The sequence below is a fragment of the Pseudoalteromonas rhizosphaerae genome (assembly GCF_028885455.1).
GTDB lineage: Bacteria > Pseudomonadota > Gammaproteobacteria > Enterobacterales > Alteromonadaceae > Pseudoalteromonas > Pseudoalteromonas rhizosphaerae.
In genome coordinates this window covers 980,000-1,095,342 of the sequence record NZ_CP118496.1, presented here as the reverse complement: position 1 = coordinate 1,095,342, position 115,343 = coordinate 980,000, and the positions used below count along the sequence as shown (strand labels likewise).

Here is a 115,343-nt window from a genome sequence, read left to right as displayed (position 1 = left end):
CAACAGTTTGCTTTCGATGAAGCATCAATTCAGGTTGATTCTTTAGCTTTTGAAGCATTTCTTCTGTCAGAATCTCATGCACCCACCGCCTTATTCGCCTAGGGTCTTTTTTAGAGTTAGTGCACTGACTTCTTATTTTACAATCTCGACAAGCAATGTGATTGAAGTAAACATCAAGGTATTTACCTTGCTCAAATACCTGCATTCGATTTTGAAGTTCATTACCAGCGGGGCATAAGTAAATATCTTTATTTGCATCGTATTTGAAAAGTGAGCGGTTAAATATCCCTTTCTTTTCAGAGGACGATGTATCCGTCTTGGGCATGATTGGCTCTGCACCCAAATCGATAGTGTCTTTTATATCAGGCTGACTGAAGTAACCTTTATCTGCTAATACCCGTATATCTTTCTTGCGCAATGCTTCTTGTGCGAGTTTCGTCATTGACGCAAGCTGGCCTCTATCTGGCACGTTGGTCACGTCATGCGCCACTATGAGGTGATGCTTGGTATCAACCGCACTTTGTACGTTATAACTCACAACTCTTGTAAAACCTTGAGTTTTCATTAAACGTGAATCAGGATCAGTAGTGGATATTTGCTTATCAGGATGAGCTTCAACTTGTTCTTTAATCTCGTATAGTTTTTTTAACTGGCTGCGAAAGTCAGCTAGTCTCTCTTTTGTGGCTTTAATTTTTGTGACGTTAGCTTGCTCTTTATCGGCTTCATCAAGTAATTCAAGATAACGTTCAATGTTCTTTTCGACTCGGTCGATGTGAAATTTAACTTTGCTTGGCGTAAAATTATTGCCTTTGTTGTTGCTAGCTTTAAACTTACTACCATCGATGGCAACAACGGGTTTCTCAAACATATTCAGGCGACGACAGACTTCAACAAACGTTTTGCATACATTTTTTATACCGCCTCCGTTGTCTTTTCTAAAATCAGCAATCGTTTTAAAGTCGGGTGCCAACTTACCAAGTAGCCACATCAGTTCAATATTGCGTTGGCATTCGGTTTCTAATCGGCGGGATGATTGAATACGGTTGAGGTAACCATAAAGATAAAGCTTTAATAGTGTGGCTGGATGATACTTAGGGCGGCCTGTGGACTTTAAGGTTAATCCTTTAAACCCCAATTCAGCTAGATTTAGTTCCTCAATGAAAACATCAATTACTCTGACCGTATTATCTTCACTGACGTAGTCTTCCAACGATTCTGGAAATAACGTTGATTGGTTACGATCTTCACCGCTTATAAACTTTGACATATTGCCTCAACCCTCGACTGAATCAATAGTCTTATTATATAAATATCAGTATATTAAGTGAACTAAATGTATAGATTAATCGATCATAAGCAGCAGATACTTAGACCAAAAGGTGATCAGAGTTTTCACACAGTCTGTGCCATAAGTGGACAGTGCTAACGCTTTGCTAATTGGCTGCCGCAGCGCAGCGTAGGCAGTCCAGTGGAGGCCATGCTGTTTGTGGCCGGAACGAAATTAAGCAACTTGTTATGTTGAAACATGCTTGATAAGCCCCTTAGCTACGAAATAAAAAACAAAGCAGACAAATAACAGCCCAAGGAAACGAATTGCTTTTGGTGCGTCTTTCTTAATTTTCACCTGAACGGCGATGCCAAACTCATCACCGATGAGCCACAAAAATATCTTGTGTAAACTCCATAAAACCATAAATACGTAAACACTGAGGAGCCCATAAAATTCAACATCGGCTACCATCAACGTGATCGTAATGATTAATGCAGCTACTAATACCCCAAAACTGATTGTCTTAATACGAGCGATCAATATGCTGCTCCAACATAACGCCCCAATATGCCGACGAAAAGAGCGCAGCGAGTTGAGGTCGGAATAATTGGTTTGTTAGCTTTGTATATCAATTTCAACAACTTGAGCCTCTTTAAATATACTTTTAGCTTTTTCAAACACAGTATCTTTATTAGCTGGATGCACCGTAATATCGATTGCGTTATCCGATAATGTAAAAAGTGTAAGACAACCCGCTTTTTGGATTTTTGCTATATCCGACTTTTTTACCAATCGTCCTTTGGTGTTATAAAAACGAGAGTAAGAATTTGTTCTTACCTGCACGTTTGCACCTAGGTCGTTAAACGTTCTTTCTGCTTTGTCCAAAAAGTTGATGGGAATCATTGATTCCAACTTTATAACCAAAACAAAGAATAATACTGAGGCGATAACTAATATTAAAATGTCAATAAAGCCTCCGCAAAGCTAACGCCCGCCACACGGGCGAGCAACTTGTTGCGAGTCCAGCGCCGCAGGCGCGATGTGCTGGCGCTTGTTATGTGCGTACATGCTACAGAACATGAACATCGTTGATTGTTGCAGCATAATTGTTGTTCCCAATTGGTACAAACTCAAATTCAACAGTTAGGTCGGTTATCTCGCCATTGGCGGGTAAATAAAAGCCGAAGATCAATGAGCCTGAATCGGTTTCTAAAAACTCAGGGTAACAATTCGCTATATTTTCGTTTTGAAAACTCACAGGGGCATCGCTACCAAAGTAATCATGCACAGCGTCTTTGAGTTCAGATTCTGCCCATACAACACCATAGTTATTGTTTATATCAATGAGCTTTTCTGCGTCTTCAAATTGATTTGTGGCTAATAAGCTCAGCCAATGCTGACAATAACTTTTAAGTTGATTCTCTTTATCTTCACTGGTGATTGAGAGCATGAGATACCTTAGAGCACATAACGCCTGCAGTTGCGGCGGGTGCGGAGCGCAGCGTAGCACACGTCCGACAACCTGCACTTGTTAAGCATTTTGCGACTTACCAGCAATTACTCCGAATTCACCGAGTATTCTTTGCTCTAGAATTCTAGTTACTGCTTCAAATGATGAGTTCGTATCGATAGCTTCTCTTTGATCGACTAGTTCATATTCAAATGGCAACTCTATCGCCATTTTTGAGGCATAAAACTGACCTAGCTGAAGGCGCCAAGGATAAGATGTGTACTCTGGAGTATAAACATGAAACAAAATCACCTTTTCATAAGCTTGATACTGGCTTAAGAGCCAATATTTTCCAACATTTGTATCAGGGTGAGTTTGTTTTACCTCCACTTCCAAGGCTATAACAACATTCCCATCAGTTAGCAGCCCATCAGCACGAAATCCATTTGAAGGAAAGCCAGGGATTGCTTGAAAACCATTAGTGAACGACAACTTTTCGCTAGCAAACTGTTTCATCCAGTCTGCCAACCTCGATTCATATTTTAGCCACGGTGACTTCACTGGACATGGTTCCTCGTATGCTTAACGCCCAAATTTAGCGCGGAAAGCCGCGCAGCGGGTTGACGTCGCAGCCAGCGCTTTTTGCTGGCGATAAAATTTGATTGTTATGTGTCTGCTGATTCATTAAACAATATCCTGTTTGAAAACGGATCTGTTACGGTAAAACACCTTGCACCCCAAGGGGCATCTTCAATGCTTGGTTTGTTGTATTTGTAAGGCTTTGCAGTAACTTGTGCGAAAAGTTGATCAAGATTGCTTACATTAACGAAGACCTTGCTGCCCGGTGTGCAGTCACCAGAGTGTTCACTCAGATGTAAAACAAAATCGCCAAGCGAAACTTGCATGTAAATTGGGTAACCATCCTCAAAACGATGCTCCCAATCTAGTTCCATACCGAGAAAGCCAAGGTAAAACTCTTTTGCTTTATCTTCATCGAAAATCCGCATTATTGGGATCGTCTGAAACTCCATGCCATCTACTCCATTACACATAACAATTTAATAGTGCGCTCATCGCGCATATTTCTGCCGACGCTACGCTCATTTTTCTACATTATATAGTTTTAACAAATAACCTAAGGTATTACTATCACTAAGTTTTCTAAAACTTTAAAGAAAAGTTAAATAGAACAATATGCGCTCGGCGCTCATTTTCATGAATATATGCGCAAAGAGCAGTTTAACCAATCTATTAACGACGATATTTAGCCAGTATCAATGACCGATTATCGCTCAAAGCCGACCTATAGAGTAATTACGTTAACACGTCTTGGGGCGTGCGACGTGAAGTCGTATGAAGCGCTGTTCACCGCTTAATGAGTGAACCATCTGTATCACCAGATGATCCTAGGAGCCTGAATAAAGTAGCGGCTCTGACAATGTAACGAAGGTTGGTATGCGCCAATCGGGATCTTAATCGTGAGAGGACGATCCTCCTGATAACCACAAATCGGGTGAGTGCTAGGCAGTCAGTATGATGAACATAAGTGAATCCGCGTAAGGTGCGTTATACGATGAAACAGCGGAAGTGGTTAATACGCTGTAGCCAAAAGGCGCGAGAGTCGGAAAGAGATTGCCCCATGCTCTTTCGTGATCACTGAACTCTCCGCACTATAGCGGGCATCTAACCTGACATTGCGCAACATACGGAACACGGTAAGCCTGTATCACTCCCTTTGGGAAAGCTTATATAGCCGATAGTGATGCAGGTAGAGGATGTTGGAGAAAGCAAAGGCTGGATTGTAATGATGCAGATACAGACGTCTGTCTGGCACGAAAGTGAGCTGACTTCCGACTGGTCTTCCTTTGCAAGAGAATTTGAAGAACTTTATTCAAGGAGAAACGCAAATGATGATTTCAAAAGAGATTAGTGCCTCTCCTGACAGTGCTCAATGGCAATCCATAAATTGGAAAACTGTTGAGTCACACGTTTTAAAGCTTCAGATGCGTATTGCAAAAGCAACAAGAGAAAGTAAACACGGCAAAGCGAAAGCGTTGCAGTGGATACTGACTCACTCGCATTCGGCAAAACTTCTTGCTGTTAAGCGAGTATCACAAAACAAAGGCAGTAAAACGCCCGGAATAGACGGCGTCATCTGGAATACGGATACGCGCCGCATGAAAGCAGTCAATCAATTGAGCAGAAAGGCTTATCAAGCCAAACCGCTCAAGCGTATCTACATCCCTAAGAAAAACGGCAAGCTCAGACCTTTGGGTATCCCGTGCATGGTCGATAGAGCGCTACAAGCGCTTCATCTTCTTGCACTAGAGCCTGTGTCAGAAACACTTGCTGACCCAAATAGCTACGGCTTTCGGCGCAATAGAAGCACTGCTGATGCTATTGCTCAGTGTTTTCTCTGTTTGAGTAAAAAGCAATCCGCGCAATGGGTTCTTGAGGGAGATATCAAAGCCTGTTTCGACAAGATTGGGCATCAATGGCTTATGAATAATATAGCTGTAGATAAACGAATGTTGGAACAATGGTTAAAGTCTGGTTTTATGGACAAAGGGCTGTTCTATCGCACTGACGAGGGAACACCACAAGGCGGGATCATATCTCCAACCTTGATGCTGATGACTCTTGCAGGTCTTGAGCAACGCATAAAGTCCACCGCACTTAAAAATGGGGCGAGAGCCAACTTTATAGGATACGCCGATGATTTCGTCGTCACTTGCACTTCAAAGGACGTGCTGGAGAACGATATCAAACCGTTGATTGCTGACTTCTTAGCACACAGAGGCTTAACGCTCTCCGAAGAGAAAACGCACATTACTCACATTAGCCGTGGTTTTGACTTCCTAGGCTTTAACCATAGGAAGTACAAAGGAAAACTGCTCATTAAACCGAGCAAATCTAACACGTTAATATTTCTGAGTAACTTGCGCGAACTCATTAAAAAGCACGCAACTACCCCCGTTAACGATCTAATCAAGTTGATAAATCCGAAACTCAGGGGCTGGTCGAATTACTATCGACATTGCGTTGCCAAACAAGTATTCGGATATGTGAGTCACAAACTATTTCTAGCGTTATGGCATTGGGCTAAAAGGCGTCATCCAACAAAATCAAAAACTTGGATCGCCATGAAGTACTTTATCAACCGTCGAGGCCAATGGCAATTTCACGGTTGGCAGAAGAGCATGAACATGAACATGGATTGTCAGTTTAATCTATTTCAAATAGCTAAGGTGCCAATAGAGAGACATGTGAAAATCAGGAGTGAAGCTACGCCTTTTGATCCTTTATACCAAGAATACTTGGCAAAGAGAAAAGCAAAGAGGCAATGCCGCAACTCTTGGAATGAACCTAATCTCGCTGCTTTATAAGTTGCTGGGTACCAATTAGGTGCCTTCGTGAAGGCTTGAGCCGTATGCAGTGAAAGTTGCACGTACGGTTCTTAGGAGGGCGACACTTGGTAACAGGTGTCGTCTATCCGACAAAAACGAGTTTGAAACTGCTAACCCAGCAGCTCTTTCAGATAGCTATTCCGCTTGTGAGAGTGACTAGGTGCCTCGGTGATCTGCTTCATATCATCGCTACTACCAACGATATGGATTTCACTTTCAGCTCTCGTGATTGCCGTATAGAGCCATGCTCTATCTACTATTCTTCCATTTTGCAGAGCGATGATGATGCGTGGAAACTGTGACCCTTGAGCTTTATGTAGGGTGATTGCGTAACCCAACTCCATGCAGTCGAGAACGGATTGTGTTATCTCGACCTTTTCACCTGTATCTAGCGTCACTTCACCGTAACTATCACCAGAAGGTTTGGCGTTGGTTAGCATACCAAGTGAGCCGTTCTGAATGCCTTTGTCGTAATGATTCTGCGTAAATAACACCTCATCATTCATGCGAAGTGGCAAAAAGAACTTGTCACCATTAATTTCAAACTCAAGGCTGTCACTGTTTGGGTTGACCGCTTGCTGGATGAGTTTATTGATTTCTGTTACGAGCGCCTTGGTTGGAGCCATGACACGACTGCTTTCAGGAGATTCTTGGTAAAGTTCGCAACAGACTTTGGCAATGTCTGTTTTACTGGTTTCGTGAAAGTGTATTGCACCTGTGCTTAATTGGTCAGGCATCACACCTTGATTGATGAGTTTTGAGTATTCGGGGATACCCGTTGAACCTTCCTGTCTCTTGACGATATCTAGCATGGTATTAGCCACCGTTTTCGCTTCAACGATGTCTGCCAACACCTTGCCGCAGCCGATGGGTGGAAGTTGGTCAGGGTCGCCAGTAAATATCAATCGTACAGAGGGATGAGTGTGATTAACAAGGCGATACATGGTCGGTAAGTCAATCATACTGGCTTCATCTATTACCAGTAAATGCTTTGGCTGGTCTGAACTTGGCTCAATAGGCTCTCTACGTAATAACTTAGCGATAGTTGAGGTGATAAAGCCAATTGACTCATGCAAGCGCATAGCGGCTCTGCCACTCAGCGCGACCGCATGTATTTCAAATCCCATTTGATGGTAGGCTCGAAGTGCGGTTCTAAGTACCGTTGTTTTACCTGTGCCAGCTCCGCCCGTAATACAGCTCACGGCGTTATCCAAACACGTTGTCACTGCTTCAATCTGCTTCTTGGTTAGCTCGTATGGTAATTCACCAACCGAAGAGCAATATGCAGAATTTGCAACTTCGTCATAAAGGTTGTTTTGATTAGCTAGTGCTTTAAGTCGTTTGGCAACGACATTTTCCATCAGCAGTTGCGCCGTTGGATGGTAGGCTCCTGTGTCAGGATTTAAAATATACTGAGCTTTATCATGACCTGATTGGAACGCCTGAGTGACCAGTGTTTTGTCTTTCAGTAACTTGTTGAGATAAGGGCGCACATTGGCATGAGTGGTATAGGTGTGACCTTTTTCAATTTCTTTGCGAATCGCGGTTTCAAGTGCGGCACTTAGTCTGCGGTGATCACAAGCTGTGATCTTAAACTGGTCAAAATTAACCAGTTTATCGACATCCGTAAACGACATCCCAAACCCAATAAGGACATACGGATTTTGTTTAATAGCCTCAATGGACTCTTCTCCATGATGCTTCAATAAGCGCTGCTGAATACTTGCTGGTATCTTGTGTTCGGTCATCCAGTTGCAGTAGGCCAGATTTTTATATTTGGCGTAACCTTCAAATAACGCATTGATAGAATCTTCACTCAGGACACTTCTAAGGCGCTCTCTTGATTCACGAGTGTCTTTTCCAACCGTTGGGTGAAAATCCTTTCCTAACAGTTCCCAGAGTGCTCTAGCTTTACTTTCACCGATACCTTTGAAATCACTTTCTCTGGCAATAAAGCGAATAAGCTGTTCACCCGTTTCTGGCAGGCTGCATTCGATGTGTTCTGGTGATTCATAGGTATGCTGCTGCATCACGTAATCACCCGTTTCCATTTCTTCTATTAAACGATGGCCTTTAACCGACCAGTGTTGACCGAGGGCTGGTTGAACGGGGATGGCATCTGGATCAGCTTTGATGGTGACGTAATACTTGCCACTGTTAGTTTTGTATGAGTTTTTTTTCAGTGGCACGCCACTGAATATCACCATTTTGGTAGAGCTGTAAGGAATACTCGTGACACGCATTTGGTCTTGATGGAGTGCAACATTCATCGTGGCATGAACCCCATTTCTGACAAGGTTTCATTCAGTTCGCCAAACCGCTCTAGTTTACCTTCCAGCTCTTTAACTTTGGCTTTTAGCTCAATGTTTTCAGCCTCTAAGGTCGATACTCGTTTTGAGTCGAGCAGCTTGCGATTAGCCGTGTTGTCGTATTGCTTTGGTTTGTCAGCATTGCTCTTTGCAGATTCGGTCAGTGGCGGGAGTATACCTTTATCACGCAGTTTGTCTTCTAATGCCTTGAGCGCTTTTCTAAGCGCTGGATTTTGGTTAAGGGCAGACTTGCCGCAACCGACCCCTTTTGCTACTTCGATGCGGTTGAGCTTGCCTTTAAAGGCGATCTGCTTAAAGTCATCATCAGTTTGAGTGGCTTGCCATACTTCAAATGCTTCGAGGTTCTGCTGCGCTCTTTGCGGACCGTTCGCCATTAATCATCTACCTCACCTAACAACTTGCGTAGACCTGTCGCAAAGCCTCTAGGGAATATTTCTATGTTGTATTCCATGTCTTTTACTTGGCCAGCTTGTGTGGTTTGCCAGTTATGTTTTTCCATACATTCGTCAGAGATAGCGTAGGCTAAGGCTTTCTTCTCGGATTCGGTCAAGATGCCAGATAGTGAAGGCAAGACTTCAACACTCGGCTCTGCGCTTGCATCAAACTGACGTACAGGACGCTTATCAATGGTAATATTCGCGTGCTGTTTTAGCAGATTAACCTCTTTGCGATAACGGTTGCGCTCGGCAATAATCTGACCAAACAAAGCCCGTACCGCAGTGTCTGGAATACGCTCAAGCAGTTTATTATCCTGTGGAACAGACTTAGAGCGTGAGGTTGGCGATAACGGCTTTTTGGTGGTTGTTTTGCACTTTGCTGCCCATGCTTCAATCAAGGTGCGGTAGTGCTTGTTTTTGGTTGCTCGTAACGCTTCGTAACCTGGGCCACCCTCTGCTGCTGATACTCGCCCCATTTGTGTAATGGAGAAATCACGCTGCCCCGATTCTACATAGGCTTTCAGGATGTCGTTAAGCTTATCTAGGTTTTTTTGGGTTCTTGGCACTTTGTCGTCTTTTAAGTCAGCCAAGATGATATCAATATTAATGTCCATTAACCCTCCAAGAGCGCAGGTTGGGTGAGATTTTCTAAGCGCAAGGACTTATCCGACAGTGCATTCATGCCAGCGTTAAATAGCTTGTGATTAGACAGGTACTCACCCGCTTCGATGTAATTAGCCACTTTACGGTAGCCTTCCATTTTATCGTCAGGGTCGGCTATCTTTGCCATTTGGCGTAGCATGGCATTACCAGCGATTAGCTGCTGTTTCTCATCCATTTCCATAAAGATAGGCTCAAAGCCTTTCTTTATCAGAGCACGACTAAGTTGGCGGGAGCGCTTTTCAATAGCGGGCGTTTTACGAAGTTCATCCTGCAAGTCAGGGAAGAATTCGGCATCGTCACATAGCAAGGAGAGGTGTAAAAGCTCTGAGTCGGTTTCGATAAACTTCAAGGCGTAGCTGATATCTTGCTCCGCACCCACGGCAATCAGCTTATCTTTGGTGTCATCCTCATTTCTGGCTTCCTCGACACGAATGATTTTGCAGATTAGCTCGAAGCACGCTATCCAGTCTTTTGCGTACTCATCCGCTTCGACTTGCTGCTTCTCATGGCGGCGTTGCAGCGTCTGTAGCTCACTGTGTTTGGTGAAGGGTTTACCTTGCTCTTCACAGAAGAACTGCTCGTCTTTGAGTGCTTCTAGCTCACCTTCGATTTCAACCGATAGGTTAGCCGCTTGGTGCGCCTTGTAACTGAGTTGATTAAACTGAGCATTAAGCGCTGGCAGGTATCGCGCCTCAGTAATAAACCAACGGCAACGAATGCAGTTTTCAGGGCCATGCGGCACGCTGTCATAGATGCGATTACTGGCAGCACTTGAATCTCTAATCAACTCACCGCCGTTCCAGCACCCGCCCAGCGTACTGACTTCATCGGATTTTACGGTGTTGCCTCCGACCAAACATAAGCCAGCTGAACGCTCCTCCCAGCCGATGGGATTACGGTTAACCAGTGCTGCCTGAATACTGTCTTCTTTGTGGTAGACCATTTTGCATTGAATTTGCGCTAGTGAGGCATCTTTGAGGAAGTTGCGCACTGACTGCTTGGCTTTACCCTCAAGCTCCCCTTCGGCTTCACTCATTTTTTCCGCCATCACGGACGGGGTGATTTTGTTGTAGTAGATGGTCATCAACAGGCGTGTATGCCCTGCTAGTAATTTAGAAATCACAGGTAGTGGCAATTGCGTGTCCATCGTATACGCCGTGATGAGCGAGACACGCAAACTGTGCAATGGAAAGTGTGTCGCAACCTTCGAGCTTTCAGTAGTTCCTTCTGGATAATCCACTACTAATTTTAATCGTTCTCCGTTATCCAAGGTATTACCTTGCTCTGCGAGGTGATTTTCTAATGCCAATAGGAGTCTATACCATAAAAACGCAGTAGATATATCTTGGACTGGCTTGTATTTATCCTCACCATTTGCTGATGCATCACGAAACAGAAACGCAATCTCGCCCATACTTTCTAGCTGTTTTTTCGATTTTTCCTTGCCAATGTGCTTTTTGAGTAGGGTGGTGCAATCGGTAGGTTTTGCAATCGGATTGTATTTTTCTTGCCAGTTGCGCAGTTTTTCCAGCCAATACAACACTTCTTCGTTTTGCCAAGGGATGATGTAACCACGCTCCAGTTCATCTTTGTTCTGGTCGGCGGTCTTGTTGGTGTTGATATACAAGCCTGTGGAATACAGTCCTGTCATAGTGTCGTGAATGCGGCGGAAGATACCTTTCCCAAATGGGCGTTTTTCGTTACCAAGTGCAAAATCATGCTGAGTGTTTACTACCCACTGACCGTTTTCATAGCGCCATGTATCCGCTTCACCGCTGTCTAGCATCCACACCTGATAGGTACGCAGTGGTAGGTGGAGCTTCATGAAAATCACCATCGCTTTGACGGGCGACCAGATTTGATGAACGGTGATTTTATTACCTTTGCGAGTCACTTCTTTAGTGCGCCACACGCAATCGGGGTCGGTTTTATCAATCAAGTCAGGCTCGACCTCGAACCAGTCGCCACTTTGACCTGCTTTGCCTTGCCCTGTCTGCTCTTGTGCCCATGTCCAATGCTTGAAATGGCGGTAGTGATAGCTAGGCAGTAACGACTCGCCTTGTGGTAGGTTTTGCTCAATCACCGTCAGTTCCGCTTTATCTGGCAATGGACACAGAATTTGGCGCAGGTCTTGGATGTAACGATACGGAAGTGGGTTACGTACGGTTTCAGTGTGTGAGTCTTGCCTCTTAATTTTGTTCAGCGGATTGCGAACCAGTGGTATTAAGTTGCCGATATCATCTCCTTCAGATAGATGATGCTCAATGACGTAATTAATGAAGTCACAGGGGTAGTTGATAGATTTTGATACTCTGGCGGGGTCGTTAATAGTTTTTCTCACAGTAGCTTCTAGCTCTTCAGTGGAGCAGATATGGCCATTGTAGCCCTTAAAAAACAGACCAATATCAGTTGCATAGGGAGCGTACTCCAACAGGTAGGACTCAAAAAAAAGGCTCAACGCGGAAAGCTTGTGGTCAACTCCCACATGCTGTGTCGCCATCCACTCAGCGGCTAATTCCTGCCATTGCTGCCACTCAGGGCCAAGGGTGGTGAGCATCCATTTAAACGTTAAGTCCGATGAGCGCCCGTCACGTTTCTTGACTTTTTTTGCCATTATTTACCTCGTAATTTCGGATGCTTGCCTGTGAAATAGCCTTGCGGGTCAATATCGTCAAAACCGTGCTCGACCAACTCTTTCCAATCTAGCGATTTTACTTTGGACTCAGGATTTGCCAGTTGTAGCGTGGCCTTGTTGAGTTCATCGGAGATTTCCTGCTGCCCTTTACCTGTGTAGGGAACTTGAGACTCCAGTGATTTATGGTGCATACATCGTCGTATCACCAACGGGTTAAGTCCTGAACGCTCTAAGCGTCTGCCATAGCTATGACGATGACCGTGCGGGTTTAACCCTTCCGATTTGCTTGGCTCTAAGCCAATGCGCCTTAATCCCGCCGCATAGCTTTGGTGAAACGCATTCAAAGTGTATGGGTTTCCAAGGGCGCTGTGATGGAATGAAATGAACGCATAGGGGTGATGGCAGTCAATACTGGCTCGATATTTTTGGTAGCTCTTCCACAGTGACATAAAAACCTTGCCATAATCCGTTGGAAACCACTGAACTTGTATGTAGTTATCTCGATGGTCTACAACTCTTGTTTTCCAGCCAACGTATGCCGTGCCTTTCATTCGTTTGCGTGGTATACGAGCGTATTTTTCTTGTAAATAGGCTTCTCTGGTTTTTGTCCCTGAGCGACTACGCCAACCTTCGGGTGCTTTACCATCGACTTCGTTGTAAATTCGAACTATCGCTTTTTCAGGGTCATACGGATCTTCAAGTACATCAGTCACCCACAGCATAATAGCTTCACTTTCACGCAAACCGCCACCGTGCATCAAGAGCAGCATAAGCTTATCTCTCAGCGCAACTCGTGGATCTTTTGCTCCGCCAATACCATCTTTATAGAATGATTCCCAATGCTTATCTGGGAATGCTAAAGCATCGTCTTCGGCTTTCGTCAATGGAGTGCGTCCTTTCATTGTGCGAGCTTTACGGATGGTTCTATTAACGGTTTTATCTTCAATATGCCCAAGGAAGTCATTTTGGTTTTTTCGATACCATGCCGCATAATTCAAGCGTTGTTCATGAGGTGTGGCATCTCGCAAAGGGTTCATTGACTCTTCGCCAAGCTTGTTAGCCAGCCAATCAGTAAATGCCGTTAATCGATGAATATGTTTATTGACGTTATCAGTTGAGCTTGGCACCCAGTACAAGCCAGAGGGATCTAAACCATCTTCACCGATGGTGCCTGTGTAAAGACGCTTAGCAAAGGTTTGGAATAGCATTTTAGGATCTTCAAATAATCCTTTGTTGGCTTCCATGTAATCCAAGAGCAAAGAAGTGGCTTGTATAAAACCATTCATTAAAGCATTACTAGCACCATCAGCTTCCATCTTTAGCAAGTAATCGGTAACTGAACCAACTTCACCTTGTTCGGTGATTAAGATGGGGAGCTGACTTTTAATGCCAGTATTATCTTCTACGATAGTTGCTTTGACTTTAACCGATGACAAGGTTCATTCCTTTATACACATCAAACATACAATACACTATAATGCTAAAGTGTTTGTTGTCAAATAAAAAGGCAGATTTCTCTGCCTTAATACACAATATACATAGTTCAAGGTACTATATATAATAAAACGGCGCTTTTTTAAACATATTCAAGATTACGCTTTTTCTAGTAAAGTACGTGCAACCGTGCGCATCCCGACTGTTGTCGCACCGGCAGCCCATTGACTCGTGCTACCCATATTAAACGCTGCCGCTAAATCCATATGCACCCAGCCTTTGCCGTCGTTTGGTACAAAGCGTGACAAGAAACCAGCAGCATTTGATGCGCCACCATAACCACCGCCTTTTTGGGCACGGCTGTTAGCTGTATCAGCGTATGGTGAAGGACAGTTTTGTTGATGCCACTTTTCAAGTGGTAGTGGCCACGCGCCTTCCATTTCTTGTCCAGCAAAGCCTTCAACTTCACGTACAAACTCTTTATCAAGTCCAAATAAGGCATTGTACTCTTGACCAACAGCAACTAGCGCAGCGCCTGTTAGTGTCGCCGCATCAATAATTAAAGGAGCACCTGTTTCAGCAGCAGCCATTAAGCCATCAGCAAGTACTAAGCGTCCTTCAGCGTCAGTGTTAACAATCTCAACTGTCGTGCCGTTTTTATAGGTAAGGATATCACCCAGCTTATATGCATGGCCTGAAATAAGGTTCTCAGCACAGCATAAAAACAGTTTAATACGTTTATTAATACCGCGACTAATAGCCAATGCCAAACCTGCGGTAACCGTTGCAGCACCGCCCATGTCGCACTTCATACCTAACATACCTTCGCTGGCTTTAATTGAATAACCGCCAGAGTCAAAAGTAATCCCCTTACCAACAAGCGCTGCATCTACAGGCGCATTTTCATCGCCAGTTGGATTGTAATCAAGTGCAAGTAATACAGGCGGGCGCTCACTACCGCGACCAACAGCATGGATACCAATCCACTGCTGCTCAAGTAGCGCATCACCTTTGATGATTTGATAGCTCACGTGTTCAGGAGCTAGTGATTGAATAAATTCAGCAGCTTTACCAGCTAAACTTTCAGGGAAGATATCATCGGCCGTGCCATTGATCATTTCACGCGCCCAAGTAGCAGAACGAAGTAATGAAGCAAGCTCTTGGCTATCTGTTTTAGCATTTTCAGCAAATTCAACACCGTGTAATGACTTAGGCGATACAAACCCTTGATAAAAAGCCCACTGTGTTTCTGTACACCAGCAATCACCAGCTAGCACGACATTTTTAACGCCTTGATTGGCAATACTGCGCGCGGCTTTTTGTACATTTACTAATGTTTCTTGTTCAGATAAATGAACCGTTGCACCGTGCTCATTAAAAGATAACGTGGCGGTTTCGCCCCAATGCGATGCAGCACCCTGCTCGCTTAATTGAACAACAAATTTTTCAGACATGTTAGAATACTCTTTGCGCTAAAATAGTGACAATGAGTTTACTATAGCCACAACAACTTCCCAACTGCTTGAGACCAAATAACTAAAATAATGAAATATACAACGCCACTCCAACACGCTACTTTAATCAAACGCTACAAACGTTTTTTAGCCGATTTACGCCTTAGCGATGGCTCAGAGTTTACCGCCCATTGTGCCAACACAGGTAAAATGACTGGTTGCGCGGAGCCTGACTTTGCAGCCTTTTATTCCACCAGTAGCAATCAAAAAAGAAAATATCCTCATTCATTAGAATTGACGCAAAACCAGTTTGGCCATCTGATCTGTGTAAATACGGCAATCGCGAATAAAATCGTTGCAGAAGCACTTCATGCAGCGCTAATCAGCGAGCTTAACGGCTACACTAAAATACAGCCAGAGGTTAAATATGGTGATGAAAATAGCCGTATCGATTTTTTACTTACAGCTCCCCAACGCCCAGACTGCTATGTAGAAGTAAAATCTGTCACTTTACTCAGTCAAAATGCCCCACAAAGTGGCCAAGGTTACTTCCCTGATGCCGAAACTCTTCGCGGTCAAAAACATATTCGTGAATTAATTGAAATGGTTGCACAAGGCCACCGTGCAGTGCTGCTGTTTGCTGTATTACATCAAGGGATTAAGCAAGTTAGTGCGGCGCGCCATATTGACGAAAAGTACGCCCAACTAGTTGATTTGGCTATTACTAAAGGTGTAGAAGTACTTGCTTATAAAGCAGATATTTCGAGCGCTGAAATTACACTAATAGAAAAGCTCACTTTTAATTAAAAGCGACTTGTTTTTAAGGTTTTCGCCCATATAACAAGGCAAGTTTTTAAGCACTTATCTATAAGTAATGGGTGTAAAAACCACTTATCGTACCTTTTTTAATTTTATTGATGCGGTTTAAGTAGGACTAATTAATGAAAAATAAATTTGCCTAGGCCATAGGATTCTGTTATTTATAGCCGCCGGCTCATGCTGGGCATTATATTAAGGATTTAGGAGAAAGTTATGCCAGACCAAAAAAAATTAGGGTTATTGGCTCAGGCCGGATTAGAACCATACCAGGAAAAGCCGGGCGAAGAGTATATGAATGATGCACAACGCACTCATTTCAAAACTATTTTGGAAGCATGGCGCAACGATTTACGCAATGAAGTTGACCGTACTAAATCGCATATGCAAGACGAAGCTGCTAACTTCCCTGATCCAGTTGACCGCGCAGCACAAGAAGAAGAGTTCTCTTTAGAACTTCGTACTCGTGACCGTGAACGTAAACTGATCAAAAAAATTGAAAAAACGATCCAATTAATCAAAGAAGATGATTTTGGTTTTTGCGATTCGTGCGGGATTGAAATTGGTATCCGCCGTTTAGAAGCACGTCCTACAGCTGACTTGTGTGTAGACTGTAAAACGCTTGCGGAAATCAAAGAAAAACAATCTGGACGTGGTTAATTACTAGTAATTAATCAATGTCTACCACAGCCGTTACTGCGCCTATGCGCAACTATCGCGGTCGCTTTGCGCCGTCACCTTCTGGACCACTTCATTTTGGTTCTCTTGTGGCGGCTGTGGGCAGCTACCTTGACGCGAAAAGCAACCAAGGCACTTGGTTAGTCCGTATTGAAGATATCGACACCACACGTGTTGTAGACGGCGCCGCTAAAGATATTCTCAATACCTTAGAAGCCTATGGTTTGTACTGGGATGAAGACGTAGCCTATCAAACTCAACGCCATGACTTGTATGCGCATACCATTAATAATCTAAATAACCAGCACCTAATTTATGCTTGCCACTGCTCGCGCAAAGAAATTAAAGCGCTTGGCGGTATTTATCAAGGCCATTGTCGTCATTTAAAGCATAGTCAGAACAGCAGCGCACTGCGGTTAATTCAGCAACATGCTACATGCCAATACCATGATCTCATTCAAGGTGAGATAAATGTAGCTCATGATCTCGCCCACGAAGATTACTTAATAAAGCGCAGTGATGGGCTATTTGCTTATCAACTAGTGGTGGTCGCAGACGATATTGCCCAAGGTATCACTCATGTCGTACGCGGCGCAGACTTGCTTGAACCAACCGCACGCCAATTGAGTTTATTTAAACAATTAGCTGCCACGGCCCCCCATTACGCACATTTACCATTAGCAGTCGCTAAACCTGGGTTTAAATTATCAAAACAAAACTATGCCCCAGCTATTAGCAAAAGTAACCCCAAACCGGCTTTGCTGAGTGCATTCGAATTTTTAGGGTTGGCGCCCAAAGATGAATTACTTGAACTAAATATCGAGCAAATGCTAGCTTGGGGAGTCGACAATTACAGCTTGCAAAACGTCCCTAAAATGACACAAATTCAAATTTCGCAAAACCCGCACAGTCATACAACCGCCTTTACGCATTTAAACAAATAAAAATTCACTAAAAAGGGCTAATTTTAAGGCCTTCAACTTAATTTTTAAGCTGTGCTGGTATATGATAGCCCACCTTAAATGTGCAATTCATTTAATTAATACCAATTGCGTTAAGGTTGTACACTATTATAGCAACAGTCAAGTAGCTCAATAACAGGATAATAATTTCCAGCATCGTTATGCTAGAAAATTTTAACCCTAGCAATGACTGTTTAACTGACTAGAATGAACAAGACTCTAATACCATAGGTATTACCAAGTAAACGCAACACATGTGCAGTTAATAGCAAAGTGAAGCTATACTTGGTTTGATTTTGATGGCGTCCATCAAATAACCGAATTCTGTAGGAGACAGATTATTATTTCCAAGCTTTTTCAATTTTGTCGGCAAATTATTGGCCCAACCGCCTCTGTAACAGCCGAACATACCCAAGTCTCTGCGCAGCCTTTAATAGTTGGACGCAATGAGCATGGTATTTCTCGCAAACAATTTAGCCCAAATGCAATCAAGGTATTATATCGCCTGAAAGACGGAGGCTTTGATGCCTACCTTGTTGGTGGTTGCATTCGTGATATTTTGTTAGGTCAACAACCAAAAGATTTTGATGTGGTCACCAATGCCACTCCTGATCAGGTTAAAAAGCTATTTCGTAATTGCCGCTTAATTGGCCGTCGCTTTCGTTTAGCACACATTGTTTTTGGTCGTGAAATAATCGAAGTGGCCACCATGCGTGGTCATCACGAAGCGCCTGAAGATAAAAACCAAATTAGCCAATCGAGTGACCAAGGACAACTGCTGCGCGATAATGTTTTTGGTAGTATTGAAGAAGATGCTGAACGCCGCGATTTTTCAATCAATGCGTTATATTATTCAATTAATGATTTTTCAATCCATGATTATGCTAATGGCTTAGCAGCTATTAACGCTCGACAAATCGAGATGATTGGTGATCCAGCAACCCGTTACCGCGAAGATCCTGTACGTATGCTGCGCGCAGTTCGCTTTGCAACCAAACTCGATATGTCGATTGCACCGGCAACCGAGCAACCATTAAATGAATTAGCAAGCCTGTTAGATAATATACCTGCAGCGCGGTTATTTGAAGAAACACTGAAACTGTTTTTAAATGGCAAGGCCGAAGCAAACTTTTTAATGCTACGTAAATATGGCCTTTTCAAATCATTATTTCCAGCCCTTGATAGTATTTTAGATAGTAATCCTGATGGCTTAGAATTCGCTTTAATTCAACAGATGTTCCGTAATACAGATGAGCGTATTAATGCGGAGAAAAAAGTAACTCCAGCATTTATTTTTGCTGCATTGTTATGGTTCCCATTATTGCAGATCACTAAAGCACTGCAAGAACAAGAGCAACTATCTGAATACGATGCTTTCGCTCAAGGTATGAACAAAGTACTCAGTGATAATGCCCAACATATCGCCGTACCAAAACGCTTTACCCTTGGCGCTCGTGATATCTGGCATATTCAACACCGCTTAGATAAACGCTCAGGACAACGTGCATATCGCCTGACACAGCAACCACGCTTTAAAGCTGCGTATGACTTTTTACTTTTGCGCGTACAGGCCGGTGAAAAACAGCATCAGCAATTAGTTAACTGGTGGACTGACTATTTAAAACAAGACATCAATGGTCAAAAAGAGCTAGTTAAAGCGTTAGGTACGCAAGGCGCAACAAAAGGCCGTCGTCGTACTCGCCGCCGCAGCCCAAAACCAGCGGCTGAATGATCATGGAAACCGTCTACCTTGGTTTAGGGGCTAATCTAAACGCCCCTCGTACTCAGCTAGATCATGCTGTTGCAGCACTGCGTGCATTGGCTGATTGCGAGTTTATTGGTGTATCGCATTATTACGCTAGTAAACCGATGGGCCCGCAAGATCAACCTGACTACGTTAACGCTGTTGCGGCGCTAAAAACCACGCTATTACCTGAGCAGTTGCTTGATTTAACACAACAGATAGAACTTGAACACGGTCGAGTACGAAAAGCACAGCGCTGGGGGCCGCGCACCTTAGATATTGATATTTTATTATTTGGTGATCAAGTCATTAATAGCGAGCGTTTAATTGTGCCACATTATGGTCTAACTGAACGCGAGTTTGTGGTTTACCCGCTACTTGAAATAGCCCCAAATATTACGCTGCCAAATGGTATATTACTTCACAGTATTAGCACTAATTTGGCACTAAACGAATTACAACAATTACCTCTGTAATTAATTTCAGGCCGTTGCCTACGAGGATACTATGTCTAAAATAACCGTTTCTACGCTTAATAAAATGAAAGCAGACCAACAAAAAATCACGGCATTAACGGCCTACGATGCCAGCTTTGCAAAGTTATTTCATGATAACGGCGTAGACGTTATTTTAGTCGGTGATTCGTTAGGCATGGTGTTACAAGGTGGCGACGATACACTGGCTGTCACCAATCAAGATATTGCATATCATACTCGCAGCGTACGCGCCGGGAGCCGTGATTTATTCGTCATTGCAGATATGCCATTTATGACCTACTCAAACCCAGCCGAGAGCTGTAAAAATGCAGCAGAATTAATGCGAGCTGGCGCTAACATGGTCAAACTTGAGGGGGGCGAATGGCTGTATGACTCAGTTGTTGCGCTGACTCAACAAGGTATACCGGTATGTGGACATTTAGGCTTAACACCGCAATCAGTACATGTGTTTGGTGGTTTTAAAATCCAAGGCCGTAGTGAACAACAAGCACAAAAAATGATTAGCGATGCTCAGGCGCTTGCCGCGGCAGGCGCACAAATGCTGGTTCTTGAATGTATTCCATCTGAACTTGCCAAATTAATTACTGACGCGGTTAATATTCCTACCATTGGTATTGGTGCAGGTAATCAAACTGATGGCCAAATTCTAGTCATGCATGACTTAGTTGGCATTTCAGCAGGTTACATCCCTAAATTTTCTAAAAACTTTTTACTCGAAACAGGCAATATGCCGGATGCGGTTAAAAAATATTGTAGCGACGTTAAAAGTGGTGCTTTTCCAAGCACGGAACATGAGTTTAAATAATGCAGTCGATCACTGAAATAAAATCATTACGTAGTCAAATTAAAGCATGGCGCCAAGCAGGGCTTAGTGTAGCACTAGTGCCAACTATGGGTAATCTACATCAAGGGCATTTTTCACTCGTTGAGAAAGCCAAAAACATTGCTGATAAAGTCGTGGTTAGTATTTTTGTAAACCCAATGCAATTTGGTGTCAACGAAGATCTTGATAACTACCCGCGCACCCTCATTGCGGATAAACAAGGACTGGCAGAGCTTGGTACTGATATTGTATTTACCCCAAGTGTGGAAGCCATTTACCCTAACGGTTTAGATGCGCAAAGCTTTGTCGATGTGCCAAATATATCAATGGGTTATTGCGGCGGATCACGTCCAGGTCATTTTCGCGGTGTAGCAACGGTGGTTACTAAATTATTTAACTTAGTACAACCTGACTATGCGTGCTTTGGTGAAAAAGACTATCAACAGTTGCAAGTGATTAAAACCATGGCTCATGACCTGTCAATTCCAGTAGAAATTATTGGCGTTGCAACCAGCCGTGAAGTGTCTGGGTTAGCTATGAGCTCTCGCAATGGCTACTTATCAGAAGCTCAAAAAGAAACAGCGACAGTGCTATTTAAAACCCTTAATTGGAGCGCAGAACAGTTAAACTCGGGGCTGCGTGATTTTGACGACATATGCCGACAAGCAAAGCAGCAACTAGAGCAAGCAGGGCTCAAAATTGACTACTTTGAAATAGCTCAGCGCGATACCTTAAAAAAAGCTACACTCAATGATAGTCAACTAGTGATTTTGGCGGCAGCCTTCTTAGGGCCAGTAAGGCTAATAGACAATCTGCTCGTTGATATTACATAACAATAATTGGGATAAGCATGAATTCATTATTAAAATTATCAAGCATTTCGCTGTGTATAGGCATATTAGCTGGGTGTCAAAACCAAATAGAAAATCCAGAAATGCAGCAATGCGCACAACAGAATTATCAATGTGAAGTGAACTGCGAACAGCAAAGCACCGGCGAAGGCATGGTATATAAAGTATGTAATACTAAATGTATTGAAGCCTATAACCAATGCAAAGCAAATGCCCAAGCATTAGGTAATGTGCAATAACTAATGTTAACTTGCCAATTATCATGATTGGCAAGTTTCCTCCCTCCCAGCGCCTACTTTAGGCAAACTTTCTACATCCAACCATCGTGATTTTTCTGCCATTCACCTTATAGCAAGGTTTACTCTAGTAATATCTACTGACATTAGTAATAAGTAGTCATACATTGCGTGTAATTATTTTCAGTTTATACAAAGAAAGTACACCCTCTACGATACTAGTAAATATAAAGTCATTGAAATATATAAGTTTATTTTAGGTTCGTTTTTTGCAAACTTGAATTCAACTAACTAAAGCATTTTAAAATTAACCAGATAACGGCTAAAGGAAAAAACCTCATGGAAACGATAACGCGGGCAGCTCTGTATCCATCATTTAAAACGAGGGTATTATTAGGTGCATTATTAGCCTTGTGTGCATGTAATGTCAGTGCGGCAGAACAACCAATAACAAAATCTGATGCGGATACTGCTGATGCTGTACCAACTACACAGCCAACTTTGCTTACAATCCCTTCTGAAAAATTATTTGCGGTGGTAACAGCTAGAGCCAAACAACTGGCTGCCAAAGACTACGTAGCAGCTCCCGTAATTGCTGTTGATGCGTTAAATAATATTAATTATCAGGACTATCGAGCGATTCGTTTTCGTCAAGATCATGCGATCTGGAAAGATGAAAGTTTATATGAGGTACAGTTATTCCATCCAGGTTTTCTCTATAAAAACCCTATCGCGATTAACACAGTTGATGCTGATGCAAAGGTAAAAAATCTACCATTTAAAACTGATTACTACCGCTATGATGGCACCGCAGCACCACTTGAGCAGGAAATTACCGCGGCTTTAGGCACCACTCAGTTGGGGCATGCCGGTTTTAGATTACACTTTCCTCTAAACAATAACGACTACAAAGATGAAGTTGCTGTATTTCAAGGCGCTTCATATTTTCGCATAGTGGGCCCTGATCAAGTGTATGGTATTTCAGCACGTGGCCTAGCGATTGATACAGCACTCAGCTCTGGTGAAGAGTTTCCAGTATTTAAAGAGTTTTGGTTAGTTAAGCCAAAACCTGAAGACACACATATTGTGCTATATGCATTACTTGATAGTCCTTCTGTTACTGGCGCATATCGTTTTGAGATCAGTCCATCAACAGCAACTGAAGTAACAACTAAAATGCAAATATTCGCCCGAAAAGATATCAAAAAACTAGGTATAGCACCGCTTACAAGCATGTTTTACCACGGCGAAAATAGCACTAAATTCTTTGATGATTACCGACCAGAAGTACATGACTCTGATGGTTTACTAATGCAATCACAAGACAATAAATGGGTGTGGCGTCCGCTAAATAACCCTAAACAGCTTAGTGTAACGTCATTTGGTTATGACAATCCAAAAGGTTTTGGACTAGCACAGCGCGACCGTGAGTTTAATAACTATCTCGATACTGAGGCACATTATCATGCCCGCCCAAGCCTGTGGATTGAACCACAAGGACAATGGGGAAATGGTCGAGTTGAGTTAGTAGAAATACCGACTGATACCGAGACCAATGACAATATCGTTAGCTATTGGGTACCAGAGCAACCACTTAAAGCAGGTGAAACACTTAGTTTTAGTTATAAATTGTCAACATTTAACGCGGCGCTTGCAAGCCAAGATAAAGCCCGAGTTTTACGCACTCGCATTGGCAGTGCTGCATTACCCGGTGAAGAAAATCCACCACCAAAAAGTCATCGCCAATTTACGGTTGACTTCACTGGTGACAATATTAACAACTTGTCAGCCAAACTAAAATTGCTTGCTAATTTGACCCTAAATTCAGGTGAAATAAGCGATAAAACAGTTCAACAATTACCAAATAATGAAGGATGGCGTGTTGCTTTTAAAGTCGCGCCAGAGGGCGGTAAGCCTGTAGACATGCGCTTATCATTAACACTACGTGACAAAGAAGTTAGCGAGGTATGGAGTTATGTCTGGTATCCAAATGACGTCGAGTAACAGTACAATGCCTTTTAAAAAGACTCGTGTATGGCTTTTTTCACTGTTAGTGTTAGCCATCTCAGCTTATGGTATGTGGATCATGTTTGATATTTTAAATTCAAATGGCATGACCCCGCTTGAGTATGCATTACTTGCGCTGTTTTCAATTACCTTCACTTGGATTGTGACCGCATTTTGCAGTGGCTGTATGGGATTTATTTTACAATTATTTAGAATTGACCCGCTGACACTGACGCGCCAAAAAGCAATCGAAATTGATCAGCAAGCATTGAGTAAAACCAAAACTGCTGTCGTTATGCCTATCTACAATGAAGATACACAGCGAGTTATCGCAGGTTTTGAAGTGAGCTTACGTTCACTGATAAAAACAGGCCAATTTGCGCATTTTGATTTCTACTTATTAAGTGATACACAAGATAAAGAAATAGCTAACAATGAGCTAAAAGCGTGGCATGCCTTGACCGAACGCCTAGGTGATTTTGCCAAACAAACTTTTTACCGCCGCCGTGAAGATAACAAACACCGTAAAGTAGGTAACTTAACTGACTTTTGCGAGCGTTGGGGCAGTAAATACGAGCACATGATTGTACTTGATGCAGATAGCATCATGACGGGTCAGTGTATGCTTGAGCTCACCAGCAGCATGATCAACAATCCACAAGCTGGGCTTATTCAAACGATTCCGATCCCTGTTAGGCAAGATACCTTCTTTGGTCGCTTTCTACAGTTTGCGTCAGTACTTTATAGTCCAATGCTAGCAACCGGTTCAGCTTTTTGGCAGACTAATCACGCTAATTACTGGGGCCACAATGCCGTCATTCGGGTTAAAGCGTTTATTGATTGCTGCGGTTTACCGGTGCTCAAAGGTAATGCCCCTTTCGGCGGCGAAATTTTAAGTCATGACTTTGTCGAAGCATCATTACTGCATCGTTCTGGCTGGGATGTATTATTACTCAGTGATATACAAGGTAGCTACGAAGAAGTACCGAGTAATATTTTAGATTACGCTATTCGCGACAGGCGTTGGGTGCAAGGCAACATTCAGCATTTAGGTTTGTTACCTGCGTCGGGTTTAAAAATAATCAGCAAGCTGCACTTTTTATTAGGTGCAACGGCATATATTTCATCATTAATTTGGTTATCAATGTTAGTGCTAAGTACCATAGATGCGGTCACCCGTGCACTAAACAGTAATGTCTATTTTAATCAGGCGTATCAATTATTTCCGACTTGGCAAATAGCAAAAACAGAATTAATTAACTCGTTGCTTTTTGTCACAATTGTGTTGTTATTATTACCGAAATTAATGGGGATTATTGTCACACTGATCCATCGTAATAAACAATTTGGCGGCTCATTTAAATTAATTTTAGGCTCAATCATTGAAACCGTGTTTGCCATTATTATCGCCCCGCTGATGATGGTTTTTCATAGCTACTTTGTGGTGTGTGTATTTTTAGGTAAAAAAGTAACGTGGGACGCCCAGCCTCGATCAGGCCGCATGGTTCCGTGGCAAGAAGCGATAGGTTACACATTACTAGCAACCTTAATCGCCTTAGCTTGGGGCGGTATTGCTTATTACTTTACGCCTGTATTCTTTTGGTGGTTATCGCCGATTTTAGTTGGATTGATCTTAGCAGCCCCAATTGTACGATATTCAAGTAGCATAGGCTTAGGCGTTAAATTACGTAAAATGGGCATATTTATTTGCCCGAGTGAAGTTGATAATAACGACACCCTTGCAGCCTTACGTGTACATGAGCAAGAAATAGCATTACCGAATGATGATGTTGCTAACTTTACAATCCCTACATTGCCGCAAGAGCAATCTAGCGTAATGCCAATTCAGAGCTTTAAGCGCCAAGGTTTAAGTAAACGTAAACGCGTTTTAAATGCCCATCAACAGCTCAAAAAGAAACTATTTAACTAACCTGAACTTAGTTGGTATAAAAAAACCGCGCAATTTACATTGCGCGGTTTTTTATTAATTCATAGTTGGCGTTAAGTTTAAAGAAGACCTAGCTTCTTAAGTTCACCCATTGCCATCTTGCCAGAAAGTGGTACATAACCATCTTTCTCTACAATTTTTTGGCCATCTTGTGACAACACCATTTTTAAGAACTCTGCTTCAATAGGTGCAAGCGGTTTATTCGGGTGTTTATTCACATAAACATATAAAAAGCGCGACAGTGGGTATTTACCTGTTGCTACATTTTCAAGTGTTGCATCAACAAAGTTATCGCCTTTTTTCGCCAGTGGTACAGTACGTACGCCTGATGTTTTATAACCGATACCTGAGTAACCAATTGCATTCACTGATGAAGAAATTGATTGCACTACCGATGCTGAACCTGGTTGCTCGTTCACGTTGTTACGGAAGTCACCTTTACATAGCGCTTTGTTTTTAAAGTATCCGTAAGTACCAGATACAGAATTACGGCCATAAAGCTGAATGTCTTTTGCAGCCCAATTCCCCGTTAAACCTACATCACTCCAACGAGTCACATCTGCATCAGCACCACATTTACGAGTTGAAGAGAAAATCGCATCGATTTGGTCGATACGTAAACCTTCAATTGGATTGTCTTTATGAACAAATACTGCCAATGCATCAATCGCTACACGTACTTCAGTAGGTTTATAACCGTAACGTTTTTCAAACGCTTCGATTTCTTTTGATTTCATTCTGCGGCTCATCGGGCCAAAGTTTGCAGTGCCTTCTGTCAATGCCGGTGGCGCAGTAGATGAACCAGCCGCTTGAATTTGGATGTTCACATTTGGGTAAATACGTTTATATTCTTCAGCCCAAAAGGTCATCATGTTGGCTAAAGTATCAGAGCCCACAGATGAAAAATTACCTGAAATACCACTGGTTTTTTGATACTCAGGAATAACTGTATCTACTGCCATTGCTTGTGCAGATACAAATGTTGTTACTGCCACACCCATTGCGGCTACTAGGTTTTTAAATCTCATTAGGTTGCTCCGATTTTGTTCGTCTATTTCTTAACTGTCGTCTACTCTAAAGAGAATAGATGACAGTTAGATTACTCTAAAATGACACTTTTATGACTTTGGCTTTTTGGCTCAATTATTTAATAGCACTGTTTTTTCACGACTAAAAGCAAACGAAAAACATGATCCTTCGCCTAATTTACTTTTAATTATCAATTGGCTATCGTGGCGAGTTAATACATGTTTGGTGATGGCTAAACCCAGCCCTGAGCCACCGGTTGTACGACTACGCGCTTTATCAACCCGATAAAAACGCTCAGTTAAACGATTAATATGCTCTGGTGCAATACCATCGCCATTATCAACTACTGAAAAGTACGCTTGATTATCTTTTAGCTGCCAGCTTACGGTTATTTTACCGCCCGCCTTGGTGTAATGAATGGCATTAAACACTAAATTAGAGAAGGCACTGCGCAGCTCCTCTTCAGCGCCTTTTATATCGACGTTAGCATCAATATCAAATATCAACTCATGCCCTTTGTCTTGATTCAATGATTGTGCTTCAGTCCTAATATAGCTAAGTAACTGCGGTACATTGATCGCTTTATCATTATCTTGACGTCGAGCGCCTTCAATACGTGATAACGACAATAGCTGATTTACCAAGCTATCCATGCGTTTACACTGTTCAAGCATAGTACCTTGTGCTTTATTCCACATTGCCGGTGGTGGCACCATATCGCCATCAAACATTTCTAAGTAACCTGTAACAACGGTTAATGGCGTACGTAGCTCATGAGATACATTGGCCACAAAGTCTTTGCGCATTTGCTCAAGTTGCTTCAGTCGCGTGACATCACGCACAACAACCATTAATTGTGAGCTGGCATATGGCATTACCCGAAACTCTAAAACTTGCTCAACACTGTGACCACTTTCAAGTTCTAATGCTTCATCAAACAATTCCGTTTGCATGTATTTCGCAAATTTAGGATCGCGAATAAGGTTGTCAAGCCGTTGACCATGATCCGCTGGCCACTGTAATCCAAGCACTTTTAAAGCTAGTTGATTACACCAAACAATACTTAAATCACGTTGTAGAACAATAACCGCATCAGGCACTGCTTCTGCGCCATCGCGAAAACGACGGATCAAATCAGCTAATTCATTACGTTTTTTACGGTTGCGATGTTGTAAATGGTAGATCCCTTCAAATACTTGCTCCCATGCCCCCTCGCCTTCAGGTGGATTAAAACTACGTTGATTCAATAGCCAATCACTGAGCCGATAGAGTTGATGATAATGCCAAACAAGCAGTGAAAAAGATCCTAAAAATAAAAGCAAAAATGGCGCACCAATAAGCACGCCAATTAATAATAAAGGTAGGAAATAGATAAACAGACGCTTTGCTAACGCCTGCTTATTAACAACTCGATACATACACTCACTTTACCTTAGAGTAAGTAAATTTAAGCCAAAATTAATTATTGGCTTGGTCATCTCCATGACTCTTATAATTTACTGGAAAAACGATAGCCTGCACCACGTACAGTTTGTACTAAACGGTCATGACCAAGCGGTGCAATCGCTTTGCGTAAGCGACGAATATGCACGTCTACGGTTCTATCTTCAACATAGACATTAGTCCCCCATACGTTATCTAGTAGCTGTTCACGGCTATAAACACGTTCAGGATGAGTCATAAAGAAATGCAATAAGCGAAATTCTGTCGGTCCCATATCCAACTCGCTACCTTCAGAGGTAACACGGTGTGAAATAGGATCAAGACGTAAACCATGTACATCAATCGCTTCTTCCAATGAAGTAGGCGACACACGACGAATAACGGCTTTAATACGCGCCATTAATTCTTTTGGTGAAAATGGTTTAGTAACATAATCATCAGCACCGACTTCAAGACCGCGAACTTTATCTTCTTCTTCGCCGCGAGCAGTCAGCATAATAATAGGAATTTGGCGAGTATATTCACTTTGCTTAAACTTTTTAGCAATTTGAATTCCACTACCACCTGGTAGCATCCAATCTAATAACACCATATCTGGATAAGGCTCTACCATCGCTGCAATGGCTGAATCGTAATCTTCCGCTTCAATTGCTTGAAAACCATTTTGCTCTAATACAAAAACCAGCATCTCTCTGATCGGTGCTTCGTCATCGACGACAAGTACTTTACGTGACATTCCAATTTATCTCTTTCGTTATCGAACTAGTTTTCATTATTATGACTAAGTATGACATTTTTATGAAAGTGTAACGTGTAAATCGAAATGCGGGGTAAAAAATGCAAAATAAACCTTTTTAAGGTACATAATTAGCATGCATTATCAAATTTCACATTTAAAAATCATACTTTATAATTGCTACATTACTACTTTGTATTAAATTCCCCTTTCAATAATCAACTATACAGTATCACGATGTAAGCCACGAAAGCATCTTCACACTCTAACTCAATTAAAACGCCTATTAACATCGGCGATCATTAACAGAGATCAAAATCCTACCAAGTTTCATTTCAGGGATCATTCGTTTACCAACCGAGTTAGATCTGGGATCAGTGTTTTACCTAGCCAAAGCCATAAGTTGTTGATCATTTATACAACAAAGCTTTGAAATGGCTATTTTTATAACAAAACCTCTGCCAATCAAGCTGATCCTTAGTAAAAATCTGATCCCAACAAAGCACAGTTAGTAAAGCAATGATCCCAAAGCCCCTGCTTGGTAAAATAATGATCTTTTACGATCAGGCATAAAAAAGCCAGTAGCTTTAACACTACTGGCTGTTTTATAACTTAATAAATTAAATTATTTAATTTTCGGATCTAATTCACCCGTTAAATATTTAAGGTGCATCTCATCAAGTGAGATTGGTTTGATCTTACCTGCTTGACCCGCTGTACCAAATGACTCATAACGTGCAACACAGATCTCTGTCATTGCTTTTGTCGCTTCAGCTAAATACTTACGTGGATCAAAGTTTGCTGGATTAAGCGCAAGATGGCGACGAATAGCCCCTGTAGATGCTAATCGTAAGTCTGTATCGATATTTACTTTACGCACACCAAACTTAATTCCCTCAACGATCTGCTCAACTGGCACACCATAGGTTTCTGGGATCTCACCACCATATTGGTTGATGATCTCAAGCCATTCTTGCGGCACTGATGACGAACCGTGCATAACTAAGTGAGTGTTAGGAATACGTGCGTGGATCGCTTTAATACGATCAATCGCCAAAATATCATCCGTTGGCGGACGTGTAAATTTATACGCGCCGTGTGAAGTACCACACGCAATCGCTAAGGCATCAACATGGGTTTTACTTACAAAATCGGCCGCTTCTTCTGGATCAGTTAGCATTTGATCTGTGGTTAGTTTACCTTCAGCACCAACGCCATCTTCTTCGCCAGCTTCGCCAGTTTCAAGTGAGCCTAGCACACCTAACTCGCCTTCAACAGACACACCACAAGAGTGTGCAAGTTCAACAGTTTTACGCGTTACATCAACGTTATACTCATATGATGATGGTGTTTTACCATCGCTCATTAACGAGCCATCCATCATCACTGATGAAAAACCTAATTGAATTGAACGTTGGCAAACGCCAGGTGAGGTACCGTGATCTTGATGCATTACCACTGGAATATGTGGCCACTCTTCAATCGCAGCTAAAATCATATGACGTATAAATGGGGCACCAGCATAGGCACGAGCGCCAGCTGAACCTTGTACAATTACTGGGCTGTTAGTTTTGTCAGCCGCCATCATAATAGCGCGGATCTGCTCTTGGTTATTAACGTTAAATGCTGGTACGCCATAACCATGTTCAGCTGCATGATCAAGAAGTTGTCGCATACTGATTAAAGCCATTTGGTATTCTCCAAATTGTCGATAGCTGCGCACGCGCAAAACTACCTAGTTCGAACGGAATAGTTGAGTTCGGTGCAATCACTGCACCTCGATAGTATTGGCTCTTGCCAAATCTACCGTTATACAAAACCAGCTATTAAATAAGGGTGAGAGGTATTTAATATCTGATCACACTCAGTGTAGTTAGCAGCCTAAACTAACGATTGCTAACTACATTGAGTAAACGCTAATTACTTAGCGCGTTGTTCAAGCATAGCAACTGCTGGTAATTTTTTCCCTTCTAAAAACTCAAGGAAAGCACCACCGCCAGTTGAAATATACGAAATTTTATCGGCAATGCCGTATTTATCAATCGCTGCTAACGTATCACCGCCACCAGCTATTGAGAACGCATTTGAATTAGCGATTGCTTGAGCAATAGCACGGGTGCCATTACCAAACTGGTCAAATTCAAATACACCTACCGGACCATTCCATACAACAGTACCTGCATTAGCAATAATTTTTGCAAGTTTGCTCGCTGTATCTGGGCCAATATCAAAAATCATATCTGTGTCTGTTACTTCGCTAACATCTTTTAATGTTGCAACGGCTGATTCTGAAAACTCATTGCCAACAACCACATCAGTAGGTACTGGTATTTCACCATTATTACTTTTAGCAGCCGCACTTAGCTTATTTGCTTCATCAATTAGGTCAGCTTCGTATAATGACTTACCAACCGGGTAGCCTGCCGCAGCAATAAAGGTATTTGCAATACCGCCACCAGTGACTAATTGATCAACAATCGTTGAAAGTGAATCAAGTACTGTTAGTTTAGTTGATACTTTAGAGCCGCCCACAATCGCCACTAATGGACGAGCTGGGTTATCAAGTGCTTTACCTAATGCCTCTAATTCAGCCGCCAATAGTGGGCCTGCACAAGCAACATCTGCAAATAAACCAACGCCATGGGTAGACGCTTGAGCACGATGGGCGGTACCAAATGCATCCATTACATACACATCACATAATGCAGCAAGCTTTTTAGATAACGCTTCGTCATCTTTGCTTTCGCCAACATTAAAGCGTACGTTTTCAAAAACGACCACTTCATTATCAGCAATTTCAACGCCATTTAAATAATCTTTTTCAAGACGTACATTTTGTTCAAGTGCTTCATTAAGGTAATCAACAACTGGCGCTAAAGAAAACGCTTCATCATATTCCCCTTCCGTAGGGCGGCCTAGGTGTGACATAACCATTACTTTAGCGCCTTTTTCAAGGGCTAATTTAATACTCGGTAATGCAGCACGAATACGTGCATCTGAGGTCACTTTACCTGCTTTTACTGGTACATTTAAATCTTCACGAATTAACACGCGTTTGCCGTTTAAATCTAAATCCGCCATATTTATGACCGACATGGACTTCTCCTTAGTTAACGATACTGACTTGAAATATATAGGTTTTATTTTTAGGTTTGAACTTTTATATTAATTACTTGCTGCCATCATCACTCGTGCTGTATCGAGCATTCTATTAGCAAACCCCCACTCATTATCACACCACACTAACAACTTTATCAGTCGTTTATGACTGACTCGTGTCTGTGTGCCATCTATAATACAAGAATGTGGGTCATGATTAAAATCAACCGAGACCAATGGCTCTTCGGTATAACTTAAAATACCTTCTAGGCGATCTCTCGCTGCTGCTTTTAATACCTTATTTACCGCTTTTAAATCAACATCGGCGTTGACAGTCACACTCAAATCCATCGCAGTAACATTGATAGTAGGTACTCGCACCGAAATAGCTTCAAAGCGGCCATGGAACTTAGGTAAAATACGCTCAATACCGCGAGCTAATTTAGTATCAACGGGAATAATCGACTGACTCGCAGCGCGAGTACGACGTAAATCATGATGATAAGCATCAATTACTTGCTGATCATTCATCGACGCATGAATAGTCGTAATCGCCCCTGATTCTATACCAAAGGCATCATCAAGTACTTTAATCACCGGTACTATACAGTTTGTGGTACATGATCCATTAGAGACAATCGTATGCTCAGCGAGTAGTTCATCATCATTGATACCATAAACAATAGTGGCATCAACATCCGCATCTGCGGGCTGAGAAAATAAGACTTTCTTTGCGCCAGCATCAAGATGTAATTGCGCATGTTCACGAGAGTGATACACACCAGTACATTCTAAAACCACATCAACATCAAGTAACTGCCAAGGTAATTCACGCGGGTTTTGTTCTGCAAATAAAGCAATTGTATCGCCCGCTACCGATAAGGTGTCTTCACCTAAAGTAACTGGAAACGCAAAACGGCCATGAGACGTATCATATTTAAGAAGATGAGCGATCCCTTGAGGATCAGCAAGTTCATTAATCGCAACAATTTTGATCTCGTCGCTTAAGCCCGATTCATAAAGAGCGCGAACAATATTTCGACCAATTCGACCAAAACCATTGATTGCAAGTTTGATTGCCATGAAGAAGAAAATCCACTCTAGTTGCTTGCAGATAAAGGCAACCTGCCTTTTAGATGCGCGTATTGTAATCGACCTTTGTCTTGATTATAAGAGGGAAAGTTAAATAAATGTTTTAAGCCCGCTTTTGATGGTGATTAATATCAAACTTCTAGATGCTAGTTACTAAGCACTAAAAGCTTTGAGTTAACTTTTAAGTAATTTTCGAAGCAAACGACCCGTTAATAGCGACAAAGCCATAATCACCACACCATAAATAACTAACATACCTGACGGTGTAGCAAGTTCTATTATTTGCTCGTTTGCGCCCACGCATAAGTTTGTTTTATGATTAAAAGCCCCACCACTATCTAAACAGCGGTCAACCAATAAAAACCCATGTAACCACCATACGGCGAACAAGCTCACTAAAACGCCAGCTAAAGATGGCAGTAAATTATTTTTCATAGATAAAAACCAAACGAGAAAGTAAATGTTAGTGCTCTACAATAGCAAATAAAGTACCTAAAAAGATTACGATAAAAGCCTGTTTTTAAGAATAAAAATTAATACTTACGGCGCGATATAGTTAACAATTAAAACAGTTGTTCAGCTAGGATATATATTAATAATAATGAGAACGGTAGAGTGTAATTAATCAGCGTTAGGTTTAAACCAACTCAGCCAACTTTAGTTCATTGCCACGGCTAATTTGATGGCATTGTGCTAACAGTAATTCAGCGGTAGCCATGGCATCGGTAAGTGCATGATGGCAACCATAATGAGGTAGCTCATACCGCGCCCTGCAGGCACTGAGAGTTAAATCGTCTAAGCCTATTTCATGGCCTTGTTGGTGCAGGCGCTTTTTTTCAATCTGAAAAGTATCAATAATCAATAAAGGCTGCACATCAATATTATGTGCTTGAAATGCCTGCTTTAAAAATCCCCAATCTAAAGTAGCATTATGAAACACCAAAATAGCATCCGAAAAATGAGCGCTTAGCTTAGCTAAAATAGCCGCTAAGCTTTTTCCATTAGCGACATCTTGCTGGGCAATTCCATGATAAACAGGACTTTGCTCAAGGCGCAGCACTTCTTTATTTATGGCGTGCTGAGCTTGGCTCAATTTAATGCATTGCTTTTCTATCAACACCCACGCAATCGAGACGATTTCATGCAGTTTTGGATCCAGTCCAGTCAACTCTAAATCAATCACTATATAGCGCTGTACTAGTGCGTTTTGAGCAAGTAATCGCTTACGTGCTAAATAACGACTCAACCAACGTTTAACCACTTAGCTTGTCACCTTATTCATAGCAAAACACATATTTATAAACTTCCACGAGCAAACTTAAATGCCGCAGCTTGTTGTGCGAGCTTGAGTAAATAAAACGCTTCTTTTAATTGATGGCGCTCTAGCGAGTTTAACTTATCTGGATTAATACAGTTACTCGGTAGTCCTTCTTCATTTATTTGTGTACGTAAACGTAATTGAGTTAAAAATCGCCAGCAGTCTTTCAAATTATATACATCGTGATTACTTAACAATGAGTGTTTCAGCAATGCATCTAAGCGCTCTTGGGTGTTCGCTCTGCGGATCCCTGCTTTTAACGCATACAAGCGCACAATGTCATTGATGATAACCACACCACGCTTTTTCAAATCAATGTATCTATGTTGCTTAGCATCTTTTTCTAACTTGAATTGATTAAATAACCCTATCGGCACAGAATTCGATTTAATATCCGTTGCCATTGCGGCGTAAAATAATTCGTTGCGAGAAATTCGGGTTAGTTGCTCACAAAATGCAGTGTAAAGTGCCGTTGAGCCTTCAATAAAACGTAAATCAAAAAATATTTTACAGTTGAGCATTGCTTCAGGTGTCGGGCTTTTGATCCAGTTAAAAAAGCGCTCACACCAATCCGATATACTCATTCTGCATAATTCGCTGCTTGCCATAATATTACCTGGGCAGCGTTTAATACCGCACTCAACCAACTGTTCGCAAACAAACTCCCCCATGCGGCGATAGTAATCTTGATGTTGCTCGCTTAAGTCATCAGGTAGTAATAAGCCGTTATCTTGATCAGAATGTAAGGTTTGCTCTTCACGCGCTTGAGAGCCAAAACAAATAAAACTAAAGCTAGTAGGAGCGGCACCGTTATCTTCTTGGAATAAATATATTAGTCGTGAGGTTAACGCATCAGTTAAGCCACTGAGTAATTTACCTATTAAAGATATATCATCAATATTATGAGAAAAACTACGCAGTAATTCTGGTACTTCTGCCGCATAACGCTTTAAATCGGCGACACTGCGAGCTTTATAAATACGGCCAATCAATTGTACGGGGTCGCTCTTTTGCTGACGTAATAAGTCTGTGCTGGTGATCATACCCAACGCTTTATGGTGTTCATCCAACACTGGTAAATGATGAATGTTATGTTTGAGCATTAAATGCAGAGCTGAAAAAACACGGTTATTTTCAAAAATAAACTTGGGTTTGACACTCATGATAATGCTAACCGCTTGTTTGGGATCGATTTCATCTGCCAATACTCGGTTACGTAAATCGCGATCTGTAACCACACCAACTAAGCGTTCAAATTCTGTCACCATAATCGAAGACACGCCGTGCTCTTTCATTTTTTTAGCTGCTTGACGAATACTTGCATCGGGCGATAATGTGACCGCTTTACGTGACATCAGTTCAGATATTTTACGTTCAGACCAACTATCGTTTTGGCTTTTATAATGTGAAGAAAGCAGCCGATTTGCATGCGCGCGCACAAAATACTGCTCAAACGTTTTATATTCACGGCGCAAGTAGTCGAAAGCATCTTGGTTGAGCATATAAACAATGCCCTCTTTTTGCACTGCTAAATGATTTTGAATTGCTTCTCCGGTTAATAACGAAGGAAAACCAAAATACTCTCCTTGCGCTAACCGTGTGATCACATCACCTTTAGCATCCACTAAGTCATACAAACCAGAGCGAATTAAAAACAGTTTAGGTGATTCTGATTGCAGCCATTGTGTTTGGTTTTCACGAGTCAGATAAATAACATCTAGGTGCTTTACAAAATAATCCGTAGCACTGCTATTAAGGTGACTAAAAGGAGTTTGTGCTAGCACAAACTGGGCTACTTCCTGTTGCTCATTATTCATTTGTCTACTCGCAAAAAACAATCGTACAATCACTGTACTGCTATCAACGGTAAATAAAAAGCCCGACTTAAGTCGGGCTTTTGGATCTATCAATATTAATTAATAGAGTATCAGCGTTATTAGTGAGCGTGAGCTTCACTAGAACCTTTAGGATTACGAATGCTTTCAACCATTTCTTGAATTTCAAGCGGTGTATCGGCAGTAAATTTAAGTACGATTGCTGCAACTGAGAAATTAATAATCATACCTACTAAACCAATACCTTCCGGTGAAATACCTAAGAACCAATGCTCAGGGCTATTTAGTTCTGGGCTGATAAACTTGAAGAAGATGATATATGCTGCAGTAAAGGTAATACCTGTAACCATACCTAGAACCGCACCTTCTTTATTCATCTTCTTAGAGAAGATACCCATAATGATCGCCGGGAAGAAACTTGCTGCGGCCAAGCCGAATGCAAATGCCACTACCGACGCCACGAATCCAGGCGGATTAATACCAAAGTAAGCGGAGATAACAATCGCAACCATGGCTGCCAACCTCGCTGCGAGTAACTCTTGTTTATCGCTAATGTCTGGTTTTAAGGTCCGCTTAAGCAAATCATGCGATACCGAAGTCGAAATAACTAATAATAAGCCTGCTGTTGTTGATAATGCAGCAGCAATACCACCGGCGGCCACAAGTGCCACGACCCATGCTGGTAAGTTAGCAATTTCAGGGTTAGCAAGTACCATGATGTCGCGGTCAACGTTAACTTCGTTAGCGCTATTTGGATCACTTATCTTACCTGCTGTGTAGAACATTTTGCCATCACCATTTTTATCATTAAAAGTGATTAAGCCCGTTCTTTCCCAATTTTTTACCCATACTGGTGCTTCAGCGTATTCAGTACCACTTCCGTCTTTACCATTTATGGTATCAATCATGTTTACGCGGGCAAATGCCGCAACGGCTGGCGCGGTTGTGTAAACTATCGCAATGAACACTAATGTCCATGCCGCTGAAATACGCGTATCTTTAACGCGAGGTACAGTGAAAAAGCGTACGATTACATGAGGAAGACCGGCAGTACCCACCATTAAGGCACCAGTAATAGCAAACACATCAATCATGCTCTTAGAGCCTTCAGTGTATTGTGCAAAGCCAAGTTCAGCACTTAAACCGTCCAGTTTATCAAGTACGTATACACCATCGCTGCCAATTAATGTCGCGCCAAAGCCTGTTTGTGGGAAGAAGTGACCCGTCATCATCATAGAGATAAAGATGGCAGGAACAAGGTAAGCAAATACCAGTACACAGTACTGTGCTACTTGGGTATAAGTAATGCCCTTCATACCACCGAGTACCGCATAGAAGAAGACGATAACCATACCAATGTAAACGCCAGTTTCAATTTCAACTTCTAAGAAACGTGAGAATACAACGCCTACACCACGCATTTGCCCTGCAATGTATGTAAAACAAATGAAGATGGCACATAAGATTGCCACTAAACGCGCGGTGCGTGAATAGTAACGATCCCCAATAAAGTCTGGCACAGTAAACTTGCCGAATTTACGTAAGTAAGGTGCTAAACACATAGCAAGTAGTACATAACCACCAGTCCACCCCATTAAGTAAACGCCGCCATCATACCCTGCAAAAGAGATGATACCCGCCATTGAGATAAATGACGCTGCACTCATCCAATCTGCGGCTGTTGCCATACCATTAGCCAGAGGCGGAACACCACCACCGGCTACATAAAACTCTTTTGTTGAGCCTGCTCGGGCCCAAATAGCAATGCCGATATAAAGCGCGAAGCTCAACCCGACAATTATAAACGTGAGTGTTTGAACATCCATTGCTTAGCTCCTATTCGTCTACGCCGTATTTTTTATCTAACGTATTCATTTTGAAAACGTACACAAAAATCAAAGCCACAAAGGTATAAATCGCGCCTTGCTGGGAGAACCAGAAGCCAAGTTTAAACCCAAAGAAACGCACTTCATTAAGTACATCAACCAGTAATATGCCAAAGCCAAACGACACGACAAACCAAACTGCTAATAATTTAAACAGCAGTGAAATGTTTTCCGCCCAATAAGCTTTTGCTTGTTCTTCATCTTTAAAAGCCATTTTTTATTTCCTCTTTAACATCTGTAAAAAGTGATGTGTTCGATTTATTCTCGGCTATAAACTTAGCAATGCCTGAACAATATTGAATTGAGACCATAGTCGTAACAACAGATTAACGTTTACGTAAACTGCAATGCGGCGCTTGTTACAAAAAAGTAAAAAACGTTTTTTATCATAATGTTAAGTATTTCCACTCGGTGATTTTAACTATTCATCCAGGCTATATTGCACACTTGCGACATTAGTCTAATACATCAATAAAACATTAAATTTCTTATATATATCAAATAAATATGTTTATTTTCAGAATACTCACAAAAATTGACAGCTCAAAATAGTGAAAACTTCTGGTATGGTGTGCAATAACATAATAAAAATTGAATAAAAACATGACTGCTGCACTAATTTTTGTCGCTTTAGCGTACATTGGCATATTGTTTTGGCTAGCAAACTGGGGCGATAAAACCACACCGCTGGCAAAACGAATTAGCCATCACCCTTTTGTTTACTCCTTTTCGCTGGGTATTTACTGTACTTCGTGGACTTATTACGGCTCTGTTGGTACTGCAGCTACCAGTAGTTGGAGCTATTTACCTATTCTACTTGGTCCTGCACTGTTGTTTTTTTTCGGACAAGGATTTTTGCGCAAACTGGTACTAGTGAGTAAAAAACAAAATATCACCACCATCGCCGATTTTATCTCTGCCCGTTATGGTAAGCGTCAAACCACCGCCATTATGGTGACTATGATTGCCCTACTAGCAACTATTCCTTATATCGCCTTACAGTTAAAGGCACTGAGCAACAGCTTCTTACTACTACAAAGTGACAATAAAATATCGGGTTCAATGGTCGCGCTTTCTGCAACTCTGATCATGGCTATGTTCGCAATATTTTTTGGTACCCGTAAAGTTGATGTAACCGAATACCGTTCAGGATTAATGCTCGCAGTCGCATTTGAATCAATGATCAAACTACTGGCACTAGTAGCAGTGGCGGCTTTGGCGGTGTACACCTTGTATAATTTACCCAGTGCTAATGAAGGACAAATAAAAGAATCTTTATGGCAACATTGGAATAATTTTAACTTTTTAAGCTTTAACTTTATTGGTCAATCACTGATGGCCGCTGCTGCAATCATCTGTTTGCCAAGACAATTTCACGTTACAGTGGTTGATAACCAAGACAAACGTCACCTATTTACCGCTCGTTGGGCATTTCCACTTTATTTACTGCTGACGGCAGCAATGATTTTACCAATAGCCACCGCAGCTATTCATCCACAGATCGGCAATAGCTTCTCCCCTGATAGTTTTGTATTGGCGCTGCCATTAATGAATGACAATGTATTACTTACCACCTTTGTATTTATTGGCGGAATATCCGCAGCGACTGCGATGATTGTGGTTGCCACTTTGACCCTGAGTACCATGATCTCAAACGATGTGGTATTACCGCTAATGCTGCGACGTAAATTCAAACGCAACCTGATCACCAGCAGTTATAAGCCACAAATATTACTGGTAAGGCGTTTTACCATCGCCGGTATTTTGATCTTATCGTATTTTTATCAGCAATGGTTTGGTCATGGCAAAGCACTAGCCAGCATGGGGTTAGTTGCATTTTCTTTGGTAACGCAATTATTACCCGCCATTGTGGGCGGCCTATACTGGCGCAAAGGCCATGCCTACGGTGTTTATGCTGGTTTATTAGCGGGGTTGATTTGTTGGATATTATTTCTAATGTTACCTATTTTAGATGCAGGTAATACACTTGACACCGAACTACAACAAACCCTTATTACCCGCGGCACACTGATCGCTTTATTTGCCAATATTGGCTGTTATATTAGTTTTTCACTGGGAGCTGATGAGCGGTTAATTGATAAAATTCAAGCAGCAGCATTCGTTAATCCCAAGGAGCAAGCAGTACTTGCAAGACGTTTAAACAAAAACGTGAAAGCCACGGTATACGATTTTAAAGTACTGTTACAAACCTTTTTAGGAGTCCAGCGTAGCCAACAAGTATTGACGCATTTTTCACTGACTCACCAACTCGGAGAAAATAACACTCACCCCGATCCTGAGTTTATAGCTTACTGCGAACGCGCCTTGACCGGTGTATTAGGCGCCTCTTCAGCGCAAGCTTTGATCCACACTGTAGCGTCGGGCAAGCGAATGGCATTTGAAGAAGTGGTTAACTTTTTTGATGAAACAACGCAAGCACTACAGTTTAACCAAAACCTGTTGTTCACCTCTTTAGAGAATCTCAGTCATGGTATTTCAGTTGTTGATAAAGAGCTTAATCTTGTTGCGTGGAATAAGCGCTACGCAGAGATGTTTAATTACCCCGAAGGATTTTTAGAAGTAGGTCAACCGATTGAGCAAATTATTCGTTACAATGCGGAGCGCGGCGAATGTGGCCCTGGTGAAATAGAACGCCAAGTAGAAAAGCGCGTACAACATTTAAAAAATGGTAGTTCGCATCACTTTATCCGTCACCGTCGTAACGGCCTAGTGTACGAAATGACCGGTAACCCACTGCCTGATGGCGGCTTTGTTACTAGCTTTTCAGATATTACCACTCACATTGCCACACAAAATGCACTTGAAGAAGTGAATATGGATTTGGAAAATCGTATTGAAGCGCGTACCCAAGAAATTCGAACTATCAATAAAGATCTCGAAGCACAAATAGAAAGCCGCGTACAAACAGAGCAAGCACTCACTTTAGCAAAACGAGAAGCAGAGCAAGCCAATGACAGTAAAACCCGCTTTTTAGCTTTAGCAAGTCACGATATTTTGCAACCGCTCAACGCCGCCCGTTTATACCTTGCTGCGATAGATGAAAAATCCCTCGCTGATAATAATATCAATAACTTCGAAAAGCTCGGTGCCAGCCTCGATTCAACAGTGCATTTAATGTCAGCCCTATTAGAAATTGCCAAACTTGAACAAGGTGCGATGACCCCCACCCCTCGCCACTTTAGTATTGATGATATCCTCGCACCACTGCGTAATGAATACGCCATTTTAACAAGCGAAAAAGGCCTCAAGCTCACAGTGCGCAGCGGACAGCATATTGTCCACAGTGATATCACCTATCTACGGCGAATTGTGCAGAACTTAGTATCAAATGCAGTTAAATACACCAATACGGGCAAAGTATTAGTAGCGTGTCGTAAACGCAAACATCACCTGCGCATTGAAGTGTGGGACACCGGCCCTGGCATTAGCGAGGTAGAGCAAGCAAAAATATTTAACGACTTCTACCGCGTAGAGGCCTCTGACAATAAAGGCGTTGGCCTTGGCCTTAGCGTAGTAAAGCGTATGGTAGATTTACTGTCGATTCGCTTAGATGTGCGCTCAACTCCGCAAAGAGGTAGCTGCTTTAGTATTGAAGTCCCTTATGGCGAAAGCCAATTTGTTCAGCAAAAACACGTTACCAATAGCTTGTTTGAAGAGCGCTCTGCAATGAATATCGTTGCCGTTGATGACGACCCTGAAAACCTAAACGCCATGGCCAGTTTATTACAAAAGTGGCAAGCTAATTATCAGTTGTTTGATCAAGTTGAAGGCGTACTCGCATACGCAAATGAACACAGCGCACCGGATGTGATATTAATGGATTATCAGTTAGGCCATGAACACGATGGTATTACATTAATTAAAGCCCTGCGGGAAATTTGGCAAACCAACGTACCGGCAATTTTAATCACCGCAGTACGCGACGTAGAGCTAAAACAAGCGACTAAAGCCGCTGATATTCATTACTTGTCTAAACCAATCAAGCCAGGGAAATTAAAAGCACTGCTAAACCATAGTACGTGAAGGGAAAGGTGCTAGGTGCTAGGTGCTAGGTGCTAGGTGCTAGGCAAAAGGTTAGAACAGATTGGCGTTAAACAACATAACTAAGTACACCCAACAATCTTATTGGGTGTACTGCTTGAGTTAAATTACCCCGCTGGTGCTTTACTCCTGAGCTTTTGAAACAGCCAGCTTAGGCCAACGAGCGACAGGCCTAAACCAATAAATGATACAGCTTTGAGCAAGCCGGTCAGGCTTGCCATATCAATTAAGAATACCTTCACGATAACCGCGCCGAGAATGCCTAAGCCGACTTTTTGTAGTAGCAACTGTTGTTTTAAATGCCCGGTAATGATCACCAACGCGCCAAGTAATAACCAAATGATCGAATAGCTGTATAGCTCGGCGTCACTGGTCGCTTTATCAAGATAAATGAACCCGCCTTGCCAATATTGGCGGATCAATGTGTTGATAGCTAACACTGCTAATAAGCCTGATGCACCCAGTACTATTTGACTAAACTTAGCATTAAGTGGTTTAACTAATTTAGCCAACCACAGTGTAAGAATACTTGGTACGAGCCAGGTTAATAACAGCCAATTAAATAATGGCATTTCACCAACGTAAAGGCGTATAAATAGTGGATTTTCATACAATGCTGTACTTATCAACAACAAGCCAGCGAGTCCCGCAAGTGCAAGCCCTGCAATGCGATAAAGTTTACCCAGTTGCCCTGCGCTGCGTGACCGATGCAAATAAACGCAGCCAAGTGCTAACCAATTACAACTGAGTAATACCTGCTCATAAAAGCTTAAAGAAGTAAGCTGTGGATAATGCCCGACTAGTTGATAGCTGGTCTCGGTGGTGATAAATAATGCTAAGCAATGTAATGCAGCCCCTTCGAGCCAAATTTTCATATCTGTTTGTTGCCACTGTTTTGCGGCAAACCAAAATAACCCAACCGCTGATGGATACACAATTGCGCTCCAATGCATTGAAAATATGGTTAGATCAAAATAATGTGCAGTCCACGGTGCAAAGGTTAGCCTTGCCAGCACCACAGCCACCAGCACTTTAATAGGCCAATGCGGCATAGGCACATCATGGCGTTTCACCAGATAGCTAATAACCAACACTTGAGCAGCCAGTGCGAGGGTTAACCCGCTATCGGCTAATAACATAGTTAAACAAAGAGTTATATTAGCATTAGCGCCAACCCAATAACTAAACTGCTGCCATTGAGTGTGAGCTGTTTGTGCGCGTTTAATTAATACACCACTCGTAACTAGCAAAAATACAGTCCATAGCGGATACGCAACGCCTAAGCCTTGCTCGGGTATTATGGTATAGAGCGTTGCAATCAAGGTAAACACACTAAACGCAGCCACTAAATGAAACGTTAAACGTTTATAGTAACGCGCGCCAAAATAAAGCCCGTATAGACAAAGCCCAACCGCGAGTAATAACCCTACGCCATACATTTCCCTAAATACAAACAAATGATCATTGCTATCGACACTATAACGTTGTTGGCTAAAGACTAATAACATCGCAACCACTAACGCCACACCTTGCCAAAGATCCCAACGACTATTTTGCAGCACTAAAAATAACAGCATGACGATTAAACACACCATCACTATTTGCCATTGTAAGCTCACCGCCTCTGTCATTATCGCCAGCAATAAAGGAATTACTATCGCTAACAATAACGGATGATCCGGCTGTAATTTTAATAATCGCTGTAAACTATGTGGGCGATATTCTAATAAACGCAAAGTTAAACCTAATCGAGCTATGGCAATTAAACCAATAATAGAGAGCAGTGCAAAACCACCAACAATCCAATATTGCTGCGTATTGATTACACTCAGTGCCACCCAATACCAGCCAATATGCCCAGCCCATAGTAAATACCACAGCCAATTACGTTTTACTTTTTGCGCCACTAATACCGCAGCAAAAGTGATAAAGCCAATGTACATCAGTAAAGCAGCTAAATTACCACTGCCAGTATTAACCCAAATCGGCACGCTGTAAGCGCCAACTATGCCAAGCACGGCCAATAAAGGCCCTAAACGCAGCGCCATAGAGCTTGCGGCCAGTGCAATTACTGCCAGCATCACAAACGCCACGGTTGGGCTTAACATGGCATAGCTTGAATAAGCTAATAACGTTAATGCAAAGCAGCTAATAAACCCGCCACCTGCAAGTGCTGCAGGCACGTAATTATTAAAGCCTTCGAAGACAATACCTTTTCTATGTAAATACTCGGCACCGGCAATTAATGCGACACCAAATAAGCCCCCTAAGGTGAGTCGTAAGCTTGGTGATAATAAGCCGGCATCAAGACTGTATTTTGCCAAAAATATACCACCAAAGGCCAGCGCGACGCCGCCAATCCAGGTCATCCAATTTTCTTGGAACTGTGTTTTTAATTTACTAAAGAAAATATCAATAACTGAGGGAGAAGCTTGTTTCGGGCGAGAAGTTGTTATTATAGTCGGTGCGGTGTTTACGTATTTTTTTACCGATGGTTGCTGATGTAAAGTTGCCTCAGCTTGGGATGATCGTTCTAGCGTAAACGGATGATCTACTTGCGGCTCAGTTATATTAGCAGCAATGTCTAGCGACACTTGATGCTGCCCTGTATTGTCTACCATGACTCCACGCAGTTGTTTTTTTAACATCGCAATATCTTGCTTTAACGTACTTATTTGCGTTAAAGCAATAAAACCGGCAATAGAGCCTGCGACTACAACTAACGATAAAATGACTATGAGCCCTAAAACATCGTCCATTTTTCAATCCTTGACTGCTTTTAATATTCCCTTATAACGTAAAGTGTATTGAAAATATACCCAAAAATCTCAGCCTCGCTATTACGAGGCTGAAATTAAAGTAAGATTACTCTACCGAATCAGTAACCGTTCGCTCTAGCGTCATTTTATAGCCAGTGCTGGTTGTTTCATCATGCTCAAGAATTAATATGTAGTTACCTTCTTGGCTAAAGTCCATATCGCCTTGTTGCATGAGTACAATTTGCTGGCCATTATCTTCATAAAGCACATAAGTGGTGTAAATTTCATTATCGACAACCTGATCTTCTTGATCATACTGATCGATGCCATCAATAATATTTTTAGCATCATCTACGGTTTCACCATTGAGGGTAAATACCACATCAACGTCAGTAATATTTTGCCCCGCGTAACTATCAATTAAGTTAACGACTGTCACCTTATGACTGTAGCTACTTGGCGTTAAGGTTTCTTTTACTGTCATCATTCGCGGGCCGTAATCTTTATCTTTATAAAAAACACCAACATTACTTTGCTCGCGCTCAAGGGTTAGTAAAAAGTTATCAACAATTGCATTTCCTTGCTCATCTAACATAGCAATACTGTAACTGTTTGGAGCAAGCTCAATGTAGTTTGAGTAGCTGTCATTAGCGGTTACTTGCGAAGTGCTGCTTGCGCTCCCCCGCGTTGCACTAAAGCTAGTTTGCGGGTAATCATCAATAGTATTGATAAAACGCAATTGCCCTTGGGCATTTTGATGTTTGAGCGTGGTTACGGTATTGCTTGAAGTAACGAGATCTAGCGTAATACCATGTTCTTCAGTGGCGTAACTTGATCTGATCATCGCAACATAACTGGCATCATCATTTAGGTAAATCGAAGCAGACTCAAATAGCACATCAGTACTGCCGCTTTGAGTTAAATACAGTGTGTAATATCCTTCATCAAAGCTTTGCAGTGCCAGTTCGTTTAAATACCGTGGTGATGCAATTAACTCAGCGGTTTCAAATAAGCCATCATCATTTGCTAAATACACATCAAAACTAATGTTTTCTCCGGCAATATTAAAGAAGCCTAAATTAACAGCCCCTTCATCACTGCCGGTTGGTACACTTAACTCACTGAATGTTGGCTCTGAAAAATCGCCATCCATCACCCATAATTGGGTCATGTCGTCTTTTACCGAAACTGCTTTTTCACTGATCGTTATATAGCTGTCGTTTGCATCAAGGTACTTAAAGCTCACATCATAGTTATTAGTACTGTAATTATGACGAGTGGTAACGCCACCAAAATCAGTGCCTGAGCGCTCAGCATCTTCGATAAATAAACGGGTGTACGGGCTATTATAAGAGCCATTGTATAATTGGATATAACCACTTTTACTCGAGCTTGAGTCATCGCCAGAGCACGCAGTAAGGGTTGCAAGTAAAGAGGTTGTTAGTGCAGTTTTAAATAACGGGCCACGCATGTAATCAATTCCTTATTGTTAATAGTTTAAATTTGACCATTAACAAAAGCAATAATTCCATGATTTACAAAGCATTACCTCAACTTACAAATATTTACGTAACCGTAAATAAATGTACAAATATGCAATAAAATGCACAGTTTTACACATTAAAACAACAAAAAACCAGCGTAGTTACACTGGTTTTTATGCAAAATATAAGTTTATCGAGTGCGTTTAGAAAAACTAACACTACCTTCATCAATAATACTGCCCGTTAAATCTCGTGGCGTGGTATAAAAGCTCACATCAAGCTTATTGGCTTGATTATCCAAACTGATATGACTAAACCCCCATACAAAGCTTTTTGACCAAAGCAAATCATATTCAGGATATTGGCGTTCTTGAAACTGTGCAAACGGGGTATGTTTACCACGCATTTTAGACGCAGCGCCAGAAATGATCAGCGGCAATTTGCCAACGCTATTACCGGTATCAAACTTTGAGCAATCATCGGTTAGTAACTCTAAGTCATGCTCGTGGCCGGCAATATAACCATCTGCATATTTGCAAAGAGTTGGCATTAGTAATTTACGCAGTACGTGGCCTTCACTATATTTAGTGCCCCCAATTGACCATAAAATATGATGCCCATAAACCAGTTTCCATTTAGCAGTCGAGTTTGCAATGCCTTGTTCAAGCCATATAAGCTGAGCTAGGTCTTCATCATTTTGTGGCCCTTCATGGGGGTCGTGTACTTCAAGATCTGCGCGGCCATCACGTATTGCTTGTTGCTCATCTGCTTCGCTGCCATCTGGGTTTAGCGGCACATCATAATAACTTTGCCCTGCCAGTAACATATTGGTATCGAGTACAAAAAACTCTACATCGTTACCCGGCTCACCCATTTTGTAGCTATAGTAGCCTTTTTCGTCTAGATGAAAGTTCGCTTGCTCTGCCATCCATTGCGTTTGTACCGCTACGCCTTTGCGCGAGCTTTTCCAATCATGATTACCTAATGCGGAATACACCACTAAATTAGGCTCAGCTTTAAATAATGGCTCAAGCGGCGCATACACTAAGTCGTGTAAACGTTTTTGGTCGTCTTTACCATCATTAGCATCGGCACCATCAGGGTATACGTTATCACCGAGCTGAATAGCAAATTGGCACGCTTTTGTTTCACACAATTTTGCCATTGCGATCCCCACAGCCTGAGCGCCCCCTTGCTCTGTAGCAATCTCAGTGCCTGGATAAATATATATTGGTGCATGATCAAACTCATCGCGAGGGCGATAATCTTCTAACCAATCAGCAAGCTCTGCGGCTATAAACTGTTGCTTGTTTTTAGGGTTGGTTATGTGTTTAGTTTTTGGATAGTCAACATGATAACCACCATCACCAAAAGCTAAAAACTCAATCTTGCCGGAGGCTTTGTTACTGGTACTTGCGACGTCAGTACTGCTTTGTTTGTTACTTTGAGCTGTGCAACCAACCGTTGCTAAACATGCGGTTAGTGCAATATACAAAATAGTTTTATTAATCATAATATCCTCAACAATGAGCCTACTGTTAAGCAGGCTCATATGTTCACCTTACAAAGAAGATAACGTAAAACCTAGCTCAAATGTACGACCGTAAGATTCGTACTGGTAGTTGTAACGTTTTTCGCCGTGGTACAAGTACATTGGCTCATCTGTTAGGTTGGTGGCATTGAAATACACGTTGATATTATCGTTTAAGTAATATTTACTGCTGAAATCCAATTGCATGTGGCTATCTTCATAAACCGCCATATCAGCATCATCAAACTGGAAACTCTCACTCTTATATGATGCGCTTAAACGAGTGCTAATAGCATGATTTTCAAAGCCCACAATGATATTTGCCACTGTGTCTGCTTGATTTGGTAATTTTTCATCCGCATCAATAAAGGTTCCGTTTGCACCAAGCACAAATCCTGATTTAAAGGTTTTGTTCCAGTTTAGCTCGATCCCCGTTAATGACGCTTTACCGCCATTAACCATTTGCACTACTTCGTCAAAACCATCCCAATCACCGTTATCTTGTACTTCTTGTTGAATAATAAAGTTGTCGATGTCTTTATAGAAAACACCAGCAGATAACACCCCAATGGAACCTGGGTAATATTCGATTGATGCGTCTAAGTTCATTGATTCATAAGGGTCGAGATCTGGATTACCGACTTCAGCTTTACGCTCTGTAACCATTACGCCTTCATCTTCAACTGTTTCAGTTTCAATTAATTGGTAAGCAGCCGAATCGCTAAAGGTTGGCCGCGCGATGGTATTGGTGTAAGCAAAACGGGTCACTAGTTTATCGCTGATGTTATAGCGTAAATTTAAGCTTGGTAAAAAGTAGTCATAATCTTTACTTACTTGCCAAGGCGTTGTGGTAACAGTTTCTGTATCACTTACTTTATCGACTACTAAGTCAACTTGGTTACCTTGCGTTTCAAACTTAGTACCTTCATAACGCACGCCCGCGACAACATGTAACTTATCAATATCCATGCTAACCATCGCATAAGCGGCGGTAATATCTTCATTACTTACATAACTTTGACCATCAGATTCAACTTGTGACTCATTACTATTGAAAGCAAACGCCTCTTTATTTTTTCTCACAAAGGCTTGAATCGCGCCGCGATCAAGGCCCGGTCCAAAACTTCCCAAATCAAAGTCAGGTGCAGGCGCGGCAAAGTCGCTACCAAGAGCATCTAAAAAGTCGCCATCATAAATAGCAACCTTTACATCATTACGCTTTTCGCGATTTTGATGTTTAAAACCAAACTTAAATTCACCATTATTATTTTGCCACACAAAATCACGGCTGAAGTCGAGTTTAAAGCTAAGCTCTTCGTCTTCACTAAGGTTATTGGCCGCTTCAATTTTATCCATCTCAAACAGGCTTAAATCGTGGGCATTAGTCGATTGGCTTAATAATGGAGTATCAACGCGCGCAATGTAGCCCATATCAATATCTTTACCAGCAAAGGTCACATCTAAGCGGTTTGGCTCTTTTTCTTCTGATTTAGAATAACCAACATTATATTCAACAAACCAATTATCTAATTGATTTTCACCACCAAGTACCAGTGAAAGAATACTTTGTTCTTCATAACGGTCTTTGGTATCGCGGTCCATTTCTGCACCACTAAAGTTTGCACCGCTCTCGTTGCTATCTAATAGTTTGCCATCGCTAAACTTATACTCATTACGTTGGCGATACTCATCATCAGAAAAGTCACTATATAGTGTGCGTAAATAATATTTATCAGTGGCGCCGCTGTGTAAATCTAAATTAAGTGCTGCACCTAAACGCTCACGGGTAATTTGATACTGGCGTTGCTCAATTTCTTCAGCGCCAAATAATGAGACCTTGTCGCCAGTTGCTGCATCTTCAACATCAAATTCACTCCAACCACCGTCGGTCTCCATATTACGTGAACCAAAATCACGCTTAAACCACGAAATAGCTGTTGCTACACCTAGATCAAGACCACCATCAAGCTCATAAACATTAGTGTAACTACCTGAAAGCTTCGGGCTAGTTTTTGACTCTAATTCGTTATATGAGCCCTGTGCAGTAAAACTATAGCTCTCACCTGCTTTATCAAAGGCACTTAAGCTTTTTACTTCGATAGAGCCACCAATAGCACTGGCATCCATGTCTGGGGTAACAGTTTTACTTACTTCTAAACTTTGAATTAGTTCACTTGGCAATACATCCATCGCCACAGAGCGAACACCGGCCTCAGGCGACGGCACATTTAAGCCATTAACCGTAACGTTGTTTAAATTTGGATCAATACCGCGAATACCAACAAATCGCCCTTCACCTTGGTCGCGAGCGATAAAAATACCCGGTAAACGCTGTAATGCTTCTGCTGCGTTTTGATCAGGGAACTGGCCAATCGAGTCTGCACTGACTACCGATTTTAAATTAGTTGCGTTTTTTTGGCGGTTAATTGCGCCTGCTTGGCCAGCACTTTGGCCATAAACAATGATATTGTCGATGGCTTCTTGTTGCTCACCAATTATAATTTGTTGTGTAAAAACTTGTGAATCAACCACCGTAATTTTTTGTTCTACCGAGGGGGCACCAATGTAATCAACCACTAGGGTGTAATCACCCGCTGGCAACTTATTAAATGAAAAAGAACCATCGCGGTTACTTACCGTATTTAAGTTTAACTCTTTAACCGATACTTTCGCGCCACCAAAATACACACTTTGGCTAGCGTCAGTGATGCGACCTTGCACACGACCATCCGCTAAGGCTGGGGTCGCATATAAAATACCACAACACGCTAATGCAATACTCGATTTGATAAAAGGGTTCATAATTGTTCTCTTGGTTGCTGCTAATGATTTTGATTGTTTACTTGGCCATGCTTGGCTCGCAGCAACACCCTAAGGGGCAATCATGAAAGAAATATGTCAGTACCCGTTACGTCCTTGATAATTAGCCATTGTAAGGGCATTTTAAGTAGTTAAATACGGCAAAATGAGCTGATTTGACCCCCTGTTTTTATGGTTTTTTAATTCAAAAATCAACAATAATCCGTTTGAAAAGTTGCCAACGTAAAAAATATGTCATCACTGTGAGCTAATCTGACCCTAGTGGTGTTTAAGCTGTTTGCTTATTCTGCCTATCAAATATACCTATTGAGCTGACAATGAATTTATCGTTTTTAAAATTACATCGCTCATTACTGCTTATCTTAGTGGTGATGTTAACCAGCGTATTAACCCTGACACTTAGCTACGGTCACTATAAAGGCCATAGCCAGATCGATTGGTTTGATGTAGGTGGCGAAGGCGGTATTACTGCCATGACCCTGCTGTGGATCTTTTTTATTCTATTAAGTAGGCCAAAGGGACGAGTAACTAACTTATTATTCTCAGGCCTTGCGATTATGAATCTATCGATGACCCTCGATTTTATTGATGAATTTGTATATTACAGCAATGAACAAGCATGGCTCAGTACCATTGAATCCATTCCTGCACCATTTGGGATGATTTTAATGACCATGGCTTTGTATCATTGGCACCAAGAGCAAATGACCATTAATCAACAATTACGTAATCGCGAGCGCTTTTATCGAGAGCATCAACTCAGTGATGCTATCAGCGGACTAGCTAGCGCCGATTATATGAAAAGCCAGATCAGCCGCGAGCTAAATTTGCTCCACCATAGCCTGCATGGATTTTCATTACTGATGTTAGATATTGCTCAGTTTGATCGGTTTAATCGTCAATTTGGTGATGCAGAAGGCGATAAGCTGTTACAAGAGTTTGCTCAAGTGATCACCTTGAATGTACGTGAACAAGATTTAGTCTGCCGTTACGCCAGTGATTGCTTTATTGTCATGTTGCCCAATACCGAACTCGCTGTCGCAGAGCAGCTAAGCGTATCGTTAGTCAGTGCTTTAGAAGCGTTTTCGTTTAATAGCAGCGACAAAGCAGTGAGCTACAAACAAAAAGTACACACCAGTTTAGTAGCCGCAACGCACCGTGATTCGACCTCTGGTTTACTCAGTCAATTGCATCAAAAATTACTAACGAACAAAAACTTACATGGACATACTGCGTGAGTGCAAGCCTTAGTAACAGCAGTTATATCGACTCTCCTTATCAAGGTTTACAGTCATGGGCAGCGCAATTAGTTGATTTAGCCAAACACCGAGGGGTACACCCTGATAAGTTACTCAAAGGAACTCGATTATTTTATCAAGATTTTGCAGCTGGAACGGCTTCGATCAGTGTTGAGCAATTTTATCGATTACAAGAAAACTGTCGTCAATTTGATAATCAACACCAACTCAGTTTTTTACTAGGGCGAAAACTACTTAATCACAATCCGTTATATAGCGCATTTTCTCAAGCAGAAAGTTTACGCACACTGCAAAAACTACTCACACGCACTCCTTTGCATGGCTTTAACTTATTTAATGCCGAACATAAATACCACCAAGGCCGACATTACTTCATTATCAACCTCAGCTTCGGGGCAATAAATGCAGCCGTAGAACAATTTTGCTGCGAATTATTTGCCAGTTTTATCGCTGCAACATGTAAATGGCGAATAGGTAATAACAGTGATTTATGTTTTTCGTTTCCCTATGCGCAGCCCTCACACATAGAGCAATATCAAACTAACCTACAAGCCAACTGCAAGTTTTCACAACAATTATTTATGGTCAGTATTAGTGATGAACTTTATAACAAACACTTAATAGATAGCTGTCCGAGCCTGCTGCAGCAATCATTAGCAACCATAAAGCAGCACCCTTTACCCGCTGCGCCTTGGCTGCAATTAGTGCGCAATCATATTAGTGCTCAACCACAACAAAACCTCGAAACAGTTGCCCAGCATTTCGCTATGAGCCCCGCCACTTTTAAGCGAAAACTAAAACAACATCATACTCGTTTTAGCGCCTTGCAAGATTGTATCAATCGCCAAACCGCGGTGTTTAATATCGCCACTTTAGCGCAAAGTAACGAAACCCTAGCAGGCGAACTTAACTTTAGCGACTTAACTAACTTTCGCCGCGCATTTAAACGCTGGACTGGGACGACTCCCTCACAGCTGAGAGAATTGATTAACGAACATTAAGTTAACACTTGTAATTAAAGTCCCGCAAATGTACCTTATTAATTGAAATATCGAAATAAGGAAGATCGATGCAGGCATCATTAGAAGATCTAATCAATGGCTGGCAAAATGGTTGCCCGCAAAGTGCTGATGAACTTAAAGCTCGGCTTTACTACCACCTGAAACAAGTTTGTCATGTACATTTAGAAGGTTACCGTAATGAAATCGATTCAACCTATGTATTGCAGCACTTACCGCATACTGGATCGCTACTACATCAGTCACTTATTGAGTTAATTCCGCCACAACAAAGCATTAATCACCAAACACAATTTAATACTTATTTAAGTGTATTTATCCGTAATATTTTACGCGATGAAATTCGCAAGTTTCAAACTCTCAAACGCACTCCTAACGCAGAAAAAATCCAGCAACAAAACGATCAACTAAAACACCAAGAGGATTTTTTAGCATTAGATAGCGCCCTAAATCATCTAGAAAAAAATCATCCGCAAAAAGCTCAAATATTCTCTCAACATTACTTTTTGGGCCTAGATACTAAAGTGCTAGCTAAACAATTCAAGGTCTCACTTGCTACTATTTATCGCGAATTAGATGCTGCTAAAGCGTTTATAAAAGTGCGTATTCAAACAAATTAAGATAATTAATGAATCAATTTAAAGACGCGCTTTCGTGTTTTGAACACTTACTTACACACCATGCCAACAACTTAACCTCAGGATTGCTGCAATTACAACTATCTGATGAACAATTCATCATTGAAGTGAAGCAATTAATAAATGCACATACAAGTAATGATCAAAGCTCATTGTTTAATGACTTATTACATGGCCAATTAAATTTACTTACTAATGATCATCAGCTTTTACAACTGCAAGGCGACGAAATAAGTCACTTTAGGTTAGAGCAATTAATTGGCTATGGGGGAATGGGTGCAGTTTACTTGGCGACTAGAAATGATGGCCAGTTAAATCAAAAGGTAGCGATTAAGTTATTTTATCCATCCATTGTACAATTACATGGACAAAAACATGTTTTACAAGAAGCGCAATATCTTGCCAAATTATCACATCCCAATATAGCTAGCATATTAGATGTCGGTAAATGCAGTATTGGCACTTACATCATCATTCAATATATAGCCGGTGATACATTAATTAACTACGCAAAAAACCTTTCGCAAAAAGCAAGGTTAGAGGTATTTCAAAAAGTATGTGATGCCGTTGAGTATGCTCACCAAAATAGGGTGATCCATGCAGATTTAAAGCCTTCAAATATCCTAGTAGATAACAATGGTGAACCTAAACTTGTTGATTTTGGGGTTGCGCGTTCCAGTTCCATGAATCATGAAATACCATTACATAACGCATATATAAAAGCGCTTAGTCACGAGTTTGCAAGCCCAGAGCAACTGGCTGGTGAAAGCTTAACAACCCAAGCTGATATCTATAGCCTCGGGCGTATTTTAGAAAAACTACTTATACAACCTATTAGTACAGAGCTTCAAGAAATCATCAATAAATCACTGGCGCCACTACCACAGCAACGCTTTGCATCAGCAGATACATTAAAACAAAATATCGCCGCTTATCTGGCGCATCGTCCATTACTTTGGTTTAAACACTCAAAAACATATATATTAGGTAAGTTTATAAGACGCTCCCCTCTTACTGCTGCTCTAATAACCTCAACTATCGCTTTTTTGGGTGTCGCCTGTATTAGCTTATTTCTTTATCAAGATGAACAAAAGCAAGCCGCAAAGCAACAGTATGAACTACTCAACTTTTATCAAAACTTACTAATTAGCAGCACACCGCTAGCGCCGCAAGGTGCAAAACTGTCGGTATCGGCCTTGTTACTTGCTGGTGTTGAACAAGTAATGCAGAGTCAATTAAGCCCAAAAAACCAACAAAGCGTACTCTTAACCGTTGCCCAAAGCTTATACTTGCATGGAAATTTTACAGCAGCTTTAGATATATTGGCGTTGTGCGATAGTTCGATTGACATGCAAATATTAAAAATTAAAAGTTTAATTAAATTAAATCAACAACAAAAAGCACGAATTCTTTGGCAAAAACTATCGCAGCAAAACCCTCAAAACAGCAACATTAAATTGCTTGGTTGGCTTACTAAAGATAGCTATTTAGCTGGTGACATAAAGCAGATCAAAATAGCTTTTCAAAATAGCGATGCATCCGAACTAAAACTGGAATTATTAATACATATTTTTACTCATCGTGATAATCACCCTATACTCAGCCGTCAATTAATTCTCGAGAATGAAAATACGACAGCAACGTCTGCCTCGCAAAAAGCATGGCAATCGTTAATGAAAAGCAGCCTACTGATAGAAGATAATCAAATAGACCAAGCAATTAAGTTACTAGACTCAACATTAAAAAATGCTGCGAATAACTACCACCCACTACATTGTGAGCTCGCAAAATTAAACCATTTTGCGGCAAATTTATATGCTCAAGCAGGTGCACAACTTGCGCAAGAACAAGCCCTGAATAAAGCCATGTTTATCTATCAACAGCTACTCCCAAACTTTGAACATGAACTTAGTACTGTACTATATGAGCAATATCAATATTACCTAAAAGAACGTGATTATTTGCAAGCAAATAACTTTTTAAATAAACAGCTACTACATTGTTCGACAAGTGATCAAAAATGCATGAAGGGGCGTTATGAAAGTACCATGCTAGGTTTAAGTTTGCGTAAGTACTCACAAACCTTAAAGAATGCAGAGCTATGGCTTGCCAATAATACACAACAATCAAGCCAATTTTACGATATCACCTTAGCAAAATACACGGCGCTATATGAACAAAACACACTGGATAAAACAGCATTATTTGATATTGATATAACGCAACTAAGCAAGCAACAACAAGTTCAATGGTTAGAGCTTGTGATAAAAACAAATATGTTTAATGCGTTAACTTCACAGCAAATGCAACAGCTCATTGATTCTGCTAAATCAAACTCTTCCCTTGCATTTGAGTTAATAGCGGCTATTAATAAGCTCGACAATAATCCACATACTCAGTGGTTAGCACAACTCGAAAAACAAAACCATAAACCACACTCCACAAAGAACCAATTTAGCCCTGCCAGAGATATCAACGCGATAATTGCAACAAAACGAGTTAGCTCAATCACGGCCCCTAAAAATGCAAGCCAACTAAAAATAGGCTCTGAATATACACTTGAATGGGATAGCAAACGATTAATTGGCACGACCATAAGTATATTAGTCAATCATACCGTTAGTTATAAAGTTAACAGCTTTGATGACTTTAATAACCTTAAACAAATTGATTGGCATCCAGCGGCAACTAATATAAAAAACACAGGAACAGCTCAAATTGACCCCTATCACTTTATGGCCAATGGCACTAATCGCTTTAAACTGATGCTCGTCAGCGATTTAGGTTATTGGAGCCTATCTGATGGATTATTTAGTATTGCTTCAGGTAAAACCGTTGATAACGGTTTAGAACACTTTTTACAACAAGGCAAATTAGTTTCAGCAGTTATCACGCCTAAAGCCCTTGATACTTACCCAGTTGGCCAACAAAAAACGATAACCTGGAACGCTAACAAACTCATCGGACAAACTGTTGCTATGTATGTTCTGCATGATGACTCTCGCGGAATTGGCGATAAGCAACAAGTGGATTTAAATATAGTCAACAATAGACGCTGGTATCAGTTTGCTGAAGAACTGCCAAATACAGGAGAGTTTAAGTTAGACCCTGCACTCTTTAATGGCCGAGGTAATAATTATAAAATTTTAATCGTCTCTGATCTAGGTTACTGGAGTGTTTCTGATAAACGGTTCTCAGTGGTAAACCCATTGTAATTTGGGTTAAAGCAGTCGCTCTAGTGTGCGACTGCTTTAATTAATTTTATTACTTAGCCACGCCACTATTTTGATTATCCCGGTGAATTTTAGACCAAGTATTAGGCATTAAACCTGTGCTGTCGGTTTGAATAGCCACAAGCTTACCTGTTGCACTTGCGGCCGATACATTACTTTCAGATAAAGTACCTATGTATAAAACCCCCTGACTATCGATAGCTGGAGAAGACCAAGTTACATTTGCTTTTAAATCATATTGCCATGCAAGCGTGCCATCTGGTTTATATGTATAAAGTAAATTACTTTCTGAAGAAAAGTACACATTACCATTATCGCCAATGGTAGGAGACACATAAACATCACCGGTAATTGCCACCTGCCATTTTATACTTTTATCATTGATATCGAGTGCGTAAAACTCACTATCATCATTATTTTTTGTACCAAAATAAATCGTACTACGCGACTCATCTATCGCTACCGATGAGCGAATGTATGGCGCCTCGAACACCTGCGGGTTTGGTAACTCAAACTGCCAACGAAGATCCAAATTATCATCAAAGCTGTATAAAACTCCGGCTTCAGACCCAAAGTAAATATTATTGTTAGAATCAATAGCTGGAGTAGAGTAAACCAAGTCACCTTCAAAGGTGTCTATATCTTTGAATTCGCCAACTAACTCATAACTATTTAAATCAAGCTTAAGTACGCGCCCTTCATCATAAAATACCAATTCTCCATTGTGATTTACCGCTCCATTTACAAATCGGTCTTGTCGCTCTGCACAGTTACATAAACGCTCAAACAAGCTCTCACCCGTTTGCGCATTAAAAGCGCGGATATCTAAACCGGTATATATAACTTGGCCTTCAAAAGCCGCAACCTTGGTTAAACCAGAACCTGTTTGAAAGCCATAATCAGATACGCGTTGACGCCACATTTGCTCGCCGCTACTATTTAGAGCTACTAAATCGCGATATGCTTTTTCAAACTCACCTACTCGCTTATCAACAGTGAAATAAATATTTTCATTATGTACAACAGGGCTTGAACGCACTTCTTCACCATTAGGCAAAGTGTAACGCCACTTTTCACTGCCATTGCGGTTATAAGCTACCATCAAATCACTGCCTGCGGGGTCATTGCGTACATTCTTAGCTGTGCCTATATAAATTGTTTGCTCATCAGCACTAAGTGCCGGTGACGAGTAATAAGCAAAGCTTGTTGTTGGTAATAATTTTTCCCACACTAAGCGCGACGCTTCTACTTTATCTGGCTGTTTATCTGCATCAGATTTTGTAGTTTGTGAGTCATCGCTACCACCTCCACAAGCAGATAGAAGAAGACTGAACGTGAATAAAATTGATGTTTTAACTTTAGGTGATTCAAACTGTAACTTCATGTAATTTTTTAGATAGTTATTATTTATAGCTAAATAAATTTTACGAAGAAATCACAACAATGACAGACACGAATAGCAGTTAAATTTTTCTCATAAATTTAAAATATTTTTATCTGTCTTAATGGCGTTACTAAATCGTTGAGACGAATTACTTATTCTTAGCGTCTGGTATTGCCTCTACAGGCACGCAACTATTAGGGTCTAGCTCAAAGCCCTCGTGCAATGCATTTTGCATTTTAGCTAAAAACGCTTTACTTAAAGGCTCACGTGCCGTGATTGAATGATATTCAACCTCTCCTTTATGTGTACATTTATAAGGATATACATACTGATTTTCATCAATCTCTGCAGATGGGTCACTCATCGCGCCCCCTGGTAAAACACCAACCATCAAACAACAAAAAATTAAACGAGCCACAATCACCTCCATACAACACCATAACAGCGGGTTTACCCCCGTTCTTTTAAGGGTTTACCCCGCGTCGGCCTTATAACCTAACATTTACACATTTTACGTGATATAAAATCTCTGCGACGGTAATTTTGCAGGCCACTAAAACGAATAAAAGCGCGATAAAAATTATCGCGCTTTATTTTTGTTAAAACTAAAAGATTGTAAGTGGAGTTAACGCTGTGCGCTTTCTCTTAATGCATTTGTGTTGTTAACAAAATCTTTTGCTTTTTGCTGATCAAATAAGAAATAGTTAAAATCTTTACTGCTATTTCCTACATCATTAGTAATAATAATATTAAACTCATCAGTCACTAACGATAAGTACATTGTATTTTGATCATCCGGGAAGCTAATCATGCCTGTGTCATCAACACTGTAATCAAGCTCTGTATTAATGGTTGTGAAACTTTCATCACTATAAATTGTGATTTTATCTTCATCAAACTTCAAATAACTAACCACCCACTGATCATCTCGATCTCGGTCGACCATATATATATCGCGCCCGATTAAATGTTCGACGTTACTTACTGGTTTATTGTCGGCAACAATACTCATGTATTCTTTGGCATCGTTTTCGCTAGTAAAATGCGGCCAAATATGCTCTTCAAAAGTAGCAATTACCACATTACTCGAGCCAATTAATAAACTATAATTAGCCCCATACATTAATGATGAACCATCGCGTAATATTAATTGATTATCAGAAAATATCTGGTAAGTCCCTGTTGATAGGTTGTTATCTTGATAATATTGAAATGAGTTATTGTCATCAAATTGAAAATAACCAAGCTCGCCTTCCACTTTATAATCATGATCTGTAAAATACAAACGCTTACCCAAGTAGTTATTAGGGCTAATTAGGCCAGTCAAAGAAACAGGGGGCTGATAGCCTATCTGTTGTAAAATTTCATCAGGTAGTGGAGACGAAATAGGCCGCTCAGTTGCTCGATTAAACTTGCGATTATCGAACGTTTTCTCTCTTGGTTCCTCACCTTGGCTATAGGTAAATTGATGCATGTTATTTACATAAATAGTATCTTCGATCTGTTCAATTAGCTTCCATTGCCGAGTATTCCACAACCAGCAATTAGGATCTTGCTCAACGTAGTAACAATCATCTCGTCCATTTAGGTTTCGCGTTATTGTAAGAATGTCATCATCAAGATGCCAGTTACCAGCATAAATTCGACTTTCAGCAACTGATAATTGCCCATCCTCATTGCTGTCGTACACACTCATCGAAATAGCTTTGCCATCAGGCCAAAGCTCAAACCAAAACTCATCTAAACTCTTACCATCAAAGTTGTAGCTATATATTCCAGGGATTGTTGCAATATTGAATGTCTCTGATTCGTCGATAATGCTGCCAGTACCTTCAATCGCATTTTTAATTCCGTCAAATTCACTAAATACAGCAAACGTTGCAATATCACCATCACTTGTTAATTGCCTAAATAGTATTGTTTCATTATCGTAATCACTCAGTGTGATATGTAATGACTGTTTGTTATTATCTTCTATCATTCGCCAAGTAATAGGCGTATTTCCAAGCTCTGAAACAGCACCTGTTCCATCGTCATTTAACATTAACGTAATCGCACCAAGAGATACTTGATCAACGAAAATATGCGGTGCAGGCAATGCAATAGGGTTTTGAGTTTGCGCGAAGGTAAAATCAACTTGCTCATTTTGAGTGAATACTTTAAGGATAGACTCGTTAGTGAGTTGATAATTTTCTAACTCACCATCTGGGTACTCTACATTTTTATACTCAGTTTCTTTGACTAAAAAACCATTTTCAGTTGCCGCAATTAACTTTAGCTCTGCTTTATAAGTAGTAACCTCTTGGCGAACCCGCTTTGTTTCACCATCAATTTCAATATCAGCAGTAGTCTGATAAGCATAAAAACCTTCAGGATTATTTAAGGTATACACATCGTTTTGATATATCCAGTCGAAGCGACCATCATAATTTTGAAGAAGGTAACGACCAGTGCCGTCGTTATCTAATTCAATAACTTGATTAATAGATAAATTGCCACGATTATAGTAAAAAGTTTTAATGTTATTAGTCTTTGTAGACTGAACAACCTTCTCATCAGCTAGCATTTCTTCTTGGGCCTGGCTAAACTCGGGCGTTTGCTCCACTTTTTTAATATACTGAGTCATTTTTTCATTATCTAAAGCCAGCTCTAAAACATTATTTACTCCCTCGGGTAAAGCAAATAATTCATTGCTCGTTGATTTGTCCAAAATAACTTTTATAGTCGTAGCAACCTTAACGAGCTCATCAGCACTAATCTCATTCGACAAGCGTTTCAAGTCTTGCTCGCTTTTAATGTCTACGAATAAATTTTCTCGCGCCAAAAGCGCCGACTTTGCTGTGGTTAGATTAGTAATATTTACCGAAAAGTCTTCGTCATTAGTAAGTACAGCGTCATCGCCCGCTTTCGTTTTCAAGCTTGCAAAGCTCATTAGTCGTGACTGCAACAAAGCGGCTTGTTGTTGCTCTTTACCCTGTGCTTCAATTGTCACCAATTGACTCATATCAGCATCATCGTCAAGTGCTAACTCTAAGCTATAATAACCATCGCTATTTGTCGTTGTCGTGAACTCTTGCGATCCTATTTTGGCTTTTATAGCCGCGTCAATTAAGGGGGAATCTGTTGCTATGCCTTCCAGTGATAATTTAACCAGCTGCTGTTGAATATCAACTACAACATTTTTTTCACTCGTTAAACCTTCACTGTCTGTAACAGTTAAATTTAAAGATATTTTTTTATCTTCGCTAACACTTGGCGCAATAAAGCTAACAGTCCCTGTATTGGTGTTCTCTAATGCAACTGACAACCCTGCATTTTGGCTCCAAAGATAAGTAACGGGGCCTTCATCTTGCACTGTGGCACTGATTGAAATAGCTTGTTTTTCAACTACTGCTGTATCGCTTACGCTAATAACTGGTGCGGTATTTATAGGCTCATCAGGGTGATCAACAAAATCAGATTCACAGCCAGACAATAAAGCCAGCGAAATAGATGCCGCAAGCATTGATTTAATTAGATTCATAAAATTATCCCTTTCGTTGTTATATTTTGTCTACCTGACGATAATAAGATAATGAACAATAAATAACCCATAACGAAATCTGTATAATAATTTCTCACAAAATTAAAATATTTTTTTATTTTCCACTTATAGCAATTTAGGTAATACTGAATTTCTCAATAAAGCCCTTGCTATTGTGACAAATTAACAAATAATGGAGCCACTGTTCACGGGATTAGAATGAGGAAAAATGAACACGATACTAACCACGCAATGTGCCGATGATGTCGGCTTAATAGCGAAAATCACCGGACTTTGTCATCAGCATAATTTAAATATTACCCGCAATAATGAATTTGTAGATAAAGATGCTCAGCGCTTTTTTATGCGCACTGAACTAACGGGCCAACCAGATCCAGATTTTTTAAATCAATTACAAGCTTTGTTACCCGATGGCGCGCAATTAGCACTGCACACTGACGAGAAAACTAAAGTGGTGTTACTAGCGACTAAAGAAGCCCACTGCTTAGGGGGCGTATTGCTAAAGCAATTTGAGCAAGCACTGAATATTGAAGTATTGGCTGTGATTGCTAATTATCCTGACTTAGCGCCATTGGCGAAGGGCTTTGATGTGCCGTTTCATGTGGTCAGCCATGAAGGTCTATCACGCGCTGAACACGACCTGCAAGTGGGTGACTTAATTGCCAGCTACAATCCCGATATCATTGGCCTTGCCAAATATATGCGGATTTTAAGTCCTGAATTTGTAGGCCGCTTTGATGGTAAAATTATCAATATTCATCATTCATTTTTACCTGCTTTTATCGGTGCAAAACCATATCATCAGGCATTTGAACGAGGAGTTAAGATCATTGGTGCAACAGCGCATTTTGTTAATAATGAGCTTGATGAAGGGCCGATTATTATGCAAGACGTCACCCATGTAAACCACGCAAACACTGCCGAAATGATGGCTAAAATGGGCAAAGATGTAGAGAAAACAGTGTTTTGTAAGGCACTGCAATTAGCATCAGAACATAAGCTATTTATTAATGGTAATAGAACCGTCGTATTTAGCTAGGCTCTAGAAATAGAGTAGAATGAAGAGGCGCAACGCCTCTTTATTTTTATTATTATTGACACTTTTATACTGTACTTAATGTGTTTGCTCGATAGGTTCGAGTTGTAATTTTGCAGCTATCAACACCGCTTGCGTGCGGTTATACACTCCAAGCTTACGGAATATCGCGGTGATGTGCGCTTTGATCGTTGCTTCTGAAATATGTAGTTCATAAGCGATCTGTTTATTCAACAAACCTTCGTGCAAGTACTGCAGCACTTTATATTGCTGTGGGGTAAGGGAAGCTACTTGAGCGGCGATTTCTTTATCTTCATTGGTAACGCTCGCTACTTTGTCTTTAAGCTCAGGTGGTAGCCATACATCGCCATCGAGTATTTGATTAATTGCTCCGGCAATATCATCTGATGATGATGACTTAGGAATGAATCCCATCGCCCCGTAGCTCATAACTTTTGAAACAATATTGATATCTTCACTGCCAGAGACAACAGCAATTGGCAAGCTTGGATAATCTTCACGAATGCGAATTAGGCCATATAAATCGCCACTGCCGGGCATATGTAGGTCTAGTAGTAAGATATCTAAATCTTCTTGTTCACTAAGCACTTGCAATGTAGTTTCAAAATTTTCAGATTCAAAAACCTCTAAACCATCAAACTTTGCCGTTAATGCCCCTTTTAGTGCTTCGCGAAATAACGGGTGGTCATCCGCTATTAAAAACTGACTCATGGTTCACTCCTAATGAATTCGGCTGCCATCTATCAAATAGCTGACAGCCGATATACTACGTTTAGAATCAACTTCTAATCAAGTTTTTAACGCATATTTAACGATTTAATCGGTTCTCGATTAATTCATCAACCACACCAGGGTCTGCAAGTGTTGAGGTATCACCTAATTGCTCGTGCTCATTTGCAGCGATCTTACGTAAAATACGACGCATGATCTTACCTGAGCGGGTTTTAGGTAAACCTGGTGACCATTGGATCATATCTGGCGATGCAATTGGGCTAAGCTCTTTACGAACCCAATTACGTACCTCTTTGGTTAATTCGTCACTGACCGTTACACCCTCGTTTGGCGTTAGGTAAACATAAATACCTTGGCCTTTAATATCGTGCGGGTAACCTACTACAGCAGCTTCGGCAACCGCAGGGTGAGCAACCAGTGCACTCTCAATCTCGGCAGTACCTAAGCGATGTCCTGATACGTTTAATACATCATCAACACGGCCGGTGATCCAGTAGTAACCATCTTCATCACGGCGACAACCGTCTCCAGTAAAGTACACACCCGGATAAGCAGAGAAGTAAGTTTGTTCAAAACGTTCATGATCGCCATAAACTGTACGAGCTTGTGATGGCCAGCTATCAAGAATAACTAAGTTACCATCAACTGCGCCTTCCAGAGCATTACCTTCAGCATCAAATAATGCTGGCGCAATACCAAAGAATGGACGGGTTGCAGAACCTGGTTTCATATCAATTGCACCTGGTAAAGGTGTGATCATGATGCCACCAGTTTCAGTTTGCCACCAAGTATCAACAATTGGGCAGTTACCTTTACCCATGTTTTCGTAATACCAAGTCCATGCTTCTGGGTTGATTGGCTCACCCACCGAGCCCAAAATACGTAGGCTATCGCGGTTTGAGGTCGCTGTTGGTTCATCGCCTTTGGCCATCAGTGCACGAATTGCCGTTGGCGCTGTGTATAAAATTGTAACATTATGCTTATCGACTACTTCACCCATACGTCCTGCGGTTGGGTAAGTGGGTACACCTTCAAATAAGACTTGCGTACAACCATTAACTAATGGGCCGTAAGCAATGTAACTGTGACCTGTGATCCAGCCCACATCGGCGCTACACCAAAAGATATCATCTTCTTTTAGATCAAACACATATTCGTGAGTCATCGATGCATATACTAAATAACCACCAGTCGTATGAACCACCCCTTTAGGCTGACCTGTTGAACCTGAAGTGTAAAGAATAAAGAGTGGATCTTCTGCATTCATCGGCTCTGGTGCACAGTCTGGGGCTTGATCAGCAACTAAATCATGCCACCATACATCATGTTCATGCCATTGTACGTCGCCACCCGTTAACTGATGTACAACAACGTGTTCGATGGTAGTGACCGACTGTTGTGCAACGGCTTCATCAACATTTGCTTTAAGCGGTACTGTATTGCCTGCACGACGCCCTTCATCAGAAGTAATAACAATTTTAGCACCAGAATCTTTAATACGATCAGCAATTGCTGATGGTGAGAAACCACCAAAGACCACCGAGTGAATTGCACCTAAACGCGCACATGCTTGCATTGCATAAACAGCTTGCGGTGACATAGGCATGTAAATAGCAATACGATCGCCTTTTTTAACACCGAGCTTTTTCAAACCGTTGGCAAATTTTGCCACTTCGTCATGCAGTTGTTGATAAGAAATGTGCTCACTTTGCGAAGGATCGTCACCTTCCCAAATCAATGCCGTTTTATCTGCTTTAGTTGCCAGATGGCGGTCAATACAGTTGTACGAAGCATTAAGCTCGCCATCTTCATACCATTTAATACTGATATGGCCTTTATCAAAAGAGGTATTTTTTACTTTAGTAAAAGGTGTTGACCAATCGAGACGTTTACCGTGCTCTGCCCAAAAACCTTCTGGATCATCAATAGATTGCTTGTAAAGTGTATTATATTTATCGTTATCAACTAAGGCTGCATTCTTGATATGTGCAGGAACTGGATAGATACTTTGTGACATAGTCGTCTCCATTTTAATTACTTGCCTAAGGCCTATCTTAAGGATCACCCAGCATAGCGGGCGAAAGTATTAGACCTTAGTTGTATTATCTTTGATTTATTTCACTGAACGCTCTAATTGTTTTAAAATTTCATCATTTTACGCTATTAATACAAAATGTTAATGATATGTTTAAACTAGGGTAGCAAGCTTGCCACCTTAGTCTAATAGACCAATAGGTAATTGAGTAAAAAGCATACTTAATCAAAAGTGGTATCACAACACAAGTATCATGATGCAACAAGCAGCCCCGAATAGGACTTTGACTATGACAACAAAATCAACAGTATTAAAAACACTTACTGCCACTGCCGTATTGTGCGCGCTCTCAGCTACAGCACAAGCCGCAACGATTGGTGGCACTGATGTTACTTATGGTGGTTATATAAAACTCGATGCAATGTGGAGTGATTATTCAGCTGGCGCGCCTGCAGGAACAAATGTAGGGCGTGACTTTTATGTACCAAGTACATTAACAGTCGGTGCCGACAACAACTCTGATGCTGTATTTGATATGCACGCACGTCAGTCTCGTTTTAATTTTGGCACATCAACACTCCTAGACAACGGCAAAACCATAAGTAGTAAAATCGAAATAGACTTTTTAGCATCTGCTGCTGGCGGTAATGAACGCGTATCTAACTCATATGCGCCACGTATTCGCCACGCATTTATTTCTTACGACGGCTGGTTGTTTGGTCAAACATGGTCAAACTTCCAAAATGTTGGTGCACTGCCTGAAACTCTTGATTTTGTAGGTCCAGCTGAAGGCACGGTATTTGTTCGCCAAGCACAAGTTAAATACACAACTGGCGCATGGTCTTTCTCGCTAGAAAACCCTGAAAGTACAATTACAACTTCAAATGGTATGGCTGTAACCGATGATGCATCATTACCGGATTTCACAGCACGTTACACACATACTGCTGATTGGGGTAACTTAGTGGTTGCAGCGCTTGCTCGTCAACTTACTTATAAAGTGGGCGGCCTTGACGCTGATGAAACATCAATTGGCATTAGTGCATCAGGTATGTTTAAAGTTGGCCAAGACAACGTTAAATTTATGCTTACCCAAGGTAAAGGCTTAGGTCGTTACGTTGGCTTAAATGTTGCACATGGTGCAGTGCTTAATGGTGATGAGCTAGATGCAATTGACTCTACATCAGGGTTTATTGCTTACCAGCACAATTGGAATAACCAATGGCGCTCAACATTCCTTTACTCGTTCTTCTCAGCAGACAATAACACTGATTTGCTTACGATTACCGGTGACCCAACTGAATCTAGCCAAAGCTATAGCGCTAATATTTTATACTCACCAGTTAAACGTTTAACGTTTGGTGCTGAGTTAAAGCATGCAGAACGCGAAACAGAAAGTGGCGTTGATGGTGATTTAGATCGCCTGCAGTTCTCAGTTAAATACGCGTTCTAAGCTAAAACTAAAATTATATTACTTCCTTAAGCGGCTTTGGCCGCTTTTTTATTACTCCAAAATCAAACTCTTTATCGAATAAAACACAACAATGCAATTGCAAATCGTTGGCATTTAGATTAAATTGCGTACTTCTTTTTAATTTATGGGATGTCACATGTCTGCCCCGCAGTTTTTACGTTTATCTAAATTAGCAGCTTTTACTTCGCTAGCTATAAGTGGTGTTGTTCACGCAACCGAAGAAAATAACAATCATGAATCCCTTGAAAAAATAGCTGTGTATGGACAACACCATAAAAATTACATTACGGAAGATGCGCAGTCAGCAACCAAATTGGGCTTAACAATTAAAGAAACACCGCAGTCGATCTCTGTTATATCGCGCGCCTTAATGGACGACTTCTCTCTCGATGATATTAATGCCGTACTAGAAAGCACGCCAGGCGTAACTGTTGAACAAATAGAAACAGATCGCACATATTTTAAAGCCCGTGGTTTTGAAATTACTAACTTCCAAGTAAATGGCATGGGTACCCCGCAAGATAACGGCTCGATTCAAGGTACACTTGATACCTCTATTTTTGAAAGCGTAGAAGTTGTTCGCGGCGCAAATGGTTTGATGACTGGTGCAGGTAACCCGTCAGCTACCGTTAACATGGTACTTAAAAAGCCAACTTATCAAACAAAAGTAAGCGCTTCTGCATCGTTTGGTTCATGGAGTAACAAACGCTTGGAACTCGACGCCTCAACGGCGTTAACTGAAAATCAGGCCGTACGTGTTGCGTTTACAAAACAAAAAACAGATTCATACCTAGATCGCTACGAACAAGACAAAACCATTTATTACCTTGCCTATGAAGGCCAGCTTACCAACAGTACGACTTTATCGGTAAACTATGTCAATCAACAAAAAGATGCCGACAGCCCGCTTTGGGGAGCATTACCGCTTTATTATAGCGATGGTAGTGCAACAAATTTTGATGTATCGACAAGTACAGCGTCAGATTGGTCATATTGGAATAACTCTACTGAGCAACTTTTCGTCTCAGTTGAACAAAACATTACTAATACTTGGTTTTTAAAAGCAAATTACGCGCATTTAGTAAATGAGCAAGATTCTGAGCTATTTTACGTTTTTGGTACTCCCGATCGTGAAACCGGCCTTGGCTTAACGGGTTATGCAAGTGAGTATGACCATAAAGACAAGCACGACATTTTTGATTTATACGTTGCGGGTAAGTTCGATTTATTCGGCATGGCGCATGATTTATCATTTGGTGTAAACCAGGCTGATATGGATAATTATGATAAGTCACTTTATGACAACACGACAGGCAATGGTTCTCCTCCAATGCCAGAGCTTGGTGGCTGGGATGGCGCAGCGCCAGTGGCAACGCTTACGGATGGTTTGACCGGTGGTGATGTTACTAACAGACAACGTTCTGCTTATATTTCTACGCGTATTCGTGCTACCGACTCACTCAGCTTTTTAGCCGGTGTTAGCCAAGTTAACTGGCAATCTAAAGGTATGTCGTATGGTGTTGCCAAAGATAAAAAAGCGGATAAAACCATTCCTTATTTTGGCACTGTGTACGATATTAACGACGATCTAGCAGCGTATGCCAGCTACACAGAAACATTTGTGCCGCAAACTGAGCGTGAGATCAATGGTGATTACCTCGATCCAATCACAGGTAAAAGCAGTGAAATAGGCGTAAAAGCACAGTTATTAGACAGTAACCTGTTTGTTACCCTTGCTTATTTTGATGCTAAGCAAGTTGGCCTTGCGGTTGCAATTCCAGGCTCAAAACCTGATGACACCCGTTACTATGGTGCTGATGGTATTAACAGTGATGGTTTTGAAGTGGAGCTTAGCGGTAAAATTACTGAAACCCTCAGTACTAGTTTTAGTTATAGCACCATCAATATTGATGGTGATGAGCTTGTTAAGAATTACACCCCTAAAAACCAGTATAAACTTGCCATCACTCATAAAGTGACTGAGATTAAAGGGCTAACATTTGGCTTAAATTACCGCTGGCAAGATGACACTAAACGCATTCAGCCAATTACAGCACTGGGTGTTACTCCAGTTACCAAACAAGATGCATTCGGTATCTTAAACCTTATGACTACTTACGATATTACGGATAATGTCGGTTTGTCGTTCAATATTAATAATGTAACCAATGAAAAATACATCCACAGCCTGTATTGGGAGCAAGGCTACTATGGTGCACCACGTAACTTCACTGTCTCAGTGAATTGGCAGTTATAACTCGCTAACAAAAATACAAATACAAATACAAAAAAGCCGCTAAATATTATTTAGCGGCTTTTTTAATGTTAAGTGCGGGTCAAATCGCGCTTATTAAATACTTTTAAAGCTCAGCATCATCTGCTAACACTGTATCTTCAACATCGTCAGGCTTAATTGTTGCTTTTAATAGCAACATATCACGTAACTTACCTTCAATCTCGTTAGAAATCTCAGGGTTCTCTTTCAAGAACTTAATTGAGTTTGATTTACCTTGACCAACTTTACTACCATTGTAGCTATACCAAGCACCTGCTTTTTCAACCAGCTTATGCTTAACACCTAAGTCAATTAACTCGCCATGCTTAGAGATGCCTTCACCATACATGATGATAAATTCAGCTTGCTTAAACGGAGGAGCAACTTTGTTTTTCACCACTTTAACGCGGGTTTCGTTACCCACCACTTCGTCGCCCTCTTTAACAGAACCGATACGACGAATATCTAAACGTACTGACGCGTAGAATTTAAGTGCGTTACCACCAGTAGTGGTTTCAGGGTTACCAAACATAACACCAATTTTCATACGGATTTGGTTAATGAAAATACATAAAGTGTTTGAACGTTTGATATTACCAGTTAGCTTACGTAATGCTTGTGACATTAAACGTGCTTGTAGGCCCATGTGTGAATCACCCATGTCGCCTTCAATTTCAGCTTTCGGTGTTAATGCCGCAACCGAATCGACAACAACCACATCAACAGCGCTTGAGCGTACTAACATGTCACAAATTTCAAGTGCTTGTTCGCCTGTATCAGGTTGTGAAACTAATAACTCATCAATATTTACACCCAATTTTTGGGCATAAATTGGATCAAGTGCATGCTCAGCATCAACGAAAGCACAGGTTTTACCTTCTTTTTGTGCTTCAGCAATAACTTGTAATGTTAGCGTTGTTTTACCTGATGATTCAGGGCCATAAATCTCAACAATACGCCCCATAGGTAAACCACCTATGCCTAATGCGATATCAATGCCCAGAGAGCCTGTTGATATAGCATCAATATCTAACGCTTTATTGTCACCCAATTTCATTATTGAGCCTTTACCAAATTGACGTTCAATTTGAGATAAAGCAGCGTCCAACGCTTTTTGTTTGTTATCGTTCATTTTACTCTCCAAATCCGGCTAATGCAGACAAGTATACTGTATGAAATCACAGTATCAAGCTAATTTTATTAATTTATCTTTTCTATAATGGTTTTTAATGAGTAAACAATAGCTTGCAACCTAACTTGCGCTCTATCGCCTGCGAATATCTGTTGGCTCGGATACTGTTTCTCGCCAATTTGAATACAAAACCATACTAAACCTACTGGTTTTTCTGTACTGCCACCACCTGGACCTGCAATCCCCGATACTGCAACCGAAATATCTGCCCCTGCGGCCTTACACGCACCCGCGGCCATTTGCAAAACAGTTTGCTCACTCACTGCGCCGTATAAAGTTAAGGTTTGCTCTGTAACCCCTAGTAAATCCTGCTTAGCTTGATTACTGTATGTTACAAATGCACGGTCAATATAAGCCGAGCTGCCAGGGGTATCTGTTAACGCATAACTCACTCCACCACCAGTACATGATTCAGCACTAGTGATCCATAAGCGTTTATCCGTTAAAATAGCGCCTAACTGCGCAGCAAGTGTTTTAATCTCTTGATGTAATTCCATATTCAGCCTTTGGGTAAATACATGTCGTTCGATCTTTATGCACCGCACAATATAAGTCAACAAACTCCGATGATGCAGCAGTATCTAAAAATAAAATCTGAGCATCGTGATATTTTACTGTTTTATCGCATGGGCGATTTTTACGAGCTATTTTTTGATGATGCAAAACGTGCAGCACAACTGCTTGATATTTCACAAACTCACCGTGGTAAAGCCGGCGGCGATCCTATTCCTATGGCAGGCGTCCCTTATCATGCGGTAGAGAACTATTTAGCTCGTTTGGTACAAATGGGTGAATCCGTCGCTATTTGTGAGCAAATAGGCGACCCTGCAACCAGCAAAGGACCTGTTGAGCGCAAAGTTGTACGCATTGTTACCCCTGGCACCATTTCTGATGAAGCACTATTACAAGAGCGCCAAGATAATTTACTGACCAGCGTTTGGCAAAGTAAAAAAGGCGTGTATGGCATTGCTTACTTAGATATTAACTCAGGCCGTTTTAATATTGTTGAAGTAAATACTGAAGAAGCATTTAGTTCAACTTTACAACGCTTAGCACCAGCAGAGTTACTCTATAGCGAAGACTTTGCCAACTTTCATTTGATTGAGTATATCAAAGGTATTCGCCGTCGTCCTGAATGGGAGTTTGACTTAGACACTGCACAACATTTGTTATGCGAGCAGTTTGGCACCAAAGATTTAGTCGGTTTTGGGGTTAATAAAGCAACTGCTGCATTAGTTGCCGCCGGTTGCCTTATGCAATATGTGAAAGACACGCAACGTATTGCTCTACCCCATATTCGCGCCATCACATTAGAACATAACGAACATGCAGTAATCTTAGATGCTGCCACCCGTAAAAATTTAGAGTTGACCGTTAACCTCTCTGGTGGCTTTGAAAACACCTTAGCACAAGTACTTGATAAAACAGCAACAGCGATGGGCTCACGGCTATTAAAGCGTCGTATTCATACACCAATACGTTCTAAACCTGAGCTTAACGCTCGCCTTAATGCGATTAGTGCCATTATCGATGTACAGCTGTGTGGTGAGCTACATGAGTCGTTAAAACAAATAGGTGATATTGAGCGTGTTATTGCTCGTTTAGCATTGTGGACCGCTCGTCCGCGCGATTTAACCCGTCTGCGTAGCGCACTACAAGCCCTAGCTCCACTGCACGAGCTATTAACCGATGCCAGCGATCCTCGCATTAGTCAGATCATCGCGCAATCTCCTGAATTACCTGATTTACAGCAATTACTTGAGCAAGCAGTGATTGAAAACCCACCGGTACTTATTCGTGATGGTGGCGTAATTGCACCGGGTTACAACCGTGAACTCGATGAATGGCGTTCACTCAGCCAAGGTGCTACCGACATTCTTGAACAACTCGAACAGCGCGAGCGTGAACGCACCGGTATTAGCACCCTTAAAATCGGTTATAACCGTGTGCATGGCTTTTTTATTGAAGTAAGTCGTGCCAACGCACATTTAGTGCCCGCTGATTATATTCGTCGCCAAACGCTTAAAAATAACGAACGTTATATAATTCCAGAGCTTAAAGAGCATGAAGATAAAGTGTTAGGTAGCCAATCAAAAGCTCTGGCGCTTGAAAAGCAACTTTACGAACAACTGTTTGAATTTATTGCCCCGCACATTGAACAGCTACAAATAATGGCGGCAGCACTGGCAGATTTAGATGTGCTAAATAACCTTGCCGAGCGTGCAATTGCATTGAACTATGCAAAACCGCTACTGTGCGATAACGATGACATTAGTATTAAGCAAGGTCGCCACCCAGTTGTTGAACAAGTAATGAAAGACCCTTTCATTGCCAATCCTGTAGAGCTTAATGCTCAGCGTAAAATGCTGATCATTACGGGACCAAATATGGGCGGTAAATCAACCTATATGCGCCAAACTGCACTGATTGTGTTAATGGCACACATTGGTAGCTTTGTGCCAGCAGACAGCGCTAAGATTGGTAATATCGACCGTATATTTACACGTATTGGCGCCAGTGATGACTTAGCATCAGGTCGCTCAACCTTCATGGTCGAAATGACCGAAACAGCCACTATTTTAAACAATGCTACCGCGCAGTCACTGGTGTTAATGGATGAAATTGGCCGAGGGACGAGTACCTACGATGGTCTATCATTAGCTTATGCAACAGCGGATCATTTAGCATCAAAAATATCCGCTAAAACTTTATTCGCAACCCATTATTTTGAACTTACCGAACTAGCCGAGCAACAAGCGGGACTGGTGAATGTTCACTTAGATGCGATAGAGCACAACGACACAATCGCCTTTATGCATACCGTACTTGATGGTGCCGCAAGTAAAAGTTTTGGCTTGCAAGTAGCGGCCTTAGCTGGGGTGCCAAAAGCAGTTATAAAGCAGGCAAAACAAAAGCTTAAAATGCTGGAGAATCATCAGCCAGTCACTGCTGATATCAATGCAGTACAGCCATCATTGTTTGCAGCTGAACCATCACAGGTAGAAGCACAACTCGCTGAGGTTGACCTAGATAACTTAAGCCCACGCCAAGCTCAAGATTTACTATATAAGCTAAAATCGCTGCTGTAGCATGCTTTAAGCACAAAAAAAGCTGAAGAGTTAGCTCTTCAGCTTTTAATAATTATTTTCTGTGTGTTTGTGTTGCTGCGTCTATTGCTGTATCAATATTATGAAAACTGATCAAACAAGCTATCAGTACTTAATCCTTCATGCTGCAAAATATCTTTTAAGCGGCGCAGTGCTTCTACTTGAATTTGTCTTACTCGTTCACGCGTTAAACCGATTTCACGACCCACATCTTCAAGCGTTGATGGCTCATAACCTAACAAACCAAAACGACGTGCAAGCACTTCACGTTGCTTAGGATTAAGCTCACCTAACCAGTCTACAATGTGCTTATTGATATCATTATTTTGTACTTCGCCTTCCGGGCCAAAGCCTTTTTCATCGGCAATAATATCTAACAATGCTTTATCGTTTTCACCACCAATAGGTGTATCTACAGAGGTGATTTTCTCGTTTAAACGCAGCATTTTAGTTACGTCTTCAACTGGTCGGTCTAAACACGCTGCAATTTCTTCGGCAGTGGGCTCATGATCCAGCTTTTGCGTTAGTTCACGTGCGGTGCGTAAATAAACGTTAAGTTCTTTCACTACATGGATTGGTAAGCGAATTGTGCGGGTTTGATTCATGATGGCGCGTTCAATTGTTTGACGGATCCACCAAGTCGCATAGGTCGAAAATCTAAAACCACGTTCAGGATCAAATTTTTCAACGGCGCGGATCAAACCAAGATTACCTTCTTCAATTAAATCAAGTAACGCAAGGCCACGATTGTTATAACGGCGGGCGATTTTAACAACTAAACGTAAATTACTTTCAATCATTCGTTTACGAGAAGCGCTACAGCCTTTTAATGCTTTGCGGGCAAAAAAGACTTCTTCTTCAGCACTTAATAATGGCGAAAAACCAATTTCACCTAAATACAGCTGAGTCGCATCTAAATTCTTAGTGATTTCCTCTTTGGCAAATATTTCATCTTCTTTGTCATCATCTTTATCGACGTCATCTAATAATTCAGAGTCTGTATCAGCGACAGCTATATCATCAAATTTATCATCAATCGCATCTTTCGTTTTTTCTATTTTTGCTGTGTTACCCATGAGCGTACCCTCAAGCAAACAAGTGATCTTAATCACTATGATCAATACCCGACCGATAGCTAAGGCAAATACTTCTCAGGATTAACAGCTTGTCCTCGGTAACGGATTTCAAAACGCAATGCCGTCACTTCAGAGTCTGAACTGCCAATCTCGGCTATTTTTTGCCCAGCTTTCACATCCTGTTTTTCTTTAACTAGCAACTTAGAGTTATGTGCATAGGCACTAAGATAATCATCATTATGTTTCAAAATAATTAAATTACCGTATCCTCTAAGTGCATTACCCGCATAAACAACAGTCCCTTGTGCTGCGGCAAAAACAGCGACACCTTTTTTATTAGTAATTTGTAACCCTTTATACCCGCTTTCCTTGGTTGAAAAACGCTGAGTTACTGCTCCTTTAGCTGGCCACGACCACTTAACTTGGGTCGAGGACAAACTGTTATTTTTACTAATTTTCCTATTGGCTTGTTTTTGAACATACTCTCGTTGTTTTGGCTGATCAAGCTCTTTCTTTAATTTTTTGTTATTTTTTTGTATGTCACTTGTAGACTTTTTACTCGGTTTCGTATATTTTTTATGCCTTTTTATTTTTTCAGGTACATTATTAAAAGAAATTGTTTGCCCCGGTTGGATTATGTAAGGGGCTGGTATGCCATTATTTTTTGCCAACGTGCGGAAATCTTGCTGGGCGCTAAAGGCTATCGAATATAACGTATCACCTTTTTTAACCGTGTAGCGGTCACCATTAATATTTACTTTACTAGTATAAGGTTTAACACTGGTATTTAAACTACTGACCGGAGCAGGGGCATGTCGAGATGAGCAGGCACTGAGCAAAACACTTGTAAATAAAGTAACATAGAAGACGTACTGTTTATTCATGGTGTTTTGCTCCTTGTGCTAAAAGTAGTTATTTAGATGCTTAACGTAATAAAAAGTATGCAACCACCACTAAAATCACTACCCCCCAGCCAAGTACCTCAACATATTGACGTAATTTTTGCTCCATTTTTACTCCGCCCCACTTCATTAGCGCTGAAACTAAAAAGAACCGCGCACCACGCCCGACAGCAGAGGCTAATAAAAAAGGTAAAAACGCCATGTGCAAAAGCCCAGCACCAATAGTAAATACTTTATAGGGTATTGGCGAAAAACCGGCTAAAAACACCACCCATACGCCATAATCTTTAAACCAGCTTAAAGCGGTATTAAACTTTTCTTGCCAACCCATTTGCGCTATTAATGGCTCTACTACAGGTTCAAACAACCAAAACCCGAGCAAATAACCTAAAATACCGCCAAGCACCGAAGCAACTGTAGCAAAAGTAGCATAGCGCCATGCTTTGCTCGGTTGTGCAAGCGACATCGGCGCAAGCATTACATCGGGTGGAATAGGAAAAATAACCGATTCAGCAAAACTCATCCCAGCTAAATAACGCTCTGCGTGGCGATGTTTTGCCCACACTAATGCCATATCGTATAACTTAGTAAACAATTTCAAAGTGACTTCCTATTCAATGTCGCCAGGGACTAAAGGTACAAATCTAACTGGCGCAATAACATGTTGAGTAAATTTTTCGCCTTCGCGCACAACCATAACCAGTTGTTGATCTTCATTACCGATTGGCGCAATCATCACCCCACCATCACTGAGTTGATCAAGTAATGCCTGCGGGACTTGCGATGCAGCGGCGGTTACAATGATGCCATCAAACGGCGCTTGTGACTGCCAGCCTTGCCAACCATCGCCATGTTTCATGGAAACGTTGTATAAGTCTAGGTTATGTAAACGGCGCTTAGCCTGCCATTGTAACGCTTTAATTCGCTCTACCGAAAATACTTTTGAAAAGGTTTTCGCCAGTACCGCTGTTTGATAGCCTGAACCCGTGCCTATCTCAAGTACTTTATCGCGCACGCCAGCCAAACGCAGTAACTCGGTCATACGGGCAACAATATATGGCTGTGAAATTGTTTGTCCTTGACCTATTGGCAACGCCGTATTTTGATACGCTTTATGCTTAAGTACATCATCAACAAATACATGACGTGGAATATCAGCAATAGCGCTGAGTACCAATTTATCTTCAACACCTTCACGCTGTAATAGGTCAGCGAGCGCACGGGCACTTCGAGTATAATTAGCCAGCACCGTTGATCTCCATCGTTTTAAGCCACTCACCAACTGCAGCCAAGCTATCTTTCGCTGTCATATCAACACTTAGTGGCGTAACCGATGCATAGCCATTATTGATAGCATAAAAGTCTGTACCTTCTCCGGCATCACTTTCGGCACCTAAAACCCCATACCAATAAATGTCTCGTCCCCATGGATCTTGTTGTTTAGTCATGGTTTCTGCTTTATGACGCGCACCTAAACGCGTTACTTGCACGCCTTTTAGCTCAGATAACGGAATATCTGGCACATTAATATTGATGATTTGATCTTTTGGCAATGGATGTGACGCCAGCTCTTTAATTATGCTGACAGTCACCGCTGCTGCCGTTTCAAAATGATTGCCTTCTTTTGAGCACAAAGACACCGCCACTGCGGGCAAGCCTAAATGACGTCCTTCGGTTGCTGCTGCAACAGTCCCTGAGTACAAAGTATCGTCACCTAAATTTGCACCGTGGTTAATACCGGCAACGACTAGATCGGGCTTTTCATTAAGTAATTCATTCACGCCCAAATGTACACAATCAGTGGGCGTACCATTGACCGAAATAAACCCGTTATCTAGCGTGGTAGCACGCAGTGGATTAAGTAGCGTCAGTGAGTTACTTGCGCCACTGCAATTGCGATCAGGTGCAACTAACGTTACGTCTGCAATTTGCGTCAATGCCTGATACAACACTGCAATACCTTTTGCATTAACACCATCATCGTTACTTAGAAGAATTTTCATTTTCAGCGTCCTGTTCTTTATGTACTCGTGGGCTTGCATCTGTGTAATCCACCAGCTCACGTAACAATGCCGTGGCAAAGGTGCCTTTGGGTAAACCAAAGCTCAATTTAATGGTAGTTTCATCAATCGTTTCAACGGTTAAATCTTGTGGGATCAAACGCAACATTCTGCGCTCATTTTTCAGCCCTAACTTACCAAGCCCTTCACACCAATCTTGATACGGCTCTAGCCATATTTTTTCTTGTTCGGTGAGGCCTTTTTCGCTAGTGCCGACCAATGGCGCAGACATCATAATATCGCCAGAGGCAAGACGAGCGATATTTTCATCGCTAATGGCATCTTCAAAAAATGCATTGCTACCACTGAGCATAAACACTTCACGGTGCATGGTTTTAGCTAAGCCGTGCTCAGCAACACGCAAATTCACTATTTGATTAAACACATAAGAACGTGCAGCAGAGATAATTAAACCACGTAGTTTTTTGTCACGAATGCGCTCACCGGCAAACATCTTTTTAGCCATCACTAAATTATGACCATCGTGACCAAAGCGTTGTTCGCCAAAATAGTTAGGCACCCCGGCGCGTACCGCGTTGATACGACAAAGAATGTCTAACGGCTGGGTTACATTACGTAGAATAATGCTGAATTTATTACCTTTGTGGCAGCCAGTCCGCAGCTTACGATTATGCCGTTGCTGAGCAATGATAAACAGTGATTCACTGTTTAGCTCAGTAAAATCAATGTCTTTTTTAATGGGTACTGGCACACTAAACCACTGACTACATACTCCGTGGCGATCTTTCATACCAGCGAAGCTGACATCACGTGGCGAAATCCCCGCTTTTTGGGCAAGTAATTTAGCAACGTATTGGGTATTTTCGCCTTTTTTAACGACCTGTAAACAGACGTGTTCACCACTGCCAGTAAACTCTATGCCTAAATCCTCATCAACCATAAAATCTTCAGCAGTGGTTTTAAAATCTGCTTTAGATAATGGTGCACCGTATAAATAATTTAACTCGCTCATAGTGATTGCTTGCTCATGATAACCACTGCATGACTTGAAATACCTTCTTTTCGCCCTTCAAAACCGAGCTTTTCAGTGGTTGTTGCTTTGACATTTACCTGGTCCAGTTCAGCATTTAAATCGGCGGCTAAATTTTTACGCATGGCTTGAATATGCGGCAGCATTTTTGGCGCTTGCGCTACTATCGTTACATCCGCATTACCCAGTACATAGCCTTGCTGCTTAGCTAAATCAACAACATGGCGTAATAAAATACGGCTGTCTATATTCTCATATTCACTGGCGGTATCAGGAAAGTGCTTGCCAATATCGCCCATTGCTAATGAGCCTAAAATAGCATCGCATAGTGCATGGATCGCAACATCACCATCAGAGTGCGCTAAAAAGCCTTGTGGGTAAGCAATCTTTTCACCACAAATAGTTAACGGGCCTTCGCCACCAAATTTATGGACATCGAAGCCATGGCCGATTCGAATCATGATGCATTCTCACTATGTTGTTTTTGGAGTAAAAAGTTGGCTAAATCTAAATCTTCTGGAGTGGTTATTTTAATATTATCGCTACGCCCAGGCACTAGCTTTACGGGCTTATTCGCCCATTCTATTGCCGATGCTTCGTCAGTGATCGTAACCTGCTGAGCAAGCGCAGTTTGCAATGCCTGCATTAAATCGTGGTACTTAAATAATTGCGGGGTCAACGCCTGCCATAAGTCATCCCGTGGCACTGTTTGTTGGCTATGAGTTGCACCGCGCTTAATGGTATCTTTCACTTTGCTTGCTAATATACCGCCCTCGTCAGCGTTAATACACTCACTAAGTAAGCGCTCAATATCAGCCAAGGTAACCAGCGGCCTTGCCGCATCATGCACTAACACCCAATCAGGCGGGTTATCTGCAAGCGCTAATAAGCCATTAAGTACCGAGTCGGCTCGCTCTTTGCCGCCACTTGCACGGACAATGCGCTGATCAATAAACTCCAGTGTAGCAAAATAAGGATCATCATCGCTGACGGCCACCACAATAGTCGTTAATTGTTTGAGTTGCGCTAGTTTAGCAAGTGTATGTTCAAGAATTGTTTTACCAGCCAAGCGTATGTATTGCTTCGGTGCGCTATGTTGCATACGGCTTCCCACGCCAGCGGCTGGGACTATGGCTGCAAGGGTATAATTAGTTGTCATTTTGTTGCTGCCCAGGTAAAACACGAATAAATGTTTCGCCGGGTTTGATCATTCCTAATTCATTTCGAGCGCGCTCTTCCACACCTTCTTGACCAAGCTTTAAATCTTCAATATCGGCTTTAAGCACTTTATTACGTTTGATCAATTGAGCATTAGTATCGTGATGTGAAGTAACAGCAGCTTTTAAACGACTATAATCTTGTACACCGTTGTGGCCAAACCATAATCGATATTGTACAAATAACGCTAAGCACAGCAGCGTGAATTGAAACAGTCGCATTAAACACTCCTTGATTTTACTCTACCAGTACAAATTTATAATGCGATTAAGGCTACTGGTATTATATTTTTTTAACTCGAACATGGGGACGTTTTAAATTACGCCAATTGATATTGCCTGCTAGCAGCATTTCTCTCAGTGATAACGTTCGCGGTGTCGTGCGTTTATCAAAAGACCACTGATGGCCACAACAAGCAGCGGCCATTGTTGCCTTTGTGGGCTTTAATAACACCACCGACTGCCCTTCAAGCGGCTGACCTTGGCAGTCAAACCAACCATGCTCATTACAATGAAGTTTATTGTCGCTTACTTGGTCGATGCTGTCTATTGCAACACGGGTTTGATTTGCGCTATTGAGTAAAAGCGGAACAATTAAACCTACATTTTTATGTGTTTGATAAAAATCATCATTATTTTTTGCGTTGGGAGGCTGAGCTTTTTGCTTATCAAGCCAACAGCCATTGTGCGGATCTAACTGAAAAGGAACTTGACCATTTACCACGGCCGTTGCTGCGCGTTCTATATAATAAGGAAGACTTTTTAATCGCTTGCGTAAACGCTGTTCATTAACTTCAACAACTAATTGACCTATTTCCCGCGCATAAAAAGCATTGCACAACTGTGCATATAGCACACGTTGTGTATCTGATTGCCAAATATCGACTTGTTGAAAGGGGTCGCTTGCAGCCAACGATCATACTCTAAAACATCTAGTTGCTTGTTTTATAGCACAGTATTGACTGCTTTTTAAGCTCTGCTCTTTACAAAAGCAAAGCTCAGGTTACTTAACTTGTGACTTTATACCTAATTTAGCATCGCCAGTTTCTAAAAACTGCACTACTTCATCACGTTTCTTACCTAATAACAGACTACCATCAGCTAAAAACATAAAATTTTGCCAATTGCGTTTAAACACATCAAAGCTGGTTTCGATAATATTATCGCGGGCGATACAAAAATACACTGTGGTATTAGCTTGCCAACCTAAGTGCGCAAGGATCTCAGCTGGCAGTTGCTCAGCGCCGGCTTCCCATGCAGCTTCCCAGTGAATAGTTTGCGAGAAATTGTCTTCGTTACCACACCAGTCTGTTTTTTCAAAAAAATCAGGATGGTCATGTTCACGGCTCACCATAGTGCTCCATAAAACAGCGGCACGCTCATGGCTCATAGGTTTAATTAAGGCAAGGTCTTGTTCTGTTACTGGCGCATCTTTATGACGAAAAACCCACGCTTTTTTGTAATCATCTAACGAAATATAGTTCATAGTATTGGCAAATTAGTTAGCATTAAAAGTGCAAAGACAAATTATACAAGAGATCAAAACATGACTACAGCAATAAAACCACATACCCTCAAATCAGGCATATACCAACACTACAAAGGCCCAAAGTACAAAGTTCTGTACGTCGCCACTCACAGTGAAACAGACGAACAATTAGTTATTTACCAAGCCTTGTATGGTGAGTTTGGCATTTGGGCAAGACCGCTTAGTATGTTTAGCGAAACGATTGAAAAAGACAGCAAAATTATTCCACGCTTTAGCTACCTTGGTGAAGCCGATTAACTATGGCATGATAGGCATATTGTTTACTGCTCAGACCAGATAGGTATTTACGTGCAATTTAATTCTACTGATAACTACATCGCAAGTTCAGCGTTAAAACAAGCGGTTAATGCGGCTATTTTGCTGGAAAAGCCACTTTTGATCAAAGGCGAGCCCGGCACAGGTAAAACCATGCTGGCTGAGGAGTTGGCTAAAAGCTTAGACACCACACTTATCCAATGGCATATCAAATCGACCACTAAAGCGCAGCAAGGCTTATATGAATACGATGCGGTATCACGCCTACGCGACAGCCAATTAGGTGATGCCCGGGTAAACGACATTGGTAACTATATTATTAAAGGCAAGTTGTGGCAGGCATTTACCTATGGTGAAGAACATAACAAACGCCCGGTATTATTAATTGATGAAATAGACAAAGCCGACATCGAATTCCCGAACGACTTACTATTAGAACTCGATAAAATGGAATTTCATGTTTATGAAACCGGTGAGCGTGTAATCGCAAAACAACGCCCTATTGTGATCATCACCTCAAACAACGAAAAAGAACTGCCCGATGCCTTTTTACGCCGTTGTTTTTTCCATTACATTGATTTTCCATCTAGTGATGAAATGCAGCAAATTATCGATGTTCACCACCCACACGTAAAACAAGATTTAGTTCGCCAAGCGCTAGAAGTATTTTTTAATCTACGTGAAGTCAACGGCATTAAGAAAAAGCCTTCCACCAGCGAGTTACTTGATTGGTTAAAACTGCTTATGGCTGAAGACATCGATGCAAAAACTCTGCATGACAAAACTCAAAAAGGCGGTTTAATGCCAATGTTTGGCGCACTACTTAAAAATGAGCAAGATATCAGCTTAATTGAAAAACTTGCCTTTATGAGTCGCCGTTAAGATGTTGGTTGCGTTTTTCTTCAAACTGCGTGAATACCGTTTACCTGTTAGTTTGCGCGAGCTGCTTGATTTGATCAACGCGCTAAAAAAAGGCGCGGTATTTGCCGATATTGACGGATTTTATTATTTAGCCCGTACCATAATGGTTAAAGACGAAACCCACTTTGACAGGTTTGATAAAGCGTTTGCTGATTACTTTAGCGGCATTGCCGATCTGGACTTACTCGAAAGCTTAAAACAGCAGCACAACTTACCTGAAGATTGGCTGCGCAAAGAGTTTGAAAAACACCTAACCGATGAAGAAAAAGCCCAGCTTAAAGCCATGGGCGGCCTTGATGAGCTAATGAAAACCCTCAAAGAGCGCCTAGAAGAACAACAAAAACGCCACGCTGGTGGCAATAAATGGGTGGGCACGGGTGGTACATCTCCATTTGGCGCGTATGGCTATAACCCTGAGGGCGTGCGCATTGGTCAAGACGGCAACCGCAATCGCCAAGCAGTAAAAGTATGGGATAAACGCGAATACCGTAACCTAGATTCCGATCGTGAAATTGGCTCACGCACCATTAAGCTCGCCCTTAAAAAACTGCGCAAGTTTGCTCGCACTGGCGCCAGTGACACCCTCGATTTAAACGAGACCATTCGCGCTACCGCCAAGCAAGGCGGCATGCTGGATGTAAAAATGGCACCAGAGCGCCACAACGCGGTAAAAGTATTGATGCTGTTTGATATTGGCGGCTCAATGGATGATTACATCCACACCTGTGAAGAATTATTTAGCGCCGCGCATAGCGAGTTTAAGCACTTAGAGTTTTACTACTTTCATAACTGCTTATACGAACATGTTTGGCAAGACAACCAACGCCGCCATTCCAACGTCATCGACACCATGACGCTGATCAACAAGTTCACCAGTGACTATAAAGTGATCTTTGTTGGCGACGCCACTATGGGCCCGTATGAAATCGCCTACCCCGGCGGCTCTGTTGAACACTACAACGAAGAGCCCGGCAGCGCATGGCTGACCCGCATTACCAATCACTTTGATAAAGTCGCCTGGCTCAACCCACAACCGGTTGAACACTGGCGTTACTACCAATCAATTGATTTTATCAAGCAGCTAATGAATAACCGCATGTACCCGCTGAGTTTAGATGGCATAAGTAATGCGATAAAAGAGCTAACATAGGTGCTAGATTATAAGGGCTAGGAAAACTAACTCTACAACTCAGCTATATGATTCAATGTTTCTGGATAACGCTGCACCAGTTTTAGTAAAGTAATTGCTTGCCCATTAGGAACACTGCGCCCCTGCTCCCAGTTTTCAAGCGCTCTTGCTGAGGTACGTAATAAGTTTGCAAATACTCAGCGCGACATATTAAATGCTTCGCGAATATTGATAATTTCATCGGGTGAAATGGCGGGCTTATTTGCATCACTCACTGCATGGCGCTAAACGAGCTTGCCTTGTGCATGCGCTTAAATGTATGCAAATTACGTACACTTATCAAATTAACACTATGACGCGATATAAAATCGCTGCTACGAGATGGGTGATATTTCGTAGGCGCGGGTTTACCCCGCGCAATTAAAATTTATTCACAAAGAGGTTATGAGGCGCTGCGCTTTTAGAGAAGTAATTGTAAAAATAGGGGCTAGGTGCTGGGATGTACTCGGAGCTCATTGCTCGAGGCCCGTGGCATTTTTTCTTAAATAACATAATCCTCTTTAAGCTTACTCATCCCTCGAAAAGCACTATAACGCGATATAAAATCGCTGCTACATGGGTCGTTAAAAAAGAAAAGCGCGGGATCTCTCCCGCGCTTCATTTTTTGCTTTAGTAATTTTGCTAATTACTTAGCTTGCCGTTTGTTCGTCACGGCTGCGTTTTTTGTCACCTTTTTTACGCATGTGCTTTTTAATTTCTTGGTACTTTTCACGTTGTTCAGCATTTAATACTTGCCATACTTGATGCTGCGTTTTTAGGTTAATTAAGCCAAATTGCTCGCCTTTGGTTTGGCGCTGCGCTAATAACTCTTTTGCTGCGGCTTCATCAAAGGTTGGCATATCTAACAATGCTTGCATTTGTGCCTTATGTGCAGCACGCTCTTGCTTCATGGCCTGTTTATCGTTGCCACGTAGCGCTTTAAATTGTGCTTTTTGCGCATCAAAAATGCTTTTTAACTGAGTTTGTTGTTGCTCAGTTAAATCAAGCTTTTTAACGCCACGCTCAGAGAGTAAAAAGCGCGCTTGTTTATGCTGTTGAGAATGGCCTGGTTTATGATCCATGCCCTCTTTTGCTATTACGGCGCCAGTGCCTAATGTTGCTGTCGCTAATCCACAAATTAATACTAGTTTAGAAACTTTACTTGAAATAGTCATAATCATTACCTTTGAGTTGCTTGTAACTTAGTGTCTGTTCAGTTGTTATATTCACTATAACTAACCAAGTGCAAAGCAACGCAAAGCAATGTAAAGGTTGTGTAAAGGTTCACTTTTAAGTGCGTTAAGGCGTAAAATGAAGTTATTCCAGCGTAGTTAAGGTGAGCAAATAATGAAGCTATTAATGATTGATGATGATACCGGTTTATGTGAATTACTCTCGGAGTACTTAACTGCGCAAGGTTTTCAAATAGAATGTGCCCATGATGGCGAACAAGGCTTAAAACAAGCGCTTGAGCAAGAGTATGCATTAATTTTACTCGATGTTATGTTACCGAAACTAGATGGCTTTGAAGTATTAAAACAGCTTAGGCAAACAAAATTAACGCCGGTGATCATGCTAACCGCCAAAGGTGAAGACTTTGACCGTATTTTTGGTCTTGAACTAGGCGCTGATGATTACATTCCTAAACCATTTAATCATCGTGAATTACTCGCGCGGGTTAAAGCGATTACTCGTCGTATAGAACATATTACTAGCCTAGCAAATACCAGCAGTAATAAGTTAACCGTTAATAATATTGTTATAAATTTAGCTGCCCGCGAAGCGTATGTAGATGAACACCCGCTAAGCCTCACCGGTACTGAATATGAAGTACTTGCCTTACTGGTTAAACATGCAGGTGAAGTAGTCAGTAAAGAGCAAATAAGTGAAGAGGTGCTCGGTAGACGCCTAGCCTCTTTTGACCGCTCAATTGATATGCATGTGAGTAATATTCGTAAAAAAATTGCCGAGTTCAACAATGCAGAACGAATAAAAACCATGCGAGGGACTGGTTATGTCTTTATCCAAGGAGAGTAATAAAACTCTATTCCCCTGGTTAAAAAACCCTCAGCACTTTTTGTTTTTTAAGATTTTTGCTTGGTTTTGGCTAACAATTATAGGCACCATTACTACTTTGGTGTTTTTAAGTAACATTGCGACTAATCAAGTTAGTAATGAAGACTTGCGTGGGCCAATGAAAAAAAACCTGCAATACACAGCCAAAAATATTGAACGCATAATTGAAAAACACAATAAACCAGCGGCCGAAATTTTAACTCATCCGCGGCTTGCAAAACAAAAGTTACTATATTTAAATTCAGATCAGCCAGATCATTCTATCAGTAGCAGAGTACCATCAAGTGAGATTGATTTAAGTTTACTTAATTTCACTAAAAACATGCCGCCACAAATTATTTTTACCGAGTATTATCAAGCATTCGGACCGATAAAAATAAACCTTCCTGAGGGGCAATTTTACCTATACGAAATTGATGAGAATCATCAACCACCTTTTTTTATACGGTTAAAGCTGATGCCGATTTGGCTAAAAGTGATCATTGCTTTACTAGCTTCATTAACTTTAAGTTTTATATTTAGTCGTAACCTAATTGCTCCTATTAATCACTTAAAGCAAGCTGCAATTAAGCTCTCTGACGGCGATTTAACCGCGCGCGCTGAAATTGATCCAAACAGGCAAGATGAACTGGGCGTACTTGGCCGCGACTTTAATAGTATGGCAAGTCAGTTAGAGCAACTGATTTCTGCACAAAAGCGCTTATTGGCTGATATATCTCACGAGTTGCGTTCCCCCCTAACTCGCCTTAAAATGGCTACGGGTCTTGCGCAAATGCAGACCCCAGAAGAAAACCAAACCTATTTATTACGCATTGAAAAAGAAGCAAATCAGCTCGATAAAATGATCGCTGATGTGCTGCAAGTATCGCGCTTAGAGGCGAAAAGTCAGGCGCTATCGCTGCATCAACAATCCTTACAGATCATTATTGATCATGTTTTGAATGATGCGCAATTTGAAGCTAAACAGACCAATAAGCAATTAATTATAAATGGTCAACTCAATGTTGATATTTATTGTGACGAGAGTCTCATTGCCAGTGCGCTAGAGAATGTTTTACGCAACGCAATAAAATATGCAGAGCAAACAATCACCCTAACATTGAGTTTAAGTGATGCTATTTATATAGAGATCAGTGATGATGGGCCGGGCGTCGAACCGCAAAATTTAGGCAAATTATGTGAGCCTTTTTTCCGCCAATCTGATGCACGAGACAGAACTAGCGGCGGCACAGGACTTGGCTTAGCGATTGCTAAAAATGCAATTGTCGCCCATTCTGGCAGTTTAACGCTGCATAATAAACAACCAAGCGGGTTATGTGTGCGTATCGCCTTACCTCTGGATAAAAAAAAATAATCATGGCCATTATGTTTTACAGCACAGAGCAAAACTTACTTACCCAACAACCTGAGATAACGCAGTTTTTTCAGCAGCAGTTGCACAAAGCGCAGCTGACTACCGATAATGGCGATTTATATTATGGCTATGTGATACCTGAGCATGCCAAAGCCGCTATTGTTATTTGCTCTGGACGTATTGAAGGATTAGATAAATACCAAGAGCTAATCTGGGAGTTATATAAAAATAACTATGCGGTGTTTATTATTGATCATCAAGGACAAGGCCGTTCTTATCGCGCTTTAGCCAATCCTCATAAAGGTTTTGTTAATAAATTTAGTGATTATGCTGATGATTTAGCACTGTTTGACCGTCTAATTGTCAGTAAACTCTACCAAGGCAAAAAAGTCATCCTAGGGCATTCAATGGGCGGCGCGATTGCCTTTGATTTCCTGACCCGGTTTGAACATAACTACAGTGGGGTATTTTTGTCTTCGCCCATGTTTGATATTTTCACTAAAGGTACTCCCAAACCACTGGCTAAACTTGCCGCCCGTGCTGCCTGTTTGTTTGGTTTTAATAAACACTATGCGTTTGGCCAAGCAGATTACCTGCCTGATGAATTCGCACAGAATGACCTTACCAGTAGCGAAACTCGCTATGATTTATTTAGACAAACCTACCAAACGGATAGCGCGCTACAATTAGGCGGGGTGACTTACGGCTGGTTGAATGAAGCTTTTGGCTTTATGGCAACTCTTGAAAAACAACAGCTATCGATTCCACTTTTTGTAGCCAGTGCTGAGAATGATACTGTGGTTGATAACCAAGCCCAATTAGCCTTAGTTCACCGTCAAAGTAATGCTATTTTACAAACATTTGCGAATGCTAAGCACGAGTTACTATTTGAACAAGACACCATTCGCAAAGCTGTGCTTAGCCGTTTTTATCAGTTTTGTGATTCATTAACTTGAGCGCGGCTATTACTCAATGACATTGGATCTTGATGGATCAAAATATCCATTTCACAATTAAATTCTTGTTGGATCATCGCCACTACTTCATCCGCTACATAATGAGCACGGATCAAGGGGAGTTGATCTTCAAGCTCTAAATGCATTTGAATAAACTTAACTTTACCACCTTGTCGCGTGCGTACGTCATGTACGCCAAATACATCGTTATGGCTGTTAGCGATTGATATAATACTGGCTTTTTCGTCCTCAGGTAGCTCTTTATCCATTAAATGGTCAGCGCTTTGCCTAGCAATATCCCAACTGTTATAAAGCAAATAACCTGCAACACCAATGGCAAAAATAGGATCCGCGTACAGCATGTCATTTTGCGCAAGCAGTATGGCCAGCAGTACTGCTGCATTTAAAATTATATCGCCTTTGTAATGCACAGAGTCTGCTTTAACTGCAATGGACTCGGTATGCTTAATGACTTGAGTTTGTACATAAACCACCACTAAGGTGCAAGCAATCGCAAATAGACTAACCCATACCCCGAGCATTGAATGACTTAGTACCACAGGATTAAATAATCGCTCTATACCATGAAACGCCAATAAACAACCAGAGCCTGCAATAAATGCCGCTTGCCCTAAACCCGCCAAGGCTTCGGCTTTACCATGGCCAAAACGATGATCGTCATCAGCTGGGCGCAGTGCATAAAAGAGCACCATAAAACTCATTGCTGAAGCGGTAATATCCATCAAAGAATCGGTGAGTGATCCGAGCATAGAGGCAGAGCCAGACGCAAGCCATGCCCAACATTTAGCAGCAATCATTAAACTCACCATCACCATAGTGACCACACTTGCTGTTTTTACCCAAAACTCATAACTGCGCTGATGCACGTTTTTGCCTATGCTTAAAGTGTTTACTTAAAATGAGTATATCATTTTTTTTATCTGTTTCGTGTATACTCTCGAACGTCAAAATGTAGATCACCAATAAGGCTCGTTATGCTTGATATCGTTTTATACCAACCTGAAATTCCACCTAACACAGGGAATATTATTCGCCTGTGTGCAAATACGGGCTATGCTTTGCATTTAATCGAGCCTTTGGGCTTTGAGTGGGACGATAAGCGCGTGAAAAGAGCTGGCCTTGATTACCATGAATTTAGCCATGTGCAACGCCATCCGTCATTTGCAGCTTACTTAGAAAAATGCCAACCTAAAAAAGTATATGCATGTACCACTAAAGGCAGTCAATTTCACCATCAAGCGAGTTATGAAGCAGGTGATTGTTTAGTGTTTGGCCCAGAAACCCGGGGCTTACCAGATGATTTAATTCAATCACTACCTAATGAACAACGTGTGCGTATTCCTATGCAAGCTAACAGTAGAAGCATGAACTTATCTAACGCAGTGGCTGTTTTTGTTTATGAATCATGGCGTCAGTTAGGCTTTCCTAACGCGCAGTAAATTATATTAAAATGCGCCTATATCGTTGGGCGCCTTGTTTTATAATCACCATTATAATTTAGCACTACATATAGCAATAAATTTGCTTAGAGTGGATTCGCATTATTTCTATTCCTACACTATTCTAAATAAGTTCTTTTTAAACTGATTCAATGGATTGTAATGCGTTTTTTCCTTCAAATATGCTGTTTTATTAGCATTTTATCTATTGTAAATGCAAACGCGAGTGTAGCTGAATTAAATGCGAATGAACTTTCGCTACCCGCCATTAATGACTTTACTCAAGACCCGAGTAATGCGTTTTGGCTCGCTACCAATAAAGGGCTGTTTAATTACGACTCGGTGCATCTTTTTAGTGGCCAAGCACCACCTTTTTCATCATTTGCGAATCAAGCCATTTTACAAGTAGCTACTTATAAATCCTGGTTATTAATTAGCACTGAGCAAGGGCTGAGTTTAATCAACTTAATTAACAACCAGTTAATTCAACTAACAGCAACACCGCTAAAACAGCCGATATTAACCACCGAGCTCGGCTTTTACTTTCTGTACCAAGGTCAGATCCACACTATAAAAGACGAAAAAATCTATTCTCCATTCGCCTTTTCAGAGCAGATCGTCGAACTCGCATTGGGATTTAACAACAGCCTATGGCTACATTCAGGTAGTAATTTAGTTAGTCACTTTGATTTAGCAAGTAATGCAATTACAGCTCAGCTTATCGTCCCCGCACCTATCGCGCAGTTAAGTCCAAGTCAAACCTCAGCAGCGATCCTTATCAATACCAATAGCGACCAACATTACCTGTTTAACAACGCGCACTCTATGCAAGAAATAAAACTCCAGCATGCGCATGTTCAACAACTAAATTACTTTGATGATCAGCTCTATTTTTTGTATAAAAATCGCGCTTATAAACATGATTTAACGACCAAAAACACGAATCCTTTGTTTTATAGTGCTCCTGCACGCTTTTTATCAATTAAACAAAACAACCAACAACTGTGGCTGCAAACTGCCACTAAAAGCTGGCTAAAGCTCCCTGCAATGCAAATTATCACAACCCCTATCACCGATAATCCTGCTCCGCGTATGCAGCAATACTTTGACATGTTGGAACAGTTAGGTAATTTTACACAACATAAAAAAATTATTACCATCGCTTATCTGCGCGAAGACAAATGGGCTGTTGCAACCGACACTGGTTTATATTTATACAGTGCCCGCAACCTCACTTTTGATTTATTGATAAAGGATCAAGTTGCTGCGCTGCATTCAACTGCCCCAACAACACTGTGGGTAGCAACCAAAAAACAATTAATAAAATATGATTTTGCGACGCAGCAACAAAGCCAAACACTACCAATTAGTAACATTAATGCTTTAACATCCCTTAATGACGAGCAATATCTCGCAAGTAATGGTGAGCAATTATTTTATATTGCTAAACAACAGCTCACCGCCCTTGAGCTTGAAACTGAAGCCCTCGGGCAGATCAACGCTATGTATTATCAACGCAACTCTTCAAGGCTTTGGCTTGCGACAAGTAACGGCTTATGGCAGAGCCAATGGCAAGCACCTGAAAATTCTCAGCAAATAACACTTGAGATAAATTTTGATAAAGTAAGTACATTTAACACCACAGCCATTTACGAAGCACCACAAAATGCTTTGTGGATAGTTGATTCTCAAGCGATAAAACTCTACAAACCCAGCACTAACCTATGGGTTGAAAATGCCACTCATAGTATTGCCGCTTATATTGATGATTCTATTAATTATGAGCAACTTCCAAAATCACTCTTTAGCGTTAGCTACCGTGATAAAATAATGTTGTTTGCGCCAACGGGTAATACTTTATTAGAAGTGCATTCAACACAAGTACCACCTCAAAACAGCTCTTTTTTAATCAGTCATCTGACTTTACACTATCAAGATCAAGACCAAGACTATTACCACTTAGCAACCAACGCAGTAAATACCAGCCAACCGCTAAAAGGCATCTCTGTTTGGTTTAGCAGTAATAGCCCCTTACCTATGCGGCTCAATTACCGGCTTGATCCCAATGGCGATTGGCTAGCACTGCCAAATGCTCAGACCATGCTGTCTCTGGCTAGTAATGCAAAGAATATTTATCTTGAAGTTAAAAACCTTAATCAAGTAAATAACGAGCCGTTAGTGTTAATGATTAAACAAACGGCTTTTGCCTTCCCTCACTGGATCAACCACCTCGTTTTAGCGGCTATTTTTGCTATTTTACTGCTGTTAATTGTTTATAGATTAAAAAGTGGTGCTAAGCATAATTTGGTCAACGCGTTAATGACGCAATCAAAAGATGCCATTTGGATCGCCAATGAGCAGTTTCAAATCACGAACATAAACCAAGCATTTACAACTATTTGTGGCTTTACTCTTGCTGATGTAGTGGGTAAAAAACCAAAAGCATTTACTGTAAACGGTCGTGATAAAAAATTAGAAAGCCTCATTTATAATGATCTAGAGGTTGATGGTTATTGGTCTGGTGAAATTTGGAATGTGCGTAAAGACGGGCAACCCTATGCCTTAGATTTATCGATAACGAAAGTAAAAACCCCTAACCTACGTACTAGTAGCGCGCATTATATTGGGTTATTTTCAGATGTAACTGCACGTAAGAATAATGAACGTGCGATGCTTAAATTAACCACTCGAGATTCTGTCACTGGGCTCTCCAATCGCACTATTTTTATTGAATCTGTAAATAAGGCAATTGCCAGCTGTAATAACAACTTCCCTAATTTACTGATTATTTTTATAGATTTAGACAATTTCAATAAAATTAACGAATCCCTTGGTCACGCAATCGGTGATGAACTATTAAAAGAAGTTGCGGGCAGACTCACTCGTAATCTTGATTCTGGTTATACCTTGGCCCGCTTAGGGGGAGATGAATTTGCTATACTCGTACCGCCCTATTTATATTCAGGCATGTCCGTCTTTTTCGCCAAAAAACTGGCCGATAATATTCTTAAACAATTCCAAACACCGTTTATGCTTGAAGGTATAGAGAGCTTTATTTCTGCCTGTTGTGGTATCGCCGGGTACCCAGAAAACGGTTATAACAGCGAAGCACTGATGCGCAGCGCCAACAGTGCGCTTAATCACGCTAAAAAGATGGGTCATAATAATTATCAATTTTTTGATAAATCTAAACACACAATTGATATGAATGAACTTAGTAAAGAAAGCGCACTTTTTCGGGCAATCGAACATCAGGACTTTCAATTATTTTACCAAGTAAAATATAACGCAGATAAAGATCAAATACATAGTTTTGAAGCCTTAGTGCGTTGGCCGCAAGTTGATGGCAGCATCATTAGCCCGGCTGAATTTATCCCCCTTGCAGAACAAAATGGCGCAATTATTCCACTCACTTTATTGCTAATGAAGCAGCTATTTAAACAACTAGAGTTATGGCGTAATGAAGGAGTAAGTTTTGGTAAAGTGGCAATTAATATTTCGGCTCTGCACTTTCAGCAAAGTAGTTTAGTCGAAACCCTCACTGAATGTTTAACAAACTATGATGTGCCTGCACGCTGTGTTGAGTTAGAAATAACCGAAAGTGCCATGATGGATAACCCTGAATTTGCCCAACAGCAAATGAACCGCTTAAAAGCACTTGGCTTTACCATTGCGCTGGATGACTTTGGTACTGGTCATTCATCATTGGGTTATTTAAAACGTTTTCCAATCGATACTTTAAAAATTGATCGCTCTTTTATTAAAGATATTGTCGATAGTGAGCAGGATCGTAATATTACCGCGACAATTATTCGCCTCGCTAAATACTTACATATCGATGTTGTTGCCGAAGGAGTTGAAACTAAAGAGCAGGCTTATATGCTGCATGTTATGGGCTGTAATACGATGCAAGGCTATTATTATAGTCGTCCGCTTTGTGCTGAAAAAGTAGCTACTTATCTCGAAAAAAACAACCTGAGAAAACAATCTAATTTGATGAATGACTAAGTACCGTGTTAGTTATTAGATTAACTGCCAGCGTTTATACAAACCCATAAACGCTGGCAGCTACAAGCCACTGTTACTCTGATTTTTGCTCGCGACCTAATAAAGCCATCGCGGCTTCTTTCACGTCTTTATTTTCATAAAGTACCTGATAGATTTGCTCAGTGATCGGCATTTCAATACCAGTACGTTGTGCAAGTAAATAGACTTCTTTGGTGTTGCGATAACCTTCGACCACTTGACCAATTGATGCTATCGCCTGCTCTACCTTTTCACCTTTACCCAGTGCTAAACCAAAACGACGGTTACGAGACTGATTATCGGTGCACGTTAGGATCAAATCCCCCAGCCCAGCCATGCCCATAAAGGTTTCTGACTTAGCACCAAGCGCGCAGCCTAACCGGCATAACTCAGCTAAACCACGGGTGATCAATGCTGTCCGCGCATTAGCACCAAAACCAAAGCCGTCAGACATACCAGCGCCAATCGCAATCACATTTTTAACCGCACCACCGAGCTGAATACCAATAAAATCATTATTGTTATAGACCCTAAATGAGCGACCACAATGCAATAGTTCAGCTAACTGTTTTGCAAAGGCTGTTGATGTTGACGACACTGAAATTGCAGTAGGTAAACCCATCGCCATTTCTTTAGCAAAGGTAGGGCCTGATACGACTGCCAGTGGCACATCATCACCTAATTCTTGCTGGGCAACTTCTTGCAAAAGTCGGCCTGTATCTGGTTCAAGCCCTTTGGTGGCCCATGCAACTTGTGCCCCTTCAAGTAATGAAGGCTTAATTTGCTGTAGCGTATCGCCAAATGCATGACTTGGCACAACAACCAAGATCACTTGGCTTGCAGTTACTGCGGTGTGTAAGTCGGCTTCAAGGTGTAAAGTGTCAGGAAAAGTGACATCAGGTAGGTAACGTTGATTTTTCCGCTCAGCTGCAAGCGTGGCAACGTCATCGCTATTGCGACCCCAAAGTGTCACTTGGTGACCGTTTCGGGCTAAACAAATAGCAAGGGCGGTGCCATAAGACCCCGCCCCTAATACAGTAACAGCTGAATTGGCTGTACTCATAAATTATGCGTCTGCAGTTGCCTGTTCAGCTTGCGCTGCACGTTGCTGCATGTATTGAGCGAATAACGCATCAAAGTTCACAGGTGCAAGATTAAGCTGTGGGAATGTACCACGGTTAACTAAATTAGATACCGCTTCACGTGCGTACGGGAACAATACGTTCGGGCAGAATGCGCCAAGCATATGTGCAAGTTGTACTTCTTCAACTTCAGCGATAGTGAAGATACCAGCTTGTTGAATTTCACATAAAAAAGCTGTTTCTTCACCGATAGAAGCAGTAACAGTCAGTGCTAATACTACTTCAAACACGCCTTCGTCTAATTTATTAGAACGTGTATCAAGGTCAAGCTTAACTTCTGGTGTCCATTCTTTTTGGAAAATAGCAGGTGAATTAGGCGTTTCAAAAGACACGTCTTTTGTGTAAATACGTTGGATCGTAAATTGTGCGCCAGTTTCTTCTTGTGCTGCTACGTTCTGATTTTCTTCGTTCATGATAATTCCTAACTTTTAATCGTTTTTATAATAAATGCTTAAGCGTTTAACTTAGCGTCAAGTTTGCCTTGGGCTTCAATCGCCATCATGTCGTCACAACCGCCGATATGCTCATCATTAATAAAAATTTGCGGTACTGTGCTCGCGCCACCTGCTTTGGCGATCATTTCGTCACGTAATTCAGGCTGTACACCAATGTCGATATTTGTAAATTGCACACCTTTATTTGTTAGCAACGCTAAAGCACGCTGACAAAAAGGGCAATACGCTTTGGTATAAAGAACAACATTACTCATAACAATTCCTCTATCGGCCTAACTAACTTAATTAGCGACCTGTTGTCGTTGGTAGACCAGCACTTTGCCATGCACCCATACCACCAGATAAAACATAAACTGATTCAAAACCAGCTTTATGCATAGCAGTTGCGATACCTGAGGCTGTCATGCCTGTGGTACATACCAATATAATGGGTTTACTCTTAGACTTTTCAAGGCTTGAGAAGTCAGATTGTTTCGCTTTTTCAGAGCTAAGGTGCTCAGCGCCTGCAATACGGCCATTATTAAATTCTTTTTGTGCGCGTATATCTACAACGACACCGTCTTCACGGTTAATTAATAATGTTAATTGTTGCGGATTTATTTGACGAATTGCTGAAAACTTACTTTTAAACCAGCCGCCCACGATGAGTGCTACTAAAGCAACCCAAGCTAAACTTAATATCGGATGATTACCGACAAATTCAATATATTGATCCATGCGTCTTCCACTATGAAAATTGTCCCGCGCCTTTAGCACTGGGGTTAAACGTAAGGGTAATGCCCTAGCCACGCAAGTATACGTGCTTGATTAGAAATTACCAGAGAGTGAAATATTTTAATATGCCCTTTTGATTGCTGATCATAACCACAAAACACGGTATGCTAAGGCTAAGCAGGAGCTAATTTTCAGGAACAAAAATGACACAACATAAAAAACCTCTCGTACTCATGATTTTAGATGGTTGGGGATACCGTGAAGATACCCAAAGCAACGCAATTTTAGCGGCAAACACCCCTGTTTTAGACGAACTTTGGGCAACTCGCCCGCACACCCTAATTTCAGCCTCTGGTTTAGATGTTGGTCTTCCTGATGGGCAAATGGGCAACTCAGAAGTAGGCCATGTCAACTTAGGTGCTGGCCGTGTGGTTTATCAAGATTTCACCCGCATCACTAAAGCAATAAATGACGGTGAGTTTGCGCATAACCCAACACTAGTTGAAAACATTGATAAAGCAGTGAATGCTGCTAAAGCAGTGCATTTAATGGGCTTATTAAGCCCAGGTGGTGTGCATAGTCATGAAGATCATATTGTAGCTGCAATTGAATTAGCTGCAGCGCGCGGCGCTAAAGAAGTGTACTTTCATGCATTTTTAGATGGCCGAGACACTCCACCACGTAGCGCAAAAACGTCAATTGAACGTATTGAAGCGCTATTTAGCAAATTACATTGTGGTCGCTTAGCATCAATCATTGGCCGCTACTATGCAATGGACCGCGATAATCGCTGGAACCGAGTAGAGCAAGCTTATGATCTAATGGTCAGTGGGATCGCACAACATAGCTACGAAAATGGTGTTGATGCATTAGCTGCGGCTTACGAACGTGATGAAAACGATGAGTTTGTTGCTGCAACTACCATAGCAGCACAAGGCCAAGACGCAGTACAAATTAATGACGGTGATACGGTTATTTTCTTAAACTTTAGAGCCGACCGTGCTCGTGAAATGACCCGCGCATTTGTTGATAAAGACTTTGACGGTTTCGCCAAGAAAAAAGCCCCCGCACTAAGCGGCTTTGTTATGTTGACCGAATACGCAGCAGACATCGACGCACCAGCAGCCTTTGCCACAGTCCCTTTGACTAATGTATTGGGTGAATGGTTTGAAAAACACCATAAAACACAGCTACGTATTTCTGAAACTGAAAAATATGCACATGTGACGTTTTTCTTCAGTGGCGGACGTGAAGATGAATTTGAAGGTGAAACCCGCGAGCTGATCCCATCACCACAAGTTGCGACCTACGATTTACAACCTGAAATGAATTCAGAAATGCTCACTGATAAACTCGTCGAAGCGATTAAAAGCGGTAAATACGATGCAATTATTTGTAACTATCCAAATGGCGATATGGTCGGTCACTCAGGTGTATTTGAAGCCGCAGTAAAAGCCTGTGAAGCAGTCGATCATTGTATTGGTCGTGTTGTTGCTGCCCTTGAAAAATTTGGTGGTGAAGCATTAATTACAGCTGATCACGGTAATGCTGAACAAATGGCTAACCTTAAAACTGGCCAAGCGCATACCGCACACACCAGTGAACCTGTTCATTTCATTTATGTTGGTCGTGATGCAACACCAAGCGAAGGCAAAGCGCTCAGTGATGTTGCGCCAACCATGTTGCACTTAATGGGCATGGAACAACCAAGCGAGATGACTGGCACACCAATCATGACATTGAAATAAACCATGAATAAAAGTATTAACCCATTAATTTTTAGTACGCTCGTTGTTACTGCGTTAATACTCACTTTATTAGTGACGGCCCCTGCCGTCGCTAATGAAGATCGTACTAAAAAAGATCTCAGCGAAATCCAAACGGCGTTAAAGCAAAGCCAAGCTGAACTTGCCGCCCAGCGTAAAGACATCGAAAAATCGCAAAAGAACCTGCAACAGCACGAACTCGAGATCGCAAAAAACGCTAAGGCACTAAATATTGCCGAGCAATCAATTCGCGATACTGAAAAACAACAACAACAGCAACAGCAGCAAGCTGAAGCACTTGAGGAAAAACGCCTAGAGCAGCAACATGCACTCGCCGCACAAATTAAAAGTGCCTATATGTCTGGCGGACATGACTACTCTAAAATGCTATTGAATCAAGAAAATACCGCACAGTTTGAACGCACATTAAGTTATTATAATTACCTCAACAAAGCGCGCATTGAGCAAATTGATGAGCTAAAAGCACTCCTGATTGAAATAGCGGATGTACAAACCGAACTTGAAAAAACCAAACAACACTTAGTTGTGCTCCATGAAGAGCAAGCCAATCGTCATCAAGCTCTCATTGCAGCGCAACAACAACGAAAAGCCAACATCAGTGAATTAAAAACCAAGCTTAGCTCAACCAAAAACTCAATTGATTACTTAAAAGATAATGAAAAAACCCTAGTAGCTACCTTGCAAGAACTTGAAAAAGAAAAAACTAAAAAGGTTGAGTTACTGGGCCTATCAGCCAGTAAAGGTAAATTAAACTGGCCAACAAAAGGTAAAATTGAGCACAGCTTCGGCCAACATAAGCACGGTGGTATTGACTGGAAAGGCGTATTAATTGGCGCTAATGAAGGCAATAATGTGCATAGCGTCCACAACGGTCAAGTCGTGTTTGCTGATTGGTTAAAAGGCTACGGCTGGGTTATTGTTATTGACCACGGTGAAGGCTTTATGAGTTTATACGGCCATACTCAAACCTTACTAAAAGACGTAGGTGATATAGTACGCCAAGGCGATATTATCGCTTTAGTTGGTCAAAGCGGCGGACAAGCAAATTCTGGTCTATACTTTGAAATACGCCACAAAGGACGCGCAGTAAATCCTGTAACATGGTGCAGACGCATTTAATTGATTAAACAGCTGCACCCCACTGGGAGCAGCTGATGCTAAATACACAATTACAAATACAGCAGTTACAATACTCTGCTTTTAATCGCATCCTAATAAGCTATTTATTACTCGTTAGCGTTTTTTTGTGCCTGAGTTTTAATAGCTTTGCAGTGACCTCGGTGGGCGATTTAAAAAGCCAACAAAAAAACGAAATCCTCTTTAATATCCATGCCTATTATGTTGAAGACTTAGCTTTGCAACAAAGCTTTGAAAGCAGTCAACAATTTGAAGCCCTGCTCGCACAGCTAGACCCTTACTCTAAGTACCTTAATGAACACGAGTTAGAAGCGCTATTTAGCAGCACTAATGGCCGCTACACAGGCCTTGGGATTGAAATAAAACAGCAACAACAAAAAATTATTATTGTAAACACAATTAAAGACTCTCCCGCAGCCATTGCCGGAGTACAAATAAATGATGTGCTACTTGCCGTTAATCAGCAAACAGTCGCACATAAAGACATCAATCAAGTTGCGCAAATGATTAAAGCTAGTGACACAGCAACGGTTACCTTAACGATTGAACGAGGTAATTCACCACAAGCCATTTATTTTACCCTGACTAGATCAGAAATTAACTTAGAGAGTGTCACCAGTTCATTATCAGAGTTTGGTATTGGTTATTTGGCAATAAATAGCTTTACCAATCACACCTTGCATGATGTTGCGCGGCAAATAACAGCACTGCAAAGCCATTACGGTAATCCACTTACAGGCTTAGTGCTCGATTTACGCGACAATCCAGGCGGCACATTACAAAGTGCTGTAGCGGTATCGGATCTATTTTTACAAAGTGGCACCATAGTCACCACCAAAGGTCGCTTTTATGATGCAAACCAGCACTTTCGCGCCAAAAAAGGTGATATTTTAAATGGTGCGCCAATCGTCGTACTTATTAATGAAAACTCGGCCTCAGCAGCAGAGATTTTAGCCGCTGCACTTAAAGACAATCACCGTGCCACACTAATTGGCAGCCAATCATTTGGCAAAGGATCGGTGCAATCTTTGATCCCATTAGGCAATGGTAATACAGCACTAAAATTAACCACTGCAAAGTACTTTACCCCATCGGGTCAATCTATTGAGGGGATTGGAGTAACCCCCGATGTGGCGATTAATCAATCAACCCTTTCGCAAATTGATAAAGTAGTTATAATAAAAAACGAACAAGGAAATGACGATCGGCCATGGTCACGCAAAGACTCAGCTGATCCACTGTTATTAAAAGCACAGCAGCTATTAACTATGAAATAAAGCTTTTAGCTCACTATAAAAAAGATAATAAAAATTATAAACGTGAAAAAATTAACTTGGTTGTTCTGGCTTTTTTTTAGCTTGCCTACGCTTGCCGCAAATAAGCAAATAGCGATTGTGATTGATGATATTGGCAATCATCAACGCGACCTCGAAATCCTAAATTTACCAGGTAAAATATCGTTCTCGATTTTGCCTCATACCCCGTATTCGCAAGTTTTTGCGCGCCTAGCCAGTAAGTCGAATAAAGAATTACTGCTGCATATTCCCATGCAAGCACTCGACAGCAGCAAAGCACTTGGCCCCGGCGCACTCACCAGCAATATGAGTAAAGAACAATTACAAATCACCCTCGGCAATGCGCTTGCAACCTTACCGCAGGTCAAAGGTGTAAATAATCATATGGGCTCAGCACTTACTCAAGAAAGCCTGCCCATGAAATGGACTATGGAAGTGCTGAAAAAGCGCAACCTGTACTTTTTAGATAGCCGCACTACAGGCTTAAGCCAAGCGCAAAATGTTGCCAACTTATATGGCGTTGAAAATGTCGGCCGCCATGTGTTTTTAGATAATATTCCCAATGAGAAACAGTTACAATTTCGCCTCAACGAACTAAAGTATAAAGCCGAACGTTATAACTTCGCCATCGCGATTGCCCACCCTTACCCTGAAACCATTGAATTCTTACAGCGCATGCTACCCGAACTTGAACAACAAGGTTTTGAACTCGTGCCGCTATCACAACTAGTAGAGCGTAAATATATACAACTCGCGCAAGCTGAGCATAAAGGGGTTAGTGCGAGGTAGGCTCTAAAGTTACAAGGGAAAAGGTTCTAGGTTCTAGGTTCTAGGAAAACAGAATAGTCCGTCGTAAAATTAACCACGTAGGTTATGGTTGAGAGCAACGAAACCTAACGATGTAAGAATAAAATTGAGTAACGGCTTCGAGCGATCAGCAGTCATTGGGGTTGGCTAAATATAATTGCTTAACGGTTAAACATTAGGTTTAATGGATACATAATAAACGCTGAGTAACGCAGGGACAGCTTAGATACGATAGACACGCCAGTAAAGTTGGCTTGATATCGCTTAGGCAATAAAAACAAGTTCCCATAGTATAAACAACACCAACTCTGACACACCGGGCCGGTAGCGCCTCAATCCAACAAGTGATTATGCAACGCAAACAGCGTGTCGCATAAATACTAAAATGTAAGGTTTCTCGAATGTTTAAGCGTGTACCAAAGGAGTGGCGAACATACAGAATACACAATTGGGTTGCGCTATCATATTTAATATTCGGGCTTCCAATTAATATGTTTGCAGCCTTTCTGCTTAGTTATATTATGAATCCAGCTGTCACAGTAATTGCAGCTTTTGTTTTGTGGTTAATTTTATTATTGGTTTTTTCATTTAGGATTACGCGTTTTCCGTGCCCTCAATGTTCGCTTCCGTTTATATCAAATCAAAAAGTATCATTTGTTAAAAAGCGGCGTTGTAATAATTGTGGACTTGGTTTGTATGAAAAACCTAATCGGGTAGCCGGAGGTCTCTAACCTCCAGCCCTCACACCACCCAATATGCGCTTTTTATTTACAGGAAGTGCCAAAGCGGACATTCAAGAGTAACTCGTCTCTGCCCCTAAACGTGTTTCGCTAATTTTTCAGAAAATTACTAAAAACGAAATTCACCATACAAAAAATTATCTTTTAATTTGTCCTCGCATTTATGAGGAAATACATTTCATCACCAATTGTATAAAAGCTGACCTGCCATTCTCTTGTGTGATCAAAATTAAGCTTCGTTTTATGCACTTCGTGGTACATTATTCATCAGATGATTTAGGCAGTGATGTCGTGTTGCGTGCCGATAAGTAAAGGATAACAAAGTGCATATTAGTAGCTTAAACCTAATTAACTACCGTAATTTTAAGAATGTCAAACTTAACTTTAACAAAGGTATCAACACTGTGATTGGTGAGAATGCATCAGGTAAGACCAACTTATTTCGAGCCCTGAGATTGCTGCTTGACAACTCGATGCCTAGGTCGTCGACAAAACTGTCTGAGGGTGATTTCTGTAGAGCGCTAGGTAGTTGGAAAGGTCACTGGATTATCATAAGTTGTGAGTTCGATGATATTTCTAGTGATGAAGCTAGTCAGTCACTGTTCCTCCATGGAAATGGGAATATCGAAGGTGAAGAAGAGATAGTAACCAAAGCAACCTACAACCTCATATTCAGACCTAAAGCTCATATACGCCAAGCGATTTCAACAATCCCCGTTGGCGACACTCCAGCGTTAGAAGAGTATTTAAATGATATCTCAATAGATGACTATGAAACGGTTTTAACTGGAAAAAGTACTGCGAATTTTGCTGATCCAGAAGTATATAAAGCTATTGTAGGTGACTTTGATGCTGTTGTTTTTCCAAATGAGTTAAGCAACCCAGAAATTGGGATACGACTACCATATATCCTAAATATGCCGAATGAGGTTTCATTCACCTTTATTAAGGCATTGAGAGATGTGGTTTCAGATTTCCACAACAATAGAACAAACCCCCTACTAACACTGTTAAAAAGTAAGTCGGGTGAAATTTCCCAAGAGGATTTTCAACCAATAGCTGAGTTGATTAGGACTTTGAATGAGAATATTGAAGGCCTAAATGACGTTTGTGATGTTAGAGATGACATTGCATCAACAGTAGGCGATACAGTTGGAGATACGTATTCTCCAAATTCAATCTCGATCCGCTCAAGTTTGACAGATGATTCAGACCAGCTATTTCAGTCCTTGAAGCTTTTTGTTGCTGAGTCAAACGATGGGTATGAAGGTGCTATTCATGAAATGAGTTTAGGGGGCGCTAATCTTTTATACCTCACATTAAAAATTTTAGAGTTTAAGTATCAAAACTCTAATCAATCAATCGCAAATTTTTTATTGATAGAGGAACCAGAAGCTCATATTCATACGCATATTCAAAAATCATTGTTCGACAACATCAAGTACGAAAATACTCAAATTATTTATTCGACCCATTCATCGCATATTTCAGAGGTCAGCAATATAAGAAACATGAACATTATTGGTCTGGTAGATGGCAATTGTGAGGTTTTCCAACCAGCTAAGGGGCTGACCAATGAGCAAAGTGGCTTCGTTCAGCGGTATCTAGATGCTATTCGAAGCAATCTATTATTTGCACGAAGTGTCATTTTAGTTGAAGGTGATGCAGAAGAAATCCTAATACCCATTTTGTTTAAAAAATCAACAGGAATAAGCTTGGATGAGATGGGAATTAGTCTTGTCAATATAAGAAGTACAGGATTCGAAAATATCGCAACGCTCTTTAACGATGAACGTATTAGGAAACGCTGTAGTATTATTACTGACCTAGACTCTGCGTTTTTTGATACTGAAATCCAAGAACAGGATAGTGAAGCTTTAAAGAATAAAAAGAGAAAAGCTAAAGGTTCAGAGGAGTCAGGAGCTAATCGTAAACTTATACTAGATGAGTTCTGCGATAATAACCCTTGGTTAAGCCCTTTCTATGCAAAACACACTTTTGAAGTAGATTTTATTAAGTCTTCTAATAGCGTATATCTTAAAAATGTTGTTGAAGACGTTTACGTTGATCCTGCAACAAGAGTCACAGCCAAGGAAGATCTATCTAAAGCCGATATCGCCACATCTGGAATGAGGGCATTAACGATGGCGAATCATCAAGGTAAGGGCTGGTTTGCTATTACTCTTGGAAAGGCGATCAACTTTAAAGTAGTAATTCCAGAGTACATTCTTGAGGCAATCAAATTTGCACATGGTGAATTTGATTCAGTTCTTACCTTTAAAATACTAAGCTATCGATTTAACTCTATTAAGGAGCATGTCGCTGAAGGTAAAAAGCACATAGAAAAAGCTGACGCGGATGGAGACATGAACCTAAAAGCTCGGTGTGAAGCTTATCTGCTACCATTGGAAACAGGTATCGAAGTATTTGCGACTAAATGGGATGTATTCGACTCGGCTACCGATGACATCAATGAGATTAAGGCTTCATTTATAGCTGATTTCCCAACAGAAAATCATCATTTGCTAGAAAGGATTTAGTGATGTTCGTATGGGATAAAGATGATCTTAATGATGAGCAAGTGGATGCCATTCGACAAGCGGGTAATGTATTCCTTGAGGCGTGCCCAGGTAGTGGAAAAACACGAACATTAACGTATAAAATTGCTCTTGAATTGTCTAAGTTGACCGATGAAAAGAAATGGATTGTAGCAATTACATACACGAATCGTGCAGCTGATGAAATTCGTGAGAGAATAGAGTTACTAGGAGTTGAAACTTCTCAACTATGGATTGGGACGATTCATTCATTTTGCTTAGAGTGGATTATAAAACCATATGGGTTATACCATGACAGGCTTAAAAACGGTTTCAAAGTCATTAACTCATATGATAGTGAAGATATTATAACCAATATTTGTCTTGGGTTACGACCTCAACAATATATTACATACTACCAATGTTCACATTTTTATACACCAACAGGGCTGAATATTACAGGAAGCTGTGGGAGCTTAGCTACTAGTGTTCTGGAAGCTTATCATCAACACCTAGACAATAATCACCAAATAGATTTTGAACAGATATTGTACTTCTCTTACGAACTCCTACGTAACAAGGTCGCTATATCAAAAATATTATCTAATCTTTTTTCTTACTTCTTTATAGATGAATATCAAGATACCAAAGAGATTCAGTATTCAATTGTAGCGAGCATTATGAGGGCTAATCCGAGTAAAGTGACAACATTTATAGTAGGTGACCCAAACCAAGCCATATATACATCATTAGGTGGTTATGCAATATCTCATACAGAACTTGAATCTTTAACCGCTGCTTCATTTGCTTCAATGTCTTTGGATAAAAATTATAGAAGCTCACGAAAGATTATAGAGTATTATCGAAATTATAATGTTAGCCCAAGTGCAACTAGTGCAACTAGTGCAGAAGGTAGTGAGAGAGATTATCAGAGTACAATAACCTATGATCAAGTAACTCACAAAGATGACTTAGTTGAGCAGGTAAGTCGATATATTGAGCACAACATTGAAAATTTCAATATCCCTGAGCGTGATATTTGCGTAATTGCTCCTTGGTGGGCGCATTTAGCTGCACTAACACGAAATTTAGTGAATCGGTTGCCTCAATATAGTTTTGATGGCCCTGGTTTAGTACCATTCTCTAGAGACCTTGAGAACTTCTGGTACAAGCTTACAAGAATTATTCTCACTGAGCCCTCCCCTAGCATGTATGTCAAACGTTTAAGGTGGGCATCTGAAATTTTATATGATTTAGAAATTGCAATGGTGGATATAGCCCCTTTCACTTCGAAAGAACTCTTAAAATCAATTAACTCAATTTCAATAGACGAGGAGGACGGAATTACTTACCTATGCTATTTCTTCGATGAGCTATTCAAAAGATTAGGGGTTGATTACTCTCTTTATCCAATGTTGCAAGAACACTATGAATCTTTTTTGAGTAGTACAGAAGATCGCATAGACAGGCTCCGCAGAGATAGCGAGGAATTTGCTACAGATATAGAGGCATTTCGAAGAGCTTTTAAGCCGAGAAGTGGAATAAAAGTTTCTACTATCCACGGGGTTAAAGGTGGTGAATATGACGCAGTTATATCATTCGGTTTACTTGAGGGGTTAGTTCCTAATTTTAATGACTCATCAGAAGATAGTGCTAAGAAGCTTCTCTATGTTATTGGCTCTAGAGCAAGGAAAAACTTGCACTTGATCTCTGAAAGAGGGCGAATGCAAGGCTATAGCCCAAATCAAACCGAACGTACGTCCACTAAAGTTCTTCAACGCGTGCAATTTCCTTATGATCGTTTTGTATAGAACTTACAGCAATTAGTTTAGTTTTACCCTATCTCAATTTGTTTTAAGCGAGTAGCTTAGGGAAGTAACTCTAAAAGGCTTTTGTCCAGAAACGGTTTAGGTTTATAGATCTAAACCGTTTCTACCAGATTAGAAAAAGTATCTTGGAACTATAAACGCTTGTATGTGGTTTACCTTTCAAGTTCGATAGCATGGAGGCAATATTGGTTTACGATACTCTAACTTCCTGTGACAATACCTCACCAGTATCATTTAGAATATCAGACAGAACTTCTACATTAGCTTCAGTTTCACACTCAGGGCAGTTAACCGAACCAGTTTCTAGATATTGAGTGGTATGGTTACCAGAACTTTCAGATTGGCTCTCAAAATCTTCAGTATTAACTGAGAAAGCCGCACCACAATCTTCATTTGGACAATCAATGGAAATCGTCATTATCAAACTCCTTGTTACATTTAAAAAAGGACATATACACAGTTTGTACGCAAATTTAATATATGGGCTGTTTTCTTATTTTCAAGCCGTTACTCCATAGAACCCTTGTTAGACATAAATCATAGTCTTACATTCTGCCATAATGTAGTAATCTTTTTCCTTTTGGTTCAATTAACTAGTTAGGCCATGTGAAGGGGGGGGGGCAAAATGCCACCTAATAGCAAGAATGATGATTTATCAACTCGCTCGGATAACTTTGAGTAGGGCAAAGTCAGCTTAACAAGCTATGAGTAAGTAATAGGCTTAACGCGACAAGGGGCATAAACGAGTTAGTACCATCCACAGTCCGCTTCACGCCCTGATGTCAACAACAACCGAAAAGTGATCCACTCCACCATTTGAATAATGATCCACTATTTATTAAGGTTTTCCATTAATCCGGCTTGTTTCTTTTCTTTGATCCTATAACTTTCCCCCTTAATTTGAACAATATGTGAGTGGTGTAAAATTCTATCTAACATCGCTGATGTTAACGCTGTGTCATTCGCAAAAATGCTCCCCCATTGTCCAAATGGGAGGTTACTGGTGAGTATGACCGCTCCTTTTTCATAACGCTTTGCAATGACATCAAACAATAATTTAGATTCCTGAGCACTAAACGGTAAATAGCCTATTTCATCAATTATTAGTAGCCTGGGTGCCAGAACTGAGCGCTGCATCACTTGTTTATACTTATCTTGACGTTGCGCTGTGGTTAATTGCAATATTAAATCAGACGCGCTAATAAAGCGGGTTTTTAAGCCTGCTTGCACTGCCTTGTAACCTAGCGCACTGGCAATATGTGTTTTGCCTACACCTGATGGCCCGAGCAGAACGACGTTTTCTTTTCGTTCAATAAACGAGAGTGTGGCAAGCTCGTTAACTTGTTTTTTGGGCACACCGGTGGCAAACGTAAAGTCAAACTCCTCAAGCGATTTTAATGACGCAAATCCAGCCATACGCGTAAACATAACCTGTTTACGTTGGTGCCGGTACGCCTGCTCACCTTGCAGTACGCGCTCTAAGAACTGTAAATAATCCCATTCCTCTTTTGCTGCTTGCTGCGCTAGCGCTGTTGCATTTGTTTCAACACCGGCGAGTTGCAGCTCCTCCGTTAGTTCATGTAAGCGTGCGAGTTGCAAGTTCATAGTGCCTCCGAGAATTGCGCGTAAATGTTTAAGTCATGATGTAACGGGTGAGTCTCGAAGGACATATCAAATACAGGTATAGCCACTTCTGCCGGCTGTGGTGGTGCAACAGGTTGGAGCGGGGGTAAAGGTTGTAGGTACGCTTGCTCTTCTTTTAATCTATCTGCGGGCTTTACTTTTATTGTGTCGTGAATGCGCTGGTTAGCCACTGTGTTCAACCAGTTAATGACTTCAACATTGGCTGTTTCAACGTCCAAAGTAAGTTCAAGGGCAAATAATTTAGTGGCTAATGGCTGATAAAAGTTATCGCGCACATAGCGCACCATTCGCTCTACTTTCCCTTTTGTTTGTGGGCGGTAGGGTTTACAGAGCTTTGGAATGAACCCCATTTCTTTACTAAATTGATAAAAGCATTGATTAAAGCGATGTTTGCCTTCACCGTAAGCATCACGCTCTATTACCACTGTTTTCATATTGTCATACCACACTTGCTGTGGAATGCCTTGGAAATACTCAAAGGCTTGGCGATGACACGCTTCGAGTGTTTCATAGCGCATGTTATCAGTGATTGCGACAAACAATGCACGGCTGAAGCCTAAAACAGCGACAAAGGCGTGCAGTGGTGATTTCCCACCTCGCATTTGGCCCCAATCAACTTGCATTTGTTTGCCCGCTTCTGTTTCAAAGCGAATAATGGGTTGGGGTTCAACGCTACCTCGATATTGATACAAGTACTGGCGTAGTAACGATATTTCTCCGGTATAGCCTTGCTCTTTAATTTCTCTGAGTAAAACAACGGCTGATAAATGTATTGGAGCGGCTTTAGCTAATCGAGAATGTAAATACGGTTTAAATGCCTCTAATTTTGAAATACCCGTTTTACGAGTAGCATAATGCGGCTCGTCAAAGTCACCTTGAAGGTATTTTTTAACGGTGTTGCGCGATATGCCCAATTGTTTAGCGATGGCTCGTTGAGACATGCCTTGCATGGCTAAGACTTTTATTTTCATGAACTCTTCTTTTGAAATCATGGTGCTTATCCAAAAGCACCAGTGTTAAGTTAACTGGATCAGATTTCAATTGTTGAAGTGGATCATTTTTGCATTGCTGGTAACACCTGAGGCATTCAACAAGTTTTTTCTACCACTAAAAGAGGTGAACCTTTCGCTTTTTGCTGTGCGTAATAAATGCCCGCCCAATAAGATTGCCCTACGCTTTTCGAAGCCCACTCTATAAAGCTCTGACGGACAAATTTAGAACATTGCCAGCGCCAATGTACCCAGCTCTTTTGACCACTACGCTCTGTAACTGGCGATAAGCCTGCATAGGTTTGTATTTCTTGTGCGCTACTAAAACGAGATTTATCTTCCCCTAAAGCAGCTAAAAGCCTAGGAGCAAGGCAAGGGCCTGTGCCGGGAAGTGAAGCAAATATTGAGGCGTCATCCATACTGGTAAAAATTGAGCTTATTTGTGAGTCATACTCTCGAATATTGTTAATTAATACCAACATCTGTTTAGCCAATGCGATGACAAACGTTTGATAAGGTATAATTAAAGATTCGTCGTTAGTAAGAGGAATTGCCTCTTTTATAGATGCAATGCGTTCTGGGGTCTTCTTAACAGTGGGCCCTCCTCTGGAGTTTAATAGTTTGGCAACTGTATTTGTTCTAACGCGTTTCAATTCATTTAAGTTTGGGAATTTAATTAGAAAATTACAAAATAGCTCTGTATCTCTATGTGAAAACCACTCTAAGGGCTGTGTATAATATTGCTTTAGAGCATTAATGATTCGGTTCGCATGCCTGCGTTTTTCGTCTATAAGTAATCGACGTTGTTCGACAAGAAGGGCTAATGTTCTCGTTTTCTCGCTGCTTGGTTTTAGGGGGTAATCTTCTTTGGATAATTCAGCATCATATCTAATGCTAATTCAGCGTCTGAAGGATCATCTTTTGAACCGCTGAGAAACATAGCTTGTCTGTATCGAGCAAGGGTTAATCCATGAATAGGATAAACTGTAACAAAGCTATATTTTTGCAAGACGTATACTATAGGTCCTTTATTTAACTCAACTTGTAATGGTCTAATGAAACTGGAGAGGTTTATAGCGTAAAATGAGCTAAACCAAAAAGGTATCACTATGACCAGAAAATCAAAAGTAACACTCAGTGCACAACAAAAACTTGAATATGCCAAATTAATGGTAGAAGAAGGTTATACCAATAAGCAAATTGAAGAGATGTCTGGCGCAGGAAAGTCAGCAGTATCACGTTGGAAGCAACAATATCTATCTGAGCTAGATGGTAAGAGCCCGGGAAATGTACAAGCACTAACACCTGAGCAGCAACGTATTCAATTGCTAGAGAAGCAGCTACAGCGCGCTTTAAGGGATAATGATATATTAAAAAAAGCCACCGCTTTCTTCATTCGCGACAATCAAAATTTAAAGTAATTAAAGCGTTGAAGAAAGCGACCCCAAGCTATACGGTATCTGAGTTGTGTCGTGCTTTAGAAGTCAGTACAAGTAGTTATTACTATGCGCCAGTCACGCCAAATAAGTCAGAGCAGGCACTGCTGGCGTTAATTGAATCTATCGCTGACGATTCCGGTTATACGTATGGTAGACGCAGAGTGCACGTTGAATTGAATGCGTTAAATCATACGATTGGAATATATAAAACAGCGGCACTGATGAAAAAGTTGAATATAAAAGCCATCAGGCCGAAGAAAAAACATTACTACCCTAATTCAGGTGATGAACATAAGTACGCACAGAACCTCTTAAAACGAGAGTTTAACCCTGATTCACATAACACGCATTGGGTCGGTGATATTACCTATATTAGGAATCACCAAGGGTGGAGTTACTTGGCCTGTGTGTTAGATTTATCAACGAGGGAAGTTGTAGGGTATGCCTTATCAACAAGCCCAAATGCTGAATTGGCTATAGCAGCATTGAATAATGCTATTAAGCGTCAACAGCCGGTTTTTAATCAACTGATGTTTCATTCCGATCAAGGGTGTCAGTATTCTGCGGCCTCGTTTAGAGCTCGGTTATCACAACTAACTATAACACAAAGTATGAGTCGTCGAGGTAATTGTTGGGATAATGCAGTAATGGAGCGATTTTTTAGAAGTTTAAAAACAGAGCGACTGAATCGCCTGTCATTTATAAATCATCATTCAGTTATAAGTGAGGTGGACAGTTATATTCAGTTTTACAATTACAAACGTAGGCATTCTACGCTTAATTATATGACGCCACATCAGAAATATAATGAATTAAAAAATGCCGCTTAGAATCTCTACAGAATTTGTTGACCATTACAACTGCAACAGCAATATTGCCTTTTACTTTTTTATGTAATGCCTCAACCCAATCATTAATTGATTCAGGTGAGTGAGAAATTACGCTAAACGCCCGAGACTCTTCGTCTTTAACCTGCACACATATATCATGTTTTTTATCAGCCCAATCAAGGCCAACATATGCAGAAAAGTTATCATTTTTAGTATTCATGCCAAATCTCCGATTATTGAAATTTGTTATGCATTCTTTACTCTTCGAAAGAAATATAGACAGCGTTTGTAAGGCAAGCCCTGAGTATTCGTTTTGAGTAAAGTAACTCAATACTTCGAAAGAAAAGCGGTGATCATTAAATGATGCTGGCACAATATTCGTAAGTAAAGAGCACATAACCTCAACAATTCAAAGTATAGATTATTAAGGTTCAAAGACTATATCTGGCACATTCAAGACAGTCGATAAGTCAAAACTTTGTAGTTTATAGGTTTGGATATTTTTCGTTGGATTTCGCTGCGCTCAAACCAACCTATGTTGATAACTCTAAAGCGCGGCGCCTCTAACCTATTTGTGAATAATTAACTTAAAGTTCTTTTTCTATAATGTTTCGCAAGAGGACAAGAAGATAGTGGTGGCTGCGTTTGTCACTTATGGCTTAAAACTTACCACTTAAAACTAGAAGCTTAAAGCTAGAAGGGCTATATCTGCCCTACTAGCTATAATGTCAAACTACAGGATAAAGGTGGCGACTTTTTCATTTAAGTCAGTGGCGCGGTCTTTCAGTACCTTTGCTTGGCTTAAATGCGTTGTTGCTGATGCCGTGATTTCATCAGTGACATCTTTAATTGCGACCGTATTTCGGGTGATCTCATTTGTTACTTGAGTTTGCTCTTCTGCTGCGACTGCAATTTGCCCCGCCATGTCGGAGATCTCATTCACTGCTTGAGTAATTTCTTCTAAAGCTTGTGCTGCGGCATTGACATCGTGAACACTGTTATTAGCTAAACTTTTACTGCTATCCATCAAGCTAACCGCTTTTTTAGTGGTATTTTGCAACGTTTCAATCGTGGTATAAATCTCTGCAGTAGAGTTTTGAGTACGATGTGATAACACGCGAACTTCGTCTGCGACAACAGCAAAACCACGGCCTTGCTCGCCGGCACGCGCCGCTTCAATCGCAGCATTTAATGCTAGTAAATTAGTTTGCTCTGCAATCTCCTGAATCGTCGTTAAAATACTTGAGATTGCTTGTGCATGCAGGCTCAGCTCACTGATCACTACTGTGGTTTCATCAATTTCTGATGCCAATGAGTTAATCGTGGTTCTGGTTTTATCAACTAAGCTTTTCCCCTGAATACTGCTTTGCGCCGACTGCTGGGATGCGGCAGCGGTATTTTCAGCGTTAGCTGCAATTTCATGAGTAGCACTGGACATCTCTGTAACTGCGGTAGCAACCATTGTAACTTCTTGCTGTTGGCGCTGTAGTTCATTAACGCTTGATTGATTGGTTAACAGACTTTTCTCTGCATCTGAGTCTAGATCAGTCGCTAGTTGACGAATATGACTGATCAGCTGATGTTGACTACTTACAAAACTATTAAAGCTATCAGCTAACATGCCAACTTCGTCTTGGCTGTCGACTGTAATACGCTGAGTTAAATCACCATTGCCTGCAGCAATACGAGATAACGCTTGCGACACGCGACTTAGTGGCCCTAGTAGCAAACTTAACAACCAAGAAATAGATAATACACTAATGATCAGTGCTAACGTTGCCAGTCCTAACTGGGTGACCATCAAGCTTACTAATGGTGCCTCTAACGTTTGTTTGTCGAGTACAAAAACTAGCTGCCAATCTGTATTGGGGATTTTTTCCCCCCAAAGTAGCTTATCCCGAGCTTCAGTTTCAAAATAAACAGGCGTAAGTTGGCCTGTTTGGCTACTTGATTCGATTAGTCGGCTGCTTAATTTAGTCTCAATATTGGTAATTTTACCCATCAATTTACTTGAGTCTTTATAGGCGATCACAGTACCGTCTTCATGCATCATGATGGCATAACCGTTTGCCGGTAGAGACATATTGCTAACGCTATCGACAATACTCGCAATTGACACATCACCGCCAACCACACCATTGCGCACTGGATGAGCTATGGTAACGACCAATAGATTAAAGGCCACATCCAAATAAGGCTTGGTAATTATGCTGCTACGAGCTTGTTGTGACTGCTGATACCAAGGACGTGTTCTAGGATCATAACCTGAGCGGTCAATACTGGGATCAGAGTCCACCATCAGCCCGTCGCGGTTACCAAAATAGGTTAATTGAAAATCGCCAGATACCTGTGCTTGCTGCAATGCATTAAGCGTATCACCTTCGACTTTAGTGGCGACAGAAGCGATCACTCGCTGACGATCGGTTAGCCATGCTTCGATGCGCGCGGCTTGCTGTTTACCTGCTTGCCTCACACTATCAACACTGTTTTGCAGTAACAACGCTTTTTGCGTGGAGTAGCTATACCATGACAATAATACAACAACAATTACGAGGGCGAGAACAACCGATAATAATATTTTTTTCTTTAGTGAATATGAATTCATATTGAGTGCTAATACTGACTTTAATTAAATTGAAATACGGATATAAATACAGCTTGGGGTTAGCTTAATTTAGAGTATGAATTGAGAGGCAATTCTCAATCTTGTTCTATTTTCGCATACAAGATTTGAATAATAAATTAAAATCAGTGATTTAAGTGAATATAAAAAGAATCATTATTAATTCAATGTAAAACTTAAATTAATAACCTAACGAGTGTAAATAAATAGCACGGTATAAATACTGCACGTATATTTTTATTTAAAATAATTGTAACGCCTAGGGTCTGTTGACCTTTGCGGATTAATATTTGTTCAAACTAGGGGCAATTTAATCGCGGCGCGAAGTTTGTAACCTAGTGGGCTAAGTAAAAGCCGAGTAACAAAGAGTTAATTGCCCCTAGGCAGAACCCTTCGGGCAGCGCCTGTTTGGCATTGATGCTGCGTTATAGCCTATTTATGGGGAATAACCACACCACATAGGCTCTGCCTTGCCTAAATACCAAACAGACTGCTGCAAATTCAACCTTGAAAGATCAACAGACCCTAGTCATTATATTAAATTAAGCAAAAGTAATAGCCGTGACGACGGAGCAGTCGCCCTGTATGAAATCCATATTATTTTTGCTACTTATGATTTATCGCTTAAAACTTATAGCTTCCCTAAACGCAAAAAGCCCAGCATTTTCATGCAGGGCTTTTAATAATTTTGTAAAACTGTGATTAACTCATTGCAGCTTGTAACTTTTTCATCGCTGTTTTTTCAAGTTGACGAACACGCTCTGCAGATACGCTGTATTTTTCAGCCAGTTCTTGCAGTGTTGCTTTATCGTCTGATAACCAACGAGCACTAACAATGTCTTGTGAACGTTCATCTAGGGTTTTTAACGCACTAAATAAACGTGTATGAGATTGCTCTTGATATTGTTGCTGTTCAACTTCTTCAGCTAAATCATTACTGCCATCAGTTAAGTATTGCACAGGCGAATAGGTACTAGTTGGTGCGTCATCGCTGTCGTCACCGGTTAAATCAAAGCCCATGTCTTGGCCGCTCATGCGCGATTCCATTTCACGAACTTCTTTTTCACTCACACCTAGCTCACTCGCTACGGTAGCAACTTCAGCTTGGTTAAACCAACCTAAACGTTTTTTGTTTTTACGAAGATTAAAAAACAATTTGCGTTGCGCTTTAGTGGTCGCAACTTTAACAATGCGCCAGTTTTTAAGTACAAACTCGTGTATTTCGGCTTTGATCCAATGCACTGCAAATGAAACCAAACGTACGCCCACTGATGGGTCAAAACGTTTTACTGCTTTCATCAGGCCGATATTGCCTTCTTGAATCAAATCAGCTTGCGGTAGACCGTAACCTGAATAACCTTTAGCTATATGTGCAACAAAACGAAGGTGAGACATGATGAGCTGCTTTGCAGCGTTAAGATCGCCATCTTCCTGTAAGCGAGTCGCCAACTCTTTTTCTTGCTCAGCACCTAGCATAGGTATAGTGCTTACCGCTTGAAGGTAGCCGTCCATACTAGCGCTTTGCTGTCCAACTGTGAGTGCCATTGCGTATAAATCTTTACTCATTTTTCACCTCAGTGATAAACATTTGAAACCATCTTAGCACTCTTTCACTTAGAGTGCTAACTTTAATGTAAAACTTTTTTTCGATTGAAGCAAGTGGTTTTTTCAGTGTTTTT

Annotated in this window: 92 protein-coding genes and 2 pseudogenes (1 of these 94 cut by a window edge); 35 read left to right on the top strand and 59 right to left on the bottom strand. The window is 41.1% G+C overall.

Annotated elements, in window-relative coordinates:
• From PVK79_RS04785 to PVK79_RS04760, 6 genes are all read right to left on the bottom strand, one after another.
• Positions 1 to 1,267, bottom strand: partial view of an IS1182 family transposase gene (locus tag PVK79_RS04785; RefSeq protein WP_202819450.1) — the 5' portion only. 176 nt of this gene lie to the left of the window's left edge; 1,267 of the gene's 1,443 nt are visible here — the first part of the coding sequence; its start codon is at positions 1,265 to 1,267; its stop codon lies beyond the left edge, outside the window.
• Positions 1,268 to 1,513: 246 nt separating this feature from the next.
• Positions 1,514 to 1,810 (bottom strand): hypothetical protein, encoded by a 297-nt coding sequence (locus PVK79_RS04780; RefSeq protein ID WP_024592041.1) that lies wholly within the window; start codon positions 1,808 to 1,810, stop codon positions 1,514 to 1,516.
• Positions 1,811 to 1,885: 75 nt separating this feature from the next.
• Entirely contained in the window at positions 1,886 to 2,182 is a 297-nt protein-coding gene (locus PVK79_RS04775) for a hypothetical protein (protein WP_138558954.1), read from the bottom strand.
• 157 nt (positions 2,183 to 2,339) lie between these two features.
• Complete coding sequence (locus PVK79_RS04770; RefSeq protein ID WP_024592043.1) at positions 2,340 to 2,720, bottom strand: hypothetical protein; 381 nt, start codon at positions 2,718 to 2,720, stop codon at positions 2,340 to 2,342.
• A gap of 81 nt (positions 2,721 to 2,801) precedes the next feature.
• The gene (locus PVK79_RS04765) at positions 2,802 to 3,236 is read right to left on the bottom strand and encodes a hypothetical protein (RefSeq protein ID WP_063529658.1); all 435 of its coding nucleotides are present in this window, start codon (positions 3,234 to 3,236) and stop codon (positions 2,802 to 2,804) included.
• 149 nt (positions 3,237 to 3,385) lie between these two features.
• On the bottom strand, positions 3,386 to 3,751 hold the full coding sequence (locus PVK79_RS04760) for a glyoxalase superfamily protein (RefSeq protein ID WP_024592045.1): 366 nt from the start codon (positions 3,749 to 3,751) through the stop codon (positions 3,386 to 3,388).
• 876 nt (positions 3,752 to 4,627) lie between these two features.
• Here PVK79_RS04760 and ltrA point away from each other — a divergent pair.
• Positions 4,628 to 6,106 (top strand): group II intron reverse transcriptase/maturase, encoded by a 1,479-nt coding sequence (gene ltrA / locus PVK79_RS04755; protein ID WP_257324080.1) that lies wholly within the window; start codon positions 4,628 to 4,630, stop codon positions 6,104 to 6,106.
• 131 nt (positions 6,107 to 6,237) lie between these two features.
• Here the strand turns inward: ltrA and PVK79_RS04750 are convergent, their stop codons facing one another.
• The 6 genes from PVK79_RS04750 to pepB form a co-directional block, all read right to left on the bottom strand.
• A complete protein-coding gene (locus PVK79_RS04750; RefSeq protein WP_257324185.1) occupies positions 6,238 to 8,397 on the bottom strand; it encodes an ATP-dependent RecD-like DNA helicase in 2,160 nt (719 codons plus the stop codon).
• Entirely contained in the window at positions 8,394 to 8,831 is a 438-nt protein-coding gene (locus PVK79_RS04745) for a VPA1267 family protein (protein ID WP_232601847.1), read from the bottom strand. Before PVK79_RS04745 ends, PVK79_RS04750 begins: the two co-directional genes overlap by 4 nt.
• Entirely contained in the window at positions 8,831 to 9,508 is a 678-nt protein-coding gene (gmtX, locus tag PVK79_RS04740) for a gamma-mobile-trio protein GmtX (protein WP_034823168.1), read from the bottom strand. Before gmtX ends, PVK79_RS04745 begins: the two co-directional genes overlap by 1 nt.
• On the bottom strand, positions 9,508 to 12,171 hold the full coding sequence (gene gmtZ, locus PVK79_RS04735) for a gamma-mobile-trio integrase GmtZ (RefSeq protein ID WP_257324187.1): 2,664 nt from the start codon (positions 12,169 to 12,171) through the stop codon (positions 9,508 to 9,510). The genes gmtX and gmtZ overlap by 1 nt, the downstream gene beginning before the upstream one ends.
• Positions 12,171 to 13,628: a gamma-mobile-trio recombinase GmtY gene (gene gmtY, locus PVK79_RS04730; protein ID WP_257324188.1), complete on the bottom strand. Its 1,458-nt coding sequence runs from the start codon at positions 13,626 to 13,628 to the stop codon at positions 12,171 to 12,173. Before gmtY ends, gmtZ begins: the two co-directional genes overlap by 1 nt.
• 156 nt (positions 13,629 to 13,784) lie before the next feature.
• The gene (gene pepB / locus PVK79_RS04725) at positions 13,785 to 15,080 is read right to left on the bottom strand and encodes an aminopeptidase PepB (RefSeq protein WP_145235388.1); all 1,296 of its coding nucleotides are present in this window, start codon (positions 15,078 to 15,080) and stop codon (positions 13,785 to 13,787) included.
• A gap of 90 nt (positions 15,081 to 15,170) precedes the next feature.
• On the opposite strand from pepB, the gene sfsA reads away from it, so the two are divergent.
• The 10 genes from sfsA to mdoH all read left to right on the top strand — a co-directional run bounded on the left by sfsA (position 15,171) and on the right by mdoH (position 25,624).
• Positions 15,171 to 15,887 carry a DNA/RNA nuclease SfsA gene (gene sfsA, locus PVK79_RS04720; protein ID WP_182734722.1) on the top strand — a complete coding sequence of 239 codons (717 nt, stop codon included), beginning with the start codon at positions 15,171 to 15,173 and terminating at the stop codon, positions 15,885 to 15,887.
• A gap of 225 nt (positions 15,888 to 16,112) precedes the next feature.
• The gene (dksA, locus tag PVK79_RS04715) at positions 16,113 to 16,556 is read left to right on the top strand and encodes an RNA polymerase-binding protein DksA (RefSeq protein ID WP_145235383.1); all 444 of its coding nucleotides are present in this window, start codon (positions 16,113 to 16,115) and stop codon (positions 16,554 to 16,556) included.
• Between the two features lie 17 nt (positions 16,557 to 16,573).
• The gene (gluQRS, locus tag PVK79_RS04710) at positions 16,574 to 17,518 is read left to right on the top strand and encodes a tRNA glutamyl-Q(34) synthetase GluQRS (protein WP_182759697.1); all 945 of its coding nucleotides are present in this window, start codon (positions 16,574 to 16,576) and stop codon (positions 17,516 to 17,518) included.
• A gap of 391 nt (positions 17,519 to 17,909) precedes the next feature.
• Positions 17,910 to 19,268, top strand: a complete 1,359-nt coding sequence (pcnB, locus tag PVK79_RS04705) for a polynucleotide adenylyltransferase PcnB (protein ID WP_246175570.1) — start codon at positions 17,910 to 17,912, stop codon at positions 19,266 to 19,268.
• Positions 19,269 to 19,270: 2 nt separating this feature from the next.
• Complete coding sequence (folK, locus tag PVK79_RS04700; RefSeq protein ID WP_145235378.1) at positions 19,271 to 19,756, top strand: 2-amino-4-hydroxy-6-hydroxymethyldihydropteridine diphosphokinase; 486 nt, start codon at positions 19,271 to 19,273, stop codon at positions 19,754 to 19,756.
• Positions 19,757 to 19,787: 31 nt separating this feature from the next.
• The gene (gene panB / locus PVK79_RS04695) at positions 19,788 to 20,582 is read left to right on the top strand and encodes a 3-methyl-2-oxobutanoate hydroxymethyltransferase (RefSeq protein ID WP_145235375.1); all 795 of its coding nucleotides are present in this window, start codon (positions 19,788 to 19,790) and stop codon (positions 20,580 to 20,582) included.
• On the top strand, positions 20,582 to 21,433 hold the full coding sequence (gene panC / locus PVK79_RS04690; protein WP_257325402.1) for a pantoate--beta-alanine ligase: 852 nt from the start codon (positions 20,582 to 20,584) through the stop codon (positions 21,431 to 21,433). The genes panB and panC overlap by 1 nt, the downstream gene beginning before the upstream one ends.
• A gap of 17 nt (positions 21,434 to 21,450) precedes the next feature.
• Positions 21,451 to 21,690 (top strand): hypothetical protein, encoded by a 240-nt coding sequence (locus tag PVK79_RS04685; protein ID WP_145235371.1) that lies wholly within the window; start codon positions 21,451 to 21,453, stop codon positions 21,688 to 21,690.
• A gap of 336 nt (positions 21,691 to 22,026) precedes the next feature.
• Positions 22,027 to 23,691, top strand: coding sequence for an OpgD/OpgG family glucan biosynthesis protein (locus tag PVK79_RS04680; protein WP_257325401.1), 1,665 nt, complete (start codon positions 22,027 to 22,029; stop codon positions 23,689 to 23,691).
• Positions 23,663 to 25,624 (top strand): glucans biosynthesis glucosyltransferase MdoH, encoded by a 1,962-nt coding sequence (gene mdoH / locus PVK79_RS04675; protein WP_257325400.1) that lies wholly within the window; start codon positions 23,663 to 23,665, stop codon positions 25,622 to 25,624. The genes PVK79_RS04680 and mdoH overlap by 29 nt, the downstream gene beginning before the upstream one ends.
• A gap of 77 nt (positions 25,625 to 25,701) precedes the next feature.
• Here the strand turns inward: mdoH and PVK79_RS04670 are convergent, their stop codons facing one another.
• The 11 genes from PVK79_RS04670 to PVK79_RS04620 form a co-directional block, all read right to left on the bottom strand.
• The gene (locus PVK79_RS04670) at positions 25,702 to 26,670 is read right to left on the bottom strand and encodes a PstS family phosphate ABC transporter substrate-binding protein (protein ID WP_145235368.1); all 969 of its coding nucleotides are present in this window, start codon (positions 26,668 to 26,670) and stop codon (positions 25,702 to 25,704) included.
• A 111-nt stretch (positions 26,671 to 26,781) separates the two neighbouring features.
• Positions 26,782 to 28,089 (bottom strand): phosphate regulon sensor histidine kinase PhoR, encoded by a 1,308-nt coding sequence (phoR, locus tag PVK79_RS04665; protein WP_149982118.1) that lies wholly within the window; start codon positions 28,087 to 28,089, stop codon positions 26,782 to 26,784.
• Between the two features lie 71 nt (positions 28,090 to 28,160).
• A complete protein-coding gene (gene phoB / locus PVK79_RS04660) occupies positions 28,161 to 28,850 on the bottom strand; it encodes a phosphate regulon transcriptional regulator PhoB (protein WP_145235364.1) in 690 nt (229 codons plus the stop codon).
• A 625-nt stretch (positions 28,851 to 29,475) separates the two neighbouring features.
• Positions 29,476 to 30,540, bottom strand: a complete 1,065-nt coding sequence (gene fba, locus PVK79_RS04655) for a class II fructose-bisphosphate aldolase (protein ID WP_145235361.1) — start codon at positions 30,538 to 30,540, stop codon at positions 29,476 to 29,478.
• A gap of 230 nt (positions 30,541 to 30,770) precedes the next feature.
• Complete coding sequence (locus tag PVK79_RS04650) at positions 30,771 to 31,946, bottom strand: phosphoglycerate kinase (protein ID WP_145235359.1); 1,176 nt, start codon at positions 31,944 to 31,946, stop codon at positions 30,771 to 30,773.
• Positions 31,947 to 32,015: 69 nt separating this feature from the next.
• Positions 32,016 to 33,032 (bottom strand): erythrose-4-phosphate dehydrogenase, encoded by a 1,017-nt coding sequence (gene epd, locus PVK79_RS04645; protein WP_145235357.1) that lies wholly within the window; start codon positions 33,030 to 33,032, stop codon positions 32,016 to 32,018.
• Between the two features lie 183 nt (positions 33,033 to 33,215).
• On the bottom strand, positions 33,216 to 33,476 hold the full coding sequence (locus PVK79_RS04640; RefSeq protein WP_257325399.1) for a hypothetical protein: 261 nt from the start codon (positions 33,474 to 33,476) through the stop codon (positions 33,216 to 33,218).
• A 202-nt stretch (positions 33,477 to 33,678) separates the two neighbouring features.
• Entirely contained in the window at positions 33,679 to 34,302 is a 624-nt protein-coding gene (locus PVK79_RS04635; protein WP_145235327.1) for a 3'-5' exonuclease, read from the bottom strand.
• 35 nt (positions 34,303 to 34,337) lie between these two features.
• Entirely contained in the window at positions 34,338 to 36,176 is a 1,839-nt protein-coding gene (locus PVK79_RS04630; RefSeq protein ID WP_145235325.1) for a DUF294 nucleotidyltransferase-like domain-containing protein, read from the bottom strand.
• A gap of 119 nt (positions 36,177 to 36,295) precedes the next feature.
• The gene (locus PVK79_RS04625) at positions 36,296 to 38,020 is read right to left on the bottom strand and encodes a sodium:solute symporter family protein (protein ID WP_145235323.1); all 1,725 of its coding nucleotides are present in this window, start codon (positions 38,018 to 38,020) and stop codon (positions 36,296 to 36,298) included.
• Positions 38,021 to 38,030: 10 nt separating this feature from the next.
• The gene (locus PVK79_RS04620) at positions 38,031 to 38,294 is read right to left on the bottom strand and encodes a DUF4212 domain-containing protein (protein WP_004586074.1); all 264 of its coding nucleotides are present in this window, start codon (positions 38,292 to 38,294) and stop codon (positions 38,031 to 38,033) included.
• 389 nt (positions 38,295 to 38,683) lie between these two features.
• On the opposite strand from PVK79_RS04620, the gene PVK79_RS04615 reads away from it, so the two are divergent.
• The gene (locus PVK79_RS04615; RefSeq protein ID WP_257325398.1) at positions 38,684 to 42,124 is read left to right on the top strand and encodes a PAS domain-containing hybrid sensor histidine kinase/response regulator; all 3,441 of its coding nucleotides are present in this window, start codon (positions 38,684 to 38,686) and stop codon (positions 42,122 to 42,124) included.
• Positions 42,125 to 42,249: 125 nt separating this feature from the next.
• Here PVK79_RS04615 and PVK79_RS04610 read toward each other — a convergent pair whose 3' ends face one another.
• The 4 genes from PVK79_RS04610 to PVK79_RS04595 form a co-directional block, all read right to left on the bottom strand.
• Positions 42,250 to 44,901, bottom strand: coding sequence for a DUF2339 domain-containing protein (locus tag PVK79_RS04610; protein WP_257325397.1), 2,652 nt, complete (start codon positions 44,899 to 44,901; stop codon positions 42,250 to 42,252).
• 106 nt (positions 44,902 to 45,007) lie between these two features.
• Positions 45,008 to 46,372 (bottom strand): hypothetical protein, encoded by a 1,365-nt coding sequence (locus PVK79_RS04605; RefSeq protein ID WP_257325396.1) that lies wholly within the window; start codon positions 46,370 to 46,372, stop codon positions 45,008 to 45,010.
• A gap of 203 nt (positions 46,373 to 46,575) precedes the next feature.
• On the bottom strand, positions 46,576 to 47,898 hold the full coding sequence (locus PVK79_RS04600; RefSeq protein ID WP_257326437.1) for a metallophosphoesterase: 1,323 nt from the start codon (positions 47,896 to 47,898) through the stop codon (positions 46,576 to 46,578).
• A 48-nt stretch (positions 47,899 to 47,946) separates the two neighbouring features.
• Positions 47,947 to 50,718, bottom strand: coding sequence for a TonB-dependent receptor (locus PVK79_RS04595; RefSeq protein ID WP_257325395.1), 2,772 nt, complete (start codon positions 50,716 to 50,718; stop codon positions 47,947 to 47,949).
• A 335-nt stretch (positions 50,719 to 51,053) separates the two neighbouring features.
• Between PVK79_RS04595 and PVK79_RS04590 the strand changes: the two genes are divergently transcribed.
• The 4 genes from PVK79_RS04590 (at position 51,054) to PVK79_RS04575 (ending at position 56,867) form a co-directional block, all read left to right on the top strand.
• A complete protein-coding gene (locus PVK79_RS04590) occupies positions 51,054 to 51,974 on the top strand; it encodes a GGDEF domain-containing protein (RefSeq protein WP_182731521.1) in 921 nt (306 codons plus the stop codon).
• Positions 51,971 to 52,996 (top strand): AraC family transcriptional regulator, encoded by a 1,026-nt coding sequence (locus tag PVK79_RS04585; RefSeq protein ID WP_182731522.1) that lies wholly within the window; start codon positions 51,971 to 51,973, stop codon positions 52,994 to 52,996. The genes PVK79_RS04590 and PVK79_RS04585 overlap by 4 nt, the downstream gene beginning before the upstream one ends.
• Positions 52,997 to 53,064: 68 nt before the next feature.
• Positions 53,065 to 53,634, top strand: a complete 570-nt coding sequence (locus tag PVK79_RS04580; RefSeq protein WP_145235307.1) for a sigma-70 family RNA polymerase sigma factor — start codon at positions 53,065 to 53,067, stop codon at positions 53,632 to 53,634.
• A gap of 8 nt (positions 53,635 to 53,642) precedes the next feature.
• Positions 53,643 to 56,867: a serine/threonine-protein kinase gene (locus tag PVK79_RS04575; RefSeq protein WP_257325394.1), complete on the top strand. Its 3,225-nt coding sequence runs from the start codon at positions 53,643 to 53,645 to the stop codon at positions 56,865 to 56,867.
• Between the two features lie 49 nt (positions 56,868 to 56,916).
• Here PVK79_RS04575 and PVK79_RS04570 read toward each other — a convergent pair whose 3' ends face one another.
• The 3 genes from PVK79_RS04570 to PVK79_RS04560 form a co-directional block, all read right to left on the bottom strand.
• The gene (locus tag PVK79_RS04570) at positions 56,917 to 58,269 is read right to left on the bottom strand and encodes an outer membrane protein assembly factor BamB family protein (protein WP_257325393.1); all 1,353 of its coding nucleotides are present in this window, start codon (positions 58,267 to 58,269) and stop codon (positions 56,917 to 56,919) included.
• 148 nt (positions 58,270 to 58,417) lie between these two features.
• Entirely contained in the window at positions 58,418 to 58,687 is a 270-nt protein-coding gene (locus tag PVK79_RS04565) for a hypothetical protein (protein WP_257325392.1), read from the bottom strand.
• Between the two features lie 207 nt (positions 58,688 to 58,894).
• Positions 58,895 to 61,792, bottom strand: coding sequence for a PKD domain-containing protein (locus PVK79_RS04560; protein ID WP_257325391.1), 2,898 nt, complete (start codon positions 61,790 to 61,792; stop codon positions 58,895 to 58,897).
• A gap of 229 nt (positions 61,793 to 62,021) precedes the next feature.
• Between PVK79_RS04560 and purU the strand changes: the two genes are divergently transcribed.
• A complete protein-coding gene (gene purU, locus PVK79_RS04555; RefSeq protein ID WP_145235297.1) occupies positions 62,022 to 62,852 on the top strand; it encodes a formyltetrahydrofolate deformylase in 831 nt (276 codons plus the stop codon).
• A gap of 75 nt (positions 62,853 to 62,927) precedes the next feature.
• On the opposite strand, the gene PVK79_RS04550 is transcribed toward purU, so the two are convergent.
• The gene (locus PVK79_RS04550; protein WP_145235295.1) at positions 62,928 to 63,581 is read right to left on the bottom strand and encodes a response regulator transcription factor; all 654 of its coding nucleotides are present in this window, start codon (positions 63,579 to 63,581) and stop codon (positions 62,928 to 62,930) included.
• Between the two features lie 97 nt (positions 63,582 to 63,678).
• Positions 63,679 to 65,619, bottom strand: a complete 1,941-nt coding sequence (gene acs, locus PVK79_RS04545) for an acetate--CoA ligase (protein WP_257325390.1) — start codon at positions 65,617 to 65,619, stop codon at positions 63,679 to 63,681.
• Positions 65,620 to 65,926: 307 nt separating this feature from the next.
• On the opposite strand from acs, the gene PVK79_RS04540 reads away from it, so the two are divergent.
• Together PVK79_RS04540 and PVK79_RS04535 are read left to right on the top strand one after the other, a co-directional pair.
• Positions 65,927 to 67,090, top strand: coding sequence for a DcaP family trimeric outer membrane transporter (locus PVK79_RS04540; RefSeq protein WP_145235291.1), 1,164 nt, complete (start codon positions 65,927 to 65,929; stop codon positions 67,088 to 67,090).
• Positions 67,091 to 67,247: 157 nt separating this feature from the next.
• Positions 67,248 to 69,368, top strand: a complete 2,121-nt coding sequence (locus tag PVK79_RS04535) for a TonB-dependent siderophore receptor (RefSeq protein WP_257325389.1) — start codon at positions 67,248 to 67,250, stop codon at positions 69,366 to 69,368.
• A 103-nt stretch (positions 69,369 to 69,471) separates the two neighbouring features.
• Here the strand turns inward: PVK79_RS04535 and recA are convergent, their stop codons facing one another.
• Together recA and PVK79_RS04525 are read right to left on the bottom strand one after the other, a co-directional pair.
• Positions 69,472 to 70,518, bottom strand: coding sequence for a recombinase RecA (gene recA / locus PVK79_RS04530; protein ID WP_145235287.1), 1,047 nt, complete (start codon positions 70,516 to 70,518; stop codon positions 69,472 to 69,474).
• A gap of 68 nt (positions 70,519 to 70,586) precedes the next feature.
• A complete protein-coding gene (locus PVK79_RS04525) occupies positions 70,587 to 71,075 on the bottom strand; it encodes a CinA family protein (protein ID WP_145235284.1) in 489 nt (162 codons plus the stop codon).
• Between the two features lie 21 nt (positions 71,076 to 71,096).
• On the opposite strand from PVK79_RS04525, the gene mutS reads away from it, so the two are divergent.
• Positions 71,097 to 73,667, top strand: a complete 2,571-nt coding sequence (mutS, locus tag PVK79_RS04520; protein ID WP_257325388.1) for a DNA mismatch repair protein MutS — start codon at positions 71,097 to 71,099, stop codon at positions 73,665 to 73,667.
• A gap of 98 nt (positions 73,668 to 73,765) precedes the next feature.
• Here mutS and rpoS read toward each other — a convergent pair whose 3' ends face one another.
• The 11 genes from rpoS to PVK79_RS04465 form a co-directional block, all read right to left on the bottom strand.
• A complete protein-coding gene (gene rpoS, locus PVK79_RS04515; RefSeq protein WP_145235280.1) occupies positions 73,766 to 74,761 on the bottom strand; it encodes an RNA polymerase sigma factor RpoS in 996 nt (331 codons plus the stop codon).
• 59 nt (positions 74,762 to 74,820) lie between these two features.
• The gene (locus tag PVK79_RS04510; RefSeq protein WP_257325387.1) at positions 74,821 to 75,645 is read right to left on the bottom strand and encodes a peptidoglycan DD-metalloendopeptidase family protein; all 825 of its coding nucleotides are present in this window, start codon (positions 75,643 to 75,645) and stop codon (positions 74,821 to 74,823) included.
• Between the two features lie 40 nt (positions 75,646 to 75,685).
• On the bottom strand, positions 75,686 to 76,264 hold the full coding sequence (locus tag PVK79_RS04505; RefSeq protein WP_145235276.1) for a YqaA family protein: 579 nt from the start codon (positions 76,262 to 76,264) through the stop codon (positions 75,686 to 75,688).
• A gap of 9 nt (positions 76,265 to 76,273) precedes the next feature.
• Positions 76,274 to 76,912, bottom strand: coding sequence for a protein-L-isoaspartate(D-aspartate) O-methyltransferase (locus PVK79_RS04500; protein WP_145235274.1), 639 nt, complete (start codon positions 76,910 to 76,912; stop codon positions 76,274 to 76,276).
• Positions 76,902 to 77,666, bottom strand: a complete 765-nt coding sequence (surE, locus tag PVK79_RS04495) for a 5'/3'-nucleotidase SurE (RefSeq protein ID WP_145235272.1) — start codon at positions 77,664 to 77,666, stop codon at positions 76,902 to 76,904. The genes PVK79_RS04500 and surE overlap by 11 nt, the downstream gene beginning before the upstream one ends.
• Positions 77,647 to 78,696 carry a tRNA pseudouridine(13) synthase TruD gene (truD, locus tag PVK79_RS04490; RefSeq protein ID WP_182731531.1) on the bottom strand — a complete coding sequence of 350 codons (1,050 nt, stop codon included), beginning with the start codon at positions 78,694 to 78,696 and terminating at the stop codon, positions 77,647 to 77,649. Before truD ends, surE begins: the two co-directional genes overlap by 20 nt.
• On the bottom strand, positions 78,693 to 79,175 hold the full coding sequence (ispF, locus tag PVK79_RS04485; RefSeq protein ID WP_182731532.1) for a 2-C-methyl-D-erythritol 2,4-cyclodiphosphate synthase: 483 nt from the start codon (positions 79,173 to 79,175) through the stop codon (positions 78,693 to 78,695). The genes truD and ispF overlap by 4 nt, the downstream gene beginning before the upstream one ends.
• Positions 79,172 to 79,873 (bottom strand): 2-C-methyl-D-erythritol 4-phosphate cytidylyltransferase, encoded by a 702-nt coding sequence (gene ispD, locus PVK79_RS04480; protein WP_257325386.1) that lies wholly within the window; start codon positions 79,871 to 79,873, stop codon positions 79,172 to 79,174. Before ispD ends, ispF begins: the two co-directional genes overlap by 4 nt.
• Positions 79,863 to 80,153 (bottom strand): cell division protein FtsB, encoded by a 291-nt coding sequence (ftsB, locus tag PVK79_RS04475; protein ID WP_145235264.1) that lies wholly within the window; start codon positions 80,151 to 80,153, stop codon positions 79,863 to 79,865. The genes ispD and ftsB overlap by 11 nt, the downstream gene beginning before the upstream one ends.
• A 61-nt stretch (positions 80,154 to 80,214) precedes the next feature.
• Entirely contained in the window at positions 80,215 to 80,844 is a 630-nt protein-coding gene (locus PVK79_RS04470; RefSeq protein WP_182731534.1) for a hypothetical protein, read from the bottom strand.
• 90 nt (positions 80,845 to 80,934) lie between these two features.
• The gene (locus PVK79_RS04465) at positions 80,935 to 81,417 is read right to left on the bottom strand and encodes a DUF2947 domain-containing protein (RefSeq protein ID WP_145235259.1); all 483 of its coding nucleotides are present in this window, start codon (positions 81,415 to 81,417) and stop codon (positions 80,935 to 80,937) included.
• A 60-nt stretch (positions 81,418 to 81,477) separates the two neighbouring features.
• Between PVK79_RS04465 and PVK79_RS04460 the strand changes: the two genes are divergently transcribed.
• Genes PVK79_RS04460 through PVK79_RS04450 form a run of 3 tightly spaced genes read left to right on the top strand, consistent with a single transcriptional unit; the run spans position 81,478 to position 83,806 of the window.
• Positions 81,478 to 81,717 (top strand): DUF1653 domain-containing protein, encoded by a 240-nt coding sequence (locus PVK79_RS04460; RefSeq protein WP_182735494.1) that lies wholly within the window; start codon positions 81,478 to 81,480, stop codon positions 81,715 to 81,717.
• Between the two features lie 51 nt (positions 81,718 to 81,768).
• Positions 81,769 to 82,617 carry an AAA family ATPase gene (locus PVK79_RS04455; protein ID WP_182731547.1) on the top strand — a complete coding sequence of 283 codons (849 nt, stop codon included), beginning with the start codon at positions 81,769 to 81,771 and terminating at the stop codon, positions 82,615 to 82,617.
• A gap of 1 nt (position 82,618) precedes the next feature.
• Positions 82,619 to 83,806 carry a vWA domain-containing protein gene (locus PVK79_RS04450; RefSeq protein ID WP_257325385.1) on the top strand — a complete coding sequence of 396 codons (1,188 nt, stop codon included), beginning with the start codon at positions 82,619 to 82,621 and terminating at the stop codon, positions 83,804 to 83,806.
• A 32-nt stretch (positions 83,807 to 83,838) separates the two neighbouring features.
• Here the strand turns inward: PVK79_RS04450 and PVK79_RS23465 are convergent.
• Both PVK79_RS23465 and PVK79_RS04445 read right to left on the bottom strand, forming a co-directional pair.
• Positions 83,839 to 84,039 (bottom strand): annotated as a pseudogene (locus tag PVK79_RS23465) (helix-turn-helix domain-containing protein); the annotation flags it as partial.
• Positions 84,040 to 84,474: 435 nt separating this feature from the next.
• Positions 84,475 to 84,999, bottom strand: coding sequence for a Spy/CpxP family protein refolding chaperone (locus PVK79_RS04445; protein WP_257325384.1), 525 nt, complete (start codon positions 84,997 to 84,999; stop codon positions 84,475 to 84,477).
• Positions 85,000 to 85,171: 172 nt separating this feature from the next.
• Here PVK79_RS04445 and PVK79_RS04440 point away from each other — a divergent pair, with 172 nt between their 5' ends.
• From PVK79_RS04440 to PVK79_RS04430, 3 genes are read left to right on the top strand one after another with little or no spacing between them, the layout of a single operon-like run.
• On the top strand, positions 85,172 to 85,861 hold the full coding sequence (locus PVK79_RS04440; protein ID WP_149982148.1) for a response regulator: 690 nt from the start codon (positions 85,172 to 85,174) through the stop codon (positions 85,859 to 85,861).
• Positions 85,839 to 87,254, top strand: a complete 1,416-nt coding sequence (locus PVK79_RS04435) for an ATP-binding protein (protein ID WP_257325383.1) — start codon at positions 85,839 to 85,841, stop codon at positions 87,252 to 87,254. The genes PVK79_RS04440 and PVK79_RS04435 overlap by 23 nt, the downstream gene beginning before the upstream one ends.
• 11 nt (positions 87,255 to 87,265) lie before the next feature.
• Positions 87,266 to 88,210 (top strand): alpha/beta fold hydrolase, encoded by a 945-nt coding sequence (locus PVK79_RS04430; protein ID WP_182758424.1) that lies wholly within the window; start codon positions 87,266 to 87,268, stop codon positions 88,208 to 88,210.
• Here PVK79_RS04430 and PVK79_RS04425 read toward each other — a convergent pair.
• Positions 88,186 to 89,097, bottom strand: a complete 912-nt coding sequence (locus PVK79_RS04425; protein WP_145235244.1) for a cation diffusion facilitator family transporter — start codon at positions 89,095 to 89,097, stop codon at positions 88,186 to 88,188. The two genes, PVK79_RS04430 and PVK79_RS04425, sit on opposite strands and share 25 nt — an antisense overlap.
• Before the next feature lie 108 nt (positions 89,098 to 89,205).
• Between PVK79_RS04425 and trmL the strand changes: the two genes are divergently transcribed.
• Positions 89,206 to 89,670: a tRNA (uridine(34)/cytosine(34)/5-carboxymethylaminomethyluridine(34)-2'-O)-methyltransferase TrmL gene (trmL, locus tag PVK79_RS04420; RefSeq protein WP_145235242.1), complete on the top strand. Its 465-nt coding sequence runs from the start codon at positions 89,206 to 89,208 to the stop codon at positions 89,668 to 89,670.
• Between the two features lie 162 nt (positions 89,671 to 89,832).
• Positions 89,833 to 93,678 (top strand): EAL domain-containing protein, encoded by a 3,846-nt coding sequence (locus PVK79_RS04415; protein ID WP_257325382.1) that lies wholly within the window; start codon positions 89,833 to 89,835, stop codon positions 93,676 to 93,678.
• A gap of 73 nt (positions 93,679 to 93,751) precedes the next feature.
• Here the strand turns inward: PVK79_RS04415 and gpsA are convergent, their stop codons facing one another.
• From gpsA to PVK79_RS04395, 4 genes are read right to left on the bottom strand one after another with little or no spacing between them, the layout of a single operon-like run.
• Positions 93,752 to 94,759 (bottom strand): NAD(P)H-dependent glycerol-3-phosphate dehydrogenase, encoded by a 1,008-nt coding sequence (gpsA, locus tag PVK79_RS04410; RefSeq protein ID WP_145235238.1) that lies wholly within the window; start codon positions 94,757 to 94,759, stop codon positions 93,752 to 93,754.
• 3 nt (positions 94,760 to 94,762) lie between these two features.
• On the bottom strand, positions 94,763 to 95,251 hold the full coding sequence (gene secB / locus PVK79_RS04405; RefSeq protein ID WP_145235236.1) for a protein-export chaperone SecB: 489 nt from the start codon (positions 95,249 to 95,251) through the stop codon (positions 94,763 to 94,765).
• 38 nt (positions 95,252 to 95,289) lie between these two features.
• Positions 95,290 to 95,547, bottom strand: a complete 258-nt coding sequence (gene grxC / locus PVK79_RS04400) for a glutaredoxin 3 (protein ID WP_145235234.1) — start codon at positions 95,545 to 95,547, stop codon at positions 95,290 to 95,292.
• Between the two features lie 31 nt (positions 95,548 to 95,578).
• Positions 95,579 to 96,010, bottom strand: a complete 432-nt coding sequence (locus tag PVK79_RS04395) for a rhodanese-like domain-containing protein (protein WP_145235231.1) — start codon at positions 96,008 to 96,010, stop codon at positions 95,579 to 95,581.
• Positions 96,011 to 96,210: 200 nt separating this feature from the next.
• Between PVK79_RS04395 and gpmM the strand changes: the two genes are divergently transcribed.
• The 6 genes from gpmM to PVK79_RS04365 all read left to right on the top strand — a co-directional run bounded on the left by gpmM (position 96,211) and on the right by PVK79_RS04365 (position 106,121).
• Positions 96,211 to 97,755, top strand: coding sequence for a 2,3-bisphosphoglycerate-independent phosphoglycerate mutase (gpmM, locus tag PVK79_RS04390; protein ID WP_257325381.1), 1,545 nt, complete (start codon positions 96,211 to 96,213; stop codon positions 97,753 to 97,755).
• A gap of 3 nt (positions 97,756 to 97,758) precedes the next feature.
• Positions 97,759 to 98,913: a murein hydrolase activator EnvC family protein gene (locus tag PVK79_RS04385; protein WP_257325380.1), complete on the top strand. Its 1,155-nt coding sequence runs from the start codon at positions 97,759 to 97,761 to the stop codon at positions 98,911 to 98,913.
• 35 nt (positions 98,914 to 98,948) lie between these two features.
• Entirely contained in the window at positions 98,949 to 100,208 is a 1,260-nt protein-coding gene (locus PVK79_RS04380; protein ID WP_257325379.1) for a S41 family peptidase, read from the top strand.
• Between the two features lie 42 nt (positions 100,209 to 100,250).
• Positions 100,251 to 101,015: a divergent polysaccharide deacetylase family protein gene (locus PVK79_RS04375; RefSeq protein WP_257325378.1), complete on the top strand. Its 765-nt coding sequence runs from the start codon at positions 100,251 to 100,253 to the stop codon at positions 101,013 to 101,015.
• A 1,081-nt stretch (positions 101,016 to 102,096) separates the two neighbouring features.
• Positions 102,097 to 104,313: an ATP-dependent nuclease gene (locus tag PVK79_RS04370; protein ID WP_257325377.1), complete on the top strand. Its 2,217-nt coding sequence runs from the start codon at positions 102,097 to 102,099 to the stop codon at positions 104,311 to 104,313.
• A gap of 2 nt (positions 104,314 to 104,315) precedes the next feature.
• Entirely contained in the window at positions 104,316 to 106,121 is a 1,806-nt protein-coding gene (locus tag PVK79_RS04365) for a UvrD-helicase domain-containing protein (RefSeq protein WP_257325376.1), read from the top strand.
• Positions 106,122 to 106,329: 208 nt separating this feature from the next.
• Here the strand turns inward: PVK79_RS04365 and PVK79_RS04360 are convergent, their stop codons facing one another.
• The 4 genes and pseudogenes from PVK79_RS04360 to PVK79_RS23515 form a co-directional block, all read right to left on the bottom strand.
• A complete protein-coding gene (locus tag PVK79_RS04360) occupies positions 106,330 to 106,557 on the bottom strand; it encodes a hypothetical protein (protein WP_257325375.1) in 228 nt (75 codons plus the stop codon).
• A 413-nt stretch (positions 106,558 to 106,970) separates the two neighbouring features.
• Complete coding sequence (istB, locus tag PVK79_RS04355; protein WP_182762799.1) at positions 106,971 to 107,744, bottom strand: IS21-like element helper ATPase IstB; 774 nt, start codon at positions 107,742 to 107,744, stop codon at positions 106,971 to 106,973.
• Positions 107,741 to 108,775: an IS21 family transposase gene (gene istA / locus PVK79_RS04350; protein WP_182762801.1), complete on the bottom strand. Its 1,035-nt coding sequence runs from the start codon at positions 108,773 to 108,775 to the stop codon at positions 107,741 to 107,743. The genes istB and istA overlap by 4 nt, the downstream gene beginning before the upstream one ends.
• 128 nt (positions 108,776 to 108,903) lie before the next feature.
• A pseudogene (locus PVK79_RS23515) lies at positions 108,904 to 109,814 on the bottom strand (transposase); the annotation flags it as partial.
• A gap of 67 nt (positions 109,815 to 109,881) precedes the next feature.
• On the opposite strand from PVK79_RS23515, the gene PVK79_RS04340 reads away from it, so the two are divergent.
• A protein-coding gene (locus tag PVK79_RS04340; protein ID WP_257324972.1) for an IS3 family transposase occupies positions 109,882 to 111,041 on the top strand; the annotation gives its coding sequence in 2 pieces (ribosomal slippage) (positions 109,882 to 110,155 and positions 110,155 to 111,041; 1,161 coding nt in all).
• Here PVK79_RS04340 and PVK79_RS04335 read toward each other — a convergent pair.
• The 3 genes from PVK79_RS04335 to rpoH form a co-directional block, all read right to left on the bottom strand.
• Positions 110,989 to 111,261 carry an IS110 family transposase gene (locus tag PVK79_RS04335; RefSeq protein WP_257325373.1) on the bottom strand — a complete coding sequence of 91 codons (273 nt, stop codon included), beginning with the start codon at positions 111,259 to 111,261 and terminating at the stop codon, positions 110,989 to 110,991. The genes PVK79_RS04340 and PVK79_RS04335 overlap by 53 nt on opposite strands.
• A 513-nt stretch (positions 111,262 to 111,774) precedes the next feature.
• Entirely contained in the window at positions 111,775 to 113,646 is a 1,872-nt protein-coding gene (locus tag PVK79_RS04330; protein WP_257325372.1) for a methyl-accepting chemotaxis protein, read from the bottom strand.
• 720 nt (positions 113,647 to 114,366) lie between these two features.
• The gene (gene rpoH, locus PVK79_RS04325) at positions 114,367 to 115,230 is read right to left on the bottom strand and encodes an RNA polymerase sigma factor RpoH (RefSeq protein ID WP_145234811.1); all 864 of its coding nucleotides are present in this window, start codon (positions 115,228 to 115,230) and stop codon (positions 114,367 to 114,369) included.
• Positions 115,231 to 115,343: the final 113 nt, after the last annotated feature.

Excerpts from the sequence above, each read along its gene's own strand:
- PVK79_RS04760 (WP_024592045.1), bottom strand. The coding sequence starts at position 3,751 with ATGGAGTTTCAGACGATCCCAATAATGCGGATTTTCGATGAAGATAAA.
- rpoH (WP_145234811.1), bottom strand. The coding sequence starts at position 115,230 with ATGAGTAAAGATTTATACGCAATGGCACTCACAGTTGGACAGCAAAGC.
- PVK79_RS04630 (WP_145235325.1), bottom strand. The coding sequence starts at position 36,176 with ATGAATAATGAGCAACAGGAAGTAGCCCAGTTTGTGCTAGCACAAACT.
- folK (WP_145235378.1), top strand. The coding sequence starts at position 19,271 with ATGGAAACCGTCTACCTTGGTTTAGGGGCTAATCTAAACGCCCCTCGT.
- PVK79_RS04550 (WP_145235295.1), bottom strand. The coding sequence starts at position 63,581 with ATGAGTCAGTTTTTAATAGCGGATGACCACCCGTTATTTCGCGAAGCA.
- ispD (WP_257325386.1), bottom strand. The coding sequence starts at position 79,873 with ATGACAACTAATTATACCCTTGCAGCCATAGTCCCAGCCGCTGGCGTG.
- PVK79_RS04385 (WP_257325380.1), top strand. The coding sequence starts at position 97,759 with ATGAATAAAAGTATTAACCCATTAATTTTTAGTACGCTCGTTGTTACT.
- PVK79_RS04440 (WP_149982148.1), top strand. The coding sequence starts at position 85,172 with ATGAAGCTATTAATGATTGATGATGATACCGGTTTATGTGAATTACTC.
- fba (WP_145235361.1), bottom strand. The coding sequence starts at position 30,540 with ATGGCTTTAATCAGTATGCGACAACTTCTTGATCATGCAGCTGAACAT.
- PVK79_RS04580 (WP_145235307.1), top strand. The coding sequence starts at position 53,065 with ATGCAGGCATCATTAGAAGATCTAATCAATGGCTGGCAAAATGGTTGC.
- istB (WP_182762799.1), bottom strand. The coding sequence starts at position 107,744 with ATGAACTTGCAACTCGCACGCTTACATGAACTAACGGAGGAGCTGCAA.
- ispF (WP_182731532.1), bottom strand. The coding sequence starts at position 79,175 with ATGATTCGAATCGGCCATGGCTTCGATGTCCATAAATTTGGTGGCGAA.
- PVK79_RS04465 (WP_145235259.1), bottom strand. The coding sequence starts at position 81,417 with ATGAACTATATTTCGTTAGATGATTACAAAAAAGCGTGGGTTTTTCGT.
- panC (WP_257325402.1), top strand. The coding sequence starts at position 20,582 with ATGCAGTCGATCACTGAAATAAAATCATTACGTAGTCAAATTAAAGCA.
- PVK79_RS04620 (WP_004586074.1), bottom strand. The coding sequence starts at position 38,294 with ATGGCTTTTAAAGATGAAGAACAAGCAAAAGCTTATTGGGCGGAAAAC.
- PVK79_RS04365 (WP_257325376.1), top strand. The coding sequence starts at position 104,316 with ATGTTCGTATGGGATAAAGATGATCTTAATGATGAGCAAGTGGATGCC.
- PVK79_RS04670 (WP_145235368.1), bottom strand. The coding sequence starts at position 26,670 with ATGAGATTTAAAAACCTAGTAGCCGCAATGGGTGTGGCAGTAACAACA.
- PVK79_RS04590 (WP_182731521.1), top strand. The coding sequence starts at position 51,054 with ATGAATTTATCGTTTTTAAAATTACATCGCTCATTACTGCTTATCTTA.
- recA (WP_145235287.1), bottom strand. The coding sequence starts at position 70,518 with ATGAACGATAACAAACAAAAAGCGTTGGACGCTGCTTTATCTCAAATT.
- PVK79_RS04430 (WP_182758424.1), top strand. The coding sequence starts at position 87,266 with ATGTTTTACAGCACAGAGCAAAACTTACTTACCCAACAACCTGAGATA.
- truD (WP_182731531.1), bottom strand. The coding sequence starts at position 78,696 with ATGAGCGAGTTAAATTATTTATACGGTGCACCATTATCTAAAGCAGAT.
- PVK79_RS04625 (WP_145235323.1), bottom strand. The coding sequence starts at position 38,020 with ATGGATGTTCAAACACTCACGTTTATAATTGTCGGGTTGAGCTTCGCG.
- PVK79_RS04745 (WP_232601847.1), bottom strand. The coding sequence starts at position 8,831 with ATGGCGAACGGTCCGCAAAGAGCGCAGCAGAACCTCGAAGCATTTGAA.
- purU (WP_145235297.1), top strand. The coding sequence starts at position 62,022 with ATGAACACGATACTAACCACGCAATGTGCCGATGATGTCGGCTTAATA.
- gpmM (WP_257325381.1), top strand. The coding sequence starts at position 96,211 with ATGACACAACATAAAAAACCTCTCGTACTCATGATTTTAGATGGTTGG.
- PVK79_RS04680 (WP_257325401.1), top strand. The coding sequence starts at position 22,027 with ATGGAAACGATAACGCGGGCAGCTCTGTATCCATCATTTAAAACGAGG.
- grxC (WP_145235234.1), bottom strand. The coding sequence starts at position 95,547 with ATGAGTAATGTTGTTCTTTATACCAAAGCGTATTGCCCTTTTTGTCAG.
- PVK79_RS04685 (WP_145235371.1), top strand. The coding sequence starts at position 21,451 with ATGAATTCATTATTAAAATTATCAAGCATTTCGCTGTGTATAGGCATA.
- PVK79_RS04765 (WP_063529658.1), bottom strand. The coding sequence starts at position 3,236 with ATGAAACAGTTTGCTAGCGAAAAGTTGTCGTTCACTAATGGTTTTCAA.
- sfsA (WP_182734722.1), top strand. The coding sequence starts at position 15,171 with ATGAAATATACAACGCCACTCCAACACGCTACTTTAATCAAACGCTAC.
- PVK79_RS04770 (WP_024592043.1), bottom strand. The coding sequence starts at position 2,720 with ATGCTCTCAATCACCAGTGAAGATAAAGAGAATCAACTTAAAAGTTAT.
- gmtX (WP_034823168.1), bottom strand. The coding sequence starts at position 9,508 with ATGGACATTAATATTGATATCATCTTGGCTGACTTAAAAGACGACAAA.
- dksA (WP_145235383.1), top strand. The coding sequence starts at position 16,113 with ATGCCAGACCAAAAAAAATTAGGGTTATTGGCTCAGGCCGGATTAGAA.
- istA (WP_182762801.1), bottom strand. The coding sequence starts at position 108,775 with ATGATTTCAAAAGAAGAGTTCATGAAAATAAAAGTCTTAGCCATGCAA.
- gluQRS (WP_182759697.1), top strand. The coding sequence starts at position 16,574 with ATGTCTACCACAGCCGTTACTGCGCCTATGCGCAACTATCGCGGTCGC.
- PVK79_RS04605 (WP_257325396.1), bottom strand. The coding sequence starts at position 46,372 with ATGCGTGGCCCGTTATTTAAAACTGCACTAACAACCTCTTTACTTGCA.
- pepB (WP_145235388.1), bottom strand. The coding sequence starts at position 15,080 with ATGTCTGAAAAATTTGTTGTTCAATTAAGCGAGCAGGGTGCTGCATCG.
- rpoS (WP_145235280.1), bottom strand. The coding sequence starts at position 74,761 with ATGGGTAACACAGCAAAAATAGAAAAAACGAAAGATGCGATTGATGAT.
- PVK79_RS04640 (WP_257325399.1), bottom strand. The coding sequence starts at position 33,476 with ATGAAAAATAATTTACTGCCATCTTTAGCTGGCGTTTTAGTGAGCTTG.
- PVK79_RS04615 (WP_257325398.1), top strand. The coding sequence starts at position 38,684 with ATGACTGCTGCACTAATTTTTGTCGCTTTAGCGTACATTGGCATATTG.
- PVK79_RS04335 (WP_257325373.1), bottom strand. The coding sequence starts at position 111,261 with ATGAATACTAAAAATGATAACTTTTCTGCATATGTTGGCCTTGATTGG.
- mdoH (WP_257325400.1), top strand. The coding sequence starts at position 23,663 with ATGTCTGGTATCCAAATGACGTCGAGTAACAGTACAATGCCTTTTAAA.
- surE (WP_145235272.1), bottom strand. The coding sequence starts at position 77,666 with ATGAAAATTCTTCTAAGTAACGATGATGGTGTTAATGCAAAAGGTATT.
- PVK79_RS04600 (WP_257326437.1), bottom strand. The coding sequence starts at position 47,898 with ATGATTAATAAAACTATTTTGTATATTGCACTAACCGCATGTTTAGCA.
- PVK79_RS04395 (WP_145235231.1), bottom strand. The coding sequence starts at position 96,010 with ATGGATCAATATATTGAATTTGTCGGTAATCATCCGATATTAAGTTTA.
- PVK79_RS04330 (WP_257325372.1), bottom strand. The coding sequence starts at position 113,646 with ATGAATTCATATTCACTAAAGAAAAAAATATTATTATCGGTTGTTCTC.
- PVK79_RS04435 (WP_257325383.1), top strand. The coding sequence starts at position 85,839 with ATGTCTTTATCCAAGGAGAGTAATAAAACTCTATTCCCCTGGTTAAAA.
- gmtZ (WP_257324187.1), bottom strand. The coding sequence starts at position 12,171 with ATGGCAAAAAAAGTCAAGAAACGTGACGGGCGCTCATCGGACTTAACG.
- PVK79_RS04595 (WP_257325395.1), bottom strand. The coding sequence starts at position 50,718 with ATGAACCCTTTTATCAAATCGAGTATTGCATTAGCGTGTTGTGGTATT.
- PVK79_RS04445 (WP_257325384.1), bottom strand. The coding sequence starts at position 84,999 with ATGACTATTTCAAGTAAAGTTTCTAAACTAGTATTAATTTGTGGATTA.
- PVK79_RS04570 (WP_257325393.1), bottom strand. The coding sequence starts at position 58,269 with ATGAAGTTACAGTTTGAATCACCTAAAGTTAAAACATCAATTTTATTC.
- PVK79_RS04380 (WP_257325379.1), top strand. The coding sequence starts at position 98,949 with ATGCTAAATACACAATTACAAATACAGCAGTTACAATACTCTGCTTTT.
- PVK79_RS04510 (WP_257325387.1), bottom strand. The coding sequence starts at position 75,645 with ATGAATAAACAGTACGTCTTCTATGTTACTTTATTTACAAGTGTTTTG.
- PVK79_RS04450 (WP_257325385.1), top strand. The coding sequence starts at position 82,619 with ATGTTGGTTGCGTTTTTCTTCAAACTGCGTGAATACCGTTTACCTGTT.
- panB (WP_145235375.1), top strand. The coding sequence starts at position 19,788 with ATGTCTAAAATAACCGTTTCTACGCTTAATAAAATGAAAGCAGACCAA.
- phoR (WP_149982118.1), bottom strand. The coding sequence starts at position 28,089 with ATGTATCGAGTTGTTAATAAGCAGGCGTTAGCAAAGCGTCTGTTTATC.
- PVK79_RS04540 (WP_145235291.1), top strand. The coding sequence starts at position 65,927 with ATGACAACAAAATCAACAGTATTAAAAACACTTACTGCCACTGCCGTA.
- epd (WP_145235357.1), bottom strand. The coding sequence starts at position 33,032 with ATGGCAATCAAACTTGCAATCAATGGTTTTGGTCGAATTGGTCGAAAT.
- gpsA (WP_145235238.1), bottom strand. The coding sequence starts at position 94,759 with ATGAGTACAGCCAATTCAGCTGTTACTGTATTAGGGGCGGGGTCTTAT.
- PVK79_RS04535 (WP_257325389.1), top strand. The coding sequence starts at position 67,248 with ATGTCTGCCCCGCAGTTTTTACGTTTATCTAAATTAGCAGCTTTTACT.
- trmL (WP_145235242.1), top strand. The coding sequence starts at position 89,206 with ATGCTTGATATCGTTTTATACCAACCTGAAATTCCACCTAACACAGGG.
- PVK79_RS04360 (WP_257325375.1), bottom strand. The coding sequence starts at position 106,557 with ATGACGATTTCCATTGATTGTCCAAATGAAGATTGTGGTGCGGCTTTC.
- PVK79_RS04610 (WP_257325397.1), bottom strand. The coding sequence starts at position 44,901 with ATGGACGATGTTTTAGGGCTCATAGTCATTTTATCGTTAGTTGTAGTC.
- PVK79_RS04460 (WP_182735494.1), top strand. The coding sequence starts at position 81,478 with ATGACTACAGCAATAAAACCACATACCCTCAAATCAGGCATATACCAA.
- PVK79_RS04575 (WP_257325394.1), top strand. The coding sequence starts at position 53,643 with ATGAATCAATTTAAAGACGCGCTTTCGTGTTTTGAACACTTACTTACA.
- PVK79_RS04750 (WP_257324185.1), bottom strand. The coding sequence starts at position 8,397 with ATGAATGTTGCACTCCATCAAGACCAAATGCGTGTCACGAGTATTCCT.
- PVK79_RS04525 (WP_145235284.1), bottom strand. The coding sequence starts at position 71,075 with ATGGAATTACATCAAGAGATTAAAACACTTGCTGCGCAGTTAGGCGCT.
- ftsB (WP_145235264.1), bottom strand. The coding sequence starts at position 80,153 with ATGCGACTGTTTCAATTCACGCTGCTGTGCTTAGCGTTATTTGTACAA.
- acs (WP_257325390.1), bottom strand. The coding sequence starts at position 65,619 with ATGTCACAAAGTATCTATCCAGTTCCTGCACATATCAAGAATGCAGCC.
- secB (WP_145235236.1), bottom strand. The coding sequence starts at position 95,251 with ATGAACGAAGAAAATCAGAACGTAGCAGCACAAGAAGAAACTGGCGCA.
- mutS (WP_257325388.1), top strand. The coding sequence starts at position 71,097 with ATGTCGTTCGATCTTTATGCACCGCACAATATAAGTCAACAAACTCCG.
- PVK79_RS04560 (WP_257325391.1), bottom strand. The coding sequence starts at position 61,792 with ATGAATCTAATTAAATCAATGCTTGCGGCATCTATTTCGCTGGCTTTA.
- PVK79_RS04415 (WP_257325382.1), top strand. The coding sequence starts at position 89,833 with ATGCGTTTTTTCCTTCAAATATGCTGTTTTATTAGCATTTTATCTATT.
- PVK79_RS04650 (WP_145235359.1), bottom strand. The coding sequence starts at position 31,946 with ATGTCGGTCATAAATATGGCGGATTTAGATTTAAACGGCAAACGCGTG.
- ltrA (WP_257324080.1), top strand. The coding sequence starts at position 4,628 with ATGATGATTTCAAAAGAGATTAGTGCCTCTCCTGACAGTGCTCAATGG.
- phoB (WP_145235364.1), bottom strand. The coding sequence starts at position 28,850 with ATGTCACGTAAAGTACTTGTCGTCGATGACGAAGCACCGATCAGAGAG.